The sequence below is a fragment of the Phaeacidiphilus oryzae TH49 genome (assembly GCF_000744815.1).
In the GTDB taxonomy this organism is placed as follows: domain Bacteria; phylum Actinomycetota; class Actinomycetes; order Streptomycetales; family Streptomycetaceae; genus Phaeacidiphilus; species Phaeacidiphilus oryzae.
Map to the genome: position 1 here is coordinate 3,316,471 of NZ_JQMQ01000005.1, position 115,343 is coordinate 3,431,813.

At 72.3% G+C, this 115,343-nt stretch carries 86 protein-coding genes, 7 tRNA genes, 3 rRNA genes, 2 pseudogenes and 1 riboswitch (1 of these 99 running past the window's edge); of the genes and pseudogenes, 46 read left to right on the top strand and 52 right to left on the bottom strand.

What is annotated here, in order from left to right; genetic code table 11:
• Positions 1-54: 54 nt before the first annotated feature.
• Positions 55-993, bottom strand: coding sequence for a LolA-like protein (locus tag BS73_RS18525; RefSeq protein ID WP_037573972.1), 939 nt, complete (start codon positions 991-993; stop codon positions 55-57).
• A gap of 102 nt (positions 994-1,095) precedes the next feature.
• Here BS73_RS18525 and BS73_RS38800 point away from each other — a divergent pair, with 102 nt between their 5' ends.
• From BS73_RS38800 to BS73_RS18540, 3 genes are all read left to right on the top strand, one after another.
• Positions 1,096-1,281, top strand: a complete 186-nt coding sequence (locus BS73_RS38800) for a hypothetical protein (protein ID WP_037573975.1) — start codon at positions 1,096-1,098, stop codon at positions 1,279-1,281.
• 129 nt (positions 1,282-1,410) lie between these two features.
• Positions 1,411-3,114, top strand: a complete 1,704-nt coding sequence (locus tag BS73_RS18535; RefSeq protein ID WP_084704176.1) for an FAD-dependent oxidoreductase — start codon at positions 1,411-1,413, stop codon at positions 3,112-3,114.
• Positions 3,115-3,187: 73 nt separating this feature from the next.
• Entirely contained in the window at positions 3,188-3,940 is a 753-nt protein-coding gene (locus BS73_RS18540; protein WP_152617650.1) for a WXG100-like domain-containing protein, read from the top strand.
• An 86-nt stretch (positions 3,941-4,026) separates the two neighbouring features.
• Here BS73_RS18540 and BS73_RS18545 read toward each other — a convergent pair whose 3' ends face one another.
• The 4 genes from BS73_RS18545 to BS73_RS18560 form a co-directional block, all read right to left on the bottom strand.
• Entirely contained in the window at positions 4,027-4,596 is a 570-nt protein-coding gene (locus BS73_RS18545; protein WP_161789676.1) for an SUKH-4 family immunity protein, read from the bottom strand.
• A 43-nt stretch (positions 4,597-4,639) separates the two neighbouring features.
• On the bottom strand, positions 4,640-5,215 hold the full coding sequence (locus tag BS73_RS18550; protein ID WP_084704178.1) for an SUKH-4 family immunity protein: 576 nt from the start codon (positions 5,213-5,215) through the stop codon (positions 4,640-4,642).
• Positions 5,216-5,259: 44 nt separating this feature from the next.
• Positions 5,260-5,826, bottom strand: coding sequence for an SUKH-4 family immunity protein (locus BS73_RS18555; RefSeq protein ID WP_161789677.1), 567 nt, complete (start codon positions 5,824-5,826; stop codon positions 5,260-5,262).
• A 72-nt stretch (positions 5,827-5,898) separates the two neighbouring features.
• Positions 5,899-6,831 carry a nucleic acid/nucleotide deaminase domain-containing protein gene (locus BS73_RS18560; protein WP_084704180.1) on the bottom strand — a complete coding sequence of 311 codons (933 nt, stop codon included), beginning with the start codon at positions 6,829-6,831 and terminating at the stop codon, positions 5,899-5,901.
• Between the two features lie 168 nt (positions 6,832-6,999).
• Between BS73_RS18560 and BS73_RS38280 the strand changes: the two genes are divergently transcribed.
• Complete coding sequence (locus tag BS73_RS38280) at positions 7,000-7,827, top strand: nucleic acid/nucleotide deaminase domain-containing protein (protein WP_161789678.1); 828 nt, start codon at positions 7,000-7,002, stop codon at positions 7,825-7,827.
• Between the two features lie 13 nt (positions 7,828-7,840).
• Positions 7,841-9,865 (top strand): hypothetical protein, encoded by a 2,025-nt coding sequence (locus tag BS73_RS18570; protein ID WP_037573986.1) that lies wholly within the window; start codon positions 7,841-7,843, stop codon positions 9,863-9,865.
• A gap of 57 nt (positions 9,866-9,922) precedes the next feature.
• On the opposite strand, the gene BS73_RS18575 is transcribed toward BS73_RS18570, so the two are convergent.
• Together BS73_RS18575 and BS73_RS18580 are read right to left on the bottom strand one after the other, a co-directional pair.
• Complete coding sequence (locus BS73_RS18575; RefSeq protein ID WP_037580116.1) at positions 9,923-10,669, bottom strand: phosphatase PAP2 family protein; 747 nt, start codon at positions 10,667-10,669, stop codon at positions 9,923-9,925.
• 238 nt (positions 10,670-10,907) lie between these two features.
• On the bottom strand, positions 10,908-11,903 hold the full coding sequence (locus BS73_RS18580) for a bifunctional lytic transglycosylase/C40 family peptidase (RefSeq protein WP_322987277.1): 996 nt from the start codon (positions 11,901-11,903) through the stop codon (positions 10,908-10,910).
• 411 nt (positions 11,904-12,314) lie between these two features.
• On the opposite strand from BS73_RS18580, the gene BS73_RS18585 reads away from it, so the two are divergent.
• Positions 12,315-12,623, top strand: a complete 309-nt coding sequence (locus BS73_RS18585) for a hypothetical protein (protein ID WP_037573988.1) — start codon at positions 12,315-12,317, stop codon at positions 12,621-12,623.
• A 255-nt stretch (positions 12,624-12,878) separates the two neighbouring features.
• Positions 12,879-13,685 carry a hypothetical protein gene (locus BS73_RS18590; protein WP_037573989.1) on the top strand — a complete coding sequence of 269 codons (807 nt, stop codon included), beginning with the start codon at positions 12,879-12,881 and terminating at the stop codon, positions 13,683-13,685.
• A 174-nt stretch (positions 13,686-13,859) separates the two neighbouring features.
• On the opposite strand, the gene BS73_RS40725 is transcribed toward BS73_RS18590, so the two are convergent.
• Both BS73_RS40725 and BS73_RS40730 read right to left on the bottom strand, forming a co-directional pair.
• On the bottom strand, positions 13,860-14,267 hold the full coding sequence (locus BS73_RS40725) for a hypothetical protein (protein ID WP_037573991.1): 408 nt from the start codon (positions 14,265-14,267) through the stop codon (positions 13,860-13,862).
• A 522-nt stretch (positions 14,268-14,789) separates the two neighbouring features.
• Positions 14,790-14,915 (bottom strand): hypothetical protein, encoded by a 126-nt coding sequence (locus BS73_RS40730; RefSeq protein WP_322987278.1) that lies wholly within the window; start codon positions 14,913-14,915, stop codon positions 14,790-14,792.
• A gap of 110 nt (positions 14,916-15,025) precedes the next feature.
• On the opposite strand from BS73_RS40730, the gene BS73_RS18600 reads away from it, so the two are divergent.
• The 4 genes from BS73_RS18600 (at position 15,026) to BS73_RS40735 (ending at position 21,454) form a co-directional block, all read left to right on the top strand.
• Positions 15,026-16,576, top strand: coding sequence for an SCO6880 family protein (locus BS73_RS18600; protein WP_037573993.1), 1,551 nt, complete (start codon positions 15,026-15,028; stop codon positions 16,574-16,576).
• 13 nt (positions 16,577-16,589) lie between these two features.
• A complete protein-coding gene (locus BS73_RS18605) occupies positions 16,590-17,954 on the top strand; it encodes an ATP-binding protein (protein ID WP_037573994.1) in 1,365 nt (454 codons plus the stop codon).
• Positions 17,955-17,962: 8 nt separating this feature from the next.
• Positions 17,963-19,960 (top strand): TraM recognition domain-containing protein, encoded by a 1,998-nt coding sequence (locus BS73_RS40390; RefSeq protein ID WP_051940090.1) that lies wholly within the window; start codon positions 17,963-17,965, stop codon positions 19,958-19,960.
• Between the two features lie 135 nt (positions 19,961-20,095).
• Positions 20,096-21,454, top strand: coding sequence for a glycerophosphoryl diester phosphodiesterase membrane domain-containing protein (locus BS73_RS40735; protein ID WP_037573995.1), 1,359 nt, complete (start codon positions 20,096-20,098; stop codon positions 21,452-21,454).
• Here BS73_RS40735 and BS73_RS36345 read toward each other — a convergent pair.
• The 5 genes and pseudogenes from BS73_RS36345 to BS73_RS36355 form a co-directional block, all read right to left on the bottom strand.
• Entirely contained in the window at positions 21,357-21,842 is a 486-nt protein-coding gene (locus BS73_RS36345; RefSeq protein ID WP_322987279.1) for a MarR family winged helix-turn-helix transcriptional regulator, read from the bottom strand. The genes BS73_RS40735 and BS73_RS36345 overlap by 98 nt on opposite strands.
• A gap of 344 nt (positions 21,843-22,186) precedes the next feature.
• A 5S ribosomal RNA gene (gene rrf / locus BS73_RS18620) occupies positions 22,187-22,303 on the bottom strand.
• Positions 22,304-22,370: 67 nt separating this feature from the next.
• Positions 22,371-25,487 (bottom strand): 23S ribosomal RNA (locus BS73_RS18625).
• Between the two features lie 300 nt (positions 25,488-25,787).
• Positions 25,788-27,303, bottom strand: a 16S ribosomal RNA gene (locus tag BS73_RS18630).
• Together the 16S, 23S and 5S rRNA genes form the textbook arrangement of a ribosomal RNA operon.
• A 785-nt stretch (positions 27,304-28,088) precedes the next feature.
• Positions 28,089-30,014, bottom strand: a pseudogene (locus BS73_RS36355) (ATP-binding SpoIIE family protein phosphatase); the annotation flags it as partial.
• Between the two features lie 1,097 nt (positions 30,015-31,111).
• On the opposite strand from BS73_RS36355, the gene BS73_RS18640 reads away from it, so the two are divergent.
• Positions 31,112-32,068, top strand: coding sequence for a TetR/AcrR family transcriptional regulator (locus BS73_RS18640; RefSeq protein WP_063837014.1), 957 nt, complete (start codon positions 31,112-31,114; stop codon positions 32,066-32,068).
• 150 nt (positions 32,069-32,218) lie between these two features.
• The gene (locus BS73_RS18645; protein ID WP_265736866.1) at positions 32,219-34,378 is read left to right on the top strand and encodes a sigma-70 family RNA polymerase sigma factor; all 2,160 of its coding nucleotides are present in this window, start codon (positions 32,219-32,221) and stop codon (positions 34,376-34,378) included.
• Here BS73_RS18645 and BS73_RS18650 read toward each other — a convergent pair.
• Entirely contained in the window at positions 34,368-34,982 is a 615-nt protein-coding gene (locus BS73_RS18650) for a universal stress protein (RefSeq protein WP_037573997.1), read from the bottom strand. The two genes, BS73_RS18645 and BS73_RS18650, sit on opposite strands and share 11 nt — an antisense overlap.
• 134 nt (positions 34,983-35,116) lie before the next feature.
• Positions 35,117-37,705, bottom strand: coding sequence for an asparagine synthase-related protein (locus BS73_RS39675; RefSeq protein ID WP_051940091.1), 2,589 nt, complete (start codon positions 37,703-37,705; stop codon positions 35,117-35,119).
• Positions 37,706-38,438: 733 nt separating this feature from the next.
• Here BS73_RS39675 and BS73_RS18660 point away from each other — a divergent pair.
• The 6 genes from BS73_RS18660 (at position 38,439) to BS73_RS18685 (ending at position 46,397) form a co-directional block, all read left to right on the top strand.
• The gene (locus BS73_RS18660) at positions 38,439-39,992 is read left to right on the top strand and encodes a hypothetical protein (protein ID WP_037574000.1); all 1,554 of its coding nucleotides are present in this window, start codon (positions 38,439-38,441) and stop codon (positions 39,990-39,992) included.
• Positions 39,993-40,151: 159 nt separating this feature from the next.
• Positions 40,152-41,372, top strand: coding sequence for an L-2-hydroxyglutarate oxidase (gene lhgO, locus BS73_RS18665; protein ID WP_037574002.1), 1,221 nt, complete (start codon positions 40,152-40,154; stop codon positions 41,370-41,372).
• A 118-nt stretch (positions 41,373-41,490) separates the two neighbouring features.
• Positions 41,491-42,255: a tRNA (guanosine(46)-N7)-methyltransferase TrmB gene (gene trmB, locus BS73_RS18670; protein ID WP_322987280.1), complete on the top strand. Its 765-nt coding sequence runs from the start codon at positions 41,491-41,493 to the stop codon at positions 42,253-42,255.
• Between the two features lie 57 nt (positions 42,256-42,312).
• Positions 42,313-44,151, top strand: a complete 1,839-nt coding sequence (locus tag BS73_RS40395; protein ID WP_084704184.1) for a PrsW family intramembrane metalloprotease — start codon at positions 42,313-42,315, stop codon at positions 44,149-44,151.
• Between the two features lie 187 nt (positions 44,152-44,338).
• Positions 44,339-46,039 carry a hypothetical protein gene (locus BS73_RS18680; RefSeq protein WP_051940093.1) on the top strand — a complete coding sequence of 567 codons (1,701 nt, stop codon included), beginning with the start codon at positions 44,339-44,341 and terminating at the stop codon, positions 46,037-46,039.
• 55 nt (positions 46,040-46,094) lie between these two features.
• Positions 46,095-46,397 (top strand): hypothetical protein, encoded by a 303-nt coding sequence (locus tag BS73_RS18685; RefSeq protein WP_037574005.1) that lies wholly within the window; start codon positions 46,095-46,097, stop codon positions 46,395-46,397.
• Between the two features lie 137 nt (positions 46,398-46,534).
• Here the strand turns inward: BS73_RS18685 and BS73_RS34795 are convergent, their stop codons facing one another.
• Positions 46,535-47,620, bottom strand: coding sequence for a murein hydrolase activator EnvC family protein (locus BS73_RS34795; RefSeq protein WP_051940094.1), 1,086 nt, complete (start codon positions 47,618-47,620; stop codon positions 46,535-46,537).
• A gap of 10 nt (positions 47,621-47,630) precedes the next feature.
• Positions 47,631-47,784: riboswitch (cyclic di-AMP (ydaO/yuaA leader) on the bottom strand.
• A 1,186-nt stretch (positions 47,785-48,970) separates the two neighbouring features.
• A pseudogene (locus BS73_RS18695) lies at positions 48,971-51,615 on the bottom strand (ATP-binding protein); the annotation flags it as partial.
• 309 nt (positions 51,616-51,924) lie between these two features.
• Between BS73_RS18695 and BS73_RS18700 the strand changes: the two are divergent.
• The 7 genes from BS73_RS18700 to BS73_RS34800 all read left to right on the top strand — a co-directional run bounded on the left by BS73_RS18700 (position 51,925) and on the right by BS73_RS34800 (position 60,364).
• On the top strand, positions 51,925-52,980 hold the full coding sequence (locus BS73_RS18700) for a terpene synthase family protein (protein WP_037574008.1): 1,056 nt from the start codon (positions 51,925-51,927) through the stop codon (positions 52,978-52,980).
• A 357-nt stretch (positions 52,981-53,337) separates the two neighbouring features.
• Positions 53,338-54,555 (top strand): transcription termination factor Rho, encoded by a 1,218-nt coding sequence (rho, locus tag BS73_RS18705; protein ID WP_037574010.1) that lies wholly within the window; start codon positions 53,338-53,340, stop codon positions 54,553-54,555.
• A 54-nt stretch (positions 54,556-54,609) separates the two neighbouring features.
• Positions 54,610-55,329: a hypothetical protein gene (locus BS73_RS18710; protein WP_037574013.1), complete on the top strand. Its 720-nt coding sequence runs from the start codon at positions 54,610-54,612 to the stop codon at positions 55,327-55,329.
• Positions 55,330-55,413: 84 nt separating this feature from the next.
• Positions 55,414-56,229, top strand: a complete 816-nt coding sequence (locus BS73_RS18715) for a thioredoxin domain-containing protein (RefSeq protein WP_051940095.1) — start codon at positions 55,414-55,416, stop codon at positions 56,227-56,229.
• Positions 56,230-56,348: 119 nt separating this feature from the next.
• Positions 56,349-56,942 carry a vitamin K epoxide reductase family protein gene (locus BS73_RS18720; RefSeq protein ID WP_037580144.1) on the top strand — a complete coding sequence of 198 codons (594 nt, stop codon included), beginning with the start codon at positions 56,349-56,351 and terminating at the stop codon, positions 56,940-56,942.
• Between the two features lie 162 nt (positions 56,943-57,104).
• Positions 57,105-57,542 carry a hypothetical protein gene (locus tag BS73_RS18725; protein ID WP_152617654.1) on the top strand — a complete coding sequence of 146 codons (438 nt, stop codon included), beginning with the start codon at positions 57,105-57,107 and terminating at the stop codon, positions 57,540-57,542.
• A gap of 224 nt (positions 57,543-57,766) precedes the next feature.
• Positions 57,767-60,364 carry a tetratricopeptide repeat protein gene (locus BS73_RS34800; protein WP_161789679.1) on the top strand — a complete coding sequence of 866 codons (2,598 nt, stop codon included), beginning with the start codon at positions 57,767-57,769 and terminating at the stop codon, positions 60,362-60,364.
• Between the two features lie 190 nt (positions 60,365-60,554).
• Here the strand turns inward: BS73_RS34800 and argG are convergent, their stop codons facing one another.
• The 4 genes from argG to BS73_RS18750 form a co-directional block, all read right to left on the bottom strand.
• On the bottom strand, positions 60,555-62,012 hold the full coding sequence (gene argG / locus BS73_RS18735; RefSeq protein ID WP_037574015.1) for an argininosuccinate synthase: 1,458 nt from the start codon (positions 62,010-62,012) through the stop codon (positions 60,555-60,557).
• A 199-nt stretch (positions 62,013-62,211) separates the two neighbouring features.
• Positions 62,212-62,284 (bottom strand) — tRNA-Lys (locus BS73_RS18740).
• Positions 62,285-62,482: 198 nt separating this feature from the next.
• Positions 62,483-64,978: a DEAD/DEAH box helicase gene (locus BS73_RS18745; protein ID WP_037574017.1), complete on the bottom strand. Its 2,496-nt coding sequence runs from the start codon at positions 64,976-64,978 to the stop codon at positions 62,483-62,485.
• A 1,059-nt stretch (positions 64,979-66,037) separates the two neighbouring features.
• Positions 66,038-66,394: a metallopeptidase family protein gene (locus BS73_RS18750; RefSeq protein WP_037574018.1), complete on the bottom strand. Its 357-nt coding sequence runs from the start codon at positions 66,392-66,394 to the stop codon at positions 66,038-66,040.
• 128 nt (positions 66,395-66,522) lie between these two features.
• Between BS73_RS18750 and BS73_RS18755 the strand changes: the two genes are divergently transcribed.
• From BS73_RS18755 to BS73_RS38290, 4 genes are all read left to right on the top strand, one after another.
• Positions 66,523-66,595 (top strand) — tRNA-Glu (locus BS73_RS18755).
• A 39-nt stretch (positions 66,596-66,634) separates the two neighbouring features.
• A tRNA-Asp gene (locus BS73_RS18760) sits at positions 66,635-66,708 on the top strand.
• 26 nt (positions 66,709-66,734) lie between these two features.
• Positions 66,735-66,808 (top strand) — tRNA-Phe (locus BS73_RS18765).
• Positions 66,809-66,956: 148 nt separating this feature from the next.
• Positions 66,957-67,133 carry an Imm32 family immunity protein gene (locus BS73_RS38290; protein ID WP_161789680.1) on the top strand — a complete coding sequence of 59 codons (177 nt, stop codon included), beginning with the start codon at positions 66,957-66,959 and terminating at the stop codon, positions 67,131-67,133.
• A 110-nt stretch (positions 67,134-67,243) separates the two neighbouring features.
• On the opposite strand, the gene BS73_RS34805 is transcribed toward BS73_RS38290, so the two are convergent.
• A complete protein-coding gene (locus BS73_RS34805; protein ID WP_051940098.1) occupies positions 67,244-67,681 on the bottom strand; it encodes a hypothetical protein in 438 nt (145 codons plus the stop codon).
• A gap of 117 nt (positions 67,682-67,798) precedes the next feature.
• Here BS73_RS34805 and BS73_RS18775 point away from each other — a divergent pair, with 117 nt between their 5' ends.
• The 5 genes from BS73_RS18775 (at position 67,799) to BS73_RS18795 (ending at position 70,480) form a co-directional block, all read left to right on the top strand.
• On the top strand, positions 67,799-68,482 hold the full coding sequence (locus BS73_RS18775) for a TOPRIM nucleotidyl transferase/hydrolase domain-containing protein (RefSeq protein ID WP_407675028.1): 684 nt from the start codon (positions 67,799-67,801) through the stop codon (positions 68,480-68,482).
• Between the two features lie 132 nt (positions 68,483-68,614).
• The gene (locus BS73_RS18780) at positions 68,615-69,358 is read left to right on the top strand and encodes a VIT1/CCC1 transporter family protein (protein ID WP_051940099.1); all 744 of its coding nucleotides are present in this window, start codon (positions 68,615-68,617) and stop codon (positions 69,356-69,358) included.
• Positions 69,359-69,468: 110 nt separating this feature from the next.
• Positions 69,469-69,561 (top strand): putative leader peptide, encoded by a 93-nt coding sequence (locus BS73_RS40740; protein WP_322987281.1) that lies wholly within the window; start codon positions 69,469-69,471, stop codon positions 69,559-69,561.
• A 149-nt stretch (positions 69,562-69,710) separates the two neighbouring features.
• Positions 69,711-70,265, top strand: coding sequence for an NADPH-dependent FMN reductase (ssuE, locus tag BS73_RS18790; protein ID WP_037574026.1), 555 nt, complete (start codon positions 69,711-69,713; stop codon positions 70,263-70,265).
• 141 nt (positions 70,266-70,406) lie between these two features.
• Positions 70,407-70,480, top strand: a tRNA-Asp gene (locus BS73_RS18795).
• A 265-nt stretch (positions 70,481-70,745) separates the two neighbouring features.
• On the opposite strand, the gene bldC is transcribed toward BS73_RS18795, so the two are convergent.
• Both bldC and BS73_RS18805 read right to left on the bottom strand, forming a co-directional pair.
• Positions 70,746-70,952 (bottom strand): developmental transcriptional regulator BldC, encoded by a 207-nt coding sequence (bldC, locus tag BS73_RS18800; protein WP_019431930.1) that lies wholly within the window; start codon positions 70,950-70,952, stop codon positions 70,746-70,748.
• A gap of 1,546 nt (positions 70,953-72,498) precedes the next feature.
• The gene (locus BS73_RS18805) at positions 72,499-73,548 is read right to left on the bottom strand and encodes a hypothetical protein (RefSeq protein ID WP_235215448.1); all 1,050 of its coding nucleotides are present in this window, start codon (positions 73,546-73,548) and stop codon (positions 72,499-72,501) included.
• A gap of 255 nt (positions 73,549-73,803) precedes the next feature.
• Here BS73_RS18805 and BS73_RS18810 point away from each other — a divergent pair, with 255 nt between their 5' ends.
• Both BS73_RS18810 and BS73_RS18815 read left to right on the top strand, forming a co-directional pair.
• Positions 73,804-74,976, top strand: a complete 1,173-nt coding sequence (locus tag BS73_RS18810; RefSeq protein ID WP_084704187.1) for a Leu/Phe/Val dehydrogenase — start codon at positions 73,804-73,806, stop codon at positions 74,974-74,976.
• 379 nt (positions 74,977-75,355) lie between these two features.
• A complete protein-coding gene (locus BS73_RS18815) occupies positions 75,356-75,610 on the top strand; it encodes a DUF3073 domain-containing protein (protein ID WP_037574037.1) in 255 nt (84 codons plus the stop codon).
• Between the two features lie 214 nt (positions 75,611-75,824).
• On the opposite strand, the gene purM is transcribed toward BS73_RS18815, so the two are convergent.
• The 5 genes from purM to BS73_RS18840 all read right to left on the bottom strand — a co-directional run bounded on the left by purM (position 75,825) and on the right by BS73_RS18840 (position 80,957).
• The gene (gene purM, locus BS73_RS18820) at positions 75,825-76,901 is read right to left on the bottom strand and encodes a phosphoribosylformylglycinamidine cyclo-ligase (RefSeq protein WP_037574038.1); all 1,077 of its coding nucleotides are present in this window, start codon (positions 76,899-76,901) and stop codon (positions 75,825-75,827) included.
• A gap of 149 nt (positions 76,902-77,050) precedes the next feature.
• Positions 77,051-78,643, bottom strand: coding sequence for an amidophosphoribosyltransferase (gene purF, locus BS73_RS18825; protein ID WP_037574041.1), 1,593 nt, complete (start codon positions 78,641-78,643; stop codon positions 77,051-77,053).
• A gap of 102 nt (positions 78,644-78,745) precedes the next feature.
• A complete protein-coding gene (locus BS73_RS18830; RefSeq protein WP_037574044.1) occupies positions 78,746-79,573 on the bottom strand; it encodes a sterol carrier family protein in 828 nt (275 codons plus the stop codon).
• Between the two features lie 20 nt (positions 79,574-79,593).
• Positions 79,594-80,430 carry a DUF4097 family beta strand repeat-containing protein gene (locus BS73_RS18835; RefSeq protein WP_037574046.1) on the bottom strand — a complete coding sequence of 279 codons (837 nt, stop codon included), beginning with the start codon at positions 80,428-80,430 and terminating at the stop codon, positions 79,594-79,596.
• Positions 80,431-80,510: 80 nt separating this feature from the next.
• Complete coding sequence (locus BS73_RS18840) at positions 80,511-80,957, bottom strand: hypothetical protein (RefSeq protein ID WP_235215449.1); 447 nt, start codon at positions 80,955-80,957, stop codon at positions 80,511-80,513.
• A 133-nt stretch (positions 80,958-81,090) separates the two neighbouring features.
• On the opposite strand from BS73_RS18840, the gene BS73_RS18845 reads away from it, so the two are divergent.
• Both BS73_RS18845 and BS73_RS34810 read left to right on the top strand, forming a co-directional pair.
• Entirely contained in the window at positions 81,091-81,378 is a 288-nt protein-coding gene (locus BS73_RS18845) for a putative T7SS-secreted protein (protein ID WP_235215450.1), read from the top strand.
• A complete protein-coding gene (locus BS73_RS34810) occupies positions 81,375-82,754 on the top strand; it encodes a hypothetical protein (RefSeq protein ID WP_051940100.1) in 1,380 nt (459 codons plus the stop codon). Before BS73_RS18845 ends, BS73_RS34810 begins: the two co-directional genes overlap by 4 nt.
• 1 nt (position 82,755) lies before the next feature.
• Here BS73_RS34810 and purL read toward each other — a convergent pair whose 3' ends face one another.
• From purL to purS, 3 genes are read right to left on the bottom strand one after another with little or no spacing between them, the layout of a single operon-like run.
• Positions 82,756-85,023 (bottom strand): phosphoribosylformylglycinamidine synthase subunit PurL, encoded by a 2,268-nt coding sequence (gene purL / locus BS73_RS18855; RefSeq protein ID WP_037574051.1) that lies wholly within the window; start codon positions 85,021-85,023, stop codon positions 82,756-82,758.
• An 11-nt stretch (positions 85,024-85,034) separates the two neighbouring features.
• Positions 85,035-85,718 (bottom strand): phosphoribosylformylglycinamidine synthase subunit PurQ, encoded by a 684-nt coding sequence (gene purQ / locus BS73_RS18860; protein WP_037574054.1) that lies wholly within the window; start codon positions 85,716-85,718, stop codon positions 85,035-85,037.
• Complete coding sequence (gene purS, locus BS73_RS18865; protein ID WP_037574057.1) at positions 85,715-85,981, bottom strand: phosphoribosylformylglycinamidine synthase subunit PurS; 267 nt, start codon at positions 85,979-85,981, stop codon at positions 85,715-85,717. The genes purQ and purS overlap by 4 nt, the downstream gene beginning before the upstream one ends.
• Positions 85,982-86,396: 415 nt before the next feature.
• On the opposite strand from purS, the gene BS73_RS18870 reads away from it, so the two are divergent.
• The 4 genes from BS73_RS18870 (at position 86,397) to BS73_RS18885 (ending at position 88,524) form a co-directional block, all read left to right on the top strand.
• The gene (locus BS73_RS18870) at positions 86,397-86,714 is read left to right on the top strand and encodes a histone-like nucleoid-structuring protein Lsr2 (protein WP_037574061.1); all 318 of its coding nucleotides are present in this window, start codon (positions 86,397-86,399) and stop codon (positions 86,712-86,714) included.
• Between the two features lie 153 nt (positions 86,715-86,867).
• A tRNA-Gly gene (locus BS73_RS18875) sits at positions 86,868-86,942 on the top strand.
• 114 nt (positions 86,943-87,056) lie between these two features.
• Positions 87,057-87,132 (top strand) — tRNA-Gly (locus tag BS73_RS18880).
• A 132-nt stretch (positions 87,133-87,264) separates the two neighbouring features.
• Entirely contained in the window at positions 87,265-88,524 is a 1,260-nt protein-coding gene (locus BS73_RS18885; protein WP_037574064.1) for an MFS transporter, read from the top strand.
• 97 nt (positions 88,525-88,621) lie between these two features.
• Here the strand turns inward: BS73_RS18885 and BS73_RS18890 are convergent, their stop codons facing one another.
• From BS73_RS18890 to purD, 4 genes are all read right to left on the bottom strand, one after another.
• Complete coding sequence (locus BS73_RS18890; protein WP_037574067.1) at positions 88,622-89,536, bottom strand: phosphoribosylaminoimidazolesuccinocarboxamide synthase; 915 nt, start codon at positions 89,534-89,536, stop codon at positions 88,622-88,624.
• A 96-nt stretch (positions 89,537-89,632) separates the two neighbouring features.
• Positions 89,633-91,258: a N,N-dimethylformamidase beta subunit family domain-containing protein gene (locus BS73_RS18895; protein WP_037574070.1), complete on the bottom strand. Its 1,626-nt coding sequence runs from the start codon at positions 91,256-91,258 to the stop codon at positions 89,633-89,635.
• Positions 91,204-93,225, bottom strand: coding sequence for a hypothetical protein (locus BS73_RS34815; RefSeq protein WP_235215451.1), 2,022 nt, complete (start codon positions 93,223-93,225; stop codon positions 91,204-91,206). Before BS73_RS34815 ends, BS73_RS18895 begins: the two co-directional genes overlap by 55 nt.
• Positions 93,226-93,925: 700 nt before the next feature.
• Complete coding sequence (purD, locus tag BS73_RS18905; RefSeq protein ID WP_037574073.1) at positions 93,926-95,185, bottom strand: phosphoribosylamine--glycine ligase; 1,260 nt, start codon at positions 95,183-95,185, stop codon at positions 93,926-93,928.
• Between the two features lie 338 nt (positions 95,186-95,523).
• Between purD and BS73_RS18910 the strand changes: the two genes are divergently transcribed.
• A complete protein-coding gene (locus tag BS73_RS18910; protein WP_235215452.1) occupies positions 95,524-96,369 on the top strand; it encodes an SLATT domain-containing protein in 846 nt (281 codons plus the stop codon).
• Between the two features lie 122 nt (positions 96,370-96,491).
• Here the strand turns inward: BS73_RS18910 and BS73_RS18915 are convergent, their stop codons facing one another.
• The 4 genes from BS73_RS18915 to BS73_RS18930 form a co-directional block, all read right to left on the bottom strand.
• Positions 96,492-97,139, bottom strand: coding sequence for a hypothetical protein (locus BS73_RS18915; protein ID WP_037574079.1), 648 nt, complete (start codon positions 97,137-97,139; stop codon positions 96,492-96,494).
• Positions 97,140-97,202: 63 nt separating this feature from the next.
• The gene (locus BS73_RS18920) at positions 97,203-97,976 is read right to left on the bottom strand and encodes a GntR family transcriptional regulator (protein WP_063837017.1); all 774 of its coding nucleotides are present in this window, start codon (positions 97,974-97,976) and stop codon (positions 97,203-97,205) included.
• A gap of 255 nt (positions 97,977-98,231) precedes the next feature.
• The gene (locus tag BS73_RS18925) at positions 98,232-99,593 is read right to left on the bottom strand and encodes an aspartate aminotransferase family protein (RefSeq protein WP_037574082.1); all 1,362 of its coding nucleotides are present in this window, start codon (positions 99,591-99,593) and stop codon (positions 98,232-98,234) included.
• Positions 99,594-99,827: 234 nt separating this feature from the next.
• Positions 99,828-101,114 (bottom strand): adenylosuccinate synthase, encoded by a 1,287-nt coding sequence (locus BS73_RS18930; RefSeq protein ID WP_037574085.1) that lies wholly within the window; start codon positions 101,112-101,114, stop codon positions 99,828-99,830.
• 142 nt (positions 101,115-101,256) lie between these two features.
• Here BS73_RS18930 and BS73_RS38805 point away from each other — a divergent pair, with 142 nt between their 5' ends.
• Positions 101,257-102,237 (top strand): acylglycerol kinase family protein, encoded by a 981-nt coding sequence (locus BS73_RS38805; protein WP_235215453.1) that lies wholly within the window; start codon positions 101,257-101,259, stop codon positions 102,235-102,237.
• 122 nt (positions 102,238-102,359) lie between these two features.
• Here BS73_RS38805 and BS73_RS18940 read toward each other — a convergent pair whose 3' ends face one another.
• Positions 102,360-102,773: a DUF3151 domain-containing protein gene (locus BS73_RS18940; protein ID WP_037574088.1), complete on the bottom strand. Its 414-nt coding sequence runs from the start codon at positions 102,771-102,773 to the stop codon at positions 102,360-102,362.
• 99 nt (positions 102,774-102,872) lie between these two features.
• Positions 102,873-103,895 carry a class II fructose-bisphosphate aldolase gene (fbaA, locus tag BS73_RS18945; RefSeq protein WP_037574091.1) on the bottom strand — a complete coding sequence of 341 codons (1,023 nt, stop codon included), beginning with the start codon at positions 103,893-103,895 and terminating at the stop codon, positions 102,873-102,875.
• Positions 103,896-104,101: 206 nt separating this feature from the next.
• Here fbaA and BS73_RS40400 point away from each other — a divergent pair, with 206 nt between their 5' ends.
• On the top strand, positions 104,102-104,845 hold the full coding sequence (locus BS73_RS40400; RefSeq protein ID WP_084704758.1) for a DedA family protein: 744 nt from the start codon (positions 104,102-104,104) through the stop codon (positions 104,843-104,845).
• Positions 104,846-104,951: 106 nt separating this feature from the next.
• On the opposite strand, the gene pyrE is transcribed toward BS73_RS40400, so the two are convergent.
• The 9 genes from pyrE to BS73_RS18995 all read right to left on the bottom strand — a co-directional run.
• Positions 104,952-105,491 (bottom strand): orotate phosphoribosyltransferase, encoded by a 540-nt coding sequence (pyrE, locus tag BS73_RS18955; RefSeq protein WP_037574094.1) that lies wholly within the window; start codon positions 105,489-105,491, stop codon positions 104,952-104,954.
• A 15-nt stretch (positions 105,492-105,506) separates the two neighbouring features.
• Positions 105,507-106,511, bottom strand: coding sequence for a CoxG family protein (locus BS73_RS18960; RefSeq protein WP_051940103.1), 1,005 nt, complete (start codon positions 106,509-106,511; stop codon positions 105,507-105,509).
• Between the two features lie 150 nt (positions 106,512-106,661).
• A complete protein-coding gene (locus BS73_RS18965) occupies positions 106,662-108,158 on the bottom strand; it encodes a spermine/spermidine synthase domain-containing protein (RefSeq protein WP_084704189.1) in 1,497 nt (498 codons plus the stop codon).
• A 48-nt stretch (positions 108,159-108,206) separates the two neighbouring features.
• On the bottom strand, positions 108,207-108,785 hold the full coding sequence (locus tag BS73_RS18970; protein ID WP_037574097.1) for a DUF2617 family protein: 579 nt from the start codon (positions 108,783-108,785) through the stop codon (positions 108,207-108,209).
• Positions 108,786-109,458: 673 nt separating this feature from the next.
• Positions 109,459-110,016, bottom strand: coding sequence for a type III secretion system chaperone family protein (locus tag BS73_RS18975; protein ID WP_037580176.1), 558 nt, complete (start codon positions 110,014-110,016; stop codon positions 109,459-109,461).
• Positions 110,017-110,196: 180 nt separating this feature from the next.
• A complete protein-coding gene (gene clpB / locus BS73_RS18980) occupies positions 110,197-112,797 on the bottom strand; it encodes an ATP-dependent chaperone ClpB (RefSeq protein WP_037574100.1) in 2,601 nt (866 codons plus the stop codon).
• A gap of 263 nt (positions 112,798-113,060) precedes the next feature.
• Positions 113,061-113,609, bottom strand: coding sequence for a hypothetical protein (locus tag BS73_RS18985; RefSeq protein WP_037574103.1), 549 nt, complete (start codon positions 113,607-113,609; stop codon positions 113,061-113,063).
• A 182-nt stretch (positions 113,610-113,791) separates the two neighbouring features.
• On the bottom strand, positions 113,792-114,799 hold the full coding sequence (locus BS73_RS18990; protein WP_051940104.1) for a helix-turn-helix transcriptional regulator: 1,008 nt from the start codon (positions 114,797-114,799) through the stop codon (positions 113,792-113,794).
• Positions 114,800-115,248: 449 nt separating this feature from the next.
• Positions 115,249-115,343, bottom strand: the 3' end of a protein-coding gene (locus BS73_RS18995) for a heat shock protein transcriptional repressor HspR (RefSeq protein ID WP_322987282.1). The gene runs 382 nt beyond the window's last position; 95 of the gene's 477 nt are visible here — the last part of the coding sequence; the start codon falls outside the window, past its right edge — the gene reads right to left on this strand; its stop codon occupies positions 115,249-115,251.

Here is a 115,343-nt window from a genome sequence, read left to right on the forward strand (position 1 = left end):
CGGACTAGCCAAGCGCGTTGGCGAACTCGTCCTGGGCGGGTCCTCCGGCCGCGGCTACTTCTTGGCCGGGCCGGTGTAGATCTCCGAAGCCGAGGGCACGCTCGGGCGCACGGCCTCGCCGAAGCCGGAGAAATCGCTCTGCGAGGTGACCCGCACCTGGTCGGCCGGCTTGCTGGAGCCCGCCGTCCTGGCGAAGGTGAACACCTCGACCACCCGCAGGATCCGCCCGTGCGGATCCAGCCAGACCTGGTACGGCACCTGCTTGTCGGTGAACGCCCGCGCGCCGGAGGACAGGCCGTAGCCCGAGGGCCCGCCGGTCGCCTGGGCGGCCCTCGCCAGGTCCAGGGTGCCGGTGTAGTGGGTCGCGGCGACCCCGCCGATCCGCTCGGTGCCGACCTTGGTCGCGCTGGTCGCCCCGCGCAGCGCGGAGGCCGCGTCCACCGGGTTGGTGGCGCCGCTGCTCACCAGGTTGCCGTCGGAGAGCTCGCGGACGTCCAGCTTCACCCACTTCCCAGCCGGCACGGCGTTGCTGCGGTTGAGCATGTAGACCGTGCCGGGGGTGACCACCTCGGTGAGCTTGCCGCCGGCGGGCAGGTCGACCACCAGCTGCCCGGTGCGGCTGGTGTAGTCGTAGCCGCCGGTGCCCTTCAGGGTGACGTGCTTGTCGGCGGAGACCGTGCGGAGGGTCGTGGCGTCCTGCACCGAGCCGCTGTGGCCGGTGTTGTCGGCGGCGTTGCGGACCGCCGTCAGCGGGTCGGCGGCCAGATGGTCCGAGCTGACCAGCGCGCTGTCGCCGCCGGCGGACCCGCCGGTCCCGCCCGGGCCGGTGCCCGTGGCGCCGGCGCCGCTGCCGCCGCTGCCGCCCTGCCCGGCCGAGCAGCCGGCCAGCAGGCCGACCGCGGCCAGCACGGCGGCTGCGGCGGCCGCTGCGGTCCCGGCGGTCCCGGCCGCCCGGTGTCGGTATGCCCTGTTCTGCTGATGTCCCTCGGCCACTGCCTACAGCTCCCTCGGCCAGATCCGAACCGTCCGTCCCCCGGCGGACTGCTAACGAGGCCTCACGCGGGCCGGTTACGCCGCGAGGGTTACGGTGGAGCCGTGCACAGCCTGCGCGAAGAGCGTGACGAGAACGGGCCGGCCGGGGCCGATGACCCGCCCGGCCACCAGGTCACCGTCACCGAGCGGGGCTCCTTCGCGGTGGCCCGCTGCTCCTGCGGGTGGTCCGCCCCGGCGCGGCGGTCCCGCGACCGGGCGCGCTCGGACGCGGCCGAGCACGGCCGCTGACGTATGGCTGAGGTGTAGCTGACGTGTAGCCGACAACCATGCAGGCCACTTTCGGCGTCCCAGGTGTGGGAACTCATTCTCGAACCTCGGAAGAATGATCCCCAGGACGATCTGAAAGGTGGTCAGTTCATGCCGGTGGAGCCCGCTGAACCCGCGACCGACACCGCCGCGGCGGCCGAACGGCCGAGCCGGCGCGCGGCGCTCCGCTGGGGCACCGGCCTGGGGCTGGCCGTCGCGGGCGCGGGCCCGGCGCTCGCGGGCTGCTCGTCCGCGCACGCCCGCGGCAGCGCGGCCGGCGCCTCCGCCCCCTCCTCCGCGGACGGCACGCCGGGGGCGGGGCCGGGCGGGGCCGCGAGCACCCGCGGCACCGCGGCCGCCGCCGCCTCGGGCCCGAGCACCGCCGACTGGAACGCGCTCGCCCGCGAACTGCCCTCCGGCGCACTGGTCCGCCCCGGCGACCGGCGGTACTCCAGCGCCTCGCATCTCTTCCAGCCGCAGTTCGACGGCATCCACCCGTCCGGTGTCGCCTACGTCCGCAGCACTCACGACGTCGCCGCCTGCATCGGCTTCGCCCGCCGCTTCCGGCTGCCGATCGCCGCCCGCTGCGGCGGCCACAGCTACGCCGGCTGGTCCGGCAGCACCGGTCTGGTGGTGGACGTCAGCGCCCTCAACGGCATCTCGGCGCGCAGCGGGGAGGCGGTGATCGGGGCCGGCGCCCGGCTGATCGACGTCTACACCGGGCTGGCCGCGCACGGCGCCACCATCCCGGCGGGCTCCTGCCCGACCGTCGGCGTCACCGGTCTGACCCTGGGCGGCGGCGTCGGGGTCACCGGGCGGGCGTACGGGCTGACCTGCGACAGCCTGACCTCGGCTGAGATCGTCACGGCGGACGGGAGGGTGCGGACGGCGAGCGCCTCCGCCGAGCCCGACCTGTTCTGGGCGCTGCGCGGCGGCGGGGGCGGCAACTTCGGAATCGTCACCTCGCTCGGTTTCCGCACCCACCCGGCCGAGTCCTGCTCCTACGCCTTCCTGAACTGGCCGTGGTCGCGGGCGGCGGCGGTGGTCGAGGGCTGGCAGCGCTGGGCGCCCTCGGCACCGGACGCGCTGTGGGCCAACCTCCATCTGGCCTGCTCGGAGAAGGGCGTGCTGTCGGTCAGCGTGGGGGCCAACCTCCTCGGCGGGTCGACCACCGAGCTGGAGAACCACCTCACCTCGCTGGTCCGGGACGTCGGCGCGGAGCCCTCCTCACGGGTCGTCAACTCGCGGCCGTACCTGGCGACCATGCAGGTGATGGGCGGGGTGCTGGGCTGGTCGGAGGCGCAGGCCCATCTGCCGGGCGGCCTGCCCGGACAGAATCCGGCGGGCAGGGTGGTCCGGCAGTCGTACGCGGCCCGCTCGGACGTCTTCACCCGCACCCTGCCGACCGCGGGCGCGAAGGCGCTGGCGGCGGCGGTCGAGCGGTACGCGCGCTCCGGCGCGGTGGCGGCGGGCGGGAGCGCGGCGGTCGCGTTCGACGTGCTGGGCGGGGCGATCGGCCGGGTCCGCGCGCAGGACACCGCGTTCGTCCACCGCAACGGCCTCTTCATCGCCCAGTACATCGCCAACTACCCGTCCCGGCTCAACGGTTCCGTGGTCTCCCGCTCGCATGCCTGGCTGGACGGGACCTGGTCCGCGATGCGTCCTTACGCCAGCGGCCAGGCGTACCAGAACTACCTCGACCCCCGGCTGGCGAAGTGGCGCCAGGCGTACTACGGCGCGAACGCCGCCCGCCTGGCGACGGTGAAGCACCAGTACGACCCGGGACGGCTGTTCACCTTCCCGCAGGCGATCTGAGCCGGGTTGCTGGTGCACCCCCTGTTCCCTGTCGATACTGAGAACCGACAGCGGTGACAGCGGAGTTGACGGGGTGAGCGTTGTGGCACTGGACCCACCGTCCGAGGTCGTGCAGTTCCTGCAGTTCATCGGGATCGACTGGCCGTCGATCAACGAGGACTCGGTGCGCGAGGTGGCGAAGCTGGTCGACGAGTTCGCCGACAACCTGAAGAACACCCACGCGGACGCCACCCAGGCGATGCAGCGCGCCAACGAGGCCTACCAGGCGGCCTCGTACGAGCAGATGATGCAGCGCTGGGTGGACATGTCGAACAACCACCTCAACGAGCTCACCGAGGCCTGCCACGTGGCCTCGACCGCGCTGCACGCCGCCGCAGACTACATAGTCGCCCAGAAGGGCGTGGCGATAGCCGAGTTGGTGGCCCTCGCGGCCTCGTTCATCGCCGACCAGGCCGCCGCGGTCGCCACCTTCGGCCTCGCCGAGGCCGCCGAGGCGGCCATCGTGTACGCCGGCAAGAAGGCCATCAAGTTCCTTGAGCAGCAGGTCGAGCAGTACATCATGGGCGAGCTGCTGGAGGCCGGCATCAAGCAGCTGGAGCCGGTGATAGAGCGGGCCGTCGAGGGCTTCGTCTTCAAGGCCGTGGGCTCCGCGCTGGGCGTCCCGACCGCGCCGGGCGGGGCCGGCGGCGGCGCGGCGGGCTCCGGCTACCGAATCCACCCGGAGCAGCTGCGCCAGCACGCGGCCATCGTCCACTCCCACGCCGACGCCTTCAGCCAGCACGCGGAGGCCTTCTCGACGAAGATGTCAGCCCTCGACTTCGGCTGAGCGGGTGGGGCGGGGGGCGGGGCCGGTTCGGGATCGGCTCGGGATCGGCTCGGGTTCGGGATCGGCTCGGGCGGGCTCGCGTTCGCTCAGTAGTACATCTGGTACTCGTCGAGGAAGCGCGACCAGAAGCCGTCCGCGTCGGAGAACGGCACCGGGTCCCAGCGCCTGGTGTCCTCGCGGATCAGGTTCTCGGCCCCCTCCCAGTCCTCCGGGGAGGGCAGCTCCTCGGTGCGCGTCGGCGCCTCCGCCATCACCTTGTAGAGCACGTAGGCCAGCGAGGACAGATCGCTGTTGACCAGCTCGTGGTCCACGCCCAGGTCCGGGGCGCTCCGCCAGATCGTGCCGTCGTCGAGACTGACGAAGGTACGCCCGCCCATCATCCAACCGAGCTGCTGCAACCGGCCCTTGGGGGTGTCCACGGGCTCCGGGACCTCGTCCGCCTCGGTGACGCAGCTGTCGTCGGTCTCGGGATCGCGGTCGATCACCGAGGTGAAGGCCTGGAACAGCCCGTCGGAGTGGCAGACCCCGATCTCGGTGGCGAACCGGACGTCCTCCGGATCGCTCCACACCCGCTCGGCGAACTCCCGACGAAACCTGACCAGCGCACCCCGCGGCTCGGTGTCGACCACCCGCTGCCACTCGACCGCTGTCAGCACGTCCGCCACCCCGTCTGCCCTGGCCTGGCCCGGCCCGGCCCGGCTAGTAGTACTCGATGTACGAATCCATGAACTCCGACCAGAACCCCTTCTTGGACGCGAAGGGGATCCGGTCCCAGTTGTCCGTGTGCTCGCGGATGACCTCCATCGCCGCCTGCCAGTCCGCGACGCCCGGAATCTCCATGTCGCGGGTGGGGGACTCGGCCTCCAGTTTGTACAGCACATAGGCCAGCGAGGAGAGATCGCCGTTGATCAGCTCGTATTCGCCCTCGTCGTGCCGGTCCGGATGGCTGATCCAGATCCCGCCGTCACCCAGGTCGACGTACAGGTCTCCGCCGTACAGCTCACCGAGCTGCTGGAAACGGCCGTGAGGGGTCGCTACCGGATCCGGGACGTCCTCGCGCGGGGTGAAGGCGATGTCCGGCGTCGCCGGATCGCGGTCGATCAGCGAGGTGAACGGACAGAACAACCCCTTGGCATAGGAAACGCCCACTTCCGTCGCGAACCGCAGATCCCCGGGGTCCATCCACACCCGCCGCGCGAACTCCGGTCGGAATCGCAGGAGCGCTCCTCGCGGAAGGTTCTCCACAACCCGCTGCCACGCAGCCGTCACCAGCACGTTCGCCCTCCCTCGGTCGGGTTCCGGCGGCCCGGGCGGAGGGCTCAGATCGTGGCCCAGTGCTCCAGGAACCGTTCCCAGTAACCGTCCTTGTCGGCGAAGGGGATCGGGTCCCAGCGTGTGGTGTCCTCCCGGATGAAGCCCTCGGCGTCCAGCCAGTCCCGGGGGGTCGGATTCGCCTCGGCGGGGCGCTCCACGTCGAGCTTGTAGAGCAGGTACGCCAGCGAGGACAGATCGCCGTGGATCAGTTCGTGGTCCTCGTAGCCGTCCGGGTCCTTCACCCAGATCCTGCCGTCCTCCAGGCCGACGTACAGCCGTGCGCCGAACACCGATCCCAGCCGTTGGAGACGGCCCTGCTCCGTGTCCACCTGCAAGGAGGCCCCGTCCGGCAGCGGTGGCAGGAAGGCCATCCGGGGACTGTCCGGATCGTTCACCGCGAGCTCGGGCTGGATGCGGAACAGGCCCCGGCAGTACGGCAGTCCGACCTCGCTGGCGAATCGAGCGTCCTCGGCCGCCGGCCACACCTCGGCCGCGAACTCCGGCCGGAACCTCAACAGGTGGCCACGGGGCAGTTGCCCTTGAACGATCCGCCAGTCCACAGCTACCAGCACGGTCCCGGTTCCCTCCAGGCTGAGTTCACTTGCTTGCCCGGCGATGCTATCCGGGCCCTCCGGTCGAAGGCGTCAGATGCCCTGACGTTGCCTGCCGCCCCCGGCCTGCGCCTGGGCCTGCGCCTGGGCGTACTGCTGGGCTCCCCTGGCGTCGAAGTCGGCGGTGCCCATGGTGCCGCCGTAGTTTCCGGCCTTGTGGTCCTGGGTGAGCTGGTCGACGTAGGCCGAGTGACCGAGGTCGCGTGTCTCCTTCGGCGTCGCACTGGTGTAGTCCACTCCGTGGGAGACCTGGAGATCAGGGTTCTCCCTCTTGAAGTAGCGGCCGAGCCACAGGTCGCAGTTGGACCCGATCTTCCCGTCGTCGCAGGGCGCCCGCTCCGTGTACACCTCCCGGACGCCGGAGGCCTTTCCGGCGCGCAGGAAGGGTTTGCCTATGGAGCGCTCCGAGTGGTTGCGCGCGTAGCTGCTCCGGCCCACGACGGCGAACTCGTTCCCGCTCTCGTCCCGGTACTTGAGCGCGGCGTAGTTGCCGTGGCCGTAGTCCCCGGTGGCGCGCCTGGCCTCCTCGGTGGCGTTCGAGAGCTCGGTGGGGCCCTTGATCTTGTTGCTCTTCACCCTCAGCGCGTTCGGGTCGTCCGGGGCGAACCGCTCCCGGTCCTTCTTCCGCGTCATCCTCCGGGCGTTGAAGAGCTCGTCCATCTCCTCGTCGGTGGGGTCCCTGACCTGGTCGTGCTTGTCGATCAGATTGCCCAGCGCCTTGCGGTCGTCGTTCGACAGGGCGTGGAGGGCGCCGTTGTCCAGCCTTTCGACCTTGCCGTCGTCGTGGATGAAGTACTTGCGGAGGCCGCCGGTGACCTCCTTCTCGTTGGCCTCGGTGTTCTCGGCGACCCGTTCGAAGCCGTGGCCGACCGAGCGGACGGCGCCCTCGGTGGTCTTCGCGATCTTGCGGACGGCGGGCTTGAGACCGTCTTCGAGAGCCCCCCGGACCCGTTTCCCCAACGTCATCGCGACCGCACCGCCCCCGTGCCGGTTATAGGACAATCGTCACAGGATGCTCGCACGGCCTCTGACGGAGCGTCAACGCATTGGCTCTCAGGGCCAGTTGGAATTCCCGGAGGTCCCTGTCGCCGCAGCGGCTGCCCCCTGTCGCAGGGGGCCGGTACGCTCGGCGACGTGAGCACACAGCAGGTGGAGAAGGCGCTGCTGGCCCGGTTCGGAGAGGCCGGGCTCCAGCGGTTCCCGTACGCCCCCGGCGGGGAGTTGAGTACCCGTATCGGCCTGCCGCGCGAGGTCGATCCCTACTTCGAGGCCGAGGAGGACGCCCAGTCCCCCGACGAGCAGCACCCGCTCGTCCTCGGCCACGATCCGGCCGCACCCATCCAGCTGGCCGGCGACGGCTCGGTGGTCCTGGACTACGGCCGGATCAGCCTGCCGCCCCGCGCCGTCAACGCCGCCCTCCCGGCCTTCGCCGCCGGTCTTGTGGCCCTCGACGAGGCGCTTCCACGGATCCGCGAGGCCTTCCAACAGCACGGCCAGGACGCCGCCTTCGACGAGTACCGCCTGCTGCGCGACCAGTTGACGGCCGACGACCCCAGTGCCTTCGCCGAGCGGGAGAACTGGTGGCCGCTGGTGCTGGACGACATCCGCCACCAGCTGCTGGCCCCCTTCTCGGCGGCCGTCGAGTACATCGACCGGGAGACGGGCGAGAAGAGGATCCTCACCGCGCAGACCGCGCCGGGCCTTCCGCATCCGGAGGAGATGCTGGCCGACCAGCTCATCGAGGCCGGCGTCAGCGGCCAGGACGTGGTCCGGGTCTACTCCGAGCTGGAACCCTGCCTGATGCCCGGCCACTACTGCGCGCTGTGGATGGCGAACGGCTTCCCCAACGCCGAGTTCACCCACCGCTTCGACTACGGGACCACCGCGGAGTCACGCGAGGAGGGCGTCAAGGAGCTCATCCAGTACCTCGTCGACCAGGCCGAGTCCGAGTCCAGGCGATAGGCGGGCCGCCCAAGTGAACGCCGACGACGGCATACCCCGCCGGCTTCCTCCCCTCGGCGCGGGGCGGCGGCCCGCTGGACTGGCGCTGCTCCGCTGGCTGGAGGACCCCGCAGCGCCCCGCCTCTGCCTCCTCGCCGGGTCGCCCGGGAGCGGGCGCACCCACCTGCTCTCCTGGCTGGCCACCGCGGGGCTCGACCCGGCCGCGCCCACGCCGCACAGGCCCCATGCGATCCTCCCGGCGGCCGGGCACACCGTGCGATCGGCCTCGTGGCTGCTGGCCGAGCAGCTCAACCTGACGGGCGGCAGCGCGGGCGCCGAGGCGGAGACGCTGGTCGCGGAGATCGCCGAGGACACCCGGCCGGCCGTATTGCTGGTCGCCGAAGTGGATCGCTCCGCCCGTCCTGCGGAGCTGATGTCCCGTCTGCTGCTGCCGCTTGCCGGGCTGCCCCAGGTGCGGATGGTCGTGGACGGAGTCGGACCGCAGGCCTTCGACGGCGCCGGCGGCGTCCTCGCACCGGCGGTGCTGGACCTGGACGACGAGCGCTGGACGGACCGGGACGCCTTCGCCCGCTGGTACGCGGCCCTCCCGGGGAGCCCGGAGAGCGGCGAGCCCGCTTTCGGCCCGGAGGAGACGTATCCGAACCCCGGGCTGGCGCAGCTGACGCGGCTGGCAAGACGCTCGGCGAGCGTGAGTGCGGGCGCGGGTGCGGGCGGGGGTGCAGGTGCGGGTGCGGCTGCGCTGGACGCCTGGTGGGCTTCGATCCCCGGGGAACTGCGGCCGACGATCCTGGCGTTGGGGGCGATCGCGCCCGAGGGGGCCTCGGCCGACCTGGAGGAGTGGGCGCTGCTGCCGGGCAGCGGAGGCGCCGAACTCGTCCACCGGGCGGCCGCTCTGCTGCCGCCGGACACCCCGAGCCGGGACGCCTGGCGCCTGCCGCACGGACTGCCGGCGGCCCAGGCCGCCTCGTGGTCGGCCGGAGCCGGCGACCACGAAGCCGCGCTGCTCGCCCTGGCCCGGTCGGTACCGCGGACGGCGGACGGCGGGCTCGACTTCGCCGCCGCCGGCCCGCAGCGTCTGGGACGTCTCCTCGCCCACGCGGTACGTGCGGGGCGCAGCCGGGAACTGCTGGGGGACGTGGTCTTCCTGGCCCATTCCGATCCGCTCGCCGTCACGGCGGCCTTCGAAGCGGATGGCGCTGACGAGCCGTCCGTCGAGGCCGCGGCCGGCCTCGTGACCCACCTGCGGCGGGCCTGGGCGGATGCCGGCCGTGCGCTGCTGGCGGCCCCTTCGGCGGGAGAACGTGCGGCGATACTGCGCCTCCGGGTGCTCGGCGGGACGGCCCAACCGGCAGCGGACCCGTTGCTCGCCGTCTCGGACGAGTCGGGCGGCCCCGGATGGCACGCCGAGTGGGCACGCTGGGACTTCGGCGCGGCGACCGCCCTCACCCTCGGGCGGCACCGGCACTCCGGTCAGCTGCTGGTCTCCGACGAGGAGGGCGCCGTACGCGGACTCGACCCCGAGACCGGAGCGACCCTCGCCGAGCACGGCCGACTGGCCGACTTCGCCCCCGCCGCTCTGCTCTGCGCCCCGGACGGCGAGATCGTCCCGCTCGACTCACCGCTCGCGGATCCGGACGAGGGCGCCAAGGGAGTGGTCCGCTGGGGCGAGCACGCCGAGCGGCTGCACACCGGCCCGGTCAACTGCCTGGCGGCGGTTCTGCTCCGGCCCGATCCGGAGGCCGATCGGGGGATCCCCCTGCTGCTCTCCGGGGGTGCGGACGGCACCGTCCGGCTCTGGTCACCGGGCTCGGCGCCGGCGCCCGCAGGAACCGCGGACTCCCGCCCCTCGCCGGTGACCGCGGTCGCCCTCGCGGACCCGACCGGCGCCACCGCCGTGGCCTGGGCGGACGGAACCATCCGGGTCGGCACCCTGGAACTTCGCGTCGGCGCTCCCGCCGTGGCCCTGACCTTCACGTCTCCCACGACCCTGGTGGCGGGACTACCCGACGGCTTGGTCGCCATCAGACTCCACGCCTGAGCCTGCGTTGCCACGCGGACTCCGCCGCCGGATGCGGACCGCGAACAATCTCGGCGGCTACGCCGCCAGGTGCTGGTTCGCCTCCGGGTCGTGATCACGACCGCGCCCGCCGCCGGCGCGCCCGCGCGATCCCCGCCCCCGGCGCCCGCCGCGACGTTGCCGGGGCAGCTCCCCGGCCGGGCCGGCCGGGCCGGCCGCCGGCACCGCCGCCGCCAGCGCCGGTCCGATCCGCGTCGCGGAGAGCCGATGGGCCGACGGCACCAGCAGGGCCATCGCGAGCGGCGCCAGCAGCAGCACGGTCGCCGCCGCGAGGGCGTACCCGCCGATGATGTCGGACGGGTAGTGGACGCCCATGAAGACCCGCAGGAACCCCTCGGCCAGCGCGATCCCGCCGGCGATCAGCCCGTACTTGCGGTGCACCAGGAGCAGCCCGACGGCCACGGCCATGGTGAACGTCGCGTGGTCGCTGGCGAAGGAGCCGTTGGCGGCGTGCTCGACCAGCGGCTTCACCTGGTCCGGATACTCGACGAACGGCCGCGGCCGGGCGACCAGCGCCCGTACCGGCACGTTCAGCATCAGCGCGACGACGCCGCCCAGCAGTGCCCAGGAGACCCCGGCCACCGTGTTCAGCGGGCGGGCCTGGCGCCGGGCCCACATCCAGGTGACGACGACCATCGCCACCGAGGCCAGCGGCAGCCCGTACTCGCCGCAGAAGCTGAGGAAGCTGTCCAGGAACCCCGGAAGATGCCCGGAGATCCCGTTGATCCCCTCGACCAGGGCGGCGTCGGGACTACCGTCCGCCATCAGGACCTGCACACCGCACCTCCACGTTCGTCCTCGGTAGTCGGCCCGGCTGCCACGTCGGGGTGGCGCCCGGCTTTCGTCCGGACCAAGTGTCCTCCTCCGCCGACGGACACAACGGCGCGAATGGCACATAGGGTTCCGGAAGCCCCGGAAGTTACCAGAACGTGACGCTCAGCTCACCGCACCGCCACAGCTGTGCGCTGCGCCGCGCTTCGCCGCCCGCCAGGGGCGCCCCGGCTCACCCGGTCGCCGGCGAGGCGCCGTTCGCGATCGAGCCGTCCGGCTGGAGGGCCGGCAGCGCCGACGCCCCGCTGGCGGTGACCCGGGTGGCCCCGATGTAGTCCGGCTGGAAGACGGGGTCGTACCGCACCGAGGCCCCGGTGTGCGGGGCGTCGATCATGTAGCCGCCGCCCACGTAGATCCCGACGTGGTGGATGCTCCGCGGATCGTTGAGGTCGGTGGCGTAGAAGACCAGGTCCCCCGGCTGGAGCTGGCTGCGCGAGGGGTGCGGCCCGGCGTACCACTGGTCGTTGGCCACCCGGGGCAGCTTGATCCCGACGCTGGCGTACGCCGCCTGGGTGAGGCCCGAGCAGTCGAAGCGGTAGCCCTGCGAGGCCAGCCCCTCCCCGCCCCACAGGTACGGGGTGCCCAGCTTGCTCTGCGCGTAGTAGATCGCCCCGGCGGCCTGGCCGGAGTAGGAGACCGTGGTGGTCGCGGTGAAGCTCTGCGCGAGCGACTTGATCCGCGTCACGTAGTTCTGGGTCTGGCTGATTCCCGGCACCCCGTCCGAGCTGATCACGGCGTACGGCCCGGCGTTGTACGCGGCGAGCATGTTGGACACGGGGTCGCCGGCCTCCTTGGCCACCTCCTTGGCCAGCTCGCAGTCGTATTCGGCGGCGGAGGGGATGGCGTCCTGCGGGTCCCAGACGTTCGCCGTCCCGTCGCCGTTGGCGTCGATGCCGTGGGTGGCCCAGGTGCCCGGCATGAACTGGGCGATGCCCTCGGCGCCGGCGCCGCTGACGGCCCGCGGGTTGAAGCCGCTCTCCTGGTAGAGCTGGGCGGCGAGCAGCGGGGGCGTCAACTGCGAGCAGCTCCTGCCCCATTGCTGGATCAGCCCGGCGTAGGCGGAGGGGACCGTTCCGGTGGCGAGGTTGCTCGCCCCGTTGGCCGTGGAGAGCGAGCCCGCCGCCGTGTAGGTGCCCACGACCAGCAGCGCGAGGAAGGCCCCGAGCATGGCCGCTCCCGCTCCGGCGGCAAGCCAGGCGCGGCGGAGTACCATCAGCAACGCCCCGAAGGGGCGTACGCCGGACCGGGAGATGACTGTCCGTCAAAGGGGGCGCGCAGTACGGCAGATCGCACAAGCATATGCCCCCTGTACACGCCGGGCGGAGGTGCTGGAATCATCGCATAGTCTGACCCAGTACGTTGCTGAGCGCAATCAGCGGTGATACACACAGTAAACGGTAGGCTCCTCCGTGCGGCCGCGGTCCCCATGCGGGCCATCCTGGCCCACACGCCGCAGACCTCACAGAACATCCTGCGAGAAGCAGCCAAGTCGACATCAGTTTTGGCCGACAATAGGGCAGTCCCTTCTCCGGGCCGCGGTGAAGGGCCTTGAATGCGTGATCGGGCGGGTGATCAACACATGTATCTGAGCGCGAGCAAGGGCGACATCAACACCATCATCGGTGGCATCGCCCCCAACTGGGGACCCTTCGCCAGCCTGGGCTCCGAGGCCCGGACCATGGTCGAGGTCGTGATGGCCGTGGCCATCCTGGCCTGCCTCGCGATCGCCATCTGGGGCGCGGCGAAGCAGCGGATCGGTGCCACCGCGCTGCGTGACACCTTCAGCGCCGAGCAGGGGAAAGGCCTGATCATCGCGGGCCTCACCGGCGTGTTCATCATCGGATCGCTGGGAACACTGTTCACCATTGTGTATGGGATGGCGATCTGACGAACTGTTAAGCCGACAATCCATCAGATCACCGGTGTCCCATGGCACTCTCCCACCAGGGGAGCGCACCGTAGCCGGGCGCGCTGCCCGTCCCTCAGCGCAACCGTCCCGTCCCCCGAGTGACAGCACCAGATCTGCCGGAGCCGCCCGACACCAGTGACACCGCCCACCGCTGACAATGCCTACGCCCGCTTCCCTCAGCTCCCGTTAGCCAGCGGGACCCGTCCTTCCCTCGTCCCAGGAGGGCCGCCGCAGATGTCGTCCTTGCCGCCCGACGAACAGCCGCAGACCCGTACCCGGCTACCTGTCGGCGACCCGGCGGCCGGCGGTGCGCCCGTGCACCGGCGGCTCCGCACGCTCGCCGTGGTGCTGGGCGTGGTGGTCGTGCTGGTGGTGATCGTGGCGGTGGTCAACCGCGGCAACGGTCCCGGCAGCGGCGCGACCGCCGCGAGCGGAGGCTCCGCCGACGGCGCGTCATCGGCGCCGACGGCCCCGACCGGGACCAACCCGGTCAGCACCACGAGCAACGGGATCGCCACGGGCTTCCCCCAGACGGAGGAGGGGGCGCAGAGCGCGGCGGCGAACTACTCGGTCGCGCTGGGGTCCTCCGACATGTACGTCACGAACACGCGGCACACGATCCTGAGCACGATCGGCGACCCCGCGGTGACAGCCGGTCTGCAGGCCCAGTCGGACCAGGCTTACGAACGCCAGGCGAAGAGCTTCGGCCTGCAGAACGGTCTGCCGCCCACCGGAATGACCTTCGTGTCCCGCACCATTCCGGTCGGCACCAAGGTGGACTCGTACGACGGCGGAAAGGCCACCGTCGAGATCTGGGCGAACTCACTCGGCGGTCTGGCCGGACAGGGCTCCACCAACCCGGTGACTGAGTACTGGTTCACGGACGTCTTGCAGCTGCACTGGGTGAACGGCGACTGGAAGATGTCCGGCTACTCCCAGAAGGACGGCCCAGTGCCGGTGACCGGCAGCCAGACCGTCTCCAACCCGGACTCCATCGCCGGCGCGGTCAACCAGTTCGGGGGGTTCCGCTATGCGCGGTGATCGCAAGCTGCTGCGTGCGGGAACGCTCGGGTCCGCTCTGGCGGTGCTCCAACTGACCGTGCTCACCATCGCCAACGCGGCGACCGCGGCCCCCAGCCCGTCGGCCACCCCCTCGGCAACGCCCTCCGCCGGCAATTGCGGTGACCTGATCGGGTTGGGCAAGTCCCTCTGCGATCAGCAACACGGCACCGGCGGCAGCATCGCCCCCTCCAGCAACCCCCTCGACCCCCTGCAGTCCCTGGCCCAAGGCTGCGCGACCGCCGCCGCCTGGCTGGTCCGGAAGCTCTCCGGGGCGATCGACTCGACCACCCAGATCGACTTCACCAACACCCAGTTCCTCCGCCAGTACGCCGTCGTCTTCGCCGCCTCGACCTTCCTGACCCTGATCCTCTGGCTGCTGGCCGTGGCCAAGCGGGCGGTCCGGGGCGTGCCGCTCTCGACCGCCTTCGGCGAGGCGATCGGCTTCCTCTGGCTCACCGTGATGGCCTCGGCCTTCACCCCGCTGGTCCTGTACACCGTCGTCACCGCCACCGACGGGCTGACCTCGGCGATCGCCGCCGGCACCCGGGCGGACACCAGCACCTACCTCGGCACCTTCGCGGACACCCTGCAGAAGGGGAACCTGGGCGGCGGCCCGATCATCCTGATCGTGGTCTCGCTGGTGGCCGTGCTGGCCGCCGCCGTGGTCTGGATCGAACTGCTGATCCGGGCGGCCATGATGTACGTCGGCGCGCTCCTCGGCACCGCCGTCTACGCCGGGCTGGTCGACCGCGAGCTCTGGCGGCACGTCAAGCGCTGGGCCGGGATCATGATCGCGGTCGACCTGATCAAGCCGGTCATCGTGATCGTCCTGGGCCTCGCCGGGGCGGTCGCGTCCAACGCCGGGGCGAACGACGCCCTGTCCACCGTCCTCTCCGGGCTGGCGATCCTCTTCCTCTCGATCTTCGCGTCCGCTGCGATCTACCGCTTCATCCCCGGCTTCGGCGACGACATGATGGCCCTCCGCCGCGCCCGCTCGCACGCGGTCAGCGCGGGACAGGCCGTGGTCAACGGGCCGGCCAACTTCATGAAGCAGGGCATCAGCACCCACGGCGGCCGCTCCGATCAGAACGGCGACGGCGGGTCGTCCGGAGGCGCGAGCGGCGGCTCGGGCGGCTCCGGCGGGATCTCCCCCGGCGTCGCCGCCCACAGCACCCGTACGGGCGGCGGCCCGGGTGCCTCCGGCGCCACCGGCCCCTCCGCCCGCTCCGGCCCCCGCCGCAGGCGAGCCCGCCTCCCGCGCCCCGAAGCACGATCGCAGGCAGCACCACCGGCAAGTCCGATAAGGGGGGCACCCGCTGATGAGCGCTCAATCCGCCGAGATCCCGTATCAGCATGTCCGGCGCACCTATCTGATCGGCCGGGCCCGGCCGAACGCGATGATCGGCCGCAACCGCGAGCCGGGCGAGGTGCTGCTGATCGTCATCGGCGCCTTCATCGGCATGATGTGGGGCATCCTGGTCCCGATCCTGCCGGTGCGGATCATCGGCCTGGTCGGTTTCCCGCTGCTCGCCTTCGCCATCGTGTACGTCCCCTACCGGCGCCGGACCTTCTACAAGTGGGCGGAGATCGACCGCACCTTCCGCCGGCTCAACCGCTCCGGCGGCGCGGTCTGGCGCTCCTCGGCGATGGAGGCCGGCACCCGCTTCGACGGGCGCGAGGTCGAGGTCGGCCCGCCCCCCGGGATCGGCCGGATCCGCTGGCTGTCGGCCCCCTTCGGCCCGGACGAGATCGCCGTCCTCCTCCATCTGGAACGGCGGACCGTCACCTCGGTGATCGAGATCGAGGGCCCCGGCGTCGGCCTGCGCGACTCCGAGGACCAGGAGGCGCTGGTCGAGCGGTTCGGCACGCTGCTGAAGCATGTGGCCAACGGCGACGGCTTCGTGACGCGCCTTCAGATGCTCGCCCGGACCCTCCCCGCCGACCCCGACGCCCACGCCAAGGACGTCGAGCGGCGCGGCGACCCCAAGTCGCCGCCGTGGCTGCAGAACTCCTACGACCAGCTGCAGAACATGGTCTCCACCTCCTCCGAGCAGCACCGCGCCTACCTGGTCGCCTGCATGCACTACAACCGGGACCTCGCCGCCGAGGCCCAGGCCATGGGCCGGGCCGGCGGCCGCCGCTCGCGCGGGGACGAGGGCCTGGCCGCGGTGATGGCCCGCGAGATGACCGACATCTGCGCCCGCCTCGCCGAGGCCGACATCCGCGTCCGGCAGCCGCTCGGGCAGGCTCGCCTGGCCTCCCTGCTGCACTCGATGTACGACCCGGACCACCCGATCGACCACGTCCAGGCGATGTCCCAGCGCAACGCCTGGCCGGCCGAGCTGGACGCCACCGAGGCCAACTACCTCCAGGCCAAGACCCGCGAGTCGGCCACCCGCGAGCCGTGGTGCCACGCCACCTCCTGGATCAAGGAGTGGCCGCTGACCCCCGTCGGCGTCAACTTCCTGGCCCCCCTGCTGGTGCACACCCCGGACGTGATCCGCACGGTCGCCGTCACCATGGACCTGGAGCCGACCGACATCGCCATCGAGCGGATGCTCACCGAGAAGACCAACGACGAGGCCGAGGCCAGCCGCGCCGCCAAGATGAACCGCACCGTCGACCCCCGCGACCTGGCCCACACCGGCCGCGTCGACCAGCGCGGCCAGGACCTGGCCTCCGGCGCCGCCGGCGTCAACCTGGTCGGCTACATCACCGTCAGCTCCCGTACGCCGGAGGGCCTGGCCCGCGACAAGCGGACGATCAGGGCCTCCGCCGGCAAGAGCTTCCTGAAGCTCGAATGGTGCGACCGCGAGCACCACCGGGCCTTCGTCAACACCCTTCCGTTCGCCACCGGAATCCGCCGCTGAAGGAGGCACCGCCATGTCAGCCCCGCTCAGCGGTCTCGGCAGTCTGACCGAGGCGTTCACCAGCTTCCTCTTCGGGAAGGTGGAGACCACCCGGCTCCCCGTACGCACCTCCACCGGGCAGGCCCAGGCCATCTACCTGCCCACCGCCGCCCCCGGGCTCGGCGACTCCGGCGTGATCATCGGCCGCGAGGTGTACAGCGGCAAGGGCTACGTCTACGACCCGTTCCAGCTCTACGGCCAGCAGCTGCCGGCCCCGCACTGGCTGGTCCTCGGCGAGTCCGGAAACGGCAAGTCCGCGCTGGAGAAGACCTACGTCCTGCGCCAGCTGCGGTTCCGCGACCGGCAGGTCGTGGTGCTGGACGCGCAGGGCGAGGACGGCGTCGGTGAGTGGAACCTGATCGCGGAGGCGCTGGGCATAACCCCCATCCGGCTGGACCCGATGTCCGCCCTGGAGGGCGGGATCAAGCTCAACCCGCTGGACCCGGCGATCACCTCCACCGGACAGCTGGCCCTGCTGCGCACCATCATCGAGGTGGCCATGGGCCGCCCGCTGGACGAGCGGGCCGGCTTCGCCCTCAAGGTCGCCCACGCCCATGTGCTGGCGGCGGTGACGGAACGTCAGCCGATCCTGGCCGACGTCATCGACAGCCTGCGGTCGCCGGCCCCCGAGTCCGCCGAGCCGCTCGGCGTCTCGGTCGAGGAGATCCAGACCTGGGGCCTGGACGTCGCCCTGGTCCTGGACCGGCTCGTCGACGGCGACCTCCGCGGGATGTTCGACGGACCGACGGCCACCGACATCGACCTGGACGCGCCGCTGATCGTCTTCGACCTCTCGCACATCGACCGCAACTCGATCGCCATGCCGATCCTGATGGCGATCGTCGGCGTCTGGCTGGAGCACACCTGGATCCGCCCGGACCGCAAGAAGCGGATCTTCCTGGTGGAAGAGGCCTGGCACATCATCAACTCACCGTTCGTGGCGCAGCTCTTCCAGCGGCTGCTCAAGTTCGGGCGGCGGCTCGGCCTCTCCTTCGTGGCGGTGGTCCACCACCTCTCCGACGTGATCGACGGGGCGGCCGCGCGGGAGGCAGCGGCCATCCTCAAGATGGCCTCCACCAGGACCATCTATATGCAGAAGGCGGACGAGGCGCGGGCCACCGGCCGGGTGCTCGGCCTTCCCCGCTGGGCGGTCGAGATCATCCCGACCCTCTCCCCCGGCATCGCCGTCTGGGACGTCAACGGCAACGTGCAGGTCGTCAAGCACATCATCACCGAGCACGAGCGCCCGCTCGTCTTCACCGACCGCGCCATGACCGAGGAGGCCATCATCGAACGCGATATGGCCGCCAAGAAACTGGCCGACGACCCAGCGGCATGAGGCGCGACATGCGCGGAGAACGGGGCAGGCCCGAGGTCGGCCAGGGCACCGGAGCCGACCCCGGCCTCGCCCCCGGCCGCTTCGGGCCGCCGCCCGGTGGGCCGAGCCGGCGGCCCGGTGGGTCGGTCCCGGACGGGCTGATCGTCGGCGGGCTCGCCTTCCTCCTCGGCGCGGTGACGCTGTTCTGGCTGGCCACCGAGGTCGCCGGGCTGCTGGCGCACGGCGGATTCCCGCGCCCGCTGCCGTTCCTGGACACCCCGGCCGCGATCCGCTCGCTGGCTACCCGTCCCAACAGCCTGGCCGCCGCCTGGCCGGCCACCCCGGCCTCCCGGCTGCCCGGCCCGGCCGTCTTCTGGACGACCTTCTTCGTCCTCCTCGCCCTGCTCGTCACGCTGGTCCTCTCGATCGCCATCTCGCTGTCCCGGAGCCGCGCCCGGCGCCGGGCCCACGCGGTCGCCGCGGCGGCGGCTGCGGCGGCCGCCGCAGGCCGGGCCGGAGCGGGCTCGGCGACCCGCCCGCTGCGCGCTCCGACGGGCGGGGGGAAGAACGGGGAGACCGGCGAGAACAGCGACAACGGGGCGAAGGGGGGGCGACCCGTTCGTCCTGCACCCGAGGAAACGTCAATTCACCTGTCGCATCCCCTTTCTGACGAGGGGACGGGCATTGCCGCCGCCGCGCCTGCCGTCCCCGCGACCCCCGCCACACCTACGCCGCCGACCGCGCCACCGCCCGGGGCCAGGCCCACGCCCCGGCCCACCCCGACCCCCGGCGTCCCCAACGGCGCCTCCGCCTCCGGCGCCGGTCGCTCCCCCCGCATCACGCCCCTCCCGGACCTCACCGGCCGATCGGCCTGCGTCTTCGTCCCGACGCCCACCCCCGCCAAACACGCCCTGCTGGACGCCGTGCGGGCCGGGCATCCCGGGCCGGTCCTCGTCCTCACCTCGTCCCGCGAGGCCGAGATCCCACCCGGGGCCCAGCTCTTCGACCCCCAGCGACTCGTCGAATCCGACGGCCCCGACACCGGGGTCTCCCGCGTCCGCTGGTCGCCGCTGGCCGGCTGCACCGACCCCGCCACGGCCACCGCACGTGCCAGGGCGCTCCTCTCGCTGGCCCGCCCCCTCCGCGAGCCGGCGCTGTCGCCGCTGGCCCGGGCCCGCCTCAACGACGGCGCCCACCGAACGACCGGAGCGTACGACACGGCACTGACACTGCTGCGCTGCTGGCTGCACGCCGCCGCGCTGGCCGACCGTCCGGTGCGCCAACTCCACCGCTGGGCCGGCGGCAGCAACTCGCACGAGGCGGTCCGGACCCTCCGTACCTCATCGCACCGCGAGCTCGCCGAGGGCTGGGGCGGCGAACTCGAGTCCCTGCTGTCCGCCCCGCATCCCGAACTCCGGGACTCCGCCGTGTCGTTGGTCGCCACCGCCCTCGACGCGCTGTCGGAACTGCATGTGCAGCAGTCCTGCACACCGACTTCGCCAAATGACCGCCTGGAAGTGGAATCTCTGCTGGGCGAAGCGGGCAGCCTGTATCTAGCGGGCCCGGCATCCGAGCAGCGCACCCCGCGGAGAAGCGTGATGCCACTGCTCACGGCGCTCGTCGAAGACGTGGTCGAGCACGGCCGGCGCATGGCCGCACGGTCACCCTCCGGTCGGCTCGACCCACCACTTCTCCTGCTGCTCGACGACGTGGCGGCGGTCGCCCCCACGCCGAGCCTTCCGGAACTCCTCGCCCGCGGCGGCACCCTCGGCATGCCCACGGTCGCGGTCCTCCGCTCCCCCGAACAGGCCCGTGCGCGGTGGGGTTCGGACGTTGTCCACACCCTGTGGAAGAAATCCGACGTGCGCCTGATCCTCGGCGGAACCGACCCGATAGCGGCCCGACCGGTGCTGGAGGAGCTGGCCCCGAAGGCCCCGGTGCCCGGCCCTGACCAGGCCATCCTTCTTGAGGGTGAACTTCCCGGCGCATCTTTGACGGAGATCCCGCATCCGCGCACCGCCGGCTGAGTTATCCACAGGAGGGGAACGAAAGCACGACTCTCCTGCCGCCCTGTGCCGGTTCCGTGCCACCATGTGACCCCACCGTCCACACCAGCACGCCCGCACGGGATGACCCCACGGGAAGGAAGCAGGAAGTTCCGCATGGCCACCCCTCCGGGTTGGGGCAACCCCGAGCACAACCAGTCGCAGTACGCGCAGTACCCGCCCCCGTACCCGCCGCCCTACTCCCCCTTCGGGTACCAGCACTTCCAGTACCCCGAGCCGGGACTGATCCCGCTCCGCCCGCTCACCTTCGGCGAGCTGATCCGCGCGGGCGTCAACGCCATCCGCCGCTACCCCGGCGCCCTCCTCGGCCCCATAGCGCTGGCCGTCCTGGCCGAACTGGTACTCCTCGGCGCCTACGTACTCTGCGCCTACCTGGTCTCGGGACAGGCGTTCCACGACGTCCTCCACTACGCCGAGCCCGCGAGCTACTCCGGTGACGGACGGCCGACCCCGCCGGACGGCGAGGTGGTGGCGTTCGCCGTCTGGATCTGCGGCGGGCTGGCGCTGGCCCTGCTCTGCCAACTCGCGCTGAGCGCCTGCGCCCAGGTCGTCAGCGCCACGGCGGCCGGCCGCGGTGCGGTCGGCCGGGCGTTCACCTTCACCGAGGCGCTGCGCGAGCTCCGCGCCCACGGCGGGCGGGCGCTCCGCCTCTACCTCTTCCTGCTGCTCCTCGGCCTGGCCGTGATGGTGGTCGCCTTCGGCCCCGGCATCGGGCTGGCGGCGGCCACCGGAGAGCCGGGATTCCTCGCCCTGCTGCTCCTCGCGTTCCCGGCGGTGGCACTCATCCTCTTCGTGGGCGTCCGCTGGCAGCTGGCCGCGCCGGCGCTGGTGCTGGAGCGCCAGCCGGTCCGCGAGGCCCTGCGCCGCTCCTGGCGGCTGACCAACGGCACTTGGTGGCGCACCCTCGGCCTCTCCGCGGTCTGCTCCCTCCTCGCGGGAGTGGTGGTCCAGATCGTGCAGATCCCGGCGAGCATCGTCGGCAGCGCCCTCGGCATCGGCGTCTCCGGCCTGCCGAACGGCCATATGGACGGGGCCGGCCTCGTCCTCGTCTATGCGGTCCCGATGGCCGCCTCCCTAATCCTCCAGCCGGTCACGGTGGCCTTCCAGCTCCTCCCGAACGCCTTCCTCTACATCGACCAGCGGATCAGGCGGGAGAGCCTGGACACCGCGCTCGCCGCGGAGGCCGGCATCACCTGGCCCCCGACCGCGCCAGTCCCCCCGCAGTACGTCCCCCCGCAGCCGGGGCCGCCGACGACGACGGAGACGGAGACCCAGAGCTCTCAGGACCCTCAGGACTCCCGGAACGCCCAGGAGCCGACCGCGACGGACACCCCCACGCCCGGCACCACGTCCGGCACTACGGTTGCCGAGCCTCCCGCGACCCGGGAATCTCCGGAGCAGGCCCCCGATGAGCCGAAGGACTCGCCGCCGCCAGCTCCTCCGACAGAGAGTTGAGCCGACCCAGCATCCGCGCCAGGGTGCGGACCTCGTCCGCACCCCACGCGCCCAGCAGCCGACGCATCTGCGCCTGCCTGCCGTCCCGTACCCGCTCCAGCCGCTCCCGCCCCTCCGCGGTGAGCCTCAGCAGCTGTGCCCGGCCGTCGGCCGGGTCCGGCTCGCGAGCGATCAGCCCCAGGTCCTCCAGGCTCCTCAGCTGCCGACTGGCCGTGGGCTTCCCGATGTTGAAGTAGCAGGCCAGATCGCTGGAACGGGCCTCCCCCACCTCGTCCAGCCGGACCAGCAAGGCATACCCCCCGGGCTCGAGGCCCGGATGAACCTGGCGCGCGATGGTGGCACCCAGCGTCCTCAGCCGCCGGAAGAAGACGCCCAGCTCGTACTCCACCGCCTGATAGTCGCCGTCGTCGGCACCGCCCCCACGGCCCTCCGGTCCCGTCGTCCCCCCTGCACTCGCGGTCGCAGAACCCTCCTGAGCCATGTACGGGCTGCCTCTCCATCGGTGCGGGCTGGTGGTCAGCGGTACTCCTGCCCCGCTGACCCGCCATTAGGCCGTTTCATGCGCCCACTGAAGAGTGATTCCCCACCACGCGTCCGCCCCGTCCGGCCACCCCGCCAAGTGACCCGGGCCTCGGCGGTTGACGCAGCGTCGGCGGCCGGCTTGCGGGTGAACGCAGAAAAGCCCGTGGCCCCGGTATCTCTACCGGGGCCACGGGCCCATTCTCAATATTTGTTCGGCGGCGTCCTACTCTCCCACACCCTCCCGAGTGCAGTACCATCGGCGCTGGCCAGCTTAGCTTCCGGGTTCGGAATGTAACCGGGCGTACCCTGACCGCCATGACCACCGAAACACTATGAAGAAATCTGCCTGTGGCAGGCCGTTTCTTCAGAACAACACAGTGGACGCGGAGCAACTATGGACAAGCCCTCGGCCTATTAGTACCGGTCACCTCCACCCCTCACAGGGCTTCCAGACCCGGCCTATCAACCCAGTCGTCTACTGGGAGCCTTACCCCAACACGTGGGTGGGAGTCCTCATCTCGAAGCAGGCTTCCCGCTTAGATGCCTTCAGCGGTTATCCCTCCCGAACGTAGCCAACCAGCCATGCCCTTGGCAGAACAACTGGCACACCAGAGGTTCGTCCGTCCCGGTCCTCTCGTACTAGGGACAGCCCTTCTCAAGACTCCAACGCGCACAGCGGATAGGGACCGAACTGTCTCACGACGTTCTAAACCCAGCTCGCGTACCGCTTTAATGGGCGAACAGCCCAACCCTTGGGACCTACTCCAGCCCCAGGATGCGACGAGCCGACATCGAGGTGCCAAACCATCCCGTCGATATGGACTCTTGGGGAAGATCAGCCTGTTATCCCCGGGGTACCTTTTATCCGTTGAGCGACGGCGCTTCCACAAGCCACCGCCGGATCACTAGTCCCTACTTTCGTACCTGCTCGACCCGTCAGTCTCACAGTCAAGCTCCCTTGTGCACTTACACTCACCACCTGATTGCCAACCAGGCTGAGGGAACCTTTGGGCGCCTCCGTTACCCTTTAGGAGGCAACCGCCCCAGTTAAACTACCCACCAGACACTGTCCCTGATCCGGATCACGGACCCAGGTTAGACATCCAGCACGACCAGACTGGTATTTCAAGATTGACTCCACCACCACTGGCGTGGCGACTTCACCGTCTCCCAGCTATCCTACACAAGCCGAACCGAACACCAATATCAAGCTATAGTAAAGGTCCCGGGGTCTTTCCGTCCTGCTGCGCGAAACGAGCATCTTTACTCGTAGTGCAATTTCACCGGGCCTGTGGTCGAGACAGTCAGGAAGTCGTTACGCCATTCGTGCAGGTCGGAACTTACCCGACAAGGAATTTCGCTACCTTAGGATGGTTATAGTTACCACCGCCGTTTACTGGCGCTTAAGTTCTCAGCCTCGCCCAGACGAATCCAGGCTAACCGGTCCCCTTAACGTTCCAGCACCGGGCAGGCGTCAGTCCGTATACCTCGCCTTACGGCTTCGCACGGACCTGTGTTTTTAGTAAACAGTCGCTTCCCGCTGGTCTCTGCGGCCACCACCAGCTCAGGGAGCACGTCCCCTCACCAGCAATGGCCCCCCTTCTCCCGAAGTTACGGGGGCATTTTGCCGAGTTCCTTAACCACAGTTCACCCGAACGCCTCGGTATTCTCTACCAGACCACCTGAGTCGGTTTAGGGTACGGGCCGCAACAGCACTCGCTAGAGGCTTTTCTCGACAGCATAGGATCATCCACTTCACCACAACGGCTCGGCATCAGGTCTCAGACTATTGCCAGGCGGATTTGCCTACCTGACGTCCTACACCCTTACCCCGGGACAACCACCGCCCGGGCTGGACTACCTTCCTGCGTCACCCCATCGCTCACCTACTACAAGCTTGGTCCGCCGGCTCCACCACTCCCCCTCACTCCGAAGAGATCAGGGGCGGCTTCACGGGCTTAGCATCACCTGGTTCAGCGCTGGCGCACTGCCACGGGTACCGGAATATCAACCGGTTGTCCATCGACTACGCCTGTCGGCCTCGCCTTAGGTCCCGACTTACCCTGGGCAGATCAGCTTGACCCAGGAACCCTTGGTCAATCGGCGCAGGAGTTTCCCACTCCTGAATCGCTACTCATGCCTGCATTCTCACTCGTGAACCGTCCACCCCTCGCTTCCGCGGAGGCTTCACCCGGCACACGACGCTCCCCTACCCATCCCAGCGGGCGTTGGCCCTCATGCTGGAACGACACGACTTCGGCGGTGCGCTTGAGCCCCGCTACATTGTCGGCGCGGAATCACTTGACCAGTGAGCTATTACGCACTCTTTCAAGGGTGGCTGCTTCTAAGCCAACCTCCTGGTTGTCTCTGCGACTCCACATCCTTTCCCACTTAGCACACGCTTAGGGGCCTTAGTCGATGCTCTGGGCTGTTTCCCTCTCGACCATGGAGCTTATCCCCCACAGTCTCACTGCCGCGCTTCACTTACCGGCATTCGGAGTTTGGCTAAGGTCAGTAACCCGGTCAGGCCCATCGCCTATCCAGTGCTCTACCTCCGGCAAGAAACACACGACGCTGCACCTAAATGCATTTCGGGGAGAACCAGCTATCACGGAGTTTGATTGGCCTTTCACCCCTAACCACAGGTCATCCCCCAGGTTTTCAACCCTGGTGGGTTCGGGCCTCCACACGGTCTTACCCGCGCTTCACCCTGCCCATGGCTAGATCACTCCGCTTCGGGTCTTGAGCGTGCTACTCCGGCGCCCTCTTCGGACTCGCTTTCGCTACGGCTACCCCACCCGGGTTAACCTCGCAACACACCGCAAACTCGCAGGCTCATTCTTCAAAAGGCACGCAGTCACGAGGATGTGCAAGCACACCCCGACGCTCCCACGGCTTGTAGGCACACGGTTTCAGGTACTATTTCACTCCGCTCCCGCGGTACTTTTCACCATTCCCTCACGGTACTATCCGCTATCGGTCACCAGGGAATATTTAGGCTTAGCGGGTGGTCCCGCCAGATTCACACCAGATTCCTCGAGCCCGGTGCTACTTGGGAAACAAGCAAGCAAGTCGCTGACGTTTCAGCTACGGGGGTCTTACCCTCTACGCCGGGCCTTTCACATGCCCTTCGCCTACACCAACGATTTCTGACTCACCCAGCCTCCGGCAGAAGACTGAAGCTCGCTCCCACAACCCCGCCTGCGCAACCCCTGCCGGGTCTCACACACAAACGGTTTAGCCTCATCCGGTTTCGCTCGCCACTACTCCCGGAATCACGGTTGTTTTCTCTTCCTGCGGGTACTGAGATGTTTCACTTCCCCGCGTTCCCTCCACACTGCCTATGCGTTCAGCAGCGGGTGACGACCCATGACGATCGCCGGGTTTCCCCATTCGGACACCCCCGGATCAAAGCTCGGTTGACAGCTCCCCGGGGCCTATCGCGGCCTCCCACGTCCTTCATCGGTTCCTGGTGCCAAGGCATCCACCGTGCGCCCTTAAATACTTGGCCACAGATGCTCGCGTCCACTGTGCAGTTCTCAAGCAACAACCAACCACCCGTCACACACCCACCAACTGGATGCTTCACCGGGGTCGGCACTGAAGACACATCCGTGCCCTCAGGACCCAACAGCGCGCCCGTCACACCCCGTCCCGGCCACCACGTTCCACGCCCCGAAGAGCAGTACTAGCGGTGCCAGGCACGCGGCCTGACGAATAGTCAACGTTCCACCCATGAGCTACCACCGCCGGACGTGTGCCGACGTAGTGGCCTCTGCACCCGCAGACGCGGATGAGAAGTGCTCCTTAGAAAGGAGGTGATCCAGCCGCACCTTCCGGTACGGCTACCTTGTTACGACTTCGTCCCAATCGCTGGTCCCACCTTCGACGGCTCCCCCCACAAGGGTTGGGCCACCGGCTTCGGGTGTTACCGACTTTCGTGACGTGACGGGCGGTGTGTACAAGGCCCGGGAACGTATTCACCGCAGCATGCTGATCTGCGATTACTAGCGACTCCGACTTCATGGGGTCGAGTTGCAGACCCCAATCCGAACTGAGGCCGGTTTTTTGAGATTCGCTCCACCTTGCGGTATCGCAGCTCATTGTGCCGGCCATTGTAGCACGTGTGCAGCCCAAGACATAAGGGGCATGATGATTTGACGTCGTCCCCACCTTCCTCCGAGTTGACCCCGGCAGTCTCCCGTGAGTCCCCGGCATAACCCGCTGGCAACACAGGACAAGGGTTGCGCTCGTTGCGGGACTTAACCCAACATCTCACGACACGAGCTGACGACAACCATGCACCACCTGTACACCGACCACAAGGGGGCGCCCATCTCTGGACGTTTCCGGTGTATGTCAAGCCTTGGTAAGGTTCTTCGCGTTGCGTCGAATTAAGCCACATGCTCCGCCGCTTGTGCGGGCCCCCGTCAATTCCTTTGAGTTTTAGCCTTGCGGCCGTACTCCCCAGGCGGGGAACTTAATGCGTTAGCTGCGGCACCGACGACGTGGAATGTCGCCAACACCTAGTTCCCAACGTTTACGGCGTGGACTACCAGGGTATCTAATCCTGTTCGCTCCCCACGCTTTCGCTCCTCAGCGTCAGTAATGGCCCAGAGATCCGCCTTCGCCACCGGTGTTCCTCCTGATATCTGCGCATTTCACCGCTACACCAGGAATTCCGATCTCCCCTACCACACTCCAGCCTGCCCGTATCGAATGCAGACCCGGGGTTAAGCCCCGGGCTTTCACATCCGACGCGACAGGCCGCCTACGAGCTCTTTACGCCCAATAATTCCGGACAACGCTCGCACCCTACGTATTACCGCGGCTGCTGGCACGTAGTTAGCCGGTGCTTCTTCTGCAGGTACCGTCACTTGCGCTTCTTCCCTGCTGAAAGAGGTTTACAACCCGAAGGCCGTCATCCCCCACGCGGCGTCGCTGCATCAGGCTTGCGCCCATTGTGCAATATTCCCCACTGCTGCCTCCCGTAGGAGTCTGGGCCGTGTCTCAGTCCCAGTGTGGCCGGTCGCCCTCTCAGGCCGGCTACCCGTCGTCGCCTTGGTAGGCCATCACCCCACCAACAAGCTGATAGGCCGCGGGCTCATCCTGGATCGCCGGAGCTTTCCACCCCCCACCATGCGGAGGAGGGTCATATCCGGTATTAGCACCGGTTTCCCGGTGTTATCCCAGAATCCAGGGCAGATTGCCCACGTGTTACTCACCCGTTCGCCACTGATCCACCCCGAAGGGCTTCACCGTTCGACTTGCATGTGTTAAGCACGCCGCCAGCGTTCGTCCTGAGCCAGGATCAAACTCTCCGTGAATGCTTTAAAAAAGAGCATCACGCAGAGGATGTGAATCCTCGCTGTGATTCTTCAAAGGAACCTCGCCGCCTCGGAAACCGAGACAGACGGGGTGTTTTATAGTCTGGCGTTGACTTTTGGCACGCTGTTGAGTTCTCAAGGAACGGACGCTTCCTTCGGGCCGGTATCCCTCCGGCGCCTCCGGGCGCTTCGTTCGTTTTCGGTTCGATCTGAGCTTATCAGATCTTTCCGGCCCGGTCCGACCCGGTCGCTTTCGCTTCCCGGCCTTTCCGTTTCGGTCCGTTCTGACTTTATCAGATCGTCCCAGCGGGCTTCCCCGCGGTGTTCGTCTTCGTTTCGGCCTTTCGGCCGCCGTTCCGACGAGTGAAACTCTAGCGGATACTTCCGTCGGAAGTGAAATCCGGTCGAACTTCGCTGCCAATTCCGGAATTGGGCAACCCAAAACAGACCTTGCGGTCGAGTTGTGTTGGCACTTCCAGAGGTGGCTGCCGACGAACCGTCCGGGGCGATGGCACGCCTCCGTCGGTCAGACAGCTCGAAGAACATTAGGCGTCTGGGCTGGTGCCGTCAAGTCGGGCCCTGGCCCGGCCCGGGGCGGTCCCCCGTACGAGTGACGGGCCGTCAGTTGTTCGCCCTGGTCAGCCCGCTGGTGGCGCCGCTCGGCCGGCCTGGTCGGCCTGGTCGGCCTGGCCGCCCCGACCGCCCTGCGCCGCCTGCACCGCCTGCACCGCCTGCGCAGCCTGAGCGCTATGGGACGAGTGTTCCGCCGCCGGCCCCTCCTGCTCCGGCAGGAAGAACTCGCACCAGACCGCCTTCCCTCCGTCGGGGGTGCGCCGGGTGCCCCAGCCGGAGGCGATGGTGGCGACGATGGCGATACCGCGACCCGACTCGTCCGCCGGCTCCGCGCGCCGGCGTCGCGGCAGATGGTCGTCGGCGTCGGTGACCTCGACGATCAGTCGCCTGTCCGTTCGCCTCAAACGCAGCCGCATCGGCGGATGGCCATGGGTGAGCGAATTGGAGACCAGCTCGCTCACCGCGAGGACGCCCAGATCGCGCAGCTCGTCCGCGACCCGCCAACTGGCCAGCACTCCCGTGGTGAAGGCCCGGGCGCGGGACGCCGCCTCGGCACCGCCCAGCAGGTCGAGGGAGGCGCTGCGGAACAGCTCGGCCGAGTCCTCCTCCCGGTCGGGCAGCTGGAACACCAGGACGGCGACGTCGTCGTCGTGGTCGGGGGTGACGCCCATGGTGCGGAGCAACCGGGCGCAGACGACCTCGGGCGGGCCCGCGGCGCCGCCGAGGGTCTCGGCCAGCGTCTCCAGCCCCTGGTCGATGTCCTGGTCACGCCGTTCGACCAGGCCGTCCGTGTAGAGGACGCCGGTGGAGCCGTCGACCAGGGGGACGGAGGCGGACGTGTAGAGCCAGCCGCCGGTGCCCAGGGGCGGTCCGGTCAGCTCGGCGGCGGCCGTGACGATGCCGTCCCGGTCCCGGATCATCGGCGGGAGGTGGCCGGCCGACGAGTAGGTGAGGCGCTGCTCGCTGGGGTCGAAGACGGCGTAGACACAGGTCGCGATCTGGGTGGGGTCGATCTCGGTGGCCAGGCCGTCGAGGAGTTGCAGGACCTCGTGCGGCGGGAGGTCGAGCCGGGCGTATGCGCGGACGGCCGTGCGGAGCTGGCCCATCACGGCGGCCGCGCGCATGCCGCGCCCCATCACGTCGCCGATGACGAGGGCGGTCCGGCCCCCGCCAAGGGTGATGACGTCGTACCAGTCCCCGCCGACCGCCGCGTCGGCGCCGCCGGGCTGGTAGGTGGCGGCGACGTGCAGGTCGTCGGGCTGTTCGAGTTTCTGCGGGAGCAGCGATCGCTGGAGGGTGACGGCCGCCTCGCGGTGCCGGCGCTCACTCTCGCGAAGCCGCTCCGCCGCCTGGATCTGGTCGGTGACCTCGGCGCCGAAGACCAGCACGCCTCGGACGGCCGGCTCCGGCGGATGCGCGGCGGCGCGCCGGCGGGCGGCGAAGGCGAAGGGGGCGAGGGCGGAGCGGATCCCCGAGGCACCCGAGGAACTCGGGGAGCCCGCGCCCGATGCGGATCCCGCCGTCGGCAGACCGGGCGGGCCGCCCGCGGCCGGTACGCCCGCGCTGCCCGAAGCCTCGGTCGCTCCCGGCGAATCGCCCGGCTGGGCGGCCAGGGCGGCGAGCTGGCTGCCCAGGTGCTCCTCGTCGCGGACGGGAGCGCAGACGAAGGTGTAGTAGCGAGCGCGCTCGCTACCGGGGTGGGCGACCTTGCGCGCCTTGACGGTACGCGGCCGGCCGCTGCGGAAGACCTGGTCCATCAGCGGGAGGAGACCCAGCTCCTCGAGTTCCGGCATGACCTGGTGGGCCGGCGCGCCCGGCGTGCGCGGTCCGAAGACCTCGGCGTACGAGCGGTTGTGGTAGCCGACCCGGTGGCCGGGGCCGTAGGTGACGGCGACCAGGGCGGGCACATGGCCGAGGACGTCCTGGACGGAGAGCGCGGCCAGCTCGGCCGGGTCCGCGGCGGCCGTGGGGTCGCCGGGAGGGGCGGTGCTGACGCGCTCCGCTCGCCCGGCGGGGCCGGACAGGCCGGTCGTACCTGTCGTTCCGATAGGGCCGCCCGGGTCGGCGGGGTCGGCAGGGTCGGCCGGGTCGCTGCGGGTGGTCGGCTCGATGGGGTGGGTGGCTGCGGTGCTCGTCATGGTCGGGCCGGCCGGGGGGTGGGAGGGCGCCGTGGTGGCCGGAGTCGGCGGAGTGGCAGGACTGTTCCGGTCGTGCGCCGGAGGTGCGGGAGGCGCCGACGGATCGGCGGTCTCCTGCGGCGGCGCGTCGGCGGCGCCTTCTTCGTCGGGTGGCGCGGAGCGGGTCCGCGCCGGGGTGGCACGTGCCGGGGGGACCGTGCCCGTCGCCTCCTCCTGAGGGTGCCCCCCGCCGCCGGAGGGCGACGGCCGGGCGGCGGCGCGTCGTTGCACTCCGGGCAGGCGGGCACTCCAGCGGGTGAGATTCAAACGTCCGAGTCCTTGGGTTCCTACACGTGCCGGACCAGTCTGGCCGATCACCCGTCATGGGGGAACCACCGAGTGGTGCGGGCAGGTGATACGTCCAGGCCGGTGGCCTGCGGGCGGCGGGTCTGTCAGGGCGCGCGAGAAGTCTGCGCCCGCTCGCTCGAAAGGATGAACAAAGAACACGAGTACGTCACCGGATCGGCACGACACACTACGGTCGCATACGCACCGGCTGACGCAGGCTCAACACGGCCGAGCACCCACCGATCCGGTCCCGGACCAGCGGCGACTCCCGACGCCCGGCCGGGCGCGTCCCGCTCCGCCGCCGGCTCTGCGGCCGGCTTCGCACCCCGGCCTCTCGGCCCGGGTCCGCCGATCGACGCAGTGCGGGTACGACCGGTGTGGGGCGCCTGGGTGGGCGACGGAGGCGGAGCTACCGAATCCTGGCCGGTTCCCCTGTTCCATCTGATCCGGGCTCAACTATCGTCGATGAATCGGTGGGTTCGGTGAATCTTGGCTCCCGTGGGGACCGGAGGCCGGGGATTCGCCGACTCGTTACGCGCGTAGGGGGAACTGTCGCGCGAAAACGGGCGGACCGTCCGTCGGTCGGTCCGCGGGGGAGGAAAAATCGTATGGGTACCAGTGCAGCCAGTGCACAGGAACGCGTACTGCAACGCCGAACAGCGGCGACGGACAGCGGTTCCGGGAGCCCCGCCAGGGGCGCGGGCGGATCGGCGGACCCGGGGCGCTCGGGGCATTCCGGGGGGCCGCGGAATTCGGGCAGCCGCCTGCGGGTGGACGCCCGCAGGAATCTGGAGAGCGTGCTGCGCGCGGCGCGCGAGGTGTTCGGCGAACTCGGTTACGGGGCGCCGATGGAGGAGGTGGCGCGGCGCGCCGGAGTCGGCGTGGGCACGGTTTACCGGCGCTTCCCCAGCAAGGAGGTGCTGGTGCAGCGGATCGCGGCCGAGGAGGTCGCGTGGCTGACCGGGCAGGCCAGGGACGCGCTGGCGGCCGGCGGGCAGGGGCCGTGGGACGCGCTGGCGGGGTACCTGTCCCGGGCGGTGTCCTCGGGCGCCGGCCGGCTGCTGCCGCCTGAGGCGTTCCGCTACGCCGAGGCGATCTCCCGGGGTCAGACGCCCGGGAGGCCGGGGTGGCCAGGGGCACCGGGGACTCCGACGACGCCGGCCACGGCAAGGACGGCGGGGACGGCGGCGAGCCCGAACAGCGCCGGCCAGAGCGGTGCAGCGCAGGGTGGTGCCGGTCAGGGCGGTGCGGGCCAGGCCGCGTCGGCCCAGCTCGGTGGGCCGGAGGCGGCCGCCGGGCCGGGCCGGGACGAGGCGGACGCCGACCCGACCGAGCTCCTCGGTCTCCTCGGCCGGCTGGTCGAACGGGCGCGCGAGGCGGGCGAGTTGCGGAGTGGGGTGACGGTCGCGGACGTGGTGCTGGTGCTGACCGCCTCGGTGCCCGCCTACGCGACCGGCGAGCCGCGGGTCGGCGAGCGCCCGGGGGCTCAGATGCCCCAGGCACCCCAGGCGCCCCAGGCGCCGCGGGTCGGCCTCGGCCCCGACAACGGGTTCCGCTATCCGACGCCGGACAGCGCCGTCCACCGGACGGCGTCCGTACCGCCGCAGGGGAACGGGCAGGTGACGGGGCCGGGTGGGCAGCTGCCGCCGCAGGGTGCCGCGCCCGGGGTGACCGGGGCCTCGTCCCGGCTGCTGCGGATCCTGCTGGACGGCCTGCGTACCGGCTGAATCCGTTTCACCTTCCGGGGGAGCGCGCGTCTTTGATGCGCGCTCCCCCACGTCCGAGTGGTCTCCCCAGACTCTCCACGCCGCCTCGATCACACGTGTGGGATTCTGTCCGCAGTCTGGACTCGGCAAGGACTTCGGGGGCGGCAGGCCATGGGCGCGGAAGAGCGGGACGAGCAGGCGAAGATCCCGCCGCAGGGCCAGCAGGGCGGGGCGAGATCGGAGGAGGCGTCCGGCAGCCCCGGCCAGGTGCCGGGGCAGAGCAGCACGCCGCTGGACGCCCTGCTGGACGGGTCCAGCCGGTTCGCGGTTCCCGAACCGGCCCGGCCGATGGACGCCGAGCCCGGCGGCGCCGCAGCCGCCGGTCTCGCCTCCGACGCCGCCCCGGCCGCCGGCGGCGTGGGCGTGGCGGAGCCGAGGGACTCGGTGGGCGGGGTGGCCCCGGGCGGCGCGGAAGGCGCGGGAAGCGCGGAAGGCGCAGAGACCGCCGAGGACACCGAGAACGTCCAAGCCGCCGAAGGCACCGCCCGTTCCGACGGCGCCGCCCGTTCCGACGGCGCCGCCCGTTCCGACGGCGCGCTCGGCGACGAGGAGCCCCTTCCGGGCTCCGACGCCGCGCTGACCGCCGCCGTCCGGGCGGGGGACGACGCCGCCTTCGAGGAGCTCTACCGGCGGCACGCCGAGTCGGTGCGCCGCTACGCCCGTACCTGCTGCCGCGACTCCCACACCGCGGAGGACCTGGCCGGGGAGGTCTTCGCGCGCACCCTCCAGGCCCTCCGCGCGGGCCGCGGGCCGAACATCGCGGTCCGGGCCTATCTGCTGACCGCGGTCCGGAACATCGCCGCGACCTGGGCGAAGACCAGCCAGCGCGAGCAGCTGGTGGACGACTTCACGGTGTTCGCCGCCCACTCGCCCGCTGTCGCCCAGGTCGACATCACCGACCCCGGGGCCGACGACCACGCGATGGCGCTGGCCGACCGGTCGATGGTGGTGGAGGCCTTTCTCGGGCTGGACGAGACCGACCAGATGGTGATCTGGCAGACCGCGGTCGAGGAGGACAAGCCCCAGCGGCTCGGGGTGCTGCTGGGCAAGACCGCCAACGCGGCGGCCGTCCAGGCGCACCGGGCGCGGGACAGGCTGGCCGCCGCCTTCCTCCAGGCGCACATCTCCTCGGTGACGGACGACGAGTGCGAGCGCCACGCCAACCGCCTCGGCCAGTTCGCCCGCGGCGGGCTGCGCAAGCGGGCCTCCGCGGACCTTCGGGAGCACCTCAAGGAGTGCGACCGCTGCTCGGCGGCCTATCTGGAACTGGTCGAGCTGAACAGCAGCCTCCGGCAGCTGCTGCCCGGGGGTGTACTGGTCTGGGTCGGCATCGGGTACTTCAGCGCGGCGGCAGCGGCGGTCGGCGGCGCGGCGGTGGCCGCGACCGGTGCCGCCGCGACCGGTGCCGCCGCGGGCGCGGGCGCGGCGGGCGGGAGCTCCGGCGGCGCCGGGGCGGCCGGCGGCGCGGCGGCGGAGGGCCTCGGCACTCCGGCGAAGGCCGCCATCGTCGCGGGAGTGGTCGTCGCGGCCGGCGCGGGCCTGGCCTTCGCGCTGGCCGGTGGCTCGCACCCGAAGGCGCAGGCGGCCCGCCCGGTTCCGCCGCGCGCCTCGGCGCCCGCGGCGCCGCACAGCCCCGCGCCGTCCCCGAAGCCCAGGCCCACCCCGCATCCCGCCCCGCCGCCCGCCCCGCGGCCGACGCCGAAGCCCACCCCCAAGCCCACCCCGCCGCCGTCTCCCCGGCCCACGCCGAAGCCGACCCCCCGGCCCTCCCCCAAGCCGACGCCGACGCCTCCGCCGAAGCCGACTCCCCCGCCGGCCGACTACTACGTCGACTCGCTGCAGTACTCGGGGATCCCGTTGCAGAGCGGCGGCTCCGGCCCGGAGATCAACACCTGGAACAGCTCGCCGGTCTGGCAGCGCAAGGGCGCGGTGCGCATCGGCGGCACCACGTACCAGCGCGGGATCACCGTCCACGCGCCCGCTTCGACCGAGATCGACCTCAACCGCGGCTGCCGTTCCTTCGACGCGATGGCCGGGCTGGACGACATGACCCTCGGCCTCGGCGAGGCCCGGTTCTCCGTGCTGGACGCGCAGAGCGGACGGGTCCTGTGGGCCTCGGGCACGGTGAAGTCGGGACAGGCGGCCGTGCCGGTGCACGCCTCGCTCTCCGGGGTGCGCTCGATCCGGCTGGTGGTGGCGCCCGCGGGGAACGGCGCCCTCTCCCAGTTCGTGGACGTCGCCGACTGGGCGGACGCCCGGTTCAGCTGCTGAGCGGCGGCCGATCCGCCGCCTGCGCACCCGGGGCGGCGGACGCGGCAGGTGCCGGCGGGGCCGGCACCACCAGCACCGGGCAGTCGGCGTGGTGCACCAGCGCGGTGCTGACCGAGCCCAGCAGCAGGCGGATGAAGCCGCCGTTGCCCCGGGTGCCCACCACCAGGGTGTGCTGCCCGGTGCAGCAGGACAGCAGGGTCTCGATGACGCTGCCCTGGAGGACGTGGAGGGAGATCGGCGGCTCGGCCTCCTCCCCGCGCCCGGCGCGGTTGGCCCGCACCTGCGCGATGCCGCGCAGGGCCACCTCCCGCATCCCGGCGAGCAGCCGGTCCACGCTCTCCTGCACGATCTCCGCCATCCCCGGGACGAAGCCGTCCGGGGCGGGATCGACGGCCGAGACCACATAGAGCGGGCGGCCGTACGCCACGGCCTCGGAGAAGGCTCGGTCCAGCGCCCACAGCGAGCCGTCCGAGCCGTCGAGGGCGCAGACCACGCCGGACGGGTGGTCCGCGCCGACCGGCGGCAGCGCGGAGACCGGCAACGCGGTCTCCGCGCTGCCGCCGGTCGGCGCCGAGGCGGGATCGCTGCTCTGCGGATCGCTCATGACGCCTCATCATCCGCGATCGGCACCGCGCGGCCCGGCAGCCCGCAGCCCGTGTCGCGTCGTCTCGTCGTCGTCGCGTCGTCGCGTCCCCGCCTCGCCGCCTCGTCGCGTCGCCGCGCGTCCGCCGGCCGGGCTCAGCCCCGGGCCGGAGCCGCGGCGATCGCCCGGCGGCGGGACGGCGGCATCCCGGTCCAGCAGGAGCCGCGCCGGTTGTGGTGCCGGCGCAGCCACAGCTCGGTGGCGACCACCTCGGCCAGGCCGTCCAGCGGCACCGGCCCGCCCTCCATCGCCTGCCGCAGCGCGTCCCGCACGGCCGCGGCGTCGATCAGGCCGACCTCGCCGAGCAGCGGGGAGGTGAACATCTCGGCCAGCGCGGGGGCCGCCTGCCGCAGCCCGTCCCGTACCGACTCGGCCGCGCCGTACGGGCCCGGCGGGGCGCCGGCGCCCCAGTCCGGCGGGAGTTCGGCGACCCCGGCGCCGGTGAGGACCGCCCGCAGCACCGCGTGCCGGGCGCCGGGCCGGAGCCTGGCCGGATCGGGGATCTGCCGGGCGGCCCGCACCACCTGGTTGTCCAGGAACGGGGCGTGCAGCCGGGCCCCCGAGTCCTCGACGGTCTGCGCCAGCACCCGGAAGTCGGCGGCCTGGCGGTGCAGCGCCAGGCGGGCGCGATAGCCGCCGGGGCGCTCGTCCCGCGGCGGGCGCCGGGCGGCGATCCGCAGCTGGACGGCGACGGCCGAGAGGGCGTCCTCGGTCAGCCAGCCGGCCGCCGGGCCCGGCACGCACCAGGCCAGCGCGTCCACCGAGGCCGGTCCCGCGCCGCCGGCGCCCGGCCCGGCACCGCCGCGGTGCGCGCCGAGGCGCCGGGCGAGGAGCCGGGTCGCGGTGTCCGCCATCCCCTCGGCGTAGCCGGTGCGGGCGAGCCTGCGGGCCGCGCGCACCACCGACACCGAGCTGTGCCCGCGGCCGTCGGTACGGGCCAGCGCGGCGACCGGGCGGACCATGCCGCGCCGTCTGCGGTCCATCAGCAGGTCGGCCAGCCGGGCCGGATGGCCGTCCAGCACCTGCCGGGCGCCGTAGCCGGTGAGGTGGTCCGAGGCGGCGGTGTCCAGCCGGGCGCGCAGCCGGGCGGAGCCGACCAGGCCCGGCCCCGGCTCGTCGGTGAGCGGGCCCTCCAGCAGGTCGCCGGAGAGTTCCGCGTACGGGAGGGTCTCAGGTCCCGCGGCCACGATCCGGTGCTCGACGCGGGGGCTGGCGCCGGCGAGGGCCACCGCCCGGCGCAGTTCGGCCTCCCGGACCGGGGTCGGCTGGAACCCGTCGGTCGAGGTGACCGCGACCACCGTCGCGCGCGGCTCCTCGCCCTCGCCCGGCGCCGCCGGCCCGCCTGCGCCCGCAGCAGCACCGGCAGCGGCAGCCCCGGCACCCGCCAACTCGCCGCCGGGGACGGCGACTCCGCGCACCACCGGCCGTTCCGCGGCGCTCTCACCGGCCGGACGGAAGGCGAAGCCGAGCGGCCCGTCGGCTCCCCGTTCGACCCCGGGCTCGCCGCCGGGCACCTCGCCCGCCAGCGCGCCCGGCTCGGGCCCGCGCTCACCGCCGTGCGGCCCGCCCCAGGCCTGCGGCTCCCCGCCGGCGGCGGTCTGGCCGCCGCCGCGCGCGGCACCGGCCCCCTTGCGGGCCCAGGAGCCGCGTACGGCGCCCGTGCGCGGCCGGTCGTCGCCCTGCCCGTCCGCGCCGAGCGGCGGCCCGTGGTGGACGGTGCGCCAGGTTCGGGGGTCGCCCCAGCGCTGTTCGCTGAAGATCGGCGGCCGGGCCTGCTGTGCGGACGGGGCCGGCGGCCCGGCCGGGGGGGCCGACGGTATGGCCGCCACCCGGCGTCCGCCCACCCGCGCCGCCGGGCCCTCGGCGTTGGCCGGGATCCGGGCCGCCAGCAGGGCCAGCGCGGTGGACGCGCTACCGCCGGTCAGGTCGGTGCTGATCCGGCCGCCCGCGGCGCCGGGCCGGCGGACCCGGAGGCGTACCGACTCCAGCAGGCTGCGGGTGACCTCGGCGATCGCCGCCGCCTCGCTGCCCTCCACCGGGCCGCCGACCGTCGCCGGCTCCGCCTCGTACGGACTGACCAGCGGGCGGCCGGAGTTGATGGACAGGGCATGGCCCGGTGGCACCCGGAGCACCCCCGCGTACACGCTGCTGCCGCCCCCGGCCGCCCACTCCGGGCAGGCCAGCCGGACGGCCAGCTGCACCGGGTCCGGGCGGGCTCCGACCAGGTCGGCGAGCGGCAGGGCGGCGGTCGCGTAGGCGGTGCCGCCCGCCCAGGGGGTGTGGAAGACCGGGCAGGCGCCGGCCAGATCGCCGAGCACCACCGTGCGCGCGCCGATGGTCAGCACCACCGTGTAACTGCCCGGCCAAGAGCTGAGATGGCGCAGCGCCCCGCCGTACGCGGCCTGCAGGCCGCCGCGCAGCTGGGCGTCGGTCGCCCCGCAGCGGCCGAGGACGGCGAGCCGGGCGGGGCTGCGTTCTGGCCGGTGGTCCGGGTCCGTGGTGCCGCCCTCGCGGCGGCGCTCCGTGCCCACGCTGACCACCCGGATCTCGTCGGGGCGCCAATCCCCCACCGCCCAGGCGGGGTTGGGGCCGCCCCAGAGCGGCCGCCCGCCGACCGGGGCCAGCGCCTCGCCCCCTTCTCCGGTGGGCAGGGTGCTGCCGCTCCAGCCCACCAACCACCGCATCGAGGCCTCCGGGGGTGCGGGTACCAGGGGCGACTGACAGAGTCCGGCTGACAGTCCAACCGACATCGTGCCATTCCCTGGCGCGCGACGCGCCCCCCTCCGGGCGTGAACCCGCCCGCGGTACGAGCCCGGGGGGTGTCCGCACACCCCCCGGACCGCTCCCGTCGCCGCGCGGGGAATGACGGCGACGGCGACCCCCGGCCCACCGGGTCCTCGGCGGTGGGCCGACCCACAGCGCTCATGCAACCCCCGGGCCCGGCCGACCGGCAGGGGGCACACGGAGGCGCACGGGCACACGGTTCGGTAGCACGGCCCCCCACGACCGGCTCCGGCCGCGGCGACCAGCGGAATCCCGCCATCCGACAGCGAACCGCTTAACCGTCAGCATGCGGCGAACTACGCTTGGTTGAGCCCGGACCCGACCCCGACCGATCCCCACCTCATCCGCGAACCACCCGCAGACCGCAGACCGCAGACCGGCCTCGGATCATCCGCGAGCGACCCGCGGGACCAGAGCGCTCCCAGCCTGCCCGGCGACTCCGGCCCGTACCGGTGCCGCGGCCGGCGCGCGGGAGGCGCGCAACGGCGCGCGCCGGGAGCCGCAACCGCCCGGCGGCACGCGGACCGCCGCTCAGTCGGGTGTTCCACCGGGTAGGCATGGTTATGCATCCACCGCGATGACCGCACGGCGCAGCAGGACGAACCCGACGAGCACGAGGGGGTGGCAGAGCCGATGACCGGCTCAAGCAACCCGCGAGGACCGAACGAGAAACTCGGCAGCCTGCTCTCCCTGGCCGGCATGAGCAACGCCGGCCTGGCCCGCAGGGTCAACGACCTGGGCGCGGCACGCGGGCTGACGCTCCGTTACGACAAGACCTCGGTCGCCCGCTGGGTCACCAAGGGGATGGTCCCGCAGGGCGCGGTACCGCACCTGATCGCCAGCGCGATCGGCGGAAAGCTGGGCCGCAACGTCCAGTTGGAGGAGATCGGCCTCGGCGACACCGACCCGGCCCCGGAGATCGGCCTGGCCTTCCCCCGGGAGGTCCCGGAGGCCGTCCGGGCCGCGACCGACCTGTGGCAGCTGGACGTCAGCCGCCGCGCCTCGGGCTCAGGCAACTGGTGGGACACCCTGGCCGGAACCTTCTCCACCTCGGCCTACGCGACCTCGGTCTCGCGCTGGCTGATCACCCCCGTGGACAGCTCGGTGGCCCGCGAGATCGCCGAGCCGGCACCGGAGTTGCACCCGTCCGCGCCGGCCCCCGCGTCGCCGGCGGCGACGTCCGCCGTCGCCCGGGACGCCGCCCGCGGCCTCGACCCGCTGGCCGAACTCCACCGGCGCGGCCGGGCGGCGGCCCGCTCGGAGGCCCCGTACCAGGTGGGTCACGCGGACGCGGCCAAGCTGCGCGAGGCCGCCGAGGAGGCCCGCCGCTGGGACTCCAAGTACGGCGGCGGGGACTGGCGCTCCTCACTGGTGCCGGAGTGCCTGCGCCGGGACGCCGCCCCCCTCCTCCTCGGCTCGTACAGCGACGAGGTGGGCCGGACCCTCTTCGGCGCGACCGCCGAACTCACCAGGCTGGCCGGCTGGATGGCCTTCGACACTGGGCAGCACGAGGCGGCCCAGCGCTACTACATCCAGGCGCTGCGGCTCTCCCGGGCGGCGGCCGACGTCCCGCTCGGCGGATACGTGCTGGCCTCGATGAGCCTGCAGGCCACCTACCGGGACTTCGCCGACGACGGCGTGGACCTGGCGCAGGCCGCCATCGAGCGCAACCGCGGGGTGGCCACCGCCCGCACGATGTCCTTCTTCCACACCGTCGAGGCCCGGGCGCACGCCAGGGCCCGCAGCGCCGGCGCCTGCGCGACCGCGCTGACCGCCGCCGAGACCTGGCTGGACCGGGCCCGCCCGGGCGACGAGGACCCGCCGTGGATCGACTTCTACTCCCGGGACCGGCTGGCCGCCGACGCCGCCGAGTGCTACCGGGACCTCGGAGTCCCAGGCAAGGTACGGCAGTTCACCGCGGCCGCGCTGGCCCGCCCGACCGAGGAGTTCGTCCGCTCGCACGGGCTGCGCCTGATCGTCTCGGCCATCGCGGAACTGGACGCCGGGGAGCTGGACGCGGCGGTGGACGCGGGCAGCAGGGCGATCGAGGTGGCCGGCCGGATCTCCTCGCAGCGCACCGACGAGTACGTCCACGCGATGCTGCGCCGGATGGAGCCGCACCGCGCCGAGCGCTCGGTGGCCGAACTCACCGAGCGCGCCCGGCTGGTGCTCGCCACCCCCGCCTGAACCGGGTGGGAGCGGTTCAGTGGTCGCGCCGACCGTCCCGGCGTAGCGCGAAACGCCTCTCACGTGGGACGATCACCGCCGTTCCGGGGGGAGTCGGAGCGAGCGCGGTGCGGGCGCTGTGGGCGCGCGAGCGCGCGCGAGTGCGGAGGTGCGGCCAGGGTGGGTGTGGACTGCGAGGTCGCGGTCGTCGGCGGAGGGATCGTGGGCCTCGCCACGGCGTACGCCATCGGCCGCCGGTCGCCCGGCACCCGGGTGGTGGTCCTGGAGAAGGAGCCGCGGCCGGCGGCCCACCAGACCGGCCGCAACAGCGGGGTGATCCACAGCGGCCTCTACTACCGGCCGGGTTCGCTCAAGGCCAGGTACGCCGTGCGGGGCGCGCGCGAGATGGTCGCCTTCTGCCGGGAGTACGGGGTTCCGCACGAGGTCACCGGAAAGCTCGTGGTCGCGGTGGACCGCGCCGAACTGCCCCGGCTGCACGCGCTGGCCCAGCGCGGGCGGGACAACGGGATCCCGCTGCGCGAGCTGGGCGCCACCCAGATCGCCGACTACGAGCCGCGGGTGGCCGGCGTCGGCGCGCTGCATGTGGAGACCACAGGCATCTGCGACTACGCGGCGGCGGCCGAGCGGATGGCCGAGCTGGCGGGCGAGCGGTACGGGATGCGGCTGCGCACCGGCAGCGCGGTGGAGGCGGTAGCCGTCCGCCCGGACGGGGTGACGGTGGTGACGGGCCTCGCCGAGCTGCGGGCCCGGGTGCTGGTCAACTGCGCCGGGCTGCAGAGCGACCGGGTGGCCCTGATGGCCGGATACCGCCCGCCGGTGCGGATCCTGCCGTTCCGCGGCGAGTTCTTCGAACTGGCCAAGGAGCGCAGGGAGCTGGTCCGCGGGCTGGTCTACCCGGTGCCCGATCCGGCGCTGCCCTTCCTCGGCGTCCACCTCACCCGGGACGTCCACGGCGGCGTCCACGTCGGCCCGAACGCGGTCCCCGCGCTGGCCCGCGAGGGGTACGGCTGGACCACCGCCCGGCCGCGCGACCTCGCGGAGGAGGCCGCCTGGCCGGGCACCTGGCGGCTGGCCCGCCGGCACTGGCGGGCCGAACTGGCCGAGCTCCACCACTCGCTGTCCAAGCGGGCCTTCACCCGGGCCGTGCGCAGGCTGCTGCCGGAGATCGCGGCGGAGGACCTGGTGCCGGCCCCGGCCGGGGTGCGGGCGCAGGCGGTGACCCGGGACGGCGCCCTGCTGGACGACTTCGCCTTCGGCGAGCAGGAGCGCGCGGTGCACGTGCTGAACGCGCCCTCGCCCGCGGCGACCGCCTCGCTGCCGATCGGCCGCGAGGTGGCGGACCGGGCCCTGGCCGCGCTCGCCGCGCTGGAGGGGCGCTGACGGGCCGCCCGCGGCCGGGGCTGCGGGCCCGGACCGGCCGCGCCGACGCCCTCCCAGCTGCGCTGACCCGCTCGGGCCCGCACCGCCCCCCGCCCGGCGCCCTTACACTTGTGTCATTGTGACCAGCGCCTTCCCCTCCACGCCCACGCCCGCCGCCCCGGACGTCCCGGATCACCAGCGGGTGCGCAGCTACCACCCGCGCCGCGGCCGGATGACGGACGCCCAGCGCACCGCCATGGAGGCGCTCTGGCCGGTCTACGGCCGGGACATCGACGGCGAGCCGCTCGACCTCGCCGAGTTCTTCGGCTCGCCCCGCCCGGTGGTGCTGGAGATCGGCTTCGGGATGGGCGACGCGACCGCGGCGATGGCCGAGGCCGACCCCGGGACCGGGATCCTCGGCGTGGACATCCACACCCCGGGACACGGCAACCTCCTCCGGCTGGTCGCCGCCAAGGGCCTGGAGAACGTGCGGGTGGCCCAGGGCGACGCGGTGATCCTCCTCCGCGACATGCTCGAACCCGCCTCGCTGGCCGGCCTCCGGGTCTACTTCCCGGACCCGTGGCCGAAGAAGCGGCACCACAAGCGGCGGCTGATCCAGCCGGAGTTCCTGCGGCTCGCCGTCTCCCGACTGGCCCCCGGCGCGCTGGTGCACTGCGCCACCGACTGGGAGCCGTACGCCGAGCAGATGCTCGAGGTGCTCTCGGCCGAGCCGGGCCTGGTGAACGCGTACCCGGAGGGCGACGGCTGGGCGCCGCGCCCCGACTGGCGCCCGATGACCAAGTTCGAGCGCCAGGGCCTGGCCCGCGGCCATGTCGTCCGCGACCTGCTCTTCCGCCGGGCCGGGGGGCCGGCGCCGTCCGCTCCGCGGCGGCCGTCCGCCTGATTGTCCGGCTTATCGGTCCATCTGCCCGCTGAGGCACGCGAACGCTAGAGTCATACGGTGAGCAGCCCGCCACCCGGAGCACAGCCGGGTCCACTCGCGGAACAGCCGCAGCAGCCGTCGCCGTACCCGGTGCCCGCGCTGACCGCCGAGCAGCCCAAGTTCACGCTGCCCGCGCGGCTCAGGTACAAGGCGCGGCCGCGAGCCTGGCTGGAGAGCAGGGCGCTGCGGATCGGCGCGGTCTTCACCGTCCTGGCCATCTGCGGAGCGGTGATCCTGGCCATCGTCCACCGCCAGACCGGCACCGAGGGCTTCCTGGTCGGGCTGGTGGTCGCGGTGCTGCCGGTGCCGCTGGTGCTCGGGGTGTTCCTGTGGATCGACCGGGTCGATCCGGAGCCGGTGCCCAACCTCCTCTTCTGCTTCGCCTGGGGGGCCTGCGCCGCCACCCTGATCGCGATCATCGCCAACAGCTGGACCACCGGGCTGCTGGTCAGTCATCAGGGCGCGGGCGGCCAGCAGGTCGGCGCGAGCTTCGTGGCCCCGCTGGTCGAGGAGACCTGCAAGGGCACCGCGATCCTGCTGCTCTTCCTGGTCCGCCGGCGGGACTTCGACGGGATCGTGGACGGCATCGTCTACGCCGGGTTCACCGCCACCGGCTTCGCCTTCACCGAGAACGTGCTGTACATCGGCCGCACGGTGCTGGAGGAGCACGCGGACGGCGGCGGGATAGGCATCACCGTCTTCACCTTCCTCCTCCGCGAGGTGATGTCGCCGTTCGCCCACCCGCTCTTCACCGCGATGACCGGGGTCGGCTTCGGCCTGGCCGCGATAGCCCGCAGGCGGGCGCTGCGGATCCTGGCGCCGATCGGCGGCTGGGTGTGCGCGATGGTGATGCACGGCGCCTGGAACGGCTCCTCCGGCTTCGGCATCCTCGGCTTCCTCCTCGTCTACCTCTGCTTCATGCTGCCGGTCTTCTGCCTGATGGTCTGGCTGGTGCTGTGGGCGCGGAAGGACGAGCTGAAGGTGATCTCCCAGCAGCTCCCGGTGTACGCGTGGGCCGGCTGGCTGACCGCCCCCGAGCCGCTGGTCCTCTCCTCGATGGCGACCCGGCGGCACGCCCGCGACCTGGCCCGCTACACCCAGGGGCCGGTGGGCGAGCGGATCATGCGGGAGTACCAGGCCTTCGCCACCTCGCTGGCCTTCCTCCGGCAGAAGGCCGAGCGCGGCACCACCCGCGGCACCGAGTTCACCGAGCGCGAGCAGGAGCTGCTGCACCATCTGTGGAGCCGCAAGGACCAGCTCTCGGAGGTCTTCGCGCAGGTCGGGGCGCGGGAGTGGTACCGCAGGCAGAACCGTGCCGCCTGGCCGCCGCCGATGCCGTACAACGCGCCGGTGCCGTACCCGGGCGGGCCGGGGCCGTACCCGGGCGGGCCGGGGCAGGCCGCCTTCCAGGCGATACAGGCGCAGCCGCCGTACTCTCAGCCGCAGCCGCACGGCGGGCCACCGCCCTACCGGCAGGCCGGCCACCCCGCCGGCTACCCGGCGGGCCCCGCCGAGCGCCGCCCGTGGTCCCCGCCGCACTCCGGCGGCCCGTACCCGCCGGCGCAGGCGTACGGCTACCCGCTGCCGCAGGCCCAGCCGCAGGCGCATCCGCAGCCGCTGCCGCTGCCGCAGGCCCAGCCGCAGCCGCCGACCCAGCCCGCCGACGCCTGGCCCCCGCCGCAGCAGGCCGAGCGCAGGGACGGCCGCCCGCCCGCGGCTGACGCTCCGTCAGCCGCCACCGCGCAGCCGGCCCGGCAGCGCGAGCCGGAGCCGGAGCCGGAGCACGAGCACGAGCAGAAGCAGGACCGCCCCGCGCCGCCCCGCACCGGCGACCCCTTCGCCCCTCCGGCCCGCTGAACTCCCCGGAGCCGACCCGGAATCAGGCCTTCGCACCCCCCTGACCTGCCCGATTCCCGACTCTTCGGCATCTTCTCGCCGACCCTCCGCCGCGGTGGAACCTTTGCCACCGTTCGGCACGTTGACTCTCGTAACCCGAGCGTTATCCGGGAGACGTTGACGCCGACCGCGCCAGGAGGGTCCGCCCATGCCTGACGGCACCTATCGCATGGTGGTCTGCACCGGCCACGGCCACGCCGAGAGCATCGCCGTGGCCGAACAGCAGGTCAGGGACTGGCTCAAGGCCCAGCACTACGACTCCTGCCCGGAGTTCGCGGACGCGGACGACGGCCCGGCCCGCTACCGGGTCGGCGAGCAGGCCGTGCTGGACCGCGACGTGGGGGGCGGCCCGGGCACCGGCATACCCGCCTATGCCCGCTGGCGACTCCGCGAATACACCCCCCAGGGCATCTGGCAGACCCTCCTCGTGCTGTGCACTCCGCCGGGCCGCAAGGGCCGCAGTTGGATCCGCCTGGACTCCGAACTGCTGCCCGCGCAGCGCGGCGGATCGCAGCCGGCGCCCGGCAAGGCCCCCGTACCGCGCCTGGCCCGCGGCCTGCTGGACCGCTTCCCCGCCGTCGACGGGCCGCACCGCGGGGCCGCCCGCGTCCATGCGATGTCCACCGTCATAGAGCCGGACGACGTCGACGAGGTGCTGGACGAGCTCTGCGACCCCGAGCGGCGGCTCCCGATCATCGTCGCCTCCACGCCCTCCCGCACCGACTTCGACGAGTGGCTCTCCGGCACCGTCGACCCCGTCCTGCGCGGCTGCGCCGGCCTCGCCGTCCTCTACGCCCTCTCCCCGCGCGCCGAACGGGAGTTCAACCGCTCCCTGGAGCACCACCGGGTGTACGGCGGTGCGATACGCACCTATCTGCCGGGCATCGACCCGGCCTGGCCGGCCGAGGCGCAGCGCCACCGGGTGCTGGCCCGCCGCACCATCGACGAGGACATCAGGCGGGCCGCCGGGCTCGTCGCCTGGGTGCCGAGACGGCACGCCCTCGACCAGCCTCTGCCGGACGTCCACCTCGAACTCCCCGCCCTGGCCGTGCCGCCCTGCGCGGACTCCCCCGAGCTGCCGGACCTCCCGCCGGGCGCCCTCTTCGACAACGGGGAGGACCGGGCGGACGCCGGGGAGCGCCGCTCCCGCAACTCCGAACTCCAGGACATGCGGCGGCGGTTGCGCGAGGCGGAGCGGCAGGAGCAGCTGCTCGCCGCCGACTACGACGACCAGTACAGCGAGCTCAGCGACTCCCGCCGGGCGGTGCGCACGCTGCGCCGCCGGCTGCTCGCGGCCGGCCAGTCCGGCGACCCCTTCGCGCCCCCGTACGCGGACGAGGAGAGCACGGACGCGGCCGACCGCCCGCCCTCCTCCTTCGCCGAACTCCTGCCCAGGCTGGACGAGTTCGGCCTCCTCCAGTTCACCGGCGACGCCAAGGAGGCGCTGGACCTGGACGGCCAGACGGACCACCCCACCTGGGTGCGGATGACCTGGGACGCACTGCTCGCCCTCCAGGACTACGCGGAGGCGGCCGTGGCCGGCACCAGCGGCGGCGACTTCCGCTGGTGGTGCGAGAACACCCCGGGGGACTGCCATCCGTTCCCACCGCGCAAGGTCATCCGGGACGAGTCGCGGACGGTGAGCACCAACGCCAAGTGGAAGCGCGAGCGCCTCTTCCCGGTGCCGAGCGACGTGGACCCCACCGGCAGGGTCTTCATGGGCGCCCACCTCCGCATCGGCGGCGGCGGTACGGCGCCCCGGCTCCACTACCGGGACGACTGCTCCGGGACCGGGCGGATCTACCTCGGCTATATCGGCCTCCACCTGCACAACACCCGGACCAACTGAGCTCGGGGGCCGGAGTTAGGGTCATCAGCGGATCACTCGCACTGGAGGTACCGTCATGGCCCGTATCCCCTCGTCCCTGATCGCCGCAGGCGGCCTGCTCGGCGGCTACACCGTGGCCCGTACCACGAAGAAGCGCCAGCTCGGCGGGCTGGCCTTCGGCGCCGCGCTGGCCGCGGCGACCCCGCAGTGGCGCAAGGCCGCGGGCAACGCGGGCGCGGCGGCACTGGCCGGCCTCTCCGTCGGCGCCCTCGCCGTCTCCCACCCCCTGGCCAAGAAGATCGGCCCCTGGCCCGCGGTGGCCGCGGTCTCCACCGCCACCGCCGCCGCCTCCTGGCTCATCGCCGACCGCAGGGCCTGACCCAGCGGCAGGAAACAGACCGACGGCCCCGGTGTCGGGGGGTTTCCACCGGGGCCGTCGGGATCGTGGGGGCGCGGGTCACCGCAGACGGGATCGCGCCCGGAGAAAGAGAAGGAAGAACGAGCCGGCGAGAGCGGTCAGATCGACAGGCCGTGCCGGGCCAGCCACGCCGACGCGTCCTGCGGCTCCCCGCCGCCCGTCCGCACCTCGAGATGGAGGCGTGAGGACGCCAGCCCGCCGGTCGCCCCGACCCGCCCCACCGGCTGCCCCGCACTGACCGACCCGGTCCCGGCGACCGCGGCCAGGTGGCAGTACCAGATCTGCGTCCCGTCCCGGAGCGTCTGCACCACGCGGTACCCGTGCGAACCGGCCCAGGCCGCCGAGGTGATCTCCCCGTCGCCGATGGCCCGGACGACCGTCCCCGACTTCGCCGCGATGTCCTTGCCCGGGTTGAGGTGCGACCAGTAGCCGGCGCGCGTGGCGACGGCCCGCCCCTCGCTCTTCTCGACCGGCGCCACCAGCTCTCCGACCTCGGAGGCCTCCGTCCCGGCCTCGGCCGCAGCCGCAGCCGCCACCGCGGTCCCGGATGCGGAGTCGGCCGCCGCCGCGGACGCGGCCGCCCGCGCCCTCGCCTCCTCGGCCGCCCGCAGCCGCGCCTCCTGCGCACCGCGGTTCGCGGCCTCCGCGTGCCCGCTCAGCCGGGCGGCGAGCGCCAGCCCCGGATCCTGCCGATCCTCCTGCTGGGCAAGGGGGTTGGAGGCGGTGTCCTCCGCCGCGACGCCGGCCCGGCCGCCACCGGCGGCCGCCGAGGGCTCCGCCGCGTACGCGCTGGAGGCGGTCGCACCGCCCACCGCGGCCATCGCCGCCAGTCCGAGCATGGCCGCCGATCCCGGCCGCGAGGCCCACCGCCGCCCCTGCGCGGGCACCTGGGCGCCCGGCGCGGAGTCCGGCGCGAAGCCCGGCCCGGTTCCGATTCCGATGCCGTCGAGGGCGTTGCGGGCGTCGAGGGCGGGATCGTGGTCCACCACGGGCAGCGCCTGCGTCGGCAGCGCCGCTCCTGCGGGGCCGGCCATCGCGGGGTCCTGGACCATCAGCATCGGCCGGGTCGACGACCAGTCGCCCGACCCGTCGCCCGGCTCGTCAAAGCCCGTGGGACCCTCGGGAAGCACCTCGGTTCCGGCTGTCGCCGAATCGGCACCCCAGGTCACGCGGTACGACGCCATGACGGCGTACTCCTCTCCTTCCGTTCGCCGACCGGGTTAGCTGACGGGTTCGGAGCGGGAAGGTCTCCTACCGCCTCCACCGTGCCCGCGGGCACGGCTTCCGCGGATTCACCCCAAGGACGTGGGTCCCCGGCTCTTCCGGACGCCGTCGACGGTTCGTCAACTGCGCCCGGGCGATTAGGCGATGCGGCACGGCGCCGTTCGTCGAACGGCCTGGCGACCGCGCTGCGTTATCAGAAGGTAATACTTCGCCGCCCCGATTCCAAGCGGTTCAAGGGGACTGATGTTCCGGATGTGGCGCGTCGTCCACCCCAGATGCCCCCAGAACCGGTCCGGTGTCACTCGCCGCACCCACCCTGACCAGCAACGAACTCCTGGCCCCCGGCCTCAAACCCGGGCTGCGAAATCCTTCACGCCCCGCTCGCGCGACCGCGCGCCCACCGCACCCAGAAGCACGGGCCGACTACTCACCGTGGCCGCCCGACGCCTCGGCGGCGCTTCGACAGCACCCCGACAGCCCCCCACAAAAACGCGCACGGCCTCGCCAGGCCCGGGCAGCGCCACGGCGAGGACGTACGCGAGGACCATGATCCACAGAAACCGCCGCCACGGCAACGGCCATACGTGCGAACGTTATCGGCCAGTCCCGTTCGGTACGCAGGGGTTCAGAGCAACCACGGAAGCGTCCGCGCCGGTTCCGCCACCGCGATTCCGGCCATCCGGTACGGGCGATTGCCTTGCCGGACACCGGAGCTGACGCTCCCTCGCAATCCAGCCCAAGCCCCGTCGCGAACGCGCAAGCCCCGCAACCGGCCGGCGGCCCGCAACGCCGCTCGCACGGCCTCGGCCGCCCCGCACGGCCCGGCCGCCCCCGCCGCTCCGGCCGTCCGCTCAGCCCGAACTCCGTTGCCAGGCCTCCGCGTCCTCGTCCGGCGCCTCCCGCTGCGGTATCACCAGGCCACCGCCACCCGCTCCGGCAGCGCCGAGACCACCGAGACCGCCGCGGCCACCGGGGCCGTCCCCCGCCGCTCGTCCGAGCCCCGAGACACCGCCGCGCCCGCTGTTGCCGTCCGAGTCCTCCGCCTCCTCGACCTCGTCGTCCTCCTCGGCGATCTCCGCCAGCCGCCCCAGCGCCCGGGAGAGTCCGCTCGGCCCGGCGCCGACCTTCCGGTGGGCCGCCGCCAGCAGCTGCACGGCGTCCCGCACCTCGACCCCGAGCCGGTCGGCGATCTGCGCCGCCGGCATCCCCGAGGAGGCCATCCCGGCCACCTCGCGCTCCAGCTCGGTGAGCGGCTCGGCGCTGACCGGCCGCCGCCGGAACGCCCCGAGTCCGGCCGCCGCCAGCTCGGACCTGGCCCGCCTGGCCAGCCCGTCGGCCCCGCACTCCATCGCCAGCTCCAGCCCCATGTACAGGGGTTCGCCGGCCTCCTGGGGCCGCCCGGCCCGGCGCAGCGCACCGCCCTGGTCGACCAGCGCCAGCGCGTACTCGTACCCCGTCGGGGACTGGCCCAGCGACTCCACCGCCTGCTCCAGCAGGACCAGCTGGTCCTCCGTCCGGTCGGCCATCTCCGCGCACTGCCGCAGCGCGCCGCCGACCGCCGAGCGGGTGCCGAACCGCTCAGCCCGCTTGAGCAGTTGGGCGGTCAGCGCCCGCGCCCGGTCCGGCTGCTGCTTGCGGATGGCCCGCGCCAGGTGGCCCGGCCAGGGCGCCCAGACGGGGTTGTGCTGCCCGCGGGCGTCCAGCCGCTCACCCGCCTGGAGGAGGACCTCGGCGGCCTCCTTGGGCCGGTTGCGGAGCAGCAGCATGCGGCCGTACAGGGTGGGCGCGTCCGGCAGCACCATGGACGCCGGGTACGGCGGCCCGAACTGGTACTCCTCGGCGACCTCCAACGCGGCCTTGGTCTTGCCCCGGGCCAGCAGGTGTCGATCAGGAGGCCTACGGTGTCCCACTGCAGCGGCGTGCCGCGCCCGAGCCGGTCGGACTTCCGCAGCGCCTCGCGCAGCAGCTGCTCGGCCGCCCTGAGGTGGCCCCAGCGGCGCGCGACCAGGCCCTGCGACATGGTGGCGAAGGCCAGATGGGCGCCGGACCAGCCGAGCAGCTCGAACTCCGCCGCGGCTCCGTTGAACAGCTCGGAGGCGATGTCCAGCCGGTCGTTGTAGATGTAGCTGAAGCCCAGCACGGTGGGGATCTCGAAGCCCCAGAAATCGTTGCTCCAGCCGATCCCCGGCGCGGGCCGGCCGTCCTGGAGCCCGAGTTCGGCGTGGGCGAGCGCCTCGGTGGTGTGCTCCCCGCGCAGGGTGAGGTCCCAGGCGCGCATGGCCATCACCGCGCGCTCCCAGGCGTCCCGCCCGGTGCGCCCCCGGGCCAGCTCGGCCAGCCGGCGGGAACGTTCCCTCGCGTCGTCCTCGTCGCCCGAGAAGACCCGCCACATGGCGTGGGCGGCGAGCAGCCGCATCCGCTGCGGGCCCGGCGGGGTGCGGTCGGCCTCCTCGGCCACCACCCGGGCCGCCTCGCCCAATTGATTGGTATGACTCAGCGCCTGAGCCAAGCGCTGAGTGGCGTACACCCGGCGTTCCTGGTCCAGCCCCGGCGTGGCGGCCAGGGCGGCCCGCAGGTGGTTGACGGTCACCGGCGGGTTGGTCAGCAGGGTCGCGCAGCCGAGTTCGTACAGCACCCCGGCCCGGTCCTCCGGCGCCGGCGGCTCGGCCAGGGCCCGCTCCAGGCAGCGCCTGGCCGCCTCCGGGGCGCCGACCGCGAGATGCTCCGCCGCCGCCTCGCGCAGCTGGCGGACGAGCTCCAGATCGTCGTCCGGGTGGACCTCCAGCAGATGCCGGGAGGCCGCCGCCACGCCCTTACCCGCGTCCAGCACCGCCTGGGCCGCGATGCCGTGCATCCCCGTCCTGGTGGCCGGCGGAATGGCCTGGTAGACGGTGGTGGCGATGGTCGGGTGGACGAACTCCAGGGTCCGGCCGCCGCTCAGGATGCGCTCCTCGCGCAGCTGGTCGATGGCGGCCGCTGCGTCCGCCGGGCCGAGCGCGGCGATGTTGGCGCACAGCTGCGGATCGATCTCGGTGCCGAGGACGGCGGCGGCCCAGGCGAACCGGAAGGCGGCGGGACCGAACTTCTCCAGCCGCCGGATCAGCGCCGGGCCCTTGCCGGAGGCCACCAGATCGCGCAGCCGCGGCGCCGAGTCCTCGACCGGGGCGATCCCGCGGTCCCGCACCTTGGCCAGCAACTCGACGACCTCGTACGGGTTTCCGGCGGTGACCGCCCACACCTCGCGGCAGAAGGCGTCGTCCGGCGCGCCCACCGAGTCCGCCAGTTCGCGGCGGGCCAGCGCGGCCACCGCGTCCGGGCTGAGGTCGCGCAGCGGGATGGGACGGGTGAGATGCCCGTCCACCAGGTGCACCGCCGGCTCCGGCGCGTCGGCCAGCTCCTCCGGCCGGTAGGCGAGGACGACCAGGGCCGGCAGCTCCCTTATCCGCACCAGGAAGGAGTCGAGCCAGCGCAGCGACTCCGCGTCCGCCCAGTGGAGGTCGTCGACTATCAGCGTCAACGGGGCGTTGCGGACGGCGAGTTGGGTGACCACCCAGTCCAGCCCGTCCAGCACGCCGGTGGGGTCGGAGGGCATCTGGGTGGACGGCGGGGCCATCCCGACCGCGGGCGCGGCGACGTCGTACCAGTTGCCGAAGAGCTCGCGCCGTTCCTGGTCGGTGAGCCGGGCCAGCGGCGGCTGCAGCAATTGCCGGATCACCCCGAACGGGACCGTCCCCTGCTGTTCCGCGCCACGGGCGAACAGCACCGTGCAGCCGTGCTGCCCGGCGGAGCGCCGGACCTCGGCCAGCAGACTGGTCTTCCCGCTGCCCGCCCGGCCGTTGTAGAGCAGCAGGTCACCCAGCTCGGTGCCGCCGGACTCGAAACGCCGGCAGACCCCGCGGATCGACTCCTCGGCGTGCGTCAGCTCTTGATCGCGTTCGTACAGGCCCCGCGTCACAGCCGGCCCCTCCTGCCTGTCCTGCCCGGACCTTCCCGGCGCCGCCCCACCCGCTACCCCGTCGCCACCCAGGCTATCCGCGCCGGGGGCCGCAGGTGTCCCGCCCGAGGGAAGAGCCGCAAGTAGGGGTCCGCTGCCACAATGGCTGGAATACGATGGCTGAGTCATCGTCAAACACTTGGCCGGTGATCGGCTCACATTACGTTGATCTCTTCCGGTAGCGTCGATTGCCCGCGAGTCGAGCCGGACTCCGGACCCCCTTGGATCAGCGACAACCGGGTCCGGGTCCCGCAGGGAGGGGAAAGGCAGATGGTCACGTCCGCGCTGCCGCAGCCGCCGCGCCACAGCCTCGAAGTGCCGTATCCGCCCCGCAGCAACAAACACCTGGACGCCGCAGCCGCCCGGCACATCGACTGGCTCACGGGGCACGGCATGCTCGGCGGCCAGGACGCGGTCGACCTCTACGAGGCCTGGGGCGTAGAGGACCTGACGGCCCGTCTGTTCCCGGAGACGGACGAGGACGGCCTGACCCTGGCCTTCGACCTCTTCGGCTTCTACTTCCTCTTCGACGACCAGTTCGACGGCGAGGTCGGCATCCGCCCCCGGCTGGCCGCCGAGGTCTGCCAGCCGCTGATCGAGATCACCCACGGGGACTACACCGGGGCCGGCCGCTCCCCGGTCACCGCCTCCTTCGCCGACCTCTGGCAGCGCCTCACCCGCGGGATGTCCCCGCGCTGGAGCGCCCGGGCGGCCGCCAACTGGGAGTGGTATCTGGCCAGTCACGCCAACGAGGCGGCGGGCCGCTCGCTCGCCGCGGAGCAGCGCGCGGCCGGCAAGCGGGTGGTCTTCCCGGACCGTTCGAGCTTCATGATCGTGCGTCATGGCGCCTCCGGGGCGGAGACGGTGATGGACGCGATCGAGCGGATCAACCGGATAGAGGTCCCGCCGGCCGCGTTCCACAGCCCCCAGCTGCGCCTGCTCCGCCAACTGGCCGGCGACATCCCCGGCATCTGCAACGACGTCTGCTCGTACGCCAAGGAGCTGCCGCGCGGCGACGTCTACAACATGGTCGCCGTGGTCCAGCACCAGCAGCAGTGCACGCTGGAGGAGGCGTACAAGATCGTGCTGGCCGAGTGCCAGTGGATGATCGACCAGTGCTGGCGGCTCTCCCGCCAGGTCCCCGCGCTCTGCCGGCGCCTCGGCCTCAACGAGGAGGAGACCGACGCCGTCGTCCGCTACGCCGACGGCATGGGCGACTGGATCCGCGGCTACCTCGACTGGGAGCCGAGCACGCCCCGCTACCAGCTCGACGGCATGCTCCCGGTCGACCGCCCCAACTACCTGGAAGACCTTCTGGGGGCGTAGCCGGCAGCGGCGCCGCGGCAGGCGCGCGTAAGGGGCGTGGGGCCTTCCCCGCGCCCCTTACGCGCGCCTACGGCGGCGGCGTTGCGGCGCTGGGGCGCTGGGGCAGGCGCTGAGGCAGGCGCTGTGGCAGAAAAAAACGACCCCTCGCCCAAACCCCACCGTTCGTGTTACCTTGCAAGCGGCCGCGTCGAGGCAGCAGAACTCCGCAGCCGAATCCCCGGACTCATCCGATGAGTCCCCACCCCGCGCTCCGCGCGGACCCGCTTCACGACCCGCCTCCGGCATCCGTATGCGCCCACCTGTCGCAGCGCCCGCCGTCGAGGCCCACTCTCCAGTCCGGAAGGACGGTGGACCACCATGTCCGCACCCACCCTCGAACGCCCCACCCGCACCGAACCCGAGCCCACGCCGGTGGCCGGCGTCCTCGACCTGAGGAGCACCAACCCGAAGCCGAACCCGAACGCGAACCCGAACAAGCACGGCAACGGCAGACGCCCCGCCCCCGCCGGCGGCACCCTCCGCACCTCGGCCCGGGAGAGCTACCTCCCGAGCCGGCAGGACCTCCGCGTCCCGCCCGAGCTGATCCGCCGCCACCGCCTCCGCCCCGGCGACACCCTGAACGGCACCACCACCGACGGCCGCACCCTGGCCACCGTCGAGCTGATCAACCACCTCCCCCCGGCCGCCTCCGCCGCCCGCCCGGCGTTCGCGGACCTGACCCCCCTCCACCCCCACCGCCGCCTCCGTCTGGAGACCGCCCCCGACCGGCTCACGACCCGGGCCATCGACCTCCTCACCCCCCTCGGCAAGGGCCAGCGCGGCCTGATCGTGGCCCCGCCCAAGACCGGCAAGACGGTCATCCTCCAGCAGCTGGCGCAGGCGATCTCGACCAACCACCCCGAGTGCCGCCTGCTGGTCGTCCTGCTGGACGAGCGCCCCGAGGAGGTCACCGACTTCCGCCGCCGCGTCGACCCCTCCGCCGAGGTCCTGGCGTCCACCTTCGACCACCCCGCCGAGCAGCACACCGCCCTCGCCGAACTGGCCGTCGAGCGGGCCAAGCGCCTCGCCGAGACCGGCACAGACGTGGTGATCCTGCTGGACTCCCTGACCCGGCTCTGCCGGGCGTACAACACCCAGGCGCCGGCCGGCGGCAAGACCCTCAGCGGCGGCGTCGACGCCCACGCCGTACTGGGCCCGAAGCGCTTCTTCGGCGCCGCCCGGGAGACCGAGGAGGCCGGCTCGATCACCATCCTGGCGTCCGCCCTGGTGGACACCGGCTCCCGCGGCGACGACTACTGGTTCGAGGAGCTGAAGAGCACCGGCAACATGGAGCTGCGGCTGGACCGCCTCCTCGCCGACCGCCGCGTCCACCCGGCCCTCGACATCGCCGCCTCCGGCACCCGCCGCGAGGAGCTGCTGACCACCCCGGACGAGCTGGCCGCGATCCACCGCCTGCGCCGCGCCCTCGCCGGGCAGAACCCCCAGCAGGCCGGTGAGCTGCTGGTCGAGCACCTCCGCCGGACCGGCAGTAACGCAGAGTTGCTGCTTCAGGTGACCCGTACCACGCCGGCATGATCGTTCCCGCCGCGGCCCCCCGTTCCCACATCCGGGTGACTTAGACTCCGCAGCATGGACTCCGCCCTCCCGTTCAGGGTCGTACGCGCCGCGGTCTTCGCCGCGCTCGCGCTCGCCCTGTCCGCAGGCGGCCAGATCCTGGTCACCGGAGCGCCCCTGCCGCTGGCCACCGTCGCCCTGGCCGGCGTGGCGATCATCGCCGTCGCCTCCGTGCTGACCGCCCGCGAGCGCGGCTTCCTGCCGATCGCGGCCCTCCTCGTCCCGCTCGAACTGGGGCTGAACGCGACCTACAACGTCAGCCAGACGGACTGCCCGGCCGACCACCATGCGGCGGCCGGCCTGCCGAGCCTGCTGCTCTGCGGCGACGGCCCGGTACGCGGAGCCGTTCTCGGCTTCATCGGCCCGGAGGCACCGCATCCGGCCATCGGCGTCCTGCCGTCCGCGCTGACCACCGCCCAGCTCCTCTTCCTCCTCGGCGCCCACCTGGGCGCGGGCCTCCTCGGCGCGGCCTGGCTGCGGCTCGGCGAGGACGCGGTCTTCCGCGCCCTGCGCTCCCTCAGCACGCTGGCCGCGTCGGTGGCCGAGGCGGCGGGGGCGGCGCTGCGGCTGTTCGCCGTCCTGCGGGCGGCGCTGCTCGGCGACGACCTCCGCGATGCCCTCCGGCCCCCGGAGCCGCCCGAGCCCTGGCGCCCGGCCCCTCGCGACGTCCTGCTCCGCACCGCCCGCCGGCGCGGCCCCCCGGCCCGGACCGCGGCCGTCCCCGCCTGCGCCTGACCTCGGCACACCCGGACGGCCCTCTCCCCCTCAGCCGTCCAACCGTTGTCACGCCCAGCCGGGAGCATCAGCATCATGTCCGGAATGTCCGATAACCAGATCAGCAACAACCAGAACAAGAACGCCAAGAAGCGCGCCGCCCGCGAGCGGATGATGGCCGAGCGCGCGGCCCAGGAGCGCAGGTCCCGCCGCAACAAGATCATCGCGATCACGGTCGCCGCCGTGGTCGTGGTCGGCGGCGGCGTCGGCGCCGCGGTCGGCCTGGCCGGCGGCTCGGGCTCCGGCTCGGGCTCCTCCGCCTCCTCCGGGAAGCTGGTCGTCCCGAAGAACGCCACCGGCACCGACGGCACCGTGATCGTCTACGGCAGGGCGACCGCCAAGAACACCCTGCAGATGTACGAGGACTTCCGCTGCCCGGTCTGCGACGGCCTGGAGAAGTCCGCCGGCACCACCATCCAGTCGATGGCGGACAACGGCACGTACAAGATCGAGTACCACATGGGGACGTTCCTGGACAACAACAACGGCGGCAACGGCTCGATGAACGCGCTGGCCGCCGCCGGTGCCGCGCTCAACGAGAGCCCGACGATGTTCAAGAAGTTCCACGACGTCCTCTACGCCAACCAGCCGGAGGAGACCGTCGACAAGTTCGGCGACACCAACTACCTGCTGGAGCTGGCCGGCAAGGTGCCGGGCCTGAAGACCACGGCCTTCGTCGACGAGGTCAAGAGCGGCACCTTCAAGCCCTGGGCCCAGAAGGTCTCCGACGCCTTCAACTCCAGCGGCGTCAGCGCCACCCCGACCGCCATCCTCAACGGCACCAAGCTGAACGTCGGCGGCACCACCACCTCCGCGCAGTGGACCTCCGCGGTGAACCAGGCGCTGGGGACCAAGAAGTGACCGCGACCGGCGCCGAGGGCACCGGGAGGCAGGACGCCCCGGGCGCGACCGCGCCCGCGGCCTCCGCCACGGCCTCCGCCACGCCCACGGCCTCCGCCCGGACCGGCTGGGCCGCCCGCCTGGCCGGCCCGGTGGACACCGGCCGCGCCTACCGCTGGCTGCTGCTGATCGCCGGCGTGGTGGGCCTGATCGGCTCGACCGTCCTCACCCTGGACGAGATCAAGCTGCTGAAGAACCCGAACTACGTGCCGAGTTGCAGCATCAACCCGGTGATCAGCTGCGGTTCGGTGATGAAGAGCGCCCAGGCGCACGTCTTCGGGTTCCCCAATCCGCTGCTCGGCCTGGCCTGCTTCGCGGTCGTGGCCACCGTCGCCGTGGTGGTGCTGTCCGGGGCCGAGCTGCCCGGCTGGATCTGGCTCGGCCTGCAGGCGGGGACGCTCTTCGGCGCCGGCTTCATCACCTGGCTGATGGACCAGACGCTGTACTCGATCGGCGCCCTCTGCCCGTACTGCATCGCGGTGTGGCTCGCCACCATCGCGCTCTTCTGGTACACGCTGCTGCACAACATCCGGCACGGCGTCCTCCCGGCCCCCGCCTGGGCCAGGGCCTTCGCCGGCTCCTGGTACCACTGGGTGGTCCCGGCCCTGTGGTACTTCGTGATCGCGATGCTGATCCTCAACCGCTTCTGGTATTACTGGCGGACCCTGATCTGAGCAGCACGAGCCAGACCCCTGCCGGGGAAGCTTCCGGCAGGGGTCTGTCTGCTGCCAGGAAGGGTCCGCAAGGCCCTAGGTCCGACCCCGGCACGGCGTCAGCATGGAGCGCACAGCCCGGTTGGCGCGCAGCCAGGCGGCCGCAGACGGAGGGGGCATGTGATGGACCAGATCGTCGTGACAGCAGGGAACGCCCTGGTCACAGCGATGTCCACGGATGCGTGGCGTCAAGCCCAGGCCGCGGTGAAGCGGATGTGGTCACGTGTACGCCCAGCACAGCAGGCCAAGGTGGTGAGTGGAGAACTGGAGTCCTTGCGGACCGACCTCCTGGACGCCCGCGATGCGGGCGACGCTGACGTCGCTCCAGTTCTCCGCGGTGTCTGGAGCCGACGTCTGCAGCGGTTGGTGGACGAGGATGGCCCATCAATCCACGAACTCTTGGTGGATCTGGTTGAGCAGCTCAACGCGCTGCTGCCTGCGGACGCCCGGAACGGCGTCGTTGCGCAGGTACAGGTTGCCAAGGCCGACGACCACAGCGTCGCCATCACCGCAGGCCAAGACGCCGTCTACCGTGAATCTGGAAGATCGAGCAAACGATGAGCGCGGTCCCACAGGACACACGATGCGTACAGTCTCAGTATGCAACTGCTGAACAGAACAGCACGAACTTGTTGAGCGGCAAGAAGGCCACGTACAAGCCACAGACAAACATCTATCTCTTTGGCCCCATGGGCCCCCCTCAAGTGCCGGCGGAGCCCTCCGGACGCCGCCGTTTCCAGTCTGCAGACATCCCAAGAGCGGCCATGCACTACCAGCGTCGCCGCGTGGCTATTGAGCTCGCCGACGCCTTAGCGGCCACGAATGCGGCATGGCAGATCCTCACCGGCACGAGCGGCGTCGGAAAGACGCAGATCGCAGCAGAATACGCCCGCACCCAGTGGGACGAGAGGGCTGTGGAGATCTTGATGTGGGTCACTGCTAGGAGGGATCAGGTGATCACCGCCTATGCGAGGCTCGCGGATCAAGTACTGCATACCGGCGGTGACAGCCACGAGGAGAATGCCCAGAGGTTCCGCGACTGGTTGGGGGCACAGGGCGCAGACTGGCGCTGGCTGATGGTGCTGGACGACCTGGTGGACATGGATGAGCTAGCCGGCCTCTGGCCCCCCTCGTCGCCGTACGGCAAGGTCATCATCACCACCAAGCGCCGCGATGCCGCTCTGATCGGCCAGGGCGACCTGCTGCCCGTGGGCCTGTTCGAGGAGGAGCAAGCCGGGAAATATCTGGACCAGATCCTGCTGGACGGGAGTCTGACCGTCCACCAGTGCGAGCACCATGCGACTGAAGTGCTCGAACTCGTCAAGGATTTGGGATGCCTGCCCTTGGCACTGTGGCAAGCGGCAGGCTTCCTGATCAACCACCACGGCTTGGACTGCCGTGCCTACCGCGAGCGTCTCGCCCAACGCCGCATGAGTGACGCAGTCGAGTCCCGGGAGGACCCGCACGGCCCGCTCGCCGGCGTCTGGCACCTGTCCATCGAACAGGCTGACATGATCCCTCCGGCTGGGTTGGCCCGCCCAATGCTGGAGCTAATCAGCATGCTCGCTCCCGAAGGCATCCCGACTCCGGTCCTGACCAGTTCCTCTGCGCGCGTGTATCTCGGCGACAGCCTTGCCCGAAACCGGGCCGAGAACGCACTGGTCCAGGTTGAAGACGCCCTCGATGCCCTGCATTGCCTGCACCGCTGGAACCTGATCGATTTCGCTCCTCAGGACACGACTGATCGCAACGTCCGGGTCCACCTGCTGACCCAGCGTGCGACCCGCGAGGAACTCTCCCCTGAGACAGTGCGGCGCCTGGCCCGCGCCGCAGCTGACGCGTTGTTCGACATCTGGCCAAAGGGCGACCGGGCCACACCGTTGACCAGCGTTCTCCGCGCCAACTGCACGGCTCTCCAACTCGTCGCAGAGAAACTTCTGATCGAGCCCGGAGTACACCCCGTGCTCCTGCGCGCGGGAGGAAGTCTGGAGGCGACCGGACGCGCCGCCGACGCTGTCGAGTACTGGCGGAACCTCCGAGCCGCTGTTGAACGGGATCTGACGCCAGATCATCTGGATGTGCTCTCCGTGCGTAAACGGCTCGGTGAGGCACTCATGGAGGCCGACCAACTCAAGGAGGCGGAAACCGAGCTCAAGGAGGTGTTCGCCGCACGACTGCGTCTGCTGGGCGCCTTCCATAGGGACACTCTCGACGCCCAAGGGGAGATCGCTGTCCTCCGCTGGGCTCAAGGCCGGACCGCCGAGGCTGAGGCTCAGTACCGGGCACTCCTCGAGCTCGAGCGCGTAGTACTGCCGATGGACGATCCATTGGTTCTGATCACCCGCTACAACCTCGCCAGCCGCGCTGAGGACAATGGCAAGCTGGAGGAGGCGGAGAGCCAATTTCAGGAGGTATTCGCGGTCGAAACCGTGGTGAGCGGGCCCGATGCACCCGAGACTTTGGGTACCCGTGGCCGCCTGGCCTTCGTGAGATACCGACTCGGGCGCCTCGACGAGGAACAGACCATCGACGAGTTGAGAGCGATCCTCACCGCCCAACTGCACGTGCTCAAACGTCCGCACCGGGACGTGATCTCTACCGAGTCCTACCTCGCGAACGCCTTGCACGGCCGCGGATGGCGGCTCAGCGAAACTGCCCAGAATCTGCTCCACCGCACGGAGACAGGGGGATCCAACATGTCCGAAAACACGGGCACCGAGCGCGCCAAGACGCTGTTGGAGCAGGCCGTTGCCGCTTTCGAGGAAGCACGCGATCTGATCGACGGCGAAGCCAAGCCCGGGTACTACGGCGTCATCCTGCACGACCTGGCCGACTCGCAGCAGGCCATGGGCCGCCTTGAGGATGCTGTCACCAACTTCCGGGAAGCGGTCGAGTACAAGCGCAAGGCCAACCGCAGCCATGACCTCACTGTGAGCCTGATCGCACTCGGCGGATGCCTCATCGAGTCTGGCGATCAGGAGGAGGCTGGCACCACTCTGCACGAGGTCGGGGATCGGCTGTCGCTGGAGAATGAACAGCACCCGCAGTCGGCGGCCTCGCGGGCGGTCCTGTACCACGAGTTGGGGCAGAACTGGGAGCAGCTCGGAGACAAAGGCCGCTCGGAGGCGTACCAGGACGCTTTGGCCGCGTATCGGCACGCCCTCGAACTGGTCGATGCAGACACAGATCCCGGCTCCTACGGTGCGGTGCTGAACTCGATGGGAGACGTCTACAAGGCCACTGGTGATCTGGACGAGTCGGCCTCGGCGTACGCAAGAGCAGTGGAGTACATGCGCCGCTTGGGCGAAGCGGAGCAAGCACTACCCTCCTACCTCGTGGACCTCGGGCGAACGCTCCGCCGGCTGGCGGACAAGACCGGCTGACCGGCGTTGTCTGCGCCAGGTCCACCCGTCACCCACCCTGCGTCTCGGGGGAGCTTCAAGCTGGCGATCCACCAGCCCTCTACGGGAACCTGAAGCCCCCCGACAGGACGCGTGAGACACCACCGCCGTCCCACCGCCTTCGCCGTGTGGACAAAGGCGGCGGCACAAGCGGCGCCGGTTTTCCCGCGTATCAGTCCGTGCCGGACTCGATCGCCGCGCTGTCCAGCAGCTCCTCGTTGGCCGGGGCCTCCCCGCGGGAGGCGATCGTCTCCGCGCCGCCGGCCGTCAGCTCGCCGATCAGCCCGGCCGGCGCGCCCGCGGCCACCGCGGCCGCCGACTCGGTGCCGGAGCCCTCGCCGCCGATCAGGCCGAGCGCGGTGTACTGCTCCAGCCGCGAGCGGGAGTCGGCGATGTCCAGGTTCCGCATGGTCAGCTGGCCGATCCGGTCGGTCGGGCCGAACGCCGAGTCCTCGGTCCGCTCCATCGACAGCTTGTCCGGGTGGTAGCTGAAGGCCGGTCCGGTGGTGTTGATGACCGAGTAGTCCTCGCCCCGCCGCAGCCGCAGCGTCACCTCGCCGGTGACCGCCGAGCCGACCCAGCGCTGCAGCGACTCGCGGATCATCAGCGCCTGCGGGTCCAGCCACCGGCCCTCGTAGAGCAGCCGGCCGAGCCGCCGGCCCTCGTTGTGGTACGCGGCGACGGTGTCCTCGTTGTGGATCGCGTTGACCAGCCGCTCGTACGCCGCGAAGAGCAGCGCCATGCCGGGGGCCTCGTAGATCCCCCGGGACTTGGCCTCGATGATCCGGTTCTCGATCTGGTCGGACATCCCGAGCCCGTGCCGGCCGCCGATCGCGTTGGCCTCCAGCACCAGGTCGACGGCGGAGGGGAACTCCTTGCCGTTGATCGCCACCGGCCGGCCCTGCTGGAAGGCGATGGTGACGTCCTCGGCGGCGATCTCCACCTCGGGGTCCCAGAACCGGACGCCCATGATCGGCTCGACCAGCTCGACCCCGTTGTCCAGGTGCTCCAGCGCCTTGGCCTCGTGGGTCGCGCCCCAGATGTTGGCGTCCGTGGAGTACGCCTTCTCGGTGCTGGCCCGGTACGGCAGGTCGCGGGCGAGGAGCCACTCGGACATCTCGGTCCGGCCGCCCAGCTCGCCGACGAACTCCGCGTCCAGCCACGGCTTGTAGATCCGCAGGGCGGGGTTGGCCAGCAGGCCGTAGCGGTAGAACCGCTCGATGTCGTTGCCCTTGTAGGTGGAGCCGTCGCCCCAGATCTGGACGTCGTCCTCGAGCATGGCGCGGACCAGCATGGTGCCGGTCACCGCCCGGCCCAGCGGGGTGGTGTTGAAGTACGGCCGCCCGCCGGAGCGGATGTGGAACGCACCGCAGGTCAGAGCGGCCAGGCCCTCTTCGACCAGGGCGGCCCTGCAGTCCACGAGACGGGAGAGCTCGGCGCCGTAGGCACCGGCGCGGCCGGGCACCGAGGCGATGTCGGGCTCGTCGTACTGGCCGAGATCGGCCGTGAAGGTGCAGGGCACAGCGCCCTTCTCACGCATCCACGCGACCGCTACCGAGGTGTCGAGGCCACCGGAGAAGGCGATACCGACCCGCTCGCCGACAGGGAGGGAGGAGAGCACTTTGGACATGCTAGAAGTATGCACTCCTACGCATGGTCATGCAAGGCGGTTCCGGAGCCGTCCCTACCGGTCGCGGATTCCGGCAGGCCGACTCGCCATCAGATGAGGGATGAGGAAGGTACGACAGGGGAGGCAGCGAGGAACTCGCCGGGGGGCCGCGGCGGCAGGGGACGTCCCCACCCTGCCCGCGCGGCTGCTGTCCGTTCTGTGGGCCGCCAGGGGCTCGAACCCTGAACCTACGGATTAAAAGTCCGCAGCTCTGCCAATTGAGCTAGCGGCCCGCGGCCGACCGGTCCCCTGGAGTGGTGCCAGCGGTTCCGGGTGGCCGAACCGTAGCCTACCTGCTGTGTCGCACAGGTGTGAGGGGCTTCGGCTTCCGGCGATCACCGCGGGCGGCGGACCGGAACGCGAAACGGCCGGAGCCGCCCCCCGAAGCAGGGGGACGGCTCCGGCCGTTCGGCCGTCACGCTGACGCGGCGTCAGCCGTTGCGCTTCCAGCGGGGCTTGCGGTCGCCGTCCGGGCGGTCGAAGCCGCGCGGGCCGCGGTCGTCGCGCCGCTCGAAGCCGCGCCCGCCCCGGTCGTCCCGACGCCCGTACGGACGGTTGCTGCTGCGGTCCCGGTCACCGAAGGCCGGACGCGCGCCGCGCTCGCGGTCGCCGCCGTAGGGGCGGGACTGGGAGTGCGGGCGGGCCGGACGGTCGTCCCGGCGGTCGAAGGAGCGCCCGCCGCGGTCGTCGCGGTTGTAGGAACGGTCCCGGTCGAACGGACGCCCGCCGCGGTCGTCCCGGCGGTCGAACGAACGGCCGCCGCGGTCCTCGCGGTTGAAGGAGCGGTCCCGGTCGAAGGAACGCCCGCCGCGGTCGTCCCGCCGGTCGTCCCGACGGTCGAAGGAACGGCCACCGCGGTCGTCCCGGCGGTCGAACGAGCGCCCGCCGCGGTCCTCGCGGTTGTACGAGCGGTCACGGTCGAACGGACGCCCGCCACGGTCGTCCCGCCGGTCGTCCCGACGGTCGAAGGAACGGCCACCGCGGTCGTCCCGACGGTCGAACGAACGGCCGCCGCGGTCCTCGCGGTTGAAGGAGCGGTCCCGATCGAAGGAACGCCCACCACGGTCGTCCCGCCGGTCATCCCGACGGTCACGGTCACGGTCCCGGTCGCGGTCGAAGGTGCGGGACTGCCCGCGCATCTCGCGCACGGACTGCCCGGCCGACTCCGGACGCTCGCCCCGCGACGCCTCCGGCGCCGAGCCCTCGACGGCCTCCGCGGACCCGGCGGGGGCAGCCGCGGCAGCGGCGACCGGCCCGGTCGAAGCCTCGACCTGGCCCTGGCCCTCCACCTGCTCAGCGGTCGAGGCCCCGGTGTCCGCCTCGTCCTCGATCCCCATCTCGGCCCGGTCCCGGGCGGCCCGCGCGGAGAGCCGGTCGGCCTCCTCGCGCAGCTCGACCGCGCGCCGCTGCAGCTTCTCCAGGTCCCGCTGCAGCCGGACCACGTCCTGCTCCGCCTGCTGGGCGGCGGACGCGGCCGACTCGGCCTGGATCTCGCTCAGCGAGCGGGCGCCGGTGATCCGTGCCACGTCCGCGTCGAAGGCGTTGCCGACGATGTGCCGCGAGGCGTCCACGCCCGCGTCCTCCATCAGCCGGAAGATGCCGCGGCGCTGGTGCGGCAGCGCCAGGGTGACGACGGTGCCGGAGCGGCCGGCCCGCGCGGTGCGGCCGGAGCGGTGGAGGTAGTCCTTGTGGTCGCCGGCCGGGTCCACGTTCAGCACCAGGTCGATGTCGTCCACGTGGATGCCGCGGGCCGCGACGTCCGTCGCGACCAGGGCGTTGACGTAGCCGTCCTTGAAGTCCGCGAGGGTGCGGGTACGCGCGCCCTGGGTCATCCCGCCGTGCAGCGCGTCGGCCTTGATCCCGGCGTCGCGCAGCTGGTCGGCGACCCGGTCGGCGCCCAGCTGGGTGCGGACGAAGATGATCGTGCGGCCCTTGCGGGCGGCGATCGCGTTGGTGACCGGCGCCTTGTCCTTGGGCTTCACGACCAGGATGTGGTGGGTCATGGTGGTGACCGCACCGGCCGAGGGGTCGACCTCGTGGGTGACCGGCTTGTTCAGGTACCGCTTCACCAGGGTGTCGATCTCGTTCTCCAGCGTGGCGGAGAAGAGCATCCGCTGGCCGCCGGCCGGCACCAGGTCGAGGATCTCGGTGACCTCGGGCAGGAAGCCCATGTCGGCCATCTGGTCCGCCTCGTCCAGCACCGCGACCTCGACCTCGTCGAGCACGGCGGCGCCGCGGTCGATCAGGTCCCGCAGCCGGCCGGGGGTGGCGACCAGGACGTCGACCCCGCGCTCCAGCGCGTAGATCTGGCGGGGCATCGAGGTGCCGCCGCAGACCACCTTGAGGTTGAGGCCGAGCACCGAGCCGTACGGCTCCAGCGCGTCGGAGACCTGCATGGCGAGCTCGCGGGTGGGGGTGAGGATGAGGCCGCGCGGGCGCTTCGGCTTGGTGCGGCCCTCGGCGAGCCGGGTCAGCAGCGGCAGGCCGAAGCTCAGGGTCTTGCCGGAGCCGGTGCGGCCACGGCCCAGGACGTCCCGTCCGGCGAGCGCGTCCGGGATGGTCGCGGCCTGGATCGGGAACGGGGTGGAGACCCCGCGCTTCTGCAGGGCGCGGACGATGTCGTCCGGCAGCCCCAGGTCGCCGAAGGTGGGCTCGGCGGGAGCGGCGGCCTCGGGAGCCTCGGCGGCGTCCTCGTCGGCGGCGACGCCGGTCTCGGTGTGGACGTCGGTGTCGGTGTCGTTCTCGGCGATCTCGGTGCTCTGCTGAGCGCTCTCCGCGTGGTCGGCCTGGTGGGCCTTGTCGGCGCTCTCGGTGATCTCAGCGATCTCGGTGATCCGGGCGAGCTCGATGGGCTCGGCGCCCGTGGCAGCCAGCTCCGCCTCCCCGTTTTCGGGCAGGGTGATGCGGCCGTCGTCAACCATGGACATGAAGAACCTTCCGGGTGTGGCACGCGCCAAAGTCCGCAGGTTCAGTAACGACCGCCTCTGTGCGGTCGGCCGACGGATCACCGGAACGCGCCAAGGGCGCCGCGTGGAGTCGTATCGCGAGGGCGCCGGGCAGATGTAGTCAAGCGATCTGCCAAGATAGCCCATTCGGCGATCACGGGGCAAACGCCCCACTCCAGACAGGGTGCCGGTCAGCCGAACAGGGTGCCGCTCAGCCGGCGACGGGGCTCGAACCGGTGGTGCCGCCCGCGGCGCCCGAGTCCGTCGCGGTGTCCCGGCTCGCCATCCGGGTCGAGGTGCCGGTACCCGGCGAGGAACCGCCGGAGGGGGACGGGCTCGCGGCGGTCGGCGAGGAGGAGGGCGAGGGGCTGGACGGCGGCGGGGTGGTCGGCGGCTGGGCGGGCGCACTCGGCCCCCCGGCGCCGCCGCCCCGCCGGACCCCCCGGCGGAACCGGACGTCCCCGAGGAGCCGGACGAGGAGGACCCGCCGCCGGCCCCCGAGGAGCCCCCGGCGCCGGAGCCCGAGGCGCCCGCGGCCCCGCCGGACCCGCCCGCGGCGCCGGCCGCCCCGCCGCCCGCGCCGCCGCCGGCCGCACCGGTGGCCCCGGCCGCCGCGCCGGCCCGGCCGGTGCCGACCACGGTGTCCGACGACCCGTCATGCCGCCCGCCGGCCCTGCCGATCGAGCCGAAGGCCCCGCTGCTTCCGCCGTGCCCGCCGTCGCCGCCGGAGACCGCGTCCCCGGAGCCCGGCGTGGGCGAGCTGTGGGACACCGGACTCGCGTCCCCCGACACGTCCATGCACCCGGCCACCGACCCGAGCAGCACCGTCCCCAGCACTACCGCCGTCGCGGCCCGTGCGACGGCCCCCTTGCTTCCCGTAACCACCAGGCATCCTCACTGTGTCAGCACCGTGCCGGCCGCCTCCCGGCCGCTTGCGCGCCCCGGTCTGCTCAACGGGCACGCCCCAGTGAGGACACGGCCAAGAACGCCGGAGAACGGTCCGGCCGGTGCCCGGCGGCGCCTCCTCGGCCCCCGGCCGGGTCAGCCGTAGCCCAGTTCGTGCAGCCTGCCCTCGTCCATCCCGAAGTGGTGGCCGATCTCGTGGACCACGGTGATCTCCACCTCGCGGACCAGGTCCTCCTCGCTTCCGCACATCCGCAGCAGCGGGTTCCGGAAGACGGTGACGCGGTCCGGCAACACGCCCGCGTAGTCGCCCCAGCGCTCGGTGAGCGGCGTCCCCTCGTAGAGTCCGAGGAGCCCCGGATCCCCCTGCTCCTCCGGGACCTCGTCCTCGACCAGCACCACCACGTTGTCCATCAGCCGGGCGAGCTCGGCCGGGATCCGGTCCAGCGCGTCGCCGACCAGTTCCTCGAAGCGCTCCCTGGACACCTTCAGCACTCACGCTCCCGCAGGTCGGGCGGTAACCGTTTTGGCGTTCCCGCCCACCATCCCATATGCTTCTCGACGTCCCCGACGGGCCATGGAAGTCTCCGCGCAAGCAGAGGGTTCCGCCGGTTGGGCCATCAGCCCTCATCGTCTAGTGGCCCAGGACGCCGCCCTTTCAAGGCGGTAGCACGGGTTCGAATCCCGTTGGGGGCACGGCAGTTGACAGTTCTCGGACTGTGCGGCTGCAAGCAAGGCCTCGTGGAGCAGTTGGTTAGCTCGCCACCCTGTCAAGGTGGAGGTCGCGGGTTCAAGTCCCGTCGAGGTCGCTGGACCCGCCGTTCGCGGCGGGCCCGGCCAGGTAGCTCAGTTGGTACGAGCGTCCGCCTGAAAAGCGGAAGGTCGCCGGTTCGACCCCGGCCCTGGCCACAACGCCTGAGCAGCGCAAAGCCCCCGGAGGGATCTTCCCCGGGGGCTTTCGTACGCCCACGTGACGGCAGTGCGACGGCGATAGGCCCTACTCCAGCAGCCCGGAAGCCAAGGATGGTCTGTCCTCCCGCTCAGTAGGCTCACCGACATGAGCGCACCCCGGATCAAGGTGTACGGCTCCGGTCAGGAGATCACCGTCACGGCCGACGCTCCCGGTCTACGGCTTCTCGGCGAGTTGCTGATGGATCTTGCAAGCACGGGGCATGACGGTGGCCACCACGTGCACTTCGAGCCGGGGATCAACGGTTTCCTGACGACGGTCTGATGACGAGGAGGCGTTCTTGGCGTTGCCGTACGCCGACGCGTACGCCGACTCCTCCTTGCGAGCCGCGCCGAAGACCGCCTGCCCCGACGCCGGCCGGCCACAGGGACGGCTCAACGGCCGTACAAGTGCCTCCGCACGAGCGGATCGTTCTCCAGGATGAAGTCGCTGACCTCCCAGAACTCGGCAAGCCGTGGGTGCCGCAGAGCTTCCTCGCGGGCGAGCTTGGTACCGAACAACGGACTGTCCGGGCCGGCCAGGCCACCGGTCACCAAGGTCGAGGCAGGAGCAGGAGAACCCATCACCGGTCCGACACGACAGCCGAACGTGACGTGGTCATCCCATGCAGCCGGAGACACACCCCAGGTGCCGAAGACGACATCTATCCACGCGTCGTGATCACGGTCCTGGTGGTGGTAGCAGTTGGCGTAGTACACAGCATGCGGAGACCCATCCACCAAGATGACGTTCCACGCCCTCTCGATCGGGGCGTTGCAGCAGTCACACGCGTACTCACGGGTCTGGCGTTCATCACCGAAAGAGAGCTTCACGCGGTCATCATGCCGGGCCCGCCGGCACCTCTGCCGAGGAGCCCGCGCCGTCGGAGAGCGGCCCCGGGCGCCGAAAAGCGGGTGCGGGTATGGGGGTCGAGCCGGACACTTGCGGGTGTGAGCCAAGTGGACGGAGCGGAGCGGCGGGTCTTTCCTGACCCCCGGAGCGTGCGGCGGGCCGCCGGGGGCGCCGGGTCGCCGGTCGCCGCCGCGCTGGCCGACGAGCTCGCGGCCGGGCCCAGCCCGCGCACCGTCGTCCTGGTCGAGGGGATCAGCGACCAGGTGGCCGTGCGGACCCTGGCCGCCCGGCAGGGCCGCGACCTCCGGGCGGAGGGCACCGCCGTGCTCCCGATGGGCGGGGCCACCAGCATCGCCAGATTCCTCGAGGTGCTCGGCCCCGCGCCCGGCGTCGCGCTGGCGGGCCTGTGCGACGCCGCCGAGGAGGACTACTTCCGGCGCGGTCTGGAACGGGCCGGCCTCCTCGCGGCCGGCCTGCCGCCAACCCGCGCGACCCTGGCCGGCCTCGGCTTCTTCGTCTGCGAGGCGGACCTGGAAGAGGAGTTGATCCGCGCACTCGGCGCCGACCGCGTCGTCCGGGTGGTGGAGGCCGAGGGCGACCTGCCCCCGCTGCGCACCTTCCGCAAGCAGCCCGCCCAGCAGGGCCGCACGCTGGAGCAGCAACTGCGCCGATTCCTCGGCACCACCAGCGGTCGCAAGATCCACTACGCCCGGGTCCTGGTCGAGCAGCTCGACCCGGCCGACCCGCCCCCGCCGCTGCGCGGACTCCTGGCGCACCTCTGAGGCCCCGCCGACAGGCCCCCAGCTCCCCCGGCCGCCCCCGCGCCCACGTCCGTCCACCCATCTGCCCGTCCGCCTCACCGGTTCCGCGCGTCGCCGCCGCAACCGGCGCGGGATTCCGGGCAGACTCAGCGCGTGAGCGACACGCCGGAAACCCCGCACGGCTCCTTTCCGGAGCCCGAGCACTTCGAGCCCCATCACAACGGCCTCGGCTCGCGGCTGAACTGGCTGCGGGCCGGCGTCCTCGGCGCCAACGACGGCGTGGTCTCCACGGCCGGCCTGGTGGTCGGCGTCGCCGGCGCCTCCGCCGACTCCCAGGCCCTGCTGGTCGCGGGCCTGGCCGGACTCCTCTCCGGCTCCATCTCGATGGCGGCGGGCGAGTACGTCTCGGTCTCCACCCAGCGCGACTCGGAGCGCGCCGCCCTCGCCCAGGAGCGCCGCGAACTCGCCGAGACCCCGGAGTACGAGCTGCGGGAGCTGACCGCCCTCTACCGGGACAAGGGCCTCACCCCGGAGCTCGCCACCGAGGTCGCCCGGCAGCTCACCGCACACGACGCCCTCGCCGCCCATGCCGAGACCGAACTCGGCATCGACCCCGACGAGTTGACCAGCCCCTGGCAGGCCGCCGTGGCCAGCTTCATCTCCTTCACGGTCGGCGCCCTGCTGCCGCTGCTCGCCATCACCCTGCCGCCCGCCTCGGTACGGGTCTGGATCACCGTCGGCTCGGTCCTGGTCGCTTTGGTGGCGACCGGCTGGTCCAGCGCGCGCCTGGGCGACGCGCCGCCCGGCCGGGCCGTACTGCGCAACGTGGCCGGCGGGGCGATCGCGATGGCCGTCACCTATGCCGCGGGCGCCCTGCTGCACACCATGGGCGCCTGACGCCTGAGGCCTGACGCGGCGTCAACCCCCGTGCGCCGCCCGGAAAGCACCGGGCCGTCGCCCCGAGGCGGGGTTGACCGGCCCGAAAAGCCCGTGTTTCACTCCGATCCATGGCCAAGCAGGGCAAGCACTGGGCGCTCACGCGCCGCCGCCACGTCGATCTCGCGCGGGTCACCACCGCCGCGTGTCCGACCTCGCGCTGAGCGCATCCCGCCGCAGTAGCCAGCAGCGGGCCGTCCGCCCCTCCCCCCGCAGCCGCGCCGTACGCGCGACCGGGGACGCCATCCGGCCGGGGCCCGGCCGTATGCGCTGGTCCAGCCGCCCGCACGCCATCGCCCAGAGGTGCCCGCCCATGTCCCAGATCGTGTCCGTCTCCGGCAGTCCCTCCGCCACCTCGCGCACCGCCCGCCTGCTCCGGCACGTGGACGCGCGGCTCACCGCCCACGGCCACGTGGTCACCCCGCTCGCCGTCCGCGAGCTCCCGGCCGGCCCCCTGCTGGCCGGCGACACCTCCGATCCGGAGATAGCCGCCGCGGCCGAACTCGTCTCGCGCGCCGACGGCCTGGTCATCGGCACCCCGATCTACAAGGCCTCCTACTCGGGCCTGCTGAAGACCCTCCTCGACCTGCTGCCGCAGTACGCCCTGGCGGAGAAGACGGTGCTGCCGCTCGCCACCGGCGGCTCCACGGCCCACGTGCTGGCCATCGACTATGCGCTGCGCCCGGTCCTCACCTCGATGGGCGCCGGCCACGTCCTCCCCGGCTGGTTCGTCCTGGACCGGGAGATCGCCCACGCCCCGGCCCTGCCGGTGGTGACCGCTTCGGAGACCGAACGGCAGCTGCACGGGGTGGTGGACCGGTTCTCGGCGGCCCTCCCCGGGGCCCCGCTGCTGGCCGCCAGCGCCTGACCACCGGCTGACCGCCGCCTGACCACCGCCCGCACCCGAGGGGCTGCCCCGAGGCGGTTCGACCAGGACGCCTCGTATGCAGTAGAGTTCCGGTGTCGCCGTCGGCCGGGCCCCGCCCGAAACCGTTCGGCGCACCGTCAAGGCCTCGTGGAGCAGTTGGTTAGCTCGCCACCCTGTCAAGGTGGAGGTCGCGGGTTCAAGTCCCGTCGAGGTCGCCGGATACGGCCCGGATCCTGAAGGATCCGGGCCGTTTCGCGTGTGCGCGCCCCCCGATGAATGTGGCGGGCATCACAGTCCTATTCTTGAGACGCCCGGGTCCGCTGGGACCGGTGGGGCTCACGCATTTTAAATATTGTCTTCAATCGAAGATCCGCAGGTTCTGGATCAATGCCCTGAACAGCGAAAAGGGGCCGCACTGGACCCGGCGGAGTCCAGTGCAGCCCCTTCGGCTACACCTGAGAAATAAGCGGAATGCGTGATTCAGGCCTCGCCGCGCTGCTGCGGAATACCGGCGAGCAGGGCGCGAACCTCGGCCTCGCGGTACCGGCGGTGCCCGCCGAGCGTTCGAATAGACGTCAGCTTGCCCGCCTTGGCCCAGCGCGTCACGGTCTTGGGGTCGACCCTGAACATGGTGGCGACCTCAGCCGGGGTCAGCAGCGGCTCGGCATCAGGGGTGCGAGCGGTCATGAGCGGCCTCCTCGGGAGAACCGAACAGCACGGTTCTTTCCTTCAAATTCTGCACCTTGGCCCGCGATGCCCGAAATGGCGCACCCGGACCGAGTCGGTAATAGGACGAACGGCTTGTCCTCGGCACTACAACTACACCATCCGTCCAGCCCCATCGGCCAAACCGCCGGAATTGGTTCCGCAGGGGACCAACTTCGCCGGATGGCGATGGAACGTGTCATAGCGGACAGTCACCCGCAGATGACGATCAGTCACGACATAACCAGGCCCCCCGCTCCCCCGCGAAGACTCTCATCCCCCGCAGATCCTTCTCCGAGGAGATGATCCGCAGTGGGGCTGGTTGTCCTATTTTGGCCCACAGAGGGGGGTTCGCGTCAACGGTGAGGAGCATCACCTTTGTTGGGTATTGACCCGGTTCGGGACGTTCATCCCGGCTAGGCGGGAGAAGGTCCCTCCGGATGCCTGAGGGAAGGATGCCACGGCTGTCCGCCAACGCCCGTGTTCGGCCTTGGCGTAAATCCGTCCTGGCGGAACTCCGCCAGTCATATGACAAGCCTACGGACAGTCACCACAGGGGGCCTGAACAGGCCTCATCGACACCGCATCGACACGCGGCGGCCGCAGGGGCAGCACGGGACGCCAGAAGACCCGTCTCCAAGGTTTGAAGCCACCGAGGCCACCCGCGGGGCCCGGAAGCCCCCGCAGAGGCGCCAGGACCCGACCAGAGCCCCTGCCGAACGCGGCCACGCCTCCGCCGGCGGCCGGCCCATCCGCAACCGCTTCCGGGGCGCCGGCGCCCCGGACCGGACCGGGTCTTCCCTCAGGCTTTCCCCCGAAGCCCCGCTCCCCTTGGCTCCTCCCGATGCTTCCCGGGCACCGTCTGGCTCGTCGCGGCGCCTGCCACGCGCCTCCCGCTACCCTCCGCGCGCCTTCGAGGGCTCCCCGACGCCCCCTGGCGTTTTTCCAGCGCCCGCCGCCCCTTGCGCTTCCGAGCCCTTCCCGCCACCCCGTGGTCCACCCGAAGCCCCGCGACGCCCCCTGCGCCTCCGAGGCTCCCCGACGCCCGATGGCCTTGCCCACGCTCCCCGGCCCCTGCACCTCCGGGCGCTCCCTCCGACCGCTGCGCCCTCCGAGGGCTCCCCGGAAGCCCGAGGCCACCCCCAACGCTCCCCGGCCCCTGCGCCTCCGAGGCTCCCCGGCGCCCGTCGCTTCTCGAAGCTCCCCGATTGCCTCTGCGTCTCCGAGGGCTCCCCGGCAGCCCGAGGCGTCCCCCAACGCTCCCCGGCCCCCTGTGGCTCCCAGCGATCCGCCGCCCCGTGGCTTCCCCCGAGCCCCCCGACGCCCCCGAGCGTCCGAGCACTCCCGGCACCCCGTGGCTTCTCCCGAAGCTCCCCGACCGCCTCTGCGCCTGTCTGCGGTCTCCGCGCGCGCTTCCGCGCGCCCCGGGCGTGGGCGCCCGCCAGGCGGCTGCGGTCCCGCGCGGGGACGCAGGGCCGGCGTCTTCACGGACGTTCCGAGCGCCGCGTGCGCCGCCCGTCCCGGCGGCTCAGTTCGCGTAGAGGAGTTCCTGGACTCGGCGCCAGCGTTCGGTGAGCCGGCGGTACGTGGCTCCCGCCCGGGCACCGTCGCCCTCCCGGAGGGCGGCCACCCCGTCGGCCACCTCGGCGGCCGAGCGGTCGGCCGCCAGGCGGCTCTCCGGCACCACGTGCACCAGGCCGCCGTAGTCCAGCTCCACCACCGAGCGCGGGTGGAACTCCTCCAGCCAGCGGCCGATCTCCTCGACCCCGGAGACGAGGTCCCCCTCGTCGAGGTTCTCCCGCAGCACGCGGTAGCCCCTGGCCACCCTCCGGCGGGCCTGCGCCATCGGCGTCCGGTAGCGCAGGGAGGGCGCGCTGCGCCGCTTCACTCCGTCACCGCGCTCCCCTGCTTCGACCGACTCACGCGCCTCACGGGCCCCGGGCGTCGACTTCCCCGTCTCGGCCCGCCCATTCCCGTCGGCACCCTCGGCACCTTCAGGTCCCTCGCCGGCCTCGCCACCCTCGACGCCGTCGCCACGCTCAGCGCCGTCCGCCGTCCCCTGCTCGCCCTCGGTCTCCCGCTCCAGCCACTCGGAGGGCTCGAACTCCCGGTCCTCCTCGCCGAAGAGCAGGAACCAGCGGACCGGGATGTTCCAGGTGCTGGTCAGGATCCACGGCCGGGCGTCCGGATGCTCCGACCGCCAGCGCTGCCAGTCGGTCTCGACCTGACCGCGCACCACCGGCGGCACCACGGCGTTCAGCAGCGACTCCGGCAGCTCCTTCGTGAGCTCGCCCATCGCCAGCCAGCTGCGCAGCCTGGTCCGCCACGGGCACAGATAGACGACCCCGTCCTGCTCGTGGACGAACGCCTCCCCGCTCTCCTCCTCGGGAACCGCCTTGGGCGGCACGGCGATCAGGTCGGCGAGGCGGCTGCGCCGTTCGTCGACCGCGGCGGGGGCCTCCTCCGGGCCGGCCTGCCGCACCTGGGCGGCGTACCCGGTCCAGTAGGCGCGCTCGCGCTCGGGGAAGGCGGCCAGCGGCTCGTACACCCGCAGGTAGGCGGCGTAGGGGGGCAGCACCGAAGTCCGAAGGATAGGCACCTCGGCATCGTCGCACGCCCGCCCCCGCGCGCGGGCGGGAACCCGTCCGTCGACCGACGCCGGCCGCGCCACGGCCGCGCCACGATTGCCACCCCGGCCTCGCCCCGGCCGCGATCGCAGAACGCTGCCTTCCGGAGGAGCGCACGGCATACGCTTCGTACGCCCCCGGCCCCGGACAAGGCGGGGGCCAAGAGATCCTGCCGATCCACGCGACACAGGACTGGAGTCACCACCGTGACCGACGTCAGTGAGCAGTCCAGCAGCTCCGGCACCGATGGCACCCGAGACGTGCTCCGCCGGATCTTCTCCACGGACTCAGACACCGCCCCGGGCGACAGCCACGAGCAGGTCGTCCTCTGCCGAGACCGCGACAGCGGCCTCCAGGCCGTCATCGCCATCCACTCCACCGCTCTCGGCCCCGCCCTGGGCGGGACCCGCTTCCACCCCTACGCCACCCCCGACGAGGCCGTCCAGGACGCCCTGAACCTCGCCCGCGGCATGTCCTACAAGAACGCCCTGGCCGGGCTCGACCACGGCGGCGGCAAGGCCGTGATCATCGGGGACCCGGCCCGCGACAAGAGCGAGCCGCTGCTCCGCGCCTACGGCCGCTTCGTGCAGTCCCTGGCCGGCCGCTACATCACGGCCTGCGACGTCGGCACCTACGTCGCCGACATGGACGTGATCGCCCGCGAGTGCTCCTTCGTCACCGGCCGCTCCCCCGCCCACGGCGGCGCCGGGGACTCCTCGGTCCTCACCGCCTTCGGCGTCTACCAGGGGATGCGTGCCTCCGCGCAGCACCTCTGGGGCAGCCCGGAGCTCGGCGGCCGGACCGTCGGCATCGCCGGCGTCGGCAAGGTCGGCCACCATCTGACGCGCCATCTGGTCGAGGAGGGCGCCCGGGTGGTGATCACCGACGTCCGGGACGAGGCGGTGCAGCGGGTGCTGGCCGCCCACCGGGACGATCACCCGGGGTCGGTCACCGCCGTCCCGGACGCCGACGCGCTGATCCGCGCCGGCCTGGACGTCTACGCCCCCTGCGCGCTCGGCGGAGCGCTGAACGACACGACCGTCCCCGCGCTGACCGCGCAGGTGGTCTGCGGTGCGGCCAACAACCAACTGGCCCACCCGGGTGTCGAGAAGGACCTCGCCGACCGCGGGATCCTCTACGCGCCGGACTACGTCGTCAACGCCGGCGGGGTCATCCAGGTGGCCGAGGAGATCGAGGGCTTCGACTTCGACCGGGCCAGGGCCAAGGCCGAGCGGATCTACGACACCACGCTGGCGATCTTCGAGCAGGCCGCGGCGGACGGCGTCCCGCCCGCCGCCGCCGCCGACCGGCTCGCCGAGAAGCGGATGGCGGGGGTCGGGCGGCTGCGCTCGATCCTGCTCCCCCGACCGCGCGGCTGACACGCTGTCAGCCGCGCCGGCCGCGCCCCGCCGGAACCCCGGCCCGAATCAAGAACCGGATTCTCAATCCGGCCCGCCGATTCGGGCCGACCGGGGGATCGGCACGGCTCTTACGAGGGATAATCGACGGCGGGCGGGCCCGGCGCCAGCGCCTCCGCCCGCCGCGAACAGGGCATCCGCTACCCTGGTGACCTGCAACGACAAGGTCACGAGCCGGGGTATCCTGCGCCACGTCGTACGGGCGGCGTACCGTATGGCGCTGGAAGCAGGTACCGTTGATGCTCTACGGAGCGGTCCTCTCAAACGAGAGAGGCCGGTCTTCAACATGAACGCGTGTCAGACTCGGGGCCGTGAGCCCCGTCGTTGAGGGGGTCGAGCCATGGGGCGCGGCCGGGCCAAGGCCAAGCAGACGAAGGTCGCCCGCCAGCTGAAGTACAGCAGCGGCGGGACGGACCTCTCACGTCTGGCCGAAGAGCTGGGCGCATCGTCAGAGCAGAGTTCGGTGAACACCGAGCCCTTCGAGGACGATGACGAAGAGGATGACCCTTACGCGCGGTACGCCGAACTCTACGACGTCGATGACGACGAAGAGGACGAGGAGAACGGTGGCGGCCAGGCCCGTCGCCGGGCCTGATACTCGTCGCGACCGCGACCCGGGTGCACGACCGAATCACCGGTTCGAGAGCTGATCTCGGACCGGTCTTCGGCGTATCCGGGCGGCGGCCGCCACTGAGCCTCTGACCGCCGCCGAGCCCCAGGCAAGCCGCTGCCGCAGCGACGCGGACGCCCCCGCAGAGGCGCGGCGCCCCCGCAGCGGCGACGCCGCTCCGAGCGGACCCGAACGGGGATCAGGCGTACTCGCCGTACAGCGCCGCGCCCTCGTCGCTCTCCGCCGTGGCGGCGTCGACGACGTCGCCCAGCAGCCAGGACTCGACGTCCCGGTCCTCCAGCACCGCGAGCACCGCGTCCACCGACTCCTGCGGCACCACGGCGACCATCCCCACGCCCATGTTGAGGGTCTTCTCCAGCTCGATCCCGGCCACCTGGCCGACCTCGCCGACGGTGGAGAAGACCGGCAGCGGCGTCCAGGTGCCGCGGTCGAGCCGGGCGTGGAGGCCGTCCGGGATGACCCGGGCCAGGTTGGCCGCGAGTCCGCCGCCGGTGATGTGGGAGAAGGCGTGCACCTCGGCCGCCCGGGCCACCGCGAGGCAGTCCAGCGAGTAGATCCGGGTCGGCTCCAGCAGTTCCTCGCCGAGGGTGCGGCCGAACTCCGGGACCTCCCGGTCGAGCTTCCAGCCGGCCCGCTCCAGCAGCACGTGGCGGACCAGCGAGTAGCCGTTGGAGTGCAGGCCGGAGGCGGCCATCGCGATCACCGCGTCGCCGGCCCGCACCCGGTCCGCGCCGAGGAGGGCGTCCGCCTCGACCACGCCGGTGCCGGCGCCGGCCACGTCGTACTCGTCGGCGGCCAGCAGGCCCGGGTGCTCGGCGGTCTCGCCGCCGACCAGGGCGCAGCCGGCCAGCACGCAGCCCTCCGCGATGCCCTTGACGATGTCCGCGATCCGCTCCGGCACGACCTTGCCGGTGGCGATGTAGTCGGTCATGAAGAGCGGCTCGGCTCCGCACACCACCAGGTCGTCGACGACCATGCCGACCAGGTCGCGGCCGATGGTGTCGTGCTTGTCCATGGCCTGGGCGACGGCGACCTTGGTGCCCACGCCGTCGGTGGAGGTGGCCAGCATCGGGCGCTCGTAGCGCTTGAAAGCGCTGGCGTCGAAGAGGCCCGCGAAGCCGCCGAGGCCGCCGACCACCTCGGGCCGCTTGGCCTTGCCGACCCAGCTCTTCATCAGCTCGACGGCGCGGTCGCCCGCGTCGATGTCGACGCCGGCGGCCGCGTAGGTCGCTCCGGTGGAATCGTGGTCAGTCACGGGGACGGCCCTCTCGGGTCAGGGGATCGGGTGGCGCACCCCGGGGCCCCGCTGGTTCGCAGGGGGCCTCGGGGGGACTTCTGGGGGACTTCTGTGGGGGGCGGGGCGCTCTGGGGGTGCCGGACCGCCGCCTCTAGGGGATCACGCGGTCAGGGGCGGCGCAGCGCGTCCGACCCGCCGACGCCGCCGAAGAGCGAGCGGACGCCGTCCAGGTCGGCCGGGGAGCCGGCCCGGGGGGTGCGCTCGGCGTTGCCTGAGGCGGCGGAGCCGGAGGCGATCTCGGCCTCAAGCAGGTGCTTGCCCAGCAGCCCGGGGTCCGGCAGCTCCATCGGGTACTCGCCGTCGAAGCAGGCCCGGCAGAGCCGCTCCTTGGGCTGGTCGGTGGCCTCCACCATGCCCTCGATGGAGATGTACGCCAGCGAGTCGGCGCCCAGCGACTTGCCGATCTCCTCGACCGAGAGGCCGTTGGCGATCAGCTCGGCGCGGGTGGCGAAGTCGATGCCGAAGAAGCAGGGCCACTTGATCGGCGGCGAGGAGATCCGGATGTGCACCTCGGCGGCGCCCGCCTCGCGGAGCATCCGGACCAGCGCCCGCTGGGTGTTGCCCCGGACGATCGAGTCGTCCACGACGACCAGCCGCTTGCCCTGGATGACCTCGCGCAGCGGGTTGAGCTTGAGCCGGATGCCGAGCTGGCGGATGGTCTGGCTGGGCTGGATGAAGGTGCGGCCCACATAGGCGTTCTTCACCAGGCCGGAGCCGTACGGGATCCCGCTGGCCTCGGCGTAGCCGATGGCGGCCGGGGTGCCGGACTCCGGGGTCGCTATCACCAGGTCGGCCTCGGCCGGGGCCTCGGCGGCGAGCTTGCGGCCCATCTCCACCCGGGCGAGGTGGACGTTGCGGCCGTTGATGCTGGTGTCCGGACGGGCCAGGTAGACGTACTCGAAGACGCAGCCCTTGGGGCGGGCCTCGGCGAACCGGGAGGCGCGGAGGCCCTCCTGGTCGATGGCGACCATCTCGCCGGGCTCGACCTCGCGGATGAAGCTGGCGCCGACGATGTCCAGCGCCGCCGTCTCGGAGGCGACCACCCAGCCGCGCTCCAGGCGGCCGAGGACCAGCGGGCGGATGCCCTGCGGGTCGCGGGCCGCGTAGAGGGTGTTCTCGTCCATGAAGACGAGGGAGAAGGCGCCCTTGACCGAGGGCAGGATCTGCCGGGCGGTCTCCTCCACGGTCCACTCGGGGTGGCCCGCGAGGAGGGCGGTGACCAGGTCGGAGTCGTTGGTGGCCGAGCCCCGGCCGTCGCGGGAGACGTGCTCCTCGCCGGGGAGTTCGGCCACCAGCCGGGCCAGCTCGGCGGTGTTGACCAGGTTTCCGTTGTGGCCCAGGGCGAGCGAGCCGTGGGCGGTCGCCCGGAAGGTGGGCTGGGCGTTCTCCCAGACCGAGGAGCCGGTCGTGGAGTAGCGCGCGTGGCCGATCGCGATATGGCCGGTGAGCGCACCGAGCGAGGTCTCGTCGAAGACCTGCGAGACCAGACCCATGTCCTTGTAGACGAGGATCTGGGAGCCGTTGCTCACTGCGATGCCCGCGGACTCCTGTCCCCGGTGCTGCAGCGCGTACAGCCCGTAGTAGGTGAGTTTGGCGACCTCTTCACCCGGGGCCCAGACGCCGAAGACGCCGCAGGCGTCCTGGGGGCCCTTCTCACCCGGGAGGAGGTCGTGGCTGAGTCGTCCGTCACCACGTGGCACGCCACCGAGTCTAGGGCAGGCGATCCGGGTGGTTCGAACGAGATGGCAACGGTCGTGCGCGGTCCGGAAGCTGACGCCGCCTCGGACGCGCGTAGACCGCCCTCAGGCCATTACAGGGAGTAGCGCGGAGAGATCGCTGCGCTCCCCACTGGCCGTGAGTTCCGCCACTTCCACCGCGTCTTCCCAGGTCAGACGCCCGGTGGCGAGCCGGACCCAGACCAGCGGAGAGGTCTCCACCACATTCGGCGGGGTGCCGCGGGTGTGCCGGGGGCCCTCGACGCACTGGACGACCGCGAACGGGGGGATCCGCAGTTCGACGGAGCCGCCCGGGGCCTGTTCCGCGAGGGTGTCGGCGAGCAGCCGGACCACGGCGGCCAGGGCCTGCCGGTCGTGCGGGAAGTCCGGCCTCTCGGGGTCGGCGGCCTGGAGGGCGGCGGTGAGGTCGTCGGCGTGGACCACGGACTCGACGAGGCGGGTGACCAGGAAGTCGGCCAGCCGGAGGGTGCCGAGCCGGGTCGGGACGAGGAGGGACTCCTGTCCGGCCAGGTCGGGGAGTTGGCCCAGGAGGTGGTCGATCGCGGCGACCGGGTCGTAGGCGCCGCCCGCGGCCCGCTCCCGGACCGTCTCGTCGATGGCCTGGGCGGCCTCGGCGGCGCCGCGGACCCAGCCCGTCAGGTCGAGCGGGCGGGCGGCGGCGCCGGCCGGCGGGGTGTCCCGGGCGGCGGTGAGGGCGCGCTCCACCGCGTCCGCGGCGAAGCCGAGGTGGACGGCGAGCTCGCGGACGGTCCAGTCGCCGAGGCGGGTGGGGAGGAGGAGTTGATCCTCCGTCAGCCCGGCGAGCTGTTCGCGGATCGCGGTGAACTCGGCGGCGAGCGCCGAGCGCACCGCGGCGGGGTGGTAGGTCCTGGCGCGGCGACTGGTCTGCGGCATGCCGGAAGCGTAACCGGGCCTCAGAAGGTGCCGAGGGCGATGTTCCCGGTGACGGTGTGGACGGTCAGGGTGTCGGCGGCGGCGGAGTCGTTCGGCAGGCCGCTGGTGACCGAGCCGGTCACCGTGTGGGCGTCCACCCGGTAGGCGTGGCGGGGCAGGGTGAGCCGGATGCCGCCCGCGGCGGCGGTGGCCGAGATCCGGTGCGGGGCGGACGAGAAGACCACCTGCTGGCTGCCGGCGCCGGAGGCCAGGTCGGCGGTGGCGGAGGAGACGTCCCGGCCGGTGATGGTGCCGGAGAGGGCGGTCACGATCAGCGGTCCGCCGATCCCGTCCAGATCGACGTCGCCCGAGCCGACGTTGACGGTCACCGCCCCGGCCGCCCGGTTCACCCGCACCGTCCCGGCGCCGCCGCGGACCTGGACGGTGTCGGCGCCGGTCACACTGACCGGACCGGCGGCGGAGTCCACGGTGACGGCGGGGCCCGGCGGGGTGGTGATCCGGTAGTCGATCGAGCAGTCGCAGCCGGAGCCGAGGGTCAGCGAGCCGCCTGAGGTGCTGCCGGGGACGGCCGCCGGCTTGTCGCCGTGGTACTCGATGTCGCGGTGCACGGTGGTGGCCGAGGTGCCGGACGGGCCCGCGGTGATCTCCACCGAGCCGGCCCCGCCGCGCACGGTGATCTTGTTCAGCTGACCGTGGACGGTGGTGTCGTCCGAGGCGTGCGCGGCCGAGCCGCCGACGTCCACCGAGATGGACGGCGTGGAGCTGGAGCACCCGCTCAGCGCGAGCGCGACGGAGGCGAGGACGGCGGCGGCCGCGGCACCGAGCGCGGTACGCCGCCGATGGATCGGAGCCGGCATGTCTCCCCCTGGATGCAGCTTCTGCGCGGTTCGTCCCCCGCCCTCTTCCTGCCCCCGGCGGGAGGACTACTCACAGCTTGTCACCCTCGGGTGACGGTGCGCGTCAACTCCCGGTGCAGGGGCCGCGCGGTGGCCAGGACGAAGCAGCCGAAGAGGGTGATGACCGGCAGTCCGTAGGGGCGGAGGAGGACGCCCGCCGGGTCGCCGGCGAGGAGCGGCGCGTCGGCCCACCAGTTGGCCGCCACGTCCAGCGCCATCACCGCGGCCCCGATCGGGGCGGCGGACGGGCGGCGGCGCAGGAGGAGGACGACCACCAGCGGGTCGAGCAGCAGCAGGGCGTGGAAGAGGAGCTGCGCGGGCAGCGGCGCCGAGCGGTAGGCGTGGAGGCCGCCGGTGCCGACGTCCCACAGGTGGGCGCCGAGGCCCTCGGCGAAGCCGATCACCCAGATCCAGCGGGCCCAGCGGATCCAGCGGGGCGCGGGGAGCTCGGTCGGAAGGGGTGCGGCGGGCTGAGTCTTGGCTGTCATGGCGCTTCGAAGGTAACCGGCGCCGAACGCCGTGGCACTCGTTCGGGTGATCGCGGCGGCTTCCGGACGGTTCGTCCGCGTACCGGGCCTACGCTGCCGATTCCTGCAGGCCGTACTGGGGTGGGGGTGCCGGATGGGGCAGCGGACGACAGGGCGGATGGGACGGCGGGCCGAGGTGTTCGGCCTGGCGGACCGACTCCGGGCGCTGGCCGCGGAGTTGGAGGGGCACGCCGGGCAGCTCCGGCTGCGGACCGGCGCGATGCGGTGGGAGGGCGAGGCGGCGAACGCGTTCCGGCGGCGGATCCGGCGCCGGGTCGGCGAGGCGCTGCTCGGCGCGGACGGCCTGAGAGCGGCGGCGGCCGCGCTGGAGCGCTACGCACGCGGCCTCGCGCTCCCGGCCGGCGAGGGGATCGCCCGGTGAGCGCCCCCGACCTGCGGGTGGACGCCGAAGAACTGGCAGGGCTGCGCGCCGAGTTGGCGACCGCCGCGGAACGGGTCCAGCGGACGCTGAGCGCCGCGCGCCGGCTGCTCGCGGCCGTCGGCGCGGAACCGGACGCGGCCCCGGAGGCCCGGGCGCTGCTGGCCGGGACGCTGGACGGGCTGCACCTCCTCGGCCCCGACCTGGAGCGGGACGCTGCCGCCCTGGCGGGGGTGGCGGAGGCGTATCGGCGTACGGAGGAGGAGACGACGGCGGCGCTGCGCGCGCTGGCGGTGCGGCTCGGAGGGCGCGCGGCCCACGCGGGGCACGCAGGGCTCGCGAGTCGCGCGAGGCGCGCGGAAAGATATCCACAGGTTGTGGACGAACCGTCCGCGTACGGCCCGCTCGCCCCCTCCGGTCGTCCGGCGTCGGCCGGGGGCCGGCCGCAGGGCCGGGGCGAGGCGCCGAGGCAGCGGTCGCACACCGCGCATCGGATGCCTGCCGCCCGCGCGGCGCATCTGACCCACCTCGCCTATCTGGCGCACTGCGCCCACCACGCCCACGGCGTTCATCTCGCCCACCGGGCGCACGCCGAGCGGTCGGCCCGGCACGGCAGGCGGTGGTCCGGCCCGCACGGCGGGGCGGGCGCCACGGGGCTGGCGCACTGGCACGCGCCGGGCGCCGGAGCCCACGGCGCGGGGCAGCCGCGCCCGTGCGCGACCGCGCGCCCCACGGCGCCGGCCGGTCCCGGCGGATCCTCCGGACTGCCGCCGCTGCTCGGGCCCTGGCCGCTGGGGCCCTGTCGGCAGACCAGCGGCAGCGGATGGCCGGCGGCCGGGCGGCCGCATCAGCCGGGTCGGCCGCACCAGCCCGGGCGCCCTCGCCGCCCGGGCCATCCGCATCGGCCGCGACCGACCCGTCCGCAGGGCCACGCTCCGGGCCGTCCGCACGGCCATGCCCCCGGCCGGGGATCGCTCGGCTCCCCCGCTCGCGAGACCATCCTCCGCCGCGCCGCGCGCTGGGCCGCGCACCCGGTGCCGTACAGCATGGCGGCCCGCCACCATGGGTGGCGGGCCGACTGCTCGGGGTTCCTCTCGATGGCCTGGGGTCTCGACCGCTCATACACCACGGTGACCCTGCCGCGCGTCGCCCATCGCATCCGCAAAGCCGAACTCCGGCCCGGGGACGCGCTGTTGAACAGATCCCCGGGCCGATACGGCCATGTGGTGCTCTTCGAGCGCTGGGCGGACTCCGCACACACCGCGTACTACGGGTACGAACAGTCCCCTGGCGGGACGAAGCACCGGCGCATCCCGTACCCGTACTTCCCGGGGCACGGGCGCTTCGTCCCCTACCGCCTCAACCGGCTGGGGCGGTGACTCAGCCGAAGAGCCCCTCCAGAACGCCGGTGCTCGCCTCGCGCAGCTCCGCCAGCGGCAGCGTGAACTGCCCCTGGACCTCCAGCGCGTCGCCGTCCAGCACGCCGATCCGCGCCGCCGGGAGGCCGCGCGCCGAGCACATCTCGCTGAACCGCAGCTCCTCGCTGCGCGGGACGGAGACGATCGCCCGGCCCGCCGACTCGGAGAAGAGGAAGACGAACGGGTCCACGTCCGCCGGCGGAACGATCCGCGCGCCCTGGCCGCCCTTGACCAGGCTCTCCACCAGGGCCTGGGCCAGGCCGCCGTCGGAGAGGTCGTGGGCCGCGTCGATCATCCCGTCCCGGGAGGCGGCGATCAGGATGTCGGCGAGCAGCCGCTCCCGCTCCAGGTCCACCTTGGGCGGCAGGCCGCCCAGGTGGCCGTGGGCGACCTGGGTCCAGACCGAGCCGCCGAACTCGTCCTCGGTGTCCCCGAGGAGGTAGACCAGCTGGCCCTCCTGGGCGAAGGCCATCGGCGTCCGGCGGGACACGTCGTCGATGACGCCGAGGACGCCGACCACCGGGGTCGGGTGGATGGCCACGTCCCCGGTCTGGTTGTAGAGCGAGACGTTGCCGCCGGTCACCGGGGTGCCCAGGATCTGGCAGGCGTCCGCGAGCCCGCGGGTCGCCTCGGCGAACTGCCACATCACGTCCGGGTCCTCGGGGGAGCCGAAGTTGAGGCAGTCGGTGACCGCCAGCGGCTTGGCCCCGGTCGCGGCGACGTTGCGGTACGCCTCGGCCAGCGCCAGCTGGGCACCGGCGTACGGGTCGAGCTTGGCGTAGCGGCCGTTGCCGTCGGTGGCGATGGCCACGCCGAGCCCGGTCTCCTCGTCGACCCGGATCATCCCGGAGTCCTCCGGCTGGGCCAGCACGGTGTTGCCCAGCACGAAGCGGTCGTACTGGTCGGTGACCCAGCTCTTGGACGCCTGGTTCGGCGAGGAGGCGACCTCCAGCACGACGGCCCGGAGTTCGTCACCGCTGGCCGGGCGCTTGAGCCGCTCGGCGGTCGGCGCGTCGGCCTGCAGCCCGTCCTGCCACTCCGGCCGGGCGAACGGCCGCTGGTAGGTGGGGCCCTCGTGGGCGACGGTCCGCGGCGGGACGTCGACGATCTGCTCGCCGTGCCAGAAGATCTCCAGCCGCTCGCCCTCCGTCACCTCGCCGATGACGGTGGCGATGACGTCCCACTTCTCGCAGATCTCCAGGAAGCGGTCGACATTCTCGGGCGTGACGACCGCGCACATCCGCTCCTGCGACTCGCTCATCAGGATCTCCTCGGGGGAGAGCGAGGAGTCGCGGAGCGGCACGGTGTCCAGCTCGACCCGCATGCCGCCGGAGCCGGCCGAGGCCAACTCGCTGGTGGCGCAGGAGAGTCCGGCGCCGCCGAGGTCCTGGATGCCGACCACGAGGTCCTCCTTGAAGACCTCGAGGGTGCACTCGATCAGCAGCTTCTCCTGGAAGGGGTCGCCGACCTGGACCGCGGGGCGCTTGGTCGGACCGCCGTCCGCGAAGGTCTCCGAGGCGAGCACGGAGACGCCGCCGATGCCGTCGCCGCCGGTGCGGGCGCCGTAGAGGATCACCTTGTTGCCGGCCCCCGAGGCCTTGGCGAGGTGGATGTCCTCGTGCTTCATCACGCCCACACACAGCGCGTTGACCAGCGGGTTGCCCTGGTAGCAGTCGTCGAAGACGATCTCGCCGCCGATGTTCGGCAGGCCCAGGCAGTTGCCGTAGCCGCCGATCCCGGAGACCACGCCGGGCAGCACCCGCCTGGTGTCCGGGTGGTCCGCCGCGCCGAAGCGCAGCGGGTCCATCACGGCGACCGGGCGGGCGCCCATCGCCAGGATGTCCCGGACGATGCCGCCGATCCCGGTGGCCGCGCCCTGGTAGGGCTCGATGTACGAGGGGTGGTTGTGCGACTCGACCTTGAAGGTCACCGCGTAGCCCTGGCCGACGTCGACCACGCCGGCGTTCTCGCCGATGCCGACCAGCATCGCGTCGTTGGCCGGGGCCTTCTCGCCGAACTGCTTGAGGTGGACCTTGCTGCTCTTGTACGAGCAGTGCTCGGACCACATCACCGAGTACATCGCCAGCTCGGCGCCGGTGGGGCGGCGGCCGAGGATGTCGCGGATCCGCTGGTACTCGTCCGGCTTGAGGCCGAGCTCGGCCCAGGGCTGCTCGTCCTCGGGCGTCCCGGCGGCCCGCGCCACGGTGTCCAGCTGCTTGTGAGTGCTCATCGGATACTCGCTCATCGGACGCTGACCAGACGCTTCAGTACGGAGGTGAAGAAGCCGAGGCCGTCGGTGCCGCCGGTACCGATGCCGGGCTCCACGGCGTGCTCGGGGTGCGGCATCAGGCCGACCACGTTGCCCGCCTCGTTGGTGATGCCGGCGATGTCGTTCACCGAGCCGTTGGGGTTGACGTCGAGGTAGCGGAAGACCACCCGGCCCTCGGCCTCCAGCTGCTCCACGGTGCGGCGGTCCGCGGTGTACCGGCCGTCCATGTTCTTCAGCGGGACCGAGATCTCCTGGCCGGCGTCGTAGTCCGCGGTCCAGGCGGTGTCCCCGTTCTCCACCCGCAGCTTCTGGTCGCGGCAGATGAAGTGGAGGTGGTTGTTGCGGAGCATGGCGCCGGGCAGCAGGTGCGACTCGGTCAGCACCTGGAAGCCGTTGCAGATGCCGAGCACCGGCATCCCGGCCCGGGCCTGCTCGATGACCGTCTCCATCACCGGGGAGAACCGGGAGATGGCGCCGGCCCGCAGATAGTCGCCGTAGGAGAAGCCGCCGGGCAGCACCACCGCGTCGACCCCGTGGACGTCCTTCTCGCGGTGCCAGAGGGCGACCGGCTCGGCGCCCGCCCGCTGCACCGCGCGCTGGGCGTCGCGGTCGTCGAGGGATCCGGGGAAGGTGACGACGCCGATCCGCGCGGTCACACCGCACCGCCAGCGGAGTCGGACTCCACCCGGACGGTGAAGTCCTCGATCACGGTGTTGGCGAGGAAGGTCTCGGCGGCCTTCCTGATCATGGAAAGGGCGGCTTCGTCGACCGGCCCGTCCAGTTCGAGTTCAAAGCGCTTGCCCTGGCGGACATCCGCGATCCCGTCGAATCCCAGACGAGGCAGTGCGCGCTGCACCGCCTGTCCCTGGGGGTCGAGGATCTCCGGCTTGAGCATGACGTCGACCACGACGCGTGCCACGGGTACTCCCGGTGATGTTGGTGCGGTGGAGATGCCCAGAATACCGGGGCCCGGAGGGGCTCGGACCCGCCGCTCCCGGCGACGCGCGTAGACGCTCCGCGTAGACGGGGAGCGGCCGGCGCGGCCCCTCCGCCCGGCTTCCCGAACTCCGGGGAACGGGAGGTAATTCACCGCTTTCCGCATATTAGGCACCGAGTTCCCGGCGGGACCGCAATACCAGCCCGAAGCGCTGCCGTCCAGTCCTCGCAGAGGTGCACAGAAGCCCTCGCGGAAGCGACACGGAAAATGTTTTGGAAATGGTCTTAGTTATATGGCCTACCCGGGTGCAGAATGGCAGCATCGACCCGTTGCGCCAACCCGGGCAGGGGCCATGGCGGGGGTCGGTGTTCGTCCCGCCCCGAGAGGATTGACGCCCATGGCTCAGCGCGTAGTGGTCACGCTCTTCGACGATCTGGACGGCGGAGAAGCGGCCGAGACGATCTCCTTCGCTCTGGACGGGAAGTCCTACGAGATCGACCTGTCCGGCGGCAACGCGCAGAAGCTGCGCGACGTCCTCGCGCCGTACATCCAGGCCGGCCGCAAGCAGAGCCGATCCGGCAAGACGTTCCGGCGCACGGCGGTCGCCCCCGATCCGGCGACGGTCCGGGCCTGGGCGCAGTCCCGCGGAATGGACCTGCCGGCCCGCGGCCGGATCCCCAAGCACGTCTACGAGGCCTTCGCCGAGGCGAGCTGAAGAATTTTCCCGATCTTCGTGATGAATCGGACAAAACACCCCCCGGCGGTGATCACAGCCGCCGGGATCGGGTAATGTTCTTCTCGTCGCCGGGACGGAGCGCCGAAACCGGAGGTCGCAAGACCGAAGGGGCAGGCACGAAGGACCGAACGCGCGGGTGTAGCTCAGTAGTAGAGCGCCCCCTTTCCAAGGGGGAGGCGCAGTGTGCGATTCCTGTCACCCGCTCCACTCCACCTCGACTCGCCGAGGGTGGCACGACCACCCCGAGGGATCAGGTAGAGTAGAGCCCGCCGGAAGGGACCGACGGCCGAGAGGCCGGAAGAACCGGACGGTGGACACCATGCGGACGTGGCTCAGCTGGTAGAGCATCACCTTGCCAAGGTGAGGGTCGCGGGTTCGAATCCCGTCGTCCGCTCCACAACCGAAGGGCCCGCTCATCGAGCGGGCCCTTCGGCGTTTTCGCCTGCCGGTTCTTTGACACACCGTTGACAGGCAGTCCTTCCCTCCCTACGTTCCTCCTGCTGATCACATCCATCGCCAGGGGGCGCTGATGCTCAAGGTCATAAGAGATCAGGCCGGCGGCCTGACGAAGGATCAACGGAACGCCTTCGTGGCGGCCTATCTGGGCTGGGCGATGGACGCGTTCGACTACTTCCTGGTCGTGCTGGTCTACGCGGACATCGCCCAGGACTTCCACAAGTCGCTGACCGACATGGCCTTCCTCACCACGGTGACGCTGGCGATGCGGCCGGTCGGCGCCTTCATCTTCGGCTGGTGGGCGGACCGCAAGGGCCGCCGGCTTCCGCTGATGGTCGACGTGGTCTTCTACTCGATCGTCGGTTTCGCCTGCGCCTTCGCGCCCAACTACGCGGTGCTGATGGTGCTTCGGCTGCTCTACGGCATCGGCATGGGCGGCGAGTGGGGCCTCGGCGCGGCGCTCGCCATGGAGAAGATCCCCAGCCAGAAGCGCGGATTCTGGTCCGGGGTGCTCCAGGGCGGCTACTCCATGGGTTATTTGGTCGCGGCCCTGGCCTATCTCTTCATCAAGCCGGAGTTCGGCTGGCGCGGGCTCTTCGCCTTCTCGATCCTGCCGGCGCTGATCTCGCTGCTGGTCCGGTCCCGGGTGCGGGAGTCCGAGGTCTGGGAACGGAACGTCAAGCTCACCAGGACCTCGCCGGGCCAGGTCTTCCGGGACCCGAAGGTGCTCCGACGGTTCGTGTACCTGGTACTGCTGATGACGGCCTTCAACCTGATGTCGCACGGCACCCAGGACGTGTATCCGACGTTCATCAAGAAGGGCCTCGGCTTCTCGCCGGACACCGCGACCCTGATCGCCATCGTCTACAACCTCGGGGCCATCCTCGGCGGAATGGTCCTCGGGGCGTACTCCGAGCGGCTGGGGCGGCGGCGGACCATCATGTGGGTGGCCGGGCTCGGCATTCTGGTGGTGCCGTTCTTCGCGCTCTCCACCACGGCCGGGCTGCTCGCGGTCAGCTCGTTCCTCATGCAGTTCTGCGTCCAGGGCGCCTGGGGCGTCATCCCGGCGCATCTCACCGAGCTGAGCCCGGACGCGATCCGCGGCTTCTACCCGGGCGTCACCTACCAGTTGGGCAACCTGATCGCGGCGCTGAACCTGCCGCTGCAGGAGACCATCGCCAAGGGGCACGGCTATCCGGCGGCCCTGATGTGGACGGTCTTCCCGACGCTGGCGCTGACCATCCTGCTGACGGCGATCGGCAAGGAGGCCAAGGGCGTCGAGTTCGGCACGGCGGCGACCACGACGGCGCCGGCCACCTCGACCGCGAGCTGACCGCGAGCCGCTGACGCCGAACCGACGGCGAACTGACGGCCCGCAGAACGGAGAACGGGGGCGCCGGCCTCGCCGCGCCCCCGTTGCGGCTCAGGGCTCAGGACCAGGCGGTGCCGGTCAGCCGCTCGTACGCCTCGATGTAGCGGGCGCGGGTGCGCTCCACCACGGCCGCGGGGAGCTCCGGCGGCGGCTGCTCGGACTCCCGGTCCCAGCCGGACTCCGGAGACACCAGCCAGTTCCGGATGATCTGCTTGTCGAAGGAGTCCTGCGGGTGCCCGGGCTCCCAGCGCTCCAGATCCCAGTAGCGGGAGGAGTCGGGGGTCAGCACCTCGTCCGCCAGCACCAGTTCGTCCTCCCCCGACTCGGAGGTGGCGAAGCCGAACTCGAACTTGGTGTCGGCCAGGATCAGGCCGCGCTCCCGCGCGACGTCCCGGGCCCGGCCGTAGACGGCCAGGGTCAGCTGGCGCAGCTGCGCCGCCGTCTCGGCGCCGACCCGGCGGGCGACCTCCTCGTAGGAGACGTTCTCGTCGTGCTCCCCCACCTCGGCCTTGGTGGCCGGGGTGAAGATCGGAGCCGGCAGCTCGGAGCCGTCCTCCAGGCCCTCGGGAAGCGCGATCCCGCAGACCGTCCGGTCCTGGCGGTACTCGGCCAGGCCCGAGCCGGTGAGGTAGCCGCGGGCCACGCACTCCACCGGGACCATCCGCAGGCCGCGGCAGACCAGCGTCCGCCCCGCCCAGTCCTCCGGCGCACCGGCCGGCACCTCGGCCGACAGCGCGTGGTTGGGGACCTGGTCCACGAGCTGGTCGAACCACCAGAGGGACAGCTGGGTGAGGATCCGGCCCTTGTCCGGGATCTCGGTCGGCAGCACCCAGTCGAACGCGGACGTCCGGTCGCTGGCGACCATCACCATGTCGCCCTTCTCATCCCGGTACAGGTCACGGACCTTGCCGGTGTGGAGGTGGGTGAGGCCGGGCACCTGGACCGGCTCGGGCTTCTCGACGAATCCGCTCAAGGCTCTGCCCTTTTTCTGGAGGCCATCGTTGGGCCCGAGTCTTTCACGCACTCCGGCCGCGGGCCCGGCCGGGACCGTTGCCGGGGGCGAGGAGGCTCAGGCCAGCTTGCAGATCCGGTCCAGGAGGTTGGCCGTCGCCCGCTGGACCCGGGCGTCCGTGTGTCCCGGCCGGTCCAGCGCCGGCGACCAGGCGAAGGTCCCCGAGGCGAAGACCCAGGCCCCGCTGGGGGCCCGGTAGAGGGAGGTCTCCTGGTGCCGGGTCGCCCCCCGGACGTCCTGGTACGGCGAGTGGGCGAGCAGCAGCCGCTCGCTGCTCTCCGGCAGCGGGGCCCGCGGGTGGTACCGGTCGGCCTCGCCGGCGACCAGGCCCTCCAGCGGCTCGTGCTCGCGGACCCCGGTGCCCTCCCACAGCCAGTGGTCGGCGTTACGGACCACCAGCGGGGCCGGCTCCGGCACCCGGCCGGCGTACTGGATGCCGAGCAGCCGCTGCTCGGCCCCGGAGGCGGACGCGGTCTCGCCGCCCGGGCCGGCGCCCGCTCCCCCGGCGCCCGCTCCCCCGGCTGCCGCGCTGCCGGACCCGCCGGAGTCCCGCCACAGCGAGGTGCGGGGGCTGCCCGGGGGGAGCGGGATCGGCCGCTGCCGCTTGCGGCAGCTGATCAGCCGGTCCGGGTCGCCGGACGGTCCCGGCTCCAGCTCGACCTTCCAGTACATGGTGTTGGCGCTGAGGAAGACCAGCGAGGTGCCGGCGTCCCGGGCGGTCTCCACGGACCGCCGCATCGGCTCGGACCAGTACTCGTCGTGGCCGGGGAAGATCAGCCCGCGGTGCCGGGACGGGTCCACCCGGCCGGCGTGGAGGTCGGTGGCGTTGGCGTAGGCCAGGTCGTAGCCGTAGCGCTCGGCCCAGCGGATCACGTCGTAGGCGTGGCCGACGTGCAGCGGCAGGCCGGCCCCCGCGTACGGGCGGTCGAAGGAGACGGTGATCGCGGCCTCGGACTCGCCGAGCAGCCGGCCCTTCTCGTCCCAGGCGTGGTAGAGGCTCGCGCCGTTCCGCCCGTCCTCCGGGAACATGTTGTAGGCCTGCCAGGTGACGTCCGGCAGCAGCAGCATCAGATCGGCGGCCCGGGCGGGGCTACGCACGGTGAACGGGATGTGGCTGCGGTAGCGGTTGTCCGCCGTGGTGAGCACCGCGACATAGGCCCCCGGCGGCCAGTGGCCGGGGATCTGCAGCCGCCAGGACATCCACCAGTGGTGGCAGCTGACCGTGCGCCCGGCCACCATCGGGGCCGGCTGGCGAAGGCCGGAGACCTGGGGGCTGGCCGCCATGTGGCGGGCGCCGGCGCCGCCGTAGTGGCCGATCCGGTAGACGTCGACGGTGAACTCCTGCGGCGGGTTCACCGAGACCCTGAGGTCGAGGGCACCGCCGGGGAGGACGCCGGAGGCCGCCGCGAAGCCCTTGATCTGTCCGGTGACGTCGTCCGCCGTGCTCGGCCGGTCCAGGCCGGAGCGGAGCTGCTCGGTGCCCGGAGCGGTCCGCGCGTTCGGGACCCGGCCCTGGTTGCCCTGGCCTTCGGTCAGATCCACGTACCACGGCACCTTCAGCCCGGTGTCGTCGAAGTAGAGGTCCGCCCCGCGCAGCCACGGGAGCGGCCCCTGGCCGAAGGGGTCGGTCACGCCGTGAGCGAGCGCTCCGGACTCCCAGCGGTGGATCTGCCCGGTACCCACGCCGTCCTCGCTCCCCTCGCACGCTCCCTGGAACCGACCCGGGTCGCCCGCCGGACGAGGCGTCCGCGGGCGGCCGGATACGCACTGTCCGATGCCCTGCGGCTACCCGGTGTGCTGCATCGTATGTGCTGATCCGCCGAACGGCCCCGGAGTTGGCGCGGTTGGTGTCGCCGGGGCTGCGGCAGCCGTGGCTCAGGCCGGTCGGAGGGGCGCGTCGGCCCGTATCCCCGCCCCGGCGAGCCAGCCGCGGAGCGCCTTGGTGTCGCCGTGCTCCACCGCCCGGGCGACCGCCGGGGCCAGGTCGCTCCGGCGCACCCCGTCCACCAGCAGCACCGGTCCGTCCAGCCAGTCCAGTCCGGGGCGGGCCGCTCCGGCCTCCATGGCGGCGCAGCAGACCAGGGCGGCGAGGTGCTCGCCGAGGGGCTCAGGGGCCTGCTCGGGGCCTGGCCGGTGGGGGCCTGGCCGGCGCCGGCGGCGCGGCCGTCGGGCAGCGGCAGGCTCCGGACCAGCAGCTCTCCCCGGCCGCCGGCCAGCAGGTCGAGCACCCGGCCGACGGCGGGCGCGAAGGGCCCCTCGAAGGGCTCCTCCCCCGAGTCGGGGGCGCCAGGGCCGGCACTCGCGCCGTCGGCGGCGACCGGGCCGCCGGAGCCGGCGTTCGCGGACCGCGCGGCGGAGCGCCGTACGTGGTCCACGTGGTCGGTGCGGCCGGCCGGCCCGGTCGGATCGGCCCGGTCGGCCGGACCGGTGTGCCGGCCGGCCTGTGCGGAGAGGCCGGAGAGCCCGCCGGAGCCGGCCGCGGGCCGCCGCTCCGCCGCGGCGTCCAGCGCCCGCAGCGCCGAGAGCAGGACCGCGGCCCTGGTCCGCCAGGTCCGGGCGACGACCTCCTCCGGGTACTTCTCCCAGCTGACCGGGGCCAGCTCGGACGGGGGGCCGTAGAAGAGGCCGGCGGCGAGGTCGGAGATCCGCCGGTCCACCTCACCCGGATCCTCCAGCAGATCGCAGGCGGGGCGTTCGCTGAGCCGGCTCTCGTAGCCGTCGGCCAGCCGGTCCCGGCGGGAGAGCTCGGTGAGGGCGGAGACCGCGCCGGCGTTCAGCCGCTCCGGGCTGCGGCCGATCCGCCAGGCGGGGAGGGCCACCCGGTCGAGCATCCGATCCCAGCCCGCGTAGGCCAGGCCGACCTGCTCCTGGGCGGCGATCCGCCGGCCGTAGTCGACCAGCTGGGCCCGTTCGGCGGCCCCGGCGGCGACCGCCCGCTCCAGGGCGGCGGCGGGCTGCCGGGCCCGGCGGAGGAGCGCCCGGGCGGGCCTGGCCAGGATCCGGTCCAGGCGGCTGCCGGCGGGGGCGGCAGGCGCGGGGGCGGCAGGGCCCTCGGCGGACCCGCCGAGGGCTCCGTCGGGGCGGCCGAGGGCCAGCGCGTCCAGGCCGCGGACGAAGCGGCGGGCCGCGGTGATCTCCCGGTCGGCGGTGGCGGCGCCGCCCGCGACCACCGGGGCGAGCAGCGCGCGCAGCTCGTCCACCCGCATCCACCACAGGAACGGGGAGCCGATCACCAGCGCGGGCGGCCCGCCCGCCGTGGCGTCGTCCTCCAGCCAGCTGTCGCAGTCCGGGGCCAGCGCGATCCGGGACGGGGCCGGCACCTCCAGGCGCTCGGCCAGCTCCCTGACCAGCCGGTAGAGCTCGGGGGCCGCCCGTTCGGCGATCGGCGCGGAGAGCGGGGCGGGCGGGGGCACCCGGCGGACCCGCAGCGCGAAGAGGCCGGCGGCGAGCAGCATCAGCAGCGCGATCCCGGTGACCGCCCAGCGGGCCGCCCCCCAGGCGCCGGCGTCGGGCGCGCCGGCCGCTCCCATCCGGCCGGTCAGCCGGCCCGCCCAGAGCACCACGGCGACGGCGGCCGGCAGCACCGCCAGGCCGAGCGCCGTGCCGCGCACGCGCAGCACGGCCTGGGCTCGGGCCCGTGCTTGTGCCATCTCGGTACCAGCCACTGCTCGCATCACCCCTGTTCGCCTGCGCGTCTGGCTCCGGCGCGGGTCGTACGGCTCAGCTTTCCGCTGCGTCGGGTCGGTCGGTCGGGTGGGTCTTGCGGTCGGAATCCGCCAGAAACCGCCACGGGCTTCGCCGGGTTCCGATGGGAACCGGCTGCGCTCCGATCCGGGTGCGGTCTCCAAGTGGACTGACGAACCGTCGGACGAGCGTCGTTCCACGGCATCCGCCGATTCACCCGGACCGGTGGTTCCCGAGGGAATCCGGACGCGGACCTCCGGTGAACGAACAGAATGCCCACCCCCAGACTGCCCCGGCCGGCCTCCCCTGGCTGGTCGGCGCGCGTTTCGGAACCCGCGACCGGCTTCCCCGCACGCCCGTACGGGATGCGGTTCTGGGCACCATAAGACGCCGGTCCGACAATCGTCAGCCGGATCCGCCCGGAGTCACCCGAAGGAATGTGCGGTTGGCTCGATTCGCCCATCGCACCCGCCGCGACCTTTCCGTTCGCCGCGCGTAGCGGATTCGCCGCAGCACGCCCGGGATCCCCCCGAACAGCCGTCCCCCGCGCGGCCGTTGCTCTCCTGCGCCCCTCGGGCGCGGCAAGCGCCGACGGGCGTCCGCGCCCCGCGTCCGGCCGGAGGCGCGGACGGGGGCGCGGACGCCCGTCGGTAGGTAGGGGTGCCGTCAGCCCGCCTCGGCGGCCGCGCGCTCGGCGATGTCGCCCCGGTGGTGGGAGCCGCGCAGCCGGATCGCGCCGACCCCGCGGTACGCCCGCTCCCGGGCCGCCGCCAGGGTCTCGCCGAGGGCCGTCACCGAGAGGACCCGCCCGCCGGCGCTGAGCACCGTCTCGCCGTCCTCGGCCAGCCTGGTGCCGGCGTGGAGGACGTAGCTGCTGCCGTCGGCCGCCTCGGCCTCGGCCAGGCCCTCGATCGGGTCGCCGGTGCGCGGCGAGACCGGGTAGCCCTCGGAGGCGATCACCACGGTCACCGCGGCGCCGTCCGCCCAGCGCAGCGGCTCGATCTCGGCCAGCCGCCCGGTGGCCGCCGCGTGCAGCAGGCCGGCCAGCGGGGTGCGCAGCCGGGCCAGCACGACCTGGGTCTCCGGGTCGCCGAAGCGGGCGTTGAACTCGATCACCCGGATCCCGCGCGAGGTGACCGCGAGGCCGGCGTAGAGGAGGCCGGAGAACGGGGTGCCGCGGCGGCGCAGCTCGTCCACGGTCGGCTGGAGGACGCTCTCCATGACCTCGTCGACCAGCTTGGGGTCCGCCCAGGGCAGCGGCGAGTAGGCGCCCATCCCCCCGGTGTTGGGCCCGGTGTCCCCGTCGCCCGCCCGCTTGAAGTCCTGCGCGGGCTGCAGCGGGACCACGGTGGTGCCGTCGGTGACGGCGAAGAGGGAGACCTCCGGGCCGTCCAGGAACTCCTCGATCACCACGCGGTCGCAGCCGCGGGCGTGTGCCCGGGCCGCCGCCACGTCCTCGGTGACCACCACGCCCTTGCCGGCCGCCAGGCCGTCGTCCTTCACCACGTACGGCGGGCCGAAGGCGTCCAGCGCGCGGTCCACCTCCTCGGCGGTGGTGCAGACGTAGGAGCGGGCGGTGGGGACGTTGGCCGCGGCCATCACCTCCTTGGCGAAGGCCTTGGAGCCCTCCAGCCGGGCCGCCTCCGCGCCCGGGCCGAAGACCGGGACGCCGCGCTCGCGGACGGCGTCCGCGACGCCCGCCACCAGCGGGGCCTCCGGGCCGACCACCACCAGCTCGGCGCCCAGCCGCTCGGCCAGCCCGGCGACGGCGGAGCCGTCCAGCTGGTCGACGGGGTGCAGCCGGGCCACAGCCGCGATCCCGGCGTTGCCCGGGGCGCAGTGCAGTTCGGTGACGTCGGGGTCGAGCGAGAGCGCACGGCACAGAGCGTGCTCGCGGGCGCCGTTTCCGATGACGAGGACCTTCACGCACCCGAGCCTACTGGTCCGCCCGGCCGCCCCCGCCCGACGGGGCGGGGGTACCGCGGATGCGGCGGTCCACCGGCCGGGTGAGAGGGTGGGCCGCCGAGACCACCCCCGGGGGGCGGCGGAGCCCCGTGCGGGGTGTGCCTCGTACGGGTGATTCCCCGGCGGGCCGGGGGGAGCCGCCGCGGGGCCTCGCGAGGGCGGTGACCTCGGGCGGCGCTCCCGTACCGGCTCACACTCGGGCAACATCCGTGGGGAAACCGTAAGGAACCGCCCCCGCAGTCAGCCATTTGGCGGTAAGAAGTGGTGATTGGCCAGTCGTCCGACAGGGAGCCCCGCGAGTGAGCCAGCCCGACATGCAGCCCGAAGAGCCCTCATGGGCGCAGGAGGGCGGTGGTCCCGAGGAGGATCCGGCGCCGGCCATGGCCGCCGCCCGGGCCCGGCATCCGTCCGGTCGTGCCGGGGGCGGCGAGCGCGAGCGCGCCGAGCGGGACCTGTCGGCCCGCCAGTTCCCGCTGGGTGACTGGGGCGAGCCGGCCGAGCGCCTGGAAGAGCTGTACCGCTGGTCCGAGGAGCGGGCCGTGGAGGCCATCACCTGGTACCAGCGGGACCGCAGGTGGAAACGGTTCGGCGCGCGGGCGCTGCGGCTGGCCGCGGCGCTGCTGGCGGCGGCCGGCGCGGCGATGCCGCTGGTCTCGCTGGCGGACGCGGCCGCGGCGGGCTCCTGGGCGCACCAGCTGGCGCCCTGGGGGTACGTGGCCCTGCTGCTGGCCGCGGCCTGCCTGGCCGCGGACCGGGTGTTCGGGCTCACCAGCGGGTGGATGCGGGACGTCTCCACCGCGCATGCGCTGCAGCGGCGGCTGGAGGCCTTCCAGTTCGACTGGGCCTCGGAGTGCGTGCGCGAGGTGCTCGGGCCGACCGAGGGCACGGCGGGCGAGGCCGCGGAGCGCTGCCTCGGGGTGCTGCGGCGGTTCTGCGAGGACGTCTCGGAGATGGTCCGGGCCGAGACCTCGCAGTGGATGCTGGAGTTCCGCGCGGCGATGACGGCCCTGCCGACGCAGGCCGCCGGGGCATGGGGCGAGCGCCGCGAGCCCGGCGGCGGGGCGGGCTCCGCCGCGCAGGTCCGCATCCTCCCCCCGGCGAGCGGCCGCGCGACGATGCCGAGGCAGCGCCCTCCGGAGCGCTGAGGGCCGCCGCCCGCCCGCGCCGCCCCGGACGGGAGCGGGCGGGGCGGGGCGGACGGAGCGGGCCGGGCCGGAGCGCGCGGCGGCAGGCGAGCCCGAGGCGCACGTCCGCGGGGGACGACGCGTCAGGCGAAGACCACCATCGAGCCCTGCCCCAGGGCCTGGACCGCCGCGGCATGGAGACCGGTCCAGGCGTGGCGCTCCTTCGCGAAGGGACCGTCTTCGGCGGGCGGCGGGTAGGCGGGCCCCTCCAGGGAGGTCGGCGCCACCGGGCGCACCGGGCGGGGAGCCTGCCGGGGGTCGATGCCGATCGCCGGGGCGACCTTCTCCAACTCGCGCAGCAGGCCCTGGACGGAGCCCAGCGGGCCGCCGGCCGACAGCAGCTCGTCGGTGACGATCGGCCGCTCGAAGTCGATCGGCACATACGCCCCGGCGTGGTCGAAGTGCCAGACCAGATGCGAGAGTTCGGCGCTGCTCTCGAACATCTCCAGCAACTGCTCGTAGTCCCCGCCGAGTTCGTCCACCGGCGTGATCTCGAGACCGGTGAGCTGCAGCAGGTAGACCCGTCGCAGGAAGTGCAGCGAGTCGTAGTCGAAGGCGGCTATCGGCTCGACGTCCCCGCTCAGTCCCGGCATGTAGTGGTAGACCGGCACCTCGGGCAGCCCGTGCTCGGCGAGCGCGGCGTTGTACACATCCAAGTCGTCCCGGAACGGGTTCTCCGGGCTGTGGCAGAGCACGTCGACGAGCGGGACGAGCCAGATGTCACAGGCCACTGACGAATCCTCCTGGTGGGTGCGCGGACCGACGGACCAGCAACCCTAGCGCCCACCGGGCGTTCAGGAACGGGGATCGCGCTGCCCGGGCACGCGGGACGGCCCGTCACCCGGATACCCCGGCGCGGAGACCACGACGCCCTCGGCGCTCTCCCCGCACAGCTCGGCCATCAGCCCCGCCGACCGCCGGTGGTAGTCGCCCAGCAGTTCCCGCACCCCGGCCAGGTCGGCGGCCGCCACCCGGTCCACCAGTGCCAGGTGGCCGGTCCACAGCCGCTCGGCCAGATCGTCCCGGCCGCGAAGGTACGGGGCGGAGAACATCCAGGCCTGCACCCGCAGCCAGTCCAGGTAGTCCACCACCCGGGGGCTGCCGACCAGCCCGCCCAGCTCGGCCCAGAACCGCCGGTCGCAGCCGACCACCAGATGGAGCTCGCCCGCCTCGGCGGACCGCTGGGCCGCCTCGGCCCGGCGGCGGACGGAGGCCAGCCGTTCCTGGTCGGGCAGCCGCAGCCGGCGCCGGAGGTGGCGGAAGATCCCGTCGATGACCAGCACCCGGGTCTCGACGATCTCGACGAAGTCCTCCCAGGTGAGGGCGGGGACGGTGAAGCCGCGGTGGTGCTCGATCCGGAGGAGGCCCTGGGCGGTGAGGTCGACCAGCGCCTCCCGGACCGGGGTGGCGGAGACGCCGTACTGCTCGGCGACCTCCTTGACCGTGAGGTCCTGGCCGGCGGGCAGCCGTCCGGTCATCATCTCCTCGCGCAGCGCGTTGGCGATCTGCTCGCGGAGGCTGCTGCGGCGCACTTTCGGGGAGGAGGCAGGGGCGTCGGCACCCACCATGTCCGTTCTCCTCCCGCACGGGGCGTTCCGGGGCTCCTGCCGGATACACCCGCTTCATCGGTTCTGCCGAGAATGCCGGTGTTGTCCCGGTTCTCGGCAGGATCCTAGTCCATCGGGCGAGCTGACATACCGTACGCGAAATGGCCCGTGCGCAGGGACTTTTCACTTTTCCCGTGCCCCGGGGAACGCGAACGGGCGCGGTCCGCACCCTCTCCGGTGCGGGCCGCGCCCGTTGCCGCGGTGGTCAGCCGGCGGTCACCCGGTGTACCGGTCGGCGACGGCGAGTGCCTCGTCCAGGATCGCCAGGCCCTCCTTGGCCTCCGCCTCCGAGGTGGTGCACGGCGGGACCACGTGGAGCCGGTTCATGTTGGTCATCGGCCACAGCCCGCGCTGCTTGCAGGCCGCCGCCAGCTCGGCGATCGGCTTGTTCTGCTCCCCGCTCGGGTTGTACGGGACCAGCGCCTCGCGGGTCTCCTTGCTCTTGACCAGGTCCAGCGCCCAGAAGACGCCGAGGCCGCGGACCTCGCCGACGGACGGGTGGCGCTCCGCCAGCTCGCGCAGCCCGGGCCCGAGGACGTTCTCGCCGAGCGCCCTGGCGTGCTCGACGATGCCCTCCTCGGCCATGGCGTTGATCGTCGCCACGGCGGAGGCGCAGGCCAGCGGGTGACCGGAGTAGGTCAGGCCGCCGGGGAAGGGCCGCTCGTCGAAGATCGCCGCGATCCTCTCGCTGATCGCCACGCCGCCGAGCGGCACATAGCCGGAGTTGACGCCCTTGGCGAAGGTCAGCAGGTCCGGGGTGACACCCCAGTGGTCGGCGGCGAACCACTCGCCGGTGCGGCCGAAGCCGGCCATCACCTCGTCCAGGATGAAGACGATCCCGTAGCGGTCGCAGATCTCCCGGACGCCGGCCAGGTAGCCCGGCGGCGGGACCAGGACGCCGGCGGTGCCGACGATCGTCTCCAGGATCACCGCGGCGACCGTTCCTGGGCCCTCGAAGGCGATGGTCTCCTCCAGGTGCTGGAGGGCGCGCTCGCACTCCTGCTGCTCGGAGGTGGAGTGGAACGGCGAGCGGTAGGGGTAGGGGCCCCAGAAGTGGCTGACGCCGCCCACCCCGATCTCGTTCTGCCAGCGGCGGGGGTCCCCGGTGAGCATGATCGCGTTGGCGGTGGCGCCGTGGTACGAGCGGTAGGTGGAGAGCACCTTGTGCCGGCCGGTGTACTGCCGGGCCAGGCGGATGGCGTTCTCGTTGGCCTCGGCGCCGCCGTTGGTGAAGAAGATCTTGTTGAGGTCGCCGGGGGTGCGCTCGGCGATCAGCCGGGCCGCCTCGCTGCGCGACTCCAGCGCGAAGGCCGGCGCGAAGGTCACCAGCTTTCCGGCCTGCTCCTGGATCGCGGCGACCACCTTCGGGTGCTGGTAGCCGATGTTGGCGTTGACCAGGCCCGAGGTGAAGTCGAGGTAGCGGTTGCCGTCGAAGTCCCAGAAGTACGAACCCTCCGCGCCGGCCACGGGCAGCGGGTCGATCAGGGCCTGGGCGGACCAGGAGTGGAAGACGTGGGCTCGGTCCGCTGCTTTCACGGCTGCGCCGAGGGTGGGATCCGGGGTGGGCGAGCTGCTCATGGGTTGATCGTAGGCTTGCCCGCCTGCGTACCGGGACTTCCACCTTGGCAGGGGGTTGGCGGCTGCGCCGACAGGCTGTCAGGGCCTGCTATCCCCGTGGCCCTTCCCGCACCGGGGGGTCGCACACCGGGGAGGGCGGACCGGGCCGTCGGCGGGCGCGGGTGGGGGTCGGCTGATCGCGCAGTTCCCCGCGCCCCTGATTCGCTGCGCGAATCCTGGGGCGCGGGGGCCTACTCAGGACAGGAAGGAGTTGACCTGGATGGTCTCGTCGCGGCCGGGGCCGACGCCGATCGCGGAGATCTGGGCGCCGGACATCTCCTCCAGGGCCTTCACATAGGCCTGGGCGTTCTTCGGGAGGTCGGCGAAGGTCTTCGCCTTGGTGATGTCCTCGGACCAGCCGGGCAGGTTCTCGTAGATCGGCTTGGCGTGGTGGAAATCGGTCTGCGAGAAGGGGAGTTCGTCCACCCGCTTGCCGTCGATCTCGTAGGCGACGCAGACCGGGATCTGCTCCCAGCCGGTGAGGACGTCCAGCTTGGTGAGGAAGAAGTCGGTGAGGCCGTTGACCCGGGTCGCGTAGCGCGCGATCACCGCGTCGAACCAGCCGCAGCGCCGGTCGCGGCCGGTGGTGACGCCGCGCTCGCCGCCGATCCGGCGCAGCGCCTCGCCGTCCTCGTCGAGGAGCTCGGTCGGGAACGGGCCCGCGCCGACCCGGGTGGTGTAGGCCTTCAGGATGCCGATGACCCGGTCGATCTTGGTCGGCCCGATGCCGGAGCCCGTGCAGGCGCCGCCGGCGGTCGGGTTGGAGGAGGTGACGAACGGATAGGTGCCGTGGTCCACGTCCAGCAGCGTGCCCTGGCCGCCCTCAAGCAGCACGACCTCGTCGCGCTCCAGCGCCTGGTTGAGCACCAGCGTGGTGTCGGCCAGGTAGGGCCGGATCCGCTCGGCGTAGCCCAGGTACTCCTCGACCACCAGGTCGGCCGGGACCGCGCGGCGGTTGTAGAGCTTGACCAGGATCTGGTTCTTGTCGTGGAGGGCCGCCTCCACCTTCTGCTGGAGGATCCCGGGGTCGAAGAGGTCCTGGACCCGGATGCCCACCCGGTTGATCTTGTCCGCGTAGGTCGGGCCGATCCCGCGCCCGGTGGTGCCGATCCGCCGCTTGCCCAGGAAGCGCTCGGTGACCTTGTCGAGGGTCCGGTGGTACGGCGTGATCAGGTGGGCGTTGCCCGAGATCAGCAGCTTGGAGGTGTCGACTCCGCGCTCCTCCAGGCCCTCCAGCTCGGAGAGCAGCACAGCGGGGTCGATGACGACGCCGTTCCCGATGACCGGGGTGCAGTTCGGGCTCAGAATGCCGGACGGCAGCAGATGCAGCGCGTACTTCTGATCACCGACGACCACCGTGTGGCCGGCGTTGTTGCCGCCCTGGTAGCGAACCACGTAGTCGACCGAACCACCGAGGAGGTCGGTCGCCTTTCCCTTGCCCTCGTCGCCCCACTGAGCGCCGACCAGCACGAGTGCGGGCACAGGCGTACACCCCTTCCGGGCGGGGCACAACACACGGCGGGAAGGCCGCCGTTCCGGCCCCGGATAGACGAAGCCCCTGGCGCAACAGCGCAAGGGGCTCTTGCACCGAGAGATTACCTGAGAAAGGACCGAGGTGTCGGCTGTGCGATCGGCCGCGGAGCCCGGGACACCGCTGCTCCTGGTGGTCGCCCCGACGGCTCGAAGGGTGGATGCGGAGGCGGTCCGGGTGGCCCGGGACGTCCTGTCCGCCGCCACCTCGGTGAAGCTGGCCCTGCCGGAGGACCTGCCGGAACTGGACCGGATGCTGACCCACCGCGGCCGGCGACGACCGGTCGTGATCGGGGACGACCGGGCCCTCCACCATGTGGTCCGCCTGCTGCACCGTCAATCCGCCCTGGGAACAGGGCCGATCGGGTTGGTTCCGGTGGGCGAGGGCACCGCACTGGCGACCTCCCGGGCGCTCGGCATACCCGCCCGTCCGGAGGAGGCCGCGCGGGCCGTGCTGAGGGGCGCGGACCGGCAGCTGGACCTGCTGGTGGACGAGGACGGCGGGGTGGTGCTGGGGGCGGTCCGCATCCCCGGCCGGGAGGGCGGGGGCCGGGCCGCGCGCGGTGGCCCGGGGGCCGCCGGGCGTCCTCCGATCGGAGCAGACCGTTCGCCGGGGGCGAACACGATTGCGTCCTCATCGTGGACATCGGGCGGTCCGGGGGCCTCTCGAGCGCCCGGAGCCGCCGCCGAGCCGGAGCTGCCTGGCCCCGCAGGACGGCTGGCCCGGCTCGGCGGGGCCGTCGGAGAGGCGGTCAGCGGCGCCGTCCGCGGGGCGCTTCCGGGCGGGCTGCCGGGCGGGGCCCGACGGCGGCTGCGGATCGAGGCGGACGGCCGGGTGCTCGCGGAGCCGGGGCAGCCGATCCGGTCGGTGGCGGTGGAGGTGCGGGGCGGGGGGCGGATGGAGATCCGCATCCAGGCGCATCATCCGCTGTACGCGCGGGCGCGCCAACTGGTGATCAGCGGGGCGGAGTTCGAGTATCTGGCGGACAGTGCGCCGGGCGGGCCGGTGGAACGGCGGATCTGGACGGTGCAGCCGGGGGCCTGGCGCCTCCATGTTCCGCTGCCGCGCGGCTAGCGCCGGGGGCCGGCCGGCAGCGACAGGGCCGACGGCTCGGCCGGGGCGGTTTCTCCGCGGCCCCCGCGGCCCCCGGGGCTCGCACGCCCGGGGGCGCCTCCCCAGGGGCCGCGGGGGGACCGTCAGCTCAGCGTCGAGGCCGCGGTCGGAGAGCTCTCCTTGAGGAAGGTGGCGCAGCGCTCGGCCTCGTCCTTCTCGCCGATGGCCCCCGCCGCCCGCCCGAGGGCGTGCAGCGAGCGGAGGAAGCCGCGGTTGGGCTCGTGCTCCCACGGCACCGGGCCGTGGCCCTTCCAGCCGTTGCGGCGGAGGGCGTCCAGACCGCGGTGGTAGCCGGTGCGGGCGTAGGCGTAGGAGGCGATCACGTCGCCGGCGGTGTACGCGTCGTCCGCGAGCTGGGCCCAGGCCAGCGAGGAGGCCGGGAACTTGGCCGCGACCTCGGCCGGGGAGGCGCCGCCGGCGAGGAGCTCCAGCGGCTCCGACTCGATGGGCAGCTGGGTCGGGGGCGGGTCCCCCAACAGGTTCTGGTGGGTACTCATCCCACCAGTGTGCCGGGTGGCCGCCGCCGTTCCACCAGCGCGGAGGCGGCGGAACGGCGGCGGGACCGCGGGAGCGGCGGGACCGCGGGAGCGGCGCGACTACTTGGTGTGCGAGCCGGCGGAGCGCAGCATCTCGGTGGCCTCGACCACCCGGGCGGCCATCCCGGCCTCGGCCAGCTTGCCGTAGGTCCGCGGGTCGTAGGCCTTCTTGTTGCCCACCTCGCCGTCGACCTTGAGGACGCCGTCGTAGTTCTTGAAGAAGTGGTCCACCTGCGGGCGGGTGAACGCGTACTGGGTGTCGGTGTCCAGGTTCATCTTCACCACGCCGTGCTCCAGCGCGGTGCGGATCTCCTCCAGGGTGGAGCCGGAGCCGCCGTGGAAGACGAAGTCGAAGGGGTCGGTCTTGCCGTACTTGGCGCCGACCGCCTCCTGGAGGTCCTTCAGCAGCTCCGGGCGGAGCTGGACGTTGCCCGGCTTGTAGACGCCGTGGACGTTGCCGAAGGAGGCGGCCAGCAGGTACCGGCCCTTGTCGCCGAGGCCGACCGCCTCGGCGGTGCGCAGCGCGTCCTCGGTGGTGGTGTAGAGGTTGTCGTTGATCTCGTGGGAGACGCCGTCCTCCTCGCCGCCGGTCGGCGTGATCTCCATTTCGAGGATGATGTGCGCCTTGACCGCCTCGGCGAGCAGCTCCTGGGCGATCGCCAGGTTGTCGGCGAGGTTCTCGGCCGAGCCGTCCCACATGTGCGACTGGAAGAGCGGGTTCTGGCCCTTCGCGACGCGCTCCTGAGAGACCTTCAGCAGCGGGCGGACATAGCCGTCCAGCTTGTCCTTGGGGCAGTGGTCGGTGTGCAGCGCGATGTTCACCGGGTACTTCTCGGCGATGATGTGCGCGAACTCGGCCAGCGCGACCGCGCCCGTGACCATGTCCTTCTTGTACTGGCCGCCCAGAAACTCGGCACCGCCGGTCGAGATCTGGACGATGCCGTCGCTCTCCGCCTCGGCGAAGCCGCGCAGAGCGGCGTTCAGGGTCTGCGACGAGGTGACGTTGATGGCCGGGTAGGCGAACTTGCCCGCCTTGGCCTTGTCCAGCATCGCTGCGTAGACCTCGGGAGTTGCGATGGGCATGCGGATCGGCTCCTAGGGTGGACTGCGGCTACAACACGTGGTGTCGGCGACGCCGGTCGACGCTGAGCGGCCGCCGGGCGTCATTCTCCCATCAAAGGGTTTTCGGTTCACCCCGCCGTGACCAGCACCACGCGGGGCAGGGGTGGCGCACAGGGTTCGGCCAGCCGGTGCCGAAGGGCGGCGGCTAGTCTGCCCGGGTGAACACCATGCTCGCGTTGAACCTCCTCGACGCCAAGGCGCTCATCGGTCAGGCTGGGACGATCGGCGTACTCGCCATCGTCTTCGCCGAGACCGGACTGCTGATCGGCTTCTTCTTCCCCGGCGACTCGATGCTGATCCTCGCCGGGGTGGCGGCGTCCTCGGCGGCGCCGAAGGTCTTCGGGCCGGGGGTGCAGATGCCGATCGGGGCCCTGGCGGTGGGGGCGCCGGTGTGCGCGGTCCTCGGGGCGCAGCTGGGGCATCTGCTGGGGGCGCGGGCCGGGCGGCGGATGTTCGAGCGGCCGAACTCGCGGTTGTTCAAGCGCGAGTACGTGGACAAGGCCGAGCTGTACTTCGACAAGTTCGGGCCGGCCAAGGCGGTGGTGCTGGCCCGGTTCATCCCGGTGGTGCGGACGTTCCTCAACCCGGTGGCCGGGATGCTGGAGATGCCGGGGCGGCGGTTCCTGGCCTGGAACGTGGTCGGCGGGGTGATCTGGACCGAGGCGATGCTGATGGTCGGCTACGTCTTCGGGGGGTCGCTGGCCGATGTGATCGACAAGTACATGATCCCGGCGGTGCTGCTGATCGCCGTGCTCTCGGCGCTGCCGATCTTCATCGAGATGCTGCGGGGGCGGCGGGAGAAGGGGGCGGGGGTCCCCGCCTCCGGGGCCCCCGGGTTCCCCGGGCAGGAGCAGCCGCGTCCGCGACCGGCGGCCCGCTCCGGCAGCGGCGGACGCCACCGGAAGCGCTGAGGTCTCCTTCCCCGCGCCCGCCCTGATGGAGCTCCGCGGACGCGAGTCAGGGGCGCGGGGAACCGCGCGCCCCTGAAGCCGCTCCGCGACTCGGCGCGGCCGCCGGCTAGGCCAGGCCGAGGTCGTCGGCGGTGAAGACCTGGTAGTACGGGAGTCCGGTCTCGGCGATGGCCGGGGCCGCGCCGCGCTCCACGATCACGGCTACCCCGACCACCTCGGCGCCCGCCTCGCGGAGGGCCTCCACCGCGGTGAGGACGGAGCCTCCGGTGGTGGAGGTGTCCTCGACGGCCAGCACCCGGCGGCCCTTGACGTCGGGGCCCTCGATCCGGCGCTGGAGGCCGTGCGCCTTGCCCTGCTTGCGCACCACGAAGGCGTCCAGCCTCCGGCCCCGCGCCGCCGCGGCGTGCAGCATCGCGGTGGCGACCGGGTCGGCGCCCAGGGTGAGGCCGCCGACGGCGTCGTAGTCCAGGTCCGCGGTGGCGTCCAGCAGGACGCGGCCGACCAGCGGGGCGGCCTCGCCGTCCAGCGTGATCCGGCGCAGGTCCACGTAGTAGTCGGCCTCGCGGCCGGAGGAGAGGATGACCTTGCCGTGGACCACGGCCTTGTCCTTGATCTGGGCCAGCAGGGCGTCCCGGTCGTTGCTCATGGGCAAGAAGGTTAGCTAACGCCGCCGCAGCCGGCGGACCAGCAGCACGGCTCCGCCGACCAGGGCGACCCCGCCGACCACCCAGGGCGCCCGGTTGTGCTCCGGCTCCGCGATCGGCGGCTCGCCCATCCGCTGGTCGAAGCCGGCCCCGCCGGTCCACCGGCCGGCCGCCCGGGCGCGGGCGCTGCGGGTCGGAGTGGTGGGCGCGTACCGGCCGCGCGGCGGGGCGTGGTCGACCTCCTCCGCGGAGGGACCGATGATGCTGCGCCGGTACGGGGCCGCCTCGGCCGCCGAAGCGGCCTCCTCCTCGATGGACTCGCGGTCGGTGTCCGACCACTGCTCGGGGTCGAGGGCGGCGTCGATCTGCTCGACCAGCGCGCCGAAGTCGGCATCGTCCTCGGGGGCCCCGTCCGGGGCGTCCGGAGTCTCGGCCGCGGCCTCCTCGGGGGTGTCGACGTCCGCGGCGGTCTCCGCCCCGGTGTCGGGGCCCGTGGACTGCTCGCCGATCAGGGAGCGGGCACCGGGGTCGGCGGCGAGGGTCGCGCAGAAACGGTCCAGCAGACGGCGGGCGGCGTTGGCGACGGCCGTACCGCCGAGTTCCTCGATCCGGCCCTTGGCCTCCCCGGAGAGGCGGAAGAGCACCCGGCAGGACTCCGCCGAGCCCTCGACCGGCAGCACCTCGACCCGGACGGTCCCGGCCACCGAGCCGACGCCGACGGCCTGTTCGGCCTCGATCACGCCGGTGCCGGTCTCCGCGTCGAGGCGCAGCGTGCCGCGGTAGGTGATCGACGTGCTGCCCACCCGCAGCTTCAGCCGACCGGCGACGGCGCCGCCGGCGACCGGCCCGTCGGCGGCCTCCTCCGCGCGCCCGTCAGCGGGTCCGTCAGCGGGTCCGTCGGCGGGCCCGTCGGTGGGCCCGTCGGCGACGAAGGCCGGCAGACAGCGGACGAGCACCGCGGGGTCGCGCAGCGCCCGGCGGGCGATGTGTTCCGGAAGGGGGACTGCGACCTCATGCTCCATACTTGGCGAGCGTACCCACCGGGCCTGGGACGTGTGCCGGTTGGGGCGGACACGCCGACCGAGGCGCCCCGATCGTCCCACTATTCGCTTTTTGTCCCACCGGCGCCCGCGCCGCCCCCACTGCCCGCCGCGCCCGATGCGGCTGCCCCGTCACTCCTGGGGGTGGAGCAGGGTCGCCGGCGGCGGCAGCACGGGGGGCGGCGGAAGGATTCCGCTGCCGGGAGCGCCCGGCCCCGCGACCAGCGCCCGCAGCTGCTCACCGCCGCAGCCGCTCGGCAGCCGGTACGCGCGGGCGCTCTCGCCGACCGCGGCCAGGGTGGCGGCCGCGGACCAGAGCCCGTCCACCCCGGTGCGGACGGCCAGCCGCCCGCCCGGTCGGAGTCCGCGGGCCAGGAGGCCGTAGAACTCCTCGGAGCCGAGCTTGCGGCGGTCGTCGTCGGAGGTGGGCTCGGCCGGGTCGACCAGGACGGTGTCGAAGCCGGCCGGGGCGATTCCCGGCTCCCGCCACCCACCGGCACCGGGCAGTCCGCGCAGCCAGGCGAAGGCGTCGGCGCTGATCGCGCGGACCCTCGGATCGGCCAGTGCGTGGCCGTTCAGCGCGCTCAGACCCGGGTCGCGGCGGGCCAGCCGGAGGAGGTCCGGGTCGCGTTCGACCACCACCACCCGGCGGACCGCCGGCTGCCGCAGCAGGTCGCCCACCAGGATCCCGTCCCCGCCGCCGACCACCAGGACGGTGCCGAACGGCCGGGCCAGCCGGGCGTACCGGGCCTCGGTGGCCAGCTTCCTCCGGCAGGCCACCAGGGTGCCGCCCAGGTAGAGCCGGGGCTGCGGCCCGGTGAGGACGATCTGCTGGTAGCGGGACTGCTCGGCGGCGCGTACCGGGGCCCCGTACAGGGCCTGCCTGGCGTGCTCCTCGAAGGCGCCGGTGCCGGCCGCGGCCAGGCCGAGGAGGGCCAGCACCGCTCCGCAGCCCGCCCAGAGCGCGGCCCGCATCCGGGGCGGCAGGCGCTCGGGGTCGAGCCAGAGGACGACGGCCGCGCCGGCCATCGCGTTGACGGCGCCGGTGAGCAGCGCCCCCGCGGCCTCGCCGAGCAGCGGGAGGAGGAGGAAGGGGAAGGCCAGCCCGCCGACCAGGGCGCCCACGTAGTCGGCGGCGAAGAGGTCGGCCACGGTCCGGCCGGGCTCGGTGCCGTCCGATCGGCGGAAACGTTCGATCAGGCTGACCAGCAGGGGGATCTCGGCGCCCATCAACACGCCGATGAGGAGGGCGAATCCGACCAGGACGGCCCGGTACCAGTGGCCTATCCAGACGAAGCTGCCGTAGAGGGCGAGCACCGAGAGGCCGCCGGTCAGGGCGAGGCAGCACTCCAGGGTGGCGAAGGAGATCGCCGGGCTGCCGGTGAAGCGCTTGGCGAGCAGCGAGCCGAGCCCCATGGCGAAGACCATCACGGAGAGGACCACGGAGGCCTGCGTCACCGAGTCCCCCAGCAGGTAGCTGGCGAGGGCGACCAGCTCCAGTTCGTACACCAGGCCGCAGGCGGCGCAGACGAACGCCGCCAGGAGGACCAGCGTGCGGGCGGCCCGGGGCCCGGGCCGGCAGCTCCGCGTCCGGCGCTGCGCCCCGCTGGTGACGTGCTGGTTGATCACGAAGAAACGCTAGGCGACATATGCCAGGGCATCCTCCCCCGGATGGCGTCAACTCCCCTGCACGGCAGTTGACTTGTCGAGCGGATTTCCGATTCCGGAGGCCGGCCGCACCAGCGAGGAACGGGTGCAGACCAGCCGCCCCTCCTGCGGATAGGCGTGCCAGGTGCGCCAATACACCTGCCGCCCGCGGCCTCCGGCGAGCAATGCGGTGAACGCGCTGGGATCGCCGGGGAACACGCCGGCAAGTCCGTGCGGGTGGTTCTCCACCAGGGCGAGGAGCTCCTGCGCGCGAGCGGCGAAGGTATGCGGGGGAAGCGACTCGATGCGGGCGGCGAATTCGTACTCCCAGTCGCCGCAGTGCTCGGCGACCCGGGCCGGCAGCGGGGTCCGGCGACCGGGCAGGCAGGCCACCGTCTCGGACCACCGCCGCTCCGCCCGCGACTCCTCGCCCGGCCCGGGGGAACCCAGCATGACCTGGTGGGAAGCGCCCAGGAGCCGGAGCTGGAGGTGGATCCGGTCGAAGTGGAGATCGAGCTCGGCGAGGGCCGGCAGCTCCCGACCGCCGAGGCACCAGGCCAGGTCACCGGCGCGGGTATCGGTATAGGAGGTGGTGAGTGTGGTGAGCATTCTCGGCTCCGCGTACTCGGATTAATCGAGGGCAGCGGGCAGCGGCCGGTCCACCCCTGGGGGCGAAACTCCCTGCGGAGCCGAAAGGCCCGGCGCGGCCGACCGTGCAGAGTCTGAACGGGGGACTCACGGAGCAGCGAAGCACGATTTCCCCGTGTCCGTAGTTGATTTACCCATGTTCGACGGCCACTCACCTTTCCACGTGCGTTTCATTCGTTCGGTGTTCAACTCCCCACCTGGACCCACGCGTTGACCGGGGCTTTTCGCGGACTGTGCAGGTAGAAGGAACGTTCCGGCGGGTTCGGCCGCGCGGCGCCGCGGATCGGCCGGGAATGCGGTCACTTGCCGAAGGCACGGGAGTTCGGCACAGACCAGCCGTCGACTTCACCCGCGAGTGTGTCGCCTGAATGGATGACCAAGGAAACGGGACGAGAAGGCAATCCCAGCCGATCGGGTGACAATCCCTGGTTTATGCGCGCGTCAGCGCCGTCTTGTGGGCTGGGGCGGGCCGTTACTGACTCACCGTCAGATCAGCCGCGGAGGTGCTGCGCTGAGCGGGCACGCGGCTGCCGCACCCGGCCCCTCCGCAGCGCACCCGCGCGGGTACGGATGCCGAGGAGCGGGGCGGGCGACGCCGTGGTGCTGCGATCCCGGCCGCGGCCGGGGCCGTCGGTCAGGCTTCGTCGGCGGGGCCGGCGGAGTCGCCGTCCGGGCCGCCGGCGGCGCCCTCCAGGCCCAGCCGGTCGGCCAGCCACTGGTCGAACTGCACGGCGGCCTGGGTCCAGTTGGCGGTGGTGGCCACGAAGAAGTCCAGGTTCACGCCCATGCCGACGATCATCTGGGACTCACCGATGAGCCGGACCACGCCGTCGTCGTGGGTGTGGGTGTAGATCTTGGGCCACAGGGTGTCCCGGTTCCACTCGTCGATGGCCTCAAGCAGCTCGGCCTTGCGCTCGATCGGGTGCGCCCGGTCGTAGAAGGCGCGGACCGAGAACAGCTCCTGCTGCTCGCCGCGGAACATGTAGTAGACGCGGAAGCCGTCCCAGGGGGCGGTCAGGTCGCCCTCGTCGTCGGTGAAGTGCTTGAGCTGCATCTGGTCGAGCAGCTGCTCGACCAGCTCCTTGTCGGGCACCACGACGGGCGGGGGGCCGGACTGGCCCTCGGGCTGGCCGCCTCCCGGCTGGCCGCCCTGGGGGCCGAAGTTCGGAATGGCGGATGGGTCGATGGTCACCGCGGTACTTCCCTTCATAGCGTGTACCGGGCCCATCCTGCCGTATCGGTTCGGCGGCGGCGCGGGGCGGGCGCGGGCGGTTTCCCCATGGACCTGCCCGCACCGGAGGGCGGCGGTCCGGGCGGCAGCCGCGGGTCCGCCGAAGGACCCACCGCTGCCGCCAGGTGGGCGTGGCCGGCGTTACCGCGCCGGCGTCACGACCAGGTGGTCGGCCGCCGCGTCGAGATCGACGCGGACGGTGTCGCCGTCCTTGATCTCGCCGGCCAGCAGTTCGCGGGCGAGCTGGTCGCCGATCGCGGACTGGACGAGGCGGCGCAGCGGCCGGGCCCCGTACGCGGGGTCGTAACCGGTGACGCCGAGCCATTCGCGGGCCGCGTCGGTGACGTCCAGGGTCAGCCTGCGGTCCTTGAGCCGGGCCGCGAGCCGGTCGATCTGGAGGTCGGCGATCCGGGCCAGCTCCTCGGTGCCGAGCGCGTCGAAGACCACGATGTCGTCGAGGCGGTTGAGGAACTCCGGCTTGAAGGCCGCCCGGACGGCGCCGAGCACCTGCTCCTTCTTGACCTCGTCGGCCGTGTCCGGCTCCACCAGGTACTGGCTGCCGAGGTTGGAGGTCAGCACCAGGATGGTGTTGCGGAAGTCCACCGTGCGGCCCTGGCCGTCCGTCAGCCGGCCGTCGTCCAGCACCTGGAGGAGGACGTCGAAGACCTCCGGATGGGCCTTCTCCACCTCGTCCAGCAGCACCACGCTGTACGGTCGGCGGCGGATCGGCTCGGTCAGCTGGCCGCCCTCCTCGTAGCCGACGTACCCGGGGGGCGCTCCGACCAGCCGCGAGACGGTGTGCTTCTCGCCGTACTCGCTCATGTCGATGCGGATCATCGCCCGCTCGTCGTCGAAGAGGAAGTCGGCCAGCGCCTTGGCGAGCTCGGTCTTGCCGACGCCGGTCGGGCCGAGGAAGAGGAAGGAGCCGGTCGGCCGGTCCGGGTCGGCCACGCCGGAGCGCGAGCGGCGTACCGCGTCGGAGACCGCGCGGACCGCCTCGCTCTGCCCGATCAGCCGCTTGCCGAGCTCCTCCTCCATCCGCAGCAGCTTCTGCGACTCGCCCTCCAGCAGGCGGCCGGCCGGGATGCCGGTCCAGGAGGAGACCACGTCGGCCACGTCGTCCGGGCCGACCTCCTCCTTGACCATGGGCTCGGCGGAGCCCGGGCCGGAGTCCGCGCCCTCGGCCTTCTCGGTGGCCTCCGCCAGCTCCCGCTCGGCGGCCGGGATGTCGGCGTACATCAGCCGGGAGGCGGTCTCGAAGTCGCCGTCCCGCTGGGCGCGCTCGGCCTGGCCGCGCAGGTCGTCCAGGCGCTCCTTGAGCTCACCGACCCGGTTCAGACCGGACTTCTCCTGCTGCCAGCGGGCGGTGAGGCCGGAGAGCTGTTCCTGGCGGTCGGCCAGGTCGCGGCGGAGGTTCTCCAGGCGGGCGACGGAGGCCGGGTCGGTCTCCTTGGAGAGCGCCAGCTCCTCCATCCGCATCCGGTCCACGGTGCGCTGGAGTTCGTCGATCTCCACCGGGGAGGAGTCGATCTCCATCCGCAGCCGGGAGGCGGACTCGTCGACCAGGTCGATCGCCTTGTCCGGCAGGAAGCGGGAGGTGATGTAGCGGTTGGAGAGGGTGGCCGCGGCCACCAGCGCGGCGTCCGCGATCTGCACCTTGTGGTGGGCCTCGTAGCGGCCCTTCAGACCGCGGAGGATCGCGATGGTGTCCTCCACGCTCGGCTCGCCGACGAAGACCTGCTGGAAGCGGCGCTCCAGGGCCGGGTCCTTCTCGATCCGCTCCCGGTACTCGTCCAGCGTGGTGGCGCCGACCATCCGCAGCTCACCGCGGGCCAGCATCGGCTTCAGCATGTTGCCGGCGTCCATCGAGGAGTCGCCGCCGGCGCCCGCGCCGACCACCGTGTGGAGCTCGTCGATGAAGGTGATGACCTGGCCGTCGCTCTGCTTGATGTCGTTCAGTACGGCCTTGAGGCGCTCCTCGAACTCGCCGCGGTACTTGGCGCCCGCCACCATCGCGCCCAGGTCGAGGGCGACCAGGCGCTTCCCGCGCAGCGACTCGGGGACGTCGCCGCCGATGATCCGCTGGGCCAGCCCCTCGACGACGGCCGTCTTGCCGACGCCGGGCTCGCCGATCAGCACCGGGTTGTTCTTGGTACGGCGGGACAGCACCTGGATGACCCGGCGGATCTCCTGGTCCCGGCCGATCACCGGGTCCAGCTTGCCGTCCTGGGCCGCCTTGGTGAGGTCGGTGCCGTACTTCTCCAGCGCCTGGTAGGTGCCCTCCGGGTCCGGGGAGGTGACCCGCGAGCTGCCGCGGATCTGCTGGAAGGCGTCGAGCAGCTGGTCCGGCCCGGCGCCGTGCTGCTTCAGCAGGTCGGCGACCTGGCCGCCCTCGGCGGCGAGGCCGACCAGCAGGTGCTCGGTCGACACGTACTCGTCCTGGAGCTTCTCGGCGCGGCGGCCGGCGTCGGCGAGGACATTGCGGGTGAGCGGGGCCACCTCCGGGTTCGACACGGTGGGGCCGCTGGCGCTGGGCAGTCCCTGCCGCATCCGCTCGGCCGCCGTGCGCACCGCGTCGGCGTCCGCCCCCACCGCCTGGAGGAGCGGCCGCGCCGTCCCGTCCGGGATCTCCAGCAGGGCGACCAGCAGATGTACCGGTTCGACGGCCGGGTTGCCGCCGTTCGAGGCCTGACGGATCGCGACCGAGAGCGCTTCCTGGCTCTTGGTGGTCAGCTTGTCCACAACTCACACTCCCTGGGGCCCGGGGACACCGGGACACTCATCGACTCACCAAAGTTGAGTGTACGACGCTCAAGATGATGCGTTAAGCGGATTCCACGGGGAGTCGCGCGGCTACCCGCACCGCCAGCCTATGAACACAAACGAGCGGGGCCCGGGATCGGCTGAGATCCCGGGCCCCGCTGGGGGGTGGCGGATGGCGTTGTGGCGGGTGGCGCTGTGCGTGCGACGGCCGGCGCGTGCGACGGCCCGCGGCCGGCGGCCGGCTATGCGCTCTCGGCGTAACCGAGGGAGACGTCGGCCCAGTCGAGCGCGGTGACCACCGCGTGCTTGAGCGCGGTGGCGCTCCAGGTCGAGTCGAACTCCAGGGGAAGGACGGAGGTGACCGACTCGAGGGTGGAGATCATCGGGGTGTGCGCGACCGCGCGGTCGACCAGCAGGACCACCGGCTTCCGCATCGCCGAGACCCAGCCGAGCTCCAGGCCGACCCCGGCCGAGAGCGGCGAACCGACGTAGGCGAAGGCCAGGTCGGCGGACTGCATGGCGCGGAAGGGGGACGGCGCCCGGCGCTCCGGGGCCACGCCGCGGGTGACCCAGGCCTCGTCGTGGTGGGTGCTGTAGACCGCCACGCCGGCGTCCAGCAGGGCGTCCCGCAGGGCGGTGATCCGGCTCCGCAGCGGGAGGGTGAAGACGGTGTCGGCGGGTCCGGTAAGCCGCAGTGAGGGGGCGGCCAGGAAGACCCGCAACCGCCGCGGATCGACCGACGGTTCAGTGGTGAGCAGGGCCTCAGGGCCGAGCAACTGCTTCTCGGTCATGTTGACTCCCGGGGGAAGGAGAGACGCCGGCGCCGGCGACCCGTGGGGGGATGCGCCGAGCCTGCCCCGGGATGTCCAGCTCCGTCCACGGCGCACCGGTGGCAGCAAACTGCCGGGTAGTGGCCTGAGGCGGTAAGTCCGTCAAGTCGTGAATGCGTCAAGTCGCATACACGTCAAACGGGTTACGCGGAGCTCTCGCCCCCCAGCAGCCCCAGCTGCGCCGCCTTCACCCCGGCCTCGAAGCGGCTCTCCGCACCCAACTCCCGCATCAGCGAGGCGATGTGCCGACGGCAGGTGCGGACGGACATCCCGAGCCGCTTGGCCACGACCTCGTCCTTGAGCCCCTGCGCCAGCAGTCCGACGATCGACCGCTGGAGGTCGTCGGAGGCGTCCTGGTAGCCCGGTCCGTCCGGGACGAAAGGTATCGCGTTCAACCAGAACTGCTCGAAGAGCGCGCAGAGGAACGAGACGAGCACGGGTTCCCGGACGACGACGGCGCCGGGTGTCTCGTCCGGTTTGGTGCGCTTGGGGATGAAGGCGATCTCCCGGTCGAAGATGAACAACTGGTCGGCGACCTGGTCGGTCGTCCGGATCTCCGCCCCCACCTCGATCATGGTGGACACATACGCGCGGTAGGAGAGCTCGGTACGGGTGGTGTGCTGGTAGAGCATCCGCATCTTGACGCCGCGCCGGGCCGCGTCGGGATCCCTGGCCATGGCGCTCGCGAGCGCGGTCGCCGAGCGCCGTTTGACCGGCTGCACGGTCAGCATCTCCCGGGAGGCTTTCTCCAGCGTCCGGTTGATCAGCAGCTGGACGTCCTGCGGATCCGTGATCACCTCGACCCCGCCGTCGACCTGCCCCGAGGCCGTGTGTTCGAGATAGACCGGAAGTAGTTGGTGGAGTCGCTCTCTGATCTCGTCGACGGACCGCCGGTAGTTGCGGATGGCCTCTTCGGCCGGTTCCACCAGCCGGGCGGCGGCGATCTCGGGGTTGACCGGAAGCAAGCGGTCCGGGTCGTCGATGGCCGGCGTCAGCAAGTGGTGGGCCACGAGTTCGTCACGACAGCGCTTGAGATCGGCGTCCCCCAGGTCCGAGACCTCGACGGCCGAACCCCAGCGGAACTCGCCGTCCGCGACGGCCCGCATGTAGATCGCGGTAGCGGTGGAGTCGAGCGTCGGGAGCTGCCCCATAGCCCGCTCAGACGACGATTCAGTCACGCTTGCCCCGAATTCTTCTCTGGCCGCTTCCAGTACGGCCACTTGTTGCCACCATCGAACACTGTGTGGGTTCGCTCGTACCAGTCATTGTGATGGAGTCGGACCAAGGGGGAGGTCCATCCCAGCCACGCGCATCGCACCACAGAAGGGACGCCGCATGGGTACCAACCGACGTCTTCTCCGGACTGCCGTCGCCGTCCTGATCGCCGGGATCACCGTACTCGCCGGTGCAGGTGTCGCTTCCGCTGACAGCATCTGGGGAAGCACCACCCAAGCTCACTCGACCGCGGTCGCACCGGCCGACAGCATCTGGTAGGCACCCGAGAGCTCATCCGGGCCGAAACTCCTCGGCGGCCCGGATGTGAGATGGCTGAGGGGCCGTGCTCCCGTGAGCACGGCCCCTCGGTCGGCTTGCCCAGGCCCTATTCGGCGCGGCGCTTCGGCCGCCAGACCACCAGCGCGCTGGTCTGCTGCACCTGCTGGTAGGGCACCAGGTCCCTCCGGTAGGACGCGTGCA

Excerpts from the sequence above, each read along its gene's own strand:
- BS73_RS18745 (WP_037574017.1), bottom strand. The coding sequence starts at position 64,978 with ATGTCCATGGTTGACGACGGCCGCATCACCCTGCCCGAAAACGGGGAG.
- BS73_RS18585 (WP_037573988.1), top strand. The coding sequence starts at position 12,315 with ATGTATCTGAGCGCGAGCAAGGGCGACATCAACACCATCATCGGTGGC.
- BS73_RS18600 (WP_037573993.1), top strand. The coding sequence starts at position 15,026 with ATGAGCGCTCAATCCGCCGAGATCCCGTATCAGCATGTCCGGCGCACC.
- BS73_RS18590 (WP_037573989.1), top strand. The coding sequence starts at position 12,879 with ATGTCGTCCTTGCCGCCCGACGAACAGCCGCAGACCCGTACCCGGCTA.
- BS73_RS18725 (WP_152617654.1), top strand. The coding sequence starts at position 57,105 with ATGGACCAGATCGTCGTGACAGCAGGGAACGCCCTGGTCACAGCGATG.
- BS73_RS18535 (WP_084704176.1), top strand. The coding sequence starts at position 1,411 with ATGCCGGTGGAGCCCGCTGAACCCGCGACCGACACCGCCGCGGCGGCC.
- rho (WP_037574010.1), top strand. The coding sequence starts at position 53,338 with ATGTCCGCACCCACCCTCGAACGCCCCACCCGCACCGAACCCGAGCCC.
- BS73_RS39675 (WP_051940091.1), bottom strand. The coding sequence starts at position 37,705 with ATGCGGTGGTTGGTGGGCTGGAGCGGCAGCACCCTGCCCACCGGAGAA.
- argG (WP_037574015.1), bottom strand. The coding sequence starts at position 62,012 with ATGTCCAAAGTGCTCTCCTCCCTCCCTGTCGGCGAGCGGGTCGGTATC.
- BS73_RS18685 (WP_037574005.1), top strand. The coding sequence starts at position 46,095 with ATGGCCCGTATCCCCTCGTCCCTGATCGCCGCAGGCGGCCTGCTCGGC.
- ssuE (WP_037574026.1), top strand. The coding sequence starts at position 69,711 with ATGTCCCAGATCGTGTCCGTCTCCGGCAGTCCCTCCGCCACCTCGCGC.
- BS73_RS18560 (WP_084704180.1), bottom strand. The coding sequence starts at position 6,831 with ATGACGTTGGGGAAACGGGTCCGGGGGGCTCTCGAAGACGGTCTCAAG.
- BS73_RS18815 (WP_037574037.1), top strand. The coding sequence starts at position 75,356 with ATGGGGCGCGGCCGGGCCAAGGCCAAGCAGACGAAGGTCGCCCGCCAG.
- BS73_RS18985 (WP_037574103.1), bottom strand. The coding sequence starts at position 113,609 with ATGACCGAGAAGCAGTTGCTCGGCCCTGAGGCCCTGCTCACCACTGAA.
- BS73_RS18605 (WP_037573994.1), top strand. The coding sequence starts at position 16,590 with ATGTCAGCCCCGCTCAGCGGTCTCGGCAGTCTGACCGAGGCGTTCACC.
- BS73_RS18940 (WP_037574088.1), bottom strand. The coding sequence starts at position 102,773 with ATGAGTACCCACCAGAACCTGTTGGGGGACCCGCCCCCGACCCAGCTG.
- BS73_RS18845 (WP_235215450.1), top strand. The coding sequence starts at position 81,091 with ATGGGGCAGCGGACGACAGGGCGGATGGGACGGCGGGCCGAGGTGTTC.
- BS73_RS18700 (WP_037574008.1), top strand. The coding sequence starts at position 51,925 with ATGGTCACGTCCGCGCTGCCGCAGCCGCCGCGCCACAGCCTCGAAGTG.
- BS73_RS40735 (WP_037573995.1), top strand. The coding sequence starts at position 20,096 with ATGGCCACCCCTCCGGGTTGGGGCAACCCCGAGCACAACCAGTCGCAG.
- purL (WP_037574051.1), bottom strand. The coding sequence starts at position 85,023 with ATGAGCACTCACAAGCAGCTGGACACCGTGGCGCGGGCCGCCGGGACG.
- BS73_RS18960 (WP_051940103.1), bottom strand. The coding sequence starts at position 106,511 with ATGGAGCATGAGGTCGCAGTCCCCCTTCCGGAACACATCGCCCGCCGG.
- BS73_RS18920 (WP_063837017.1), bottom strand. The coding sequence starts at position 97,976 with ATGGTGGGTGCCGACGCCCCTGCCTCCTCCCCGAAAGTGCGCCGCAGC.
- pyrE (WP_037574094.1), bottom strand. The coding sequence starts at position 105,491 with ATGAGCAACGACCGGGACGCCCTGCTGGCCCAGATCAAGGACAAGGCC.
- BS73_RS40740 (WP_322987281.1), top strand. The coding sequence starts at position 69,469 with ATGGCCAAGCAGGGCAAGCACTGGGCGCTCACGCGCCGCCGCCACGTC.
- BS73_RS18970 (WP_037574097.1), bottom strand. The coding sequence starts at position 108,785 with ATGCTCACCACACTCACCACCTCCTATACCGATACCCGCGCCGGTGAC.
- BS73_RS18870 (WP_037574061.1), top strand. The coding sequence starts at position 86,397 with ATGGCTCAGCGCGTAGTGGTCACGCTCTTCGACGATCTGGACGGCGGA.
- fbaA (WP_037574091.1), bottom strand. The coding sequence starts at position 103,895 with ATGCCCATCGCAACTCCCGAGGTCTACGCAGCGATGCTGGACAAGGCC.
- BS73_RS18660 (WP_037574000.1), top strand. The coding sequence starts at position 38,439 with ATGACCGGCTCAAGCAACCCGCGAGGACCGAACGAGAAACTCGGCAGC.
- BS73_RS18830 (WP_037574044.1), bottom strand. The coding sequence starts at position 79,573 with ATGCCGCAGACCAGTCGCCGCGCCAGGACCTACCACCCCGCCGCGGTG.
- BS73_RS18715 (WP_051940095.1), top strand. The coding sequence starts at position 55,414 with ATGTCCGATAACCAGATCAGCAACAACCAGAACAAGAACGCCAAGAAG.
- BS73_RS38290 (WP_161789680.1), top strand. The coding sequence starts at position 66,957 with ATGAGCGCACCCCGGATCAAGGTGTACGGCTCCGGTCAGGAGATCACC.
- BS73_RS18885 (WP_037574064.1), top strand. The coding sequence starts at position 87,265 with ATGCTCAAGGTCATAAGAGATCAGGCCGGCGGCCTGACGAAGGATCAA.
- BS73_RS18580 (WP_322987277.1), bottom strand. The coding sequence starts at position 11,903 with ATGCTCGGGGCCTTCCTCGCGCTGCTGGTCGTGGGCACCTACACGGCG.
- BS73_RS18680 (WP_051940093.1), top strand. The coding sequence starts at position 44,339 with ATGCCTGACGGCACCTATCGCATGGTGGTCTGCACCGGCCACGGCCAC.
- BS73_RS34795 (WP_051940094.1), bottom strand. The coding sequence starts at position 47,620 with ATGGCGTCGTACCGCGTGACCTGGGGTGCCGATTCGGCGACAGCCGGA.
- BS73_RS40390 (WP_051940090.1), top strand. The coding sequence starts at position 17,963 with ATGCGCGGAGAACGGGGCAGGCCCGAGGTCGGCCAGGGCACCGGAGCC.
- BS73_RS18840 (WP_235215449.1), bottom strand. The coding sequence starts at position 80,957 with ATGACAGCCAAGACTCAGCCCGCCGCACCCCTTCCGACCGAGCTCCCC.
- BS73_RS18650 (WP_037573997.1), bottom strand. The coding sequence starts at position 34,982 with ATGAGCGATCCGCAGAGCAGCGATCCCGCCTCGGCGCCGACCGGCGGC.
- BS73_RS40400 (WP_084704758.1), top strand. The coding sequence starts at position 104,102 with ATGCTCGCGTTGAACCTCCTCGACGCCAAGGCGCTCATCGGTCAGGCT.
- BS73_RS18575 (WP_037580116.1), bottom strand. The coding sequence starts at position 10,669 with ATGGCGGACGGTAGTCCCGACGCCGCCCTGGTCGAGGGGATCAACGGG.
- bldC (WP_019431930.1), bottom strand. The coding sequence starts at position 70,952 with ATGACCGCTCGCACCCCTGATGCCGAGCCGCTGCTGACCCCGGCTGAG.
- BS73_RS18710 (WP_037574013.1), top strand. The coding sequence starts at position 54,610 with ATGGACTCCGCCCTCCCGTTCAGGGTCGTACGCGCCGCGGTCTTCGCC.
- BS73_RS18835 (WP_037574046.1), bottom strand. The coding sequence starts at position 80,430 with ATGCCGGCTCCGATCCATCGGCGGCGTACCGCGCTCGGTGCCGCGGCC.
- BS73_RS18990 (WP_051940104.1), bottom strand. The coding sequence starts at position 114,799 with ATGGGGCAGCTCCCGACGCTCGACTCCACCGCTACCGCGATCTACATG.
- BS73_RS18925 (WP_037574082.1), bottom strand. The coding sequence starts at position 99,593 with ATGAGCAGCTCGCCCACCCCGGATCCCACCCTCGGCGCAGCCGTGAAA.
- BS73_RS18645 (WP_265736866.1), top strand. The coding sequence starts at position 32,219 with ATGGGCGCGGAAGAGCGGGACGAGCAGGCGAAGATCCCGCCGCAGGGC.
- BS73_RS34815 (WP_235215451.1), bottom strand. The coding sequence starts at position 93,225 with ATGGCACAAGCACGGGCCCGAGCCCAGGCCGTGCTGCGCGTGCGCGGC.